This is a genomic window from Actinosynnema sp. NPDC004786 (genome assembly GCF_053601135.1).
Map to the genome: position 1 here is coordinate 57,672 of NZ_JBSGBG010000020.1, position 82,178 is coordinate 139,849.

An 82,178-nucleotide genomic window follows, 5' to 3' on the forward strand; every position below is an offset into this window, starting at 1 on the left:
GTACCTGCACCGGTACGTGCTGCGGTTCGGCAGGCGGGTGGTGCTCACGGCCGCGTCGGTGGCGAGCGCCGGGTTCGCGATCGGCCTGGCGTGGGCCCCGAACCCGTACGTGATCGCGGGGTTGTGGGTGTTGTCCGGGTTGGCGTGGGCGGCGGTGATGCCGGTGCAGCAGGCGGTGATCGCGGAGGCGTCGGACGGGCAGGTCGGCCGCGGGATGGGCGTGTACGAGGCGGCGTGCCTGGTCGGGGCGCTGATCGGCAGCCTGGCGGCGGGTGCGCTGTACGACGGGGCGAACTGGTGGGTGGCGTGCCTGGTGGCGGCGGCGATGATCCTCGCGGGCGCGATCGTCGTGCCGCGCGCGGTGCGCCGGCTCGGGGTTCCCGACATCCCGGTCGCCAAGAGCGCGTGACGACGGATGGCCGCTGCCGCGGCACGCGGTGCGGGGCACGCGGTGCGGGGCACGCGGTGCGGGGCACGGGATGCGGTGCGGGGCACGGGATGCGGTGCGGGCCGTGGCTCGCGGGGCGGCCGTGGCACGCGGGCCGGAGGCGGTAGGTCGCGCACCGTTGGCTGCGGGCGGTTCGCTGCGAACGGGTGCGCGCCGGCTGCGGCGCGCAGACCGTAGACCGGGGGTGTCTGGGGTGTCTGGGGTGTCTGGCGACTGGCGGGTGTGTCGGCGGTCGGTGTGTCAGGCGGCAGGGGCACGCGGTGGGTCGGTCGCGGGCCTCGTTGTTTCTCCCGACGTTTCACGGCAATAATAACAGTGTCTTCTTTGGTCGCACACGGAAGATCACCCGATAGTGGACCAAGGGTCACCGCGATGCCGTGACGACGACGGGCCGCCGAGGATATCCCCGGCGGCCCGTCGCGTCACGCTTCAAGTGCTACTTCGGGGCCGGCAGGAGGTCGGCCGGCACCGGTTCGTCCTTCTCCAGCGCGCCGAACAGGCGCAGCGCGTTCTCCCGGTCCCACTGCACGACCGAGCCCGCGCCCGGCACGGTGGGCGTGCCGCCGACCGGCACGGTCACCGTGTCCACTCCCCCGCCCATGGCGAACGCCATGCCCGCCAGGTGGTGCAGGTGGTCGTCGGACGCGACCGAGATCGAGTCCGTGCCCGCGAACAGCAGCGGAAAGGCGCGGAACGGGTTGGCCAGGGTGCCGAAGCTCGTCGCCTTGTCCGTCAGCGCGGCCAGGAACTTGCGCTGGTTCTCGACCCGCTGGAGGTCGGCCGTGGCGAACGCCCTGGTGCGGACGAAGCCCAGCGCCTGCGCGCCGTCCAGCTCCTGGCAGCCCGGCTGGAGGTCCAGGCCCGCCAACGGGTCCTGCATCGGCTCCTCGATGCACATGTCCACGCCGCCGACCGCGTCCACGATCCCGGCGAACCCGCCGAAGCCGATCTCCATGTAGTGGTCGATGTGGATGCCGGTGGCCCCTTCGACCGTCTGCACGAGCAACGACGGCCCGCCGAACGCGAACGCCGCGTTGATCTTGTTCTTGCCGTTGCCGGGGATGTCCACGTAGGAGTCGCGCGGGACGCTGACCAAAGTGGACTTCCCGGAGCCCTCCGGGATGTGCAGCAGCATGATGGTGTCCGTGCGCCGACCGCCCGCGTCGCCGGTGGACAGGTCCTGCTTCTGCTCCTCGGTCAGGTCGTCGCGCGCGTCGGACCCGACGAGCAGCCAGTTGGTGCCCGGGGTGTCGGCGGGCCGGCCCTCGTAGTCGGCCAGCGCGTCGATCCGGCGCAGCGACCCGTCGACGTAGAACCACAGGCCGACGCCGAGCGCCAGCAGCAGCACCAGGACGACCCCGATGACCCGCCCGACCCGGGGCCTGCGGCGCCTGGCCGTCCGCGGACCGGCCTGCGCGTAGGCGGCGGTCGGTTGGGGGCGTCCGCCCCGCGGGTAGCCGTCCTGCCGGTACGGCTGCGGCGCGCCCTGCCTCGGTTGCCCGGCCCGCGGCCTGCCCTGCTGGTACCCGCCCTGCTGATACCCGCCTCGCTGGTATCCGGCGTTCATCACGCGACCCCGTCCGTGTGTCGGTCACTGCTCGCACACCCAAGGACGCGGGGCGCGGCGAGAGGTTGCCACCTTAGTGGTCGGGCGGCAGCACGAGTGCGGCGAGCAGGCGGTCCAGCTCGGCCCGCGGGTCGTCGGTGAGACCGGTGTGCGCGGGCGAGGTCTGGATGATCGTGCTGCGCGGCGCGGTGAGCCAGCGGAACCGCTGCCCGGCCGACGTGCGGGACACCGGACCGGCCTTGGGCGCGCCGTCGCACGACAGCCCCAGGTGCTCCAGGTGGGCGCGCAGCACCTCGACGTCCAGGAACGGGTCGAGGGCCAGCACGCGGCGCTCGTCCACGTGCACGCGGGCGCCGAGGAAGTCCAGGTCCTTGCAGTAGACGAGCACCCCGACGTTGACGAACTCGCCGCGTTCCTGCCGCGGCACGGCGCGCAGCAGCGCGTACTCAAACACGTGCGGCACGGGCGGCCTCCAGAGCGTCGACCCAGGTCCGCGGCGCGGCCAGGCGGGCGGTGAAGAACGACTCGTACGCCTCGCGCACGGCCTCGGGTGTGGCGAACGCCTCGTCCTGCGCCAGCCACGGGTCCGGCACCAGCGCCAGCACCTCGCGCACCAGTTCGGGCGTGACGCGGGCGGACAGCTCGGCGTCGACCTCGGCGAGGTCGCCCGCGAACGGCAGCATCAGGTGGTCGGCCGCGTCGAACCGGTAGGTCGCCGCCGGGAACCGCTCCGGCCGCCAGGAGTGGTGGAAGTACAGGGAGGCGCCGTGGTCGATCAGCCACAGCTCGCGGTGCCACAGCAGCGTGTTCGGGTTGCGCCAGCTCCGGTCGACGTTCAGCGTGAGCGCGTCCAGCCACAGCAGCCGGGTCGCGGTCTCGGCGGACGGCTCGCGCACGACCGGGTTGTAGTCGAACGAGCCGGGCAGGTAGTCGAGGCCCAGGTTGAGCCCGCCGCTGGCCTTGAGCAGCTCCTGCACCTCCTGGTCGGGCTCGGCCCGGCCCAGCTCCGGGTCCAGCTCGACCAGCACGATCTCGGGCACGCGGAAGCCGAGGCGGCGGGCCAGTTCGCCGACCACGATCTCGGCGATCAGCGCCTTCACGCCCTGGCCCGCGCCGCGGAACTTGAGCACGTACATGCCGAGGTCGTCGGCCTCGACGAGCCCGGGTAGGGAGCCGCCCTCCCGGAAGGGCGTGACGTAGCGGGTGGCCGCGACCTGGCGCAGCCCGGTGGGTGAACTCACCGCGTCATTTTGCCGCTGCTCCGCAGACGGCGGCGAGGTCGCCTGGCCTCGCGGGGCGGGAGCCGTGCGCGAAGCGGTCGGAGTCAGTGAGGTGCCTGGCCAGGGTGGGTCAGGTGGCTTGGGTGTTGGTGGCGCTGTCCAGGGTGCGGAGGTAGCCGGATTCCTGGCCGTCGCGGTTCGGGTGGTAGGAGCGGTCGGTGGCGGACAGGACGACGCCGTTGATCCACGGGCGTTGGGCGCACACGCCGTGGCCTTCGAACACGCCGCGGACGTCGCCGTACTCGAAGCCGGCGGCCTTCGCTCGGTCGGCGATCACCTCGGACATCACGTCGGCGGCCCGGTTGATCGCCTTCCGCTTGGCGCTGGTCATCAGGCACAGCGTCTCGAAGGAGAAGATCCGCGGGTAGCCGAGCACGACGACGTCGGCCGAGGTGCGTTCGCGCACCGCGCCGTACACCGCGTCCAGGCGGCCGGGCAGCTCGCCGCGGATGAAGCCCTCGGCCTGGTCGACCCGGCGCACGCACTCGTCGTCGGTGCTCAGGGTGCACTTGGTCATCACCTCGCCGAACCCGGCGTCGTTGCCGCCCACCGTGATGGTGACCAGGGTGGTGGCGGGCGTGATGCGCTCGGCCTGGCGGACGACGTCGGTGGTGACGGCGCCGGAGCAGGCGGCGAACACCAGCGACGCGTCGTGTCGTTCCGCCCACAGCACGGGGTAGGCGTGCGGGCTGCGCCGGCACTCGTCGGAGGACTCGTCGCCCGCGCCGAGGCCCGCCGCGTAGGAGTCACCCAACGCGACGAGCTCCGGCGCGACCGGGGCCGGGGCCAGGGCCATCAGCAACGCGATCGCGATCATCTTCATGCGGTCGTCGTACCACTGTGGACGGTCCCGGCGGCCGAAAGTCAGCCCGTCGGGTGTTACCTCGTCAGGGCGACGCACACCGGGACGGGCGCGGCGGACGTGCTCGTGCGCCGCAGCTTCCCGGTGGTCCGGTCGACCGCGAACGTGGTGACGGAGTCGGAGTTCTGGTTGGCCGCGAGCAGGAACCGGCCGTCCGGCGCGAGCGCGAGGTGCCGGGGGAACTTCCCGCCCACGGGGGTGGTCTCGACCAGGCGCAACGCCGCGCCGCCGCGCTCGACGGCGAACACGGCCACGCTGTCGTGGCCCCGGTTGGACAGGTAGGCGAACCGGCCGTCGCGGGACAGGAGGATCTCGGCCGGGTGGTTGCGGGGCGTGGTCGGCGCGCCGGGCGGCAGGGTGGACACCTTGGGGCCGGGGGTGAGGACGCCCCGGTCGTAGGTCGCGACCACGATCGTGGAGTCCAGTTCGTTGGCGATGTAGGCGTACTTCCCGGACGGGTGGAACGCGAGGTGACGGGGGCCCGCGCCGGGGTGCAGGCGGGCGACGCCCGCCGGGGTGAGCCGGCCCGCGTCGGTGAGCCGGTAGGTGTGCACGGAGTCCGTGCCGAGGTCGACGGCCAGCACGAACGCGCCGGTCGGGTCGGGCAGCACCTGGTGCGCGTGCGGGCCCTCCTGCCGGTCCGGGTCGGGGCCCGCGCCGCGGTGCGCGACCAGGTCCGTGCGGTCGCCGAGGCCGCCGTCGGGCAGCACGGGGTGCACGGCCACGCTGCCGGAGCCGTAGTTGGCCGACAGCAGGAACCCGCGGTGCAGCGCCAGGTGGCACGGGTCCGCGCCGCCGGTGCTCCGGCTGCCGATGACCTTCGGCACGCCGTCGGGGCCGACGGCCAGCGCGGTCACCTCGCCGTCGGCCTGTTCGTTGACGGTGTAGACCCGCCGCCCGGCGTCGATCACGAACGACGGGTTCGGCACGTCCGGCACGACGCCGGTGACGCGCAGCGCGCCCGTGGCCGGGTCGTAGGCGGCGAGCCCGAGGCCCGTGCCACCGCCCGGCCAGGACGTGTAGGTGCCCAGGTAGGCGCGGACCTCCGCCCGGTCGCGGTCGTCCTCGGCTCCGGGCCCGTCCGCCCGGCCGACACCCTCGGTCATCAGCATCCCCGTTCCCACGCCAACGGCTCCCAGGAACCGCCGCCTGTCCACAACCACACCGAACCTCCGCTCGACCCGCCCGCGGCGGTCCCACAGTGGCCTGGACCACGGCGGTCAAGCAAGAGGCGCAACGTTAATTGCGTCTAGCGCAACGGGTCGGCGTCGCGGAGCCGTGCCAACTCGACCGCCGGATCGTACGAGGGTTGCGGGTAGGCGGGCGCGAGGCCGCGCAGCGCCTCCAGCAGCAGCCTCGCCACCACCCAGTTGCGGTACCACTTGCGGTCCGAGGGCACGGCGAACCAGGGCGCGGCCGGGGTCGAGCACTTCACCAGGGCGTCCCGGTAGGCGACCTGGTAGCGGGAGAACTTGCCCCGCGCGTCCAGGTCGGCGGGGTTGTACTTCCAGCGCTTGAGCGGGTCCTCCAGGCGGGCGATGAGCCGGTCGCGCTGCCGTTCCGGGGAGATGTGCAGGAAGCACTTGACGATCGTCACGCCCTCGTCGGCCAGCTCCCGCTCGAACGCGTTGATCCGCCGGTACCGCCGCTGCCACTCGGTCGCCGGCACGAGGTTGTCCACCCGCGCGACCAGCACGTCCTCGTAGTGCGAGCGGTCGAACACGCCGATGTGGCCGGGCGGGGGCACCTGGCGGCGGATCCGCCACAGGAAGTCGTGCCGCAGCTCGGCCCGGGTGGGCTTCTTGAACGAGGCGATGCGCAGGCCCTGCGGGTTGACCAGGCCCGCGACGTGCCGGATCGTGCCGCCCTTGCCGGAGGTGTCCATGCCCTGGAGCACGAGCAGCACCCGCCGCGTGCCGCCGCCCACGCCCTCCGCGTACAACGCCTCCTGGAGGCGGTCCAGCTCCTCGCCGACCACCGCCAGGTCCCGCGCCGCCGCGGCCTTCGAGCGCGGCCCGACCGGCGTCGCGGCCGGGTCGACCCCGGCGAGGTCGAAGGACTCGGGGTCCACCCGAAAGGCGTCCGACACCGACTGGACCCGCGGGGACTTCTCGGCCATCGTCGGAGGGTAACGCCCCGCCCGGGACCATGGCGCCGCCACAACGGATCGCCGCGAAACCGCCCGATTGCGCAACGAACATGCCGGACACGCAATGCCTGACGGATGAAATCGCCGGCAGGAGCCCCTTAGCCTGGTGACATGACCGCCCTCGCTTCGTTCCCCGCCGGGCACGCCCCGACGTCCGATCAGTTCATCGCGCTCGACGACGAATGGAGCACGCACAACTACCACCCGCTGCCGGTCGTGCTGTCGCACGGCGAGGGCGCGTGGGTGACCGACGTCGAGGGCCGCCGGTACCTCGACTTCCTGTCCGGCTACTCGTCGCTGAACTTCGGGCACCGCCACCCGGACCTGGTGGCCGCCGCGGTCGGGCAGCTCGGCCGGCTCACGCTGACCAGCCGCGCGTTCCACCACGACCAGTTCGGCCCGTTCTGCCGCGAGCTGGCGGAGCTGACCGGCACCGAGATGGTGCTCGCGATGAACTCCGGCGCGGAGGCGGTCGAGTCGGCGATCAAGGTCGCCCGCAAGTGGGCGTACCGGGTGAAGGGCGTGCCGGACGGCGCGGCGGAGATCGTGGTCGCCGGGTCGAACTTCCACGGCCGCACCACCACGATCGTGTCGTTCTCCACCGACGACGCCGCGCGGGCCGACTTCGGGCCGTTCACGCCGGGGTTCACGGTCGTGGAGTACGGGTCGCTGGACGCGGTGCGCGCGGCGATCACCGAGCGGACGGCGGCCGTGCTGCTGGAGCCGATCCAGGGCGAGGCGGGCGTGGTCGTGCCGCCGGCGGGCTACCTGGCCGGGGTGCGGGCGCTGTGCGACGAGCACGGCGTGCTGCTGATCGCGGACGAGATCCAGTCGGGCCTGGGCCGCACCGGCGAGCTGCTGGCGCTGGACCACGAGGGCGTGCGGGCCGACCTCTACACGCTGGGCAAGGCGTTGGGCGGCGGGATCGTGCCGGTGTCGGCGGTGGTGGGCAGCCGCGCGGTGCTGGGCGTGCTGCGGCCCGGCGAGCACGGGTCGACGTTCGGCGGCAACCCGCTGGCGTGCGCGGTCGGCCGGGCCGTGGTGCGACTGCTGGCGACCGGCGAGTTCCAGCAGCGGTCCCGCGAGCTGGGCGCGCACCTGCACGCGCGGCTGGGCGAGCTGGTAGGGCGCGGGGTGGCCGAGGTGCGCGGGCGCGGGCTGTGGGCCGGCGTGGAGATCGCGTCGGGCGGTCCGCGCGGGCGCGCGGCGTCGGAGGCGCTGGCGGCGCTGGGCGTGCTGTGCAAGGAGACGCACGACACGACGCTGCGCGTCGCTCCCCCGCTGGTGATCACGCGGGAGGAGCTGGACCACGGCATCGACGCGCTCGGCGAGGTGCTGACCACGGACCGTTAACGCAGGTCACAGACGTGTGGCGGGACACGTATCCGGCGGGGTCCGGCAGGCATCCTTACCCGCATGGGTGAACGCAAGCGGGCCGAGGCGGCCGTCGCGCTGGGACGGTGGGTCGAGCCCGGGGAGGTCGTGGCGCGCGGTCGGGAGCTGCGGGCCGCGGTCGGCCACGAGGCGCACCGGGAGTTGGCGCTCGCGCCGGACCGGCCGTCCGTGGTCGAGTTCGTGCACGCCTCGAACGAGGGCCGGCTGCCCGGCCTGGTGCCGTTGCGGGTCGGCCGGATGCTCGCCTCGCCGTTCGCGTTCTTCCGCGGCAGCGCCGGGCTGATGGCGGGCGACCTGGCGGTCGGGGCGCGCAGCGGGCTCCAGGCGCAGCTCTGCGGCGACGCGCACGCCGCGAACTTCGGCCTCTACGGCACGCCCGAGGGGCGGATCGTCATGGACGTCAACGACTTCGACGAGACCCTGCCCGGACCGTGGGAGTGGGACCTCAAGCGGCTGGCGACGTCGCTGGTGCTGGCGGGCCGGGAGGGCGGCGTGTCGGACAAGGGCTGCCGCGACGCGGCGTCCGACGCGGTGCGCGCCTACCGCGGCGCGGCCCGGCGGCTGGCGGAGATGCCGTTCCTGGACTCGTGGAGCGCGCTCGGCGACGAGTCGGTGCTGTCCAAGGCCAAGGCGGACGACCTGTCGGACGACTTCGCCAGGGCCGCGGCCAAGGCGCGCCGCAACACCAGCGCCCGGGTCGCGGCGAAGTGGACGCGCCGCGAGGGCGAGCACATCCGGTTCGTGCCGGACCCGCCCGTGCTGTCCCGGATCCCCGCGGAGGAGGCGCGGTCGGTCGTCGCCGCGCTGCCGTCCTATGTGGACACGTTGCGCGAGTCGCGGTACAACCTGATCATGCGCTACAGCGTGTCGGACGTGGCGTTCCGCGTGGTCGGCACGGGCAGCGTGGGCCTGCGCAACTACCTCGTGCTGCTGCACGGCAACGGCGACGAGGCGCTGGTGCTCCAGGTGAAGGAGGCGCGGCCGTCGGCGCTGGCGCCGTTCCTGGGCACGGGCCCGGTCAAGCACGAGGGCAAGCGGATCGTGCACGGCGCGCGGCTGGTGCAGGCGGAGACCGACATCCTGCTCGGTTGGACCACGATCGACCGGCGGCACTACATCGTCCGGCAGTTCCGCAACCGCAAGGGCGAGATCGACGCGACCACGCTGAAGCGGGACGCCCTGGACGACTACGGCCGGCTCGCGGGCGCGCTGCTGGCCCGCGCGCACAGCCGGTCGCTGGACCCGCGGCTGCTGGCCGGGTACTGCGCGGGCGGCGAGGAGCTGGACTCCGCGATCGCCCGCTACGCGCTGGACTACGCCGACCGCACGTGCGCCGACCACGAGGAGCTGGTCGCCGCGGTCGGGTCGGGCCGGCTGCCCGCCGAGCGCGAATGACCCGTCCCGCCACCGGGTCGTGGGCGTCCGCGAGGAGGGTGTACCGCGTCCGGGTGAACACCAGGCGGTGCCGGGGCGGCGGCGGAGGGCTAAGTTGGTTCGGGTGGACTCCGTTGGGCTGGACTGGATCGGGCTGATCAGGCACGGGGAGAGCACCGGGAACGTGGCGCGGGAGGCCGCGGAGTCGGCCGGCCACGACGTCATCGACCTGGCGCGGCGCGACGCGGACGTGCCGCTGTCGGGCGAGGGGCTGCGGCAGGGCCGCGCGCTCGGCCGGTGGTTCGCGGCGCTGCCCCGGGAGCAGTGGCCGGACCTGGTGGTGTGCTCCCCGTACAAGAGGGCGATCGACACCGCGCGGCTGGCGCTGGGCACGCACCCCCGGGCGCGGGTGGACGAGCGGCTGCGGGACCGGGAGCTGGGCGTGCTGGACCTGCTGACCACGCACGGCGTGGCGCGGCGACACCCCGAGGAGCGGGAGCGGGAGCGGCGGCTGGGCAAGTTCTACTACCGGCCGCCGGGCGGCGAGTCGTGGGCGGACGTGGCGTTGCGGCTGCGGTCGCTGCTGCGCGACCTCGACGGCCGCCGGGTGCTGCTGTTCGGGCACGAGCTGCAGGTCCACCTGCTGCGCTACCTGCTGGAGGCCCTGCCGGAGCCGGACCTGGCGGCGTTCGCGCGCAACTCGGCGGTGCCCAACGCCTCGCTCACGTCGTGGCGGCGCGAGGACGGCGCGTGGGTGCTGGAGCGCGAGTGCGAGACGGCCCACCTGCTCGAGCAGGGCGTCGAGCCGACACGGCCCCGCGACGCGGCCACCAGGACACCGGAGCCGAGCGGCCGGTAGCCGGCCCGCACGCGACGGCGACGGCGACGGCCGGCCCCTACCTGGCCCGCTTCACCCGCGTCTCGTCCCACACCGGCTCGTCCACCTCGACCACCTCGCCGTCGGAGCGGAACAGCAGGAACCGGTCGAAGCCGCGGGCGAACCAGCGGTCGTGGGTGACCGCCACGACGGTGCCGGTGAACCCCTCCAGCGCCTCCTGCAACGCCTCGGCCGAGTTCAGGTCGAGGTTGTCGGTCGGCTCGTCCAGCAGCAGCAGCGTCGCGCCGGACAGCTCCAGCAGCAGCACCTGGAACCGCGCCTGCTGCCCGCCGGACAGCGTCTCGAACCGCTGGTCGCCCTGCTTGCCGAGCCCGTACCGGCTGAGCACGGCCATCGCCGCGCCGCGGTCGCGGCCCGCGCGGCCGTCCTCGCCGTGCCACAGGATGTCGACCAGCGTGCGGCCGATCCACTCCGGGTGCTGGTGGGTCTGCGCGAACAGGCCGGGCACGACTCGCGCGCCGAGCCGGCACACGCCGGTGTGCGCGACGTCGCCGCCGCCGAGCAGCCGCAGGAAGTGGCTCTTGCCGGAGCCGTTCGAGCCCAGCACGGCCACCCTGTCCTCGAAGAACACCTCCACGTCGAACGGTTTCATCAGGCCGGTCAGCTCGAGGTTCCGGCACGTGACGGCCCGCACGCCGGTGCGGCCGCCGCGCAGCCGCGGCGCGACCTTCTCGTCGGTCGGCAGCTCGGGCGGCGGCCCGGCCTCCTCGAACCGCTCCAGCTTCGCCCGCATGACCCGGTACTTCGCGGCCATCACCTCGCTGATCCGGGCCTGGACCTGGAGGGTGCGGACCAGCTCCTTGAGGTGGTCGTGCTCCTCGTTCCAGCGCCGGTGCAGCTCGGCGAGGCGGTCGATCCGGGCGGCGCGGGCGGCGTGCCAGGTGCCGAACGAGCCCGCGTGCGTCCACGCCGTGCGCGCCTCCACCGTGACGACGTGCGTGGCGGCGACGTCGAGCAGCTCCCGGTCGTGGCTGACCAGCAGCACGGCCTTGCCGGTCTCGCGCAGCCGGTCCTCCAGCCACCGCTTGCCCGGCACGTCGAGGTAGTTGTCCGGCTCGTCCAGCAGCAGCACCTGCTCCGGCCCGCGCAGCAGCGCTTCCAGGACCAGCCGCTTCTGCTCGCCGCCGGACAGGGTGCGCACCTCGCGGAACCGGGCCCGGTCGAACGGCACGCCCAGCGCGGCGACCGTCACCGTGTCCCACAGCACCTCGGCGTCGTAGCCGCCGACCTCGCCCCACGCGGTGATCGCGTCGGCGTAGCGCATCTGGGTCGGCTCGTCGTCGGTCTCCATGAGCCGCAGCTCGACCTCGTCCAGCGCGCGGGCGGCGTCGCGCAGCGGCGCCGGCGAGGCGGCCAGCAACAGGTCGCGGACGGTGCTGTCGTCCCGGACCGAGCCGACGAACTGCGGCATCACGCCCAGCCCGCCCTGCACGCGGACGCTGCCCGCGGCGGGCGCCAGCTCGTTCGACAGGATGCGCAGCAGCGTGGTCTTGCCGACGCCGTTCGCGCCGACCAGGGCGACCACGGTGTTCGCGCCGACCTTGAACGACACGTCGCGGAACAGCTCACGGCCGTCGGGCAGGCGGAAGGCGAGGCCGTTCGCGTCCAGGAATCCCACCCGCGCATGGTGGGCGATGACCGGCGCCCGTGGCCAGCGGATTACGCCGGACCCCCGATCCGCCCGCGGATGAGCACGCGGCGGTCGACGGGTCCGGCGGGAACGGCTACGCCGTGACGGCGTGCGCGGGCAGCCGCACGGCCCGGGTGGGCCCCGCTCGCCGCGGACCGTGCGGGAGCACGCTCAACGCCACGTGTAGCCCCGCATCAGCAGGACGAGCGCGCCGAACCCCAGGGAGGCCAGGGCGGGGCCGAACGCGCCGAGGAACAACAGGATCACGCCCAACGCCGTGAAGGTGGCCACGATGGCGTAGTTGAGCACCGGGTGCCGGGGCTTCCCGGCGACGAGCGCCGAGGCCAGGCCCGGCTCCTCGTCCGCGAGTCTGCTCTCGATCTCACTGAGGGTGCGGCGTTCCGCTTCGCTCATCACGGCCGAGGGATACCCGACGGCCCCCGGGCAAAACCACCCCCGCACAGGGGTTGACCAGGTAAGATCAACGCGAGAGGGCGACCAGCCGGGATACCGCCCGGAGGTACTTCTTGCGGTACCCGCCGCGCAGCATCTCGGCCGTGAACAGCTCCGAGAGCGGCTCCCCGGACACCGCCACCGGGATGTCCCGGTCGTAGAGCCGGTCGCCGAGCGCGACGAGCCGCAGCGCCACCGCCTGGTCGGGCGCGGGCCGCACGTGGCGCAGGTGCACCGCGGTCACCCCGTCCACGAGCCGGCCGTAGCCGGACGGGTGGATGCGGGCCAGCGCGGCGCACAGGTCGCCGAAGTCGTCCAGCGTGCCGCCCGGCGTGCCCTGCGCCTTGGCCACCAGGTCCTCGTCGGGCAGCGGCGGCGGGGCGTCCGGCAGGCCGCGGTGGCGGTAGTCGGGCCCGTCGACCCGGACCACGGTGAACTTCGCCGACATCGACTGGATCTCGCGCAGGAAGTCCGCGGCGGCGAACCGGCCCTCGCCGAGCTTGTCGGGCAGCGTGTTCGACGTCGCCGCGACCGCCACGCCCGCCGCGGTCAGCTCCTTGATCAGGCGGGTGACCAGCATCGTGTCGCCGGGGTCGTCCAGCTCGAACTCGTCGATCGCGAGCAGCCGGTGCGTCGACAGCCGGCGCACCGTCTCGCCGAAGCCGAGCGCGCCCACCAGGTTGGTCAGCTCGACGAACGTGCCGTAGGACTTCGGGCCGGGCACGGCGTGCCACAGCGAGGCCAGCAGGTGGGTCTTGCCGACGCCGAAGCCGCCGTCGAGGTAGAGGCCGGGCTTGGCGTCGTCCCGGGACGACCGCCTGAACAGCCGGCCGAGCACGCCCCGGCCGCCGCCCTCGGACACCCGTTCGGCGAACTCGCGGCACGCCCGCACCGCGGCCTCCTGGCTCGGCTCGTCCGGGTTGGGCAGGTAGGTGTCGAAGCGGACCCCGTCGAACCGCGGCGGGGGGACCATCGCGTCCACCAGCTCGTCCGCGGCGACGTGCGGGGTTCGGTCGGACAGGCGCGGAGGGGCGGACATGACCGGATCGTAACGGCGTGCTGGGATGTGGCGGTGCGGATGTTGTGGCCACCACGTGACGGCGAGATCACCGACGACGAGCTGGAGCGGCTCTACGACTACCCCCGGGACCTGGACCGGCCCTGGGTGCAGGTCAACTTCGTGTCCAGCGTGGACGGTGCGGTGTCGGTGGCCGGCCGGTCCGAGGGGCTGGGCAACGACGCCGACCGCAAGGTGTTCATGCTCGGCCGCGACCTGTGCGACGTGGTGCTGGTCGGCGCGGGCACGGTCCTGGTCGAGGGCTACCAGGGCGTCAAGGCGGGCGAGGTGCGCGCGTCGCGGCGGGCCAGGCTGGGGCTCGCGCCCGTGCCGCCGATCGCGGTGGTGACCGGCCGCTGCTCCATCGCGCCGACGTCCCCGCTGCTGACCGGCACCTCCGTGCCGCCGATCATCCTCACCACGCGGGCCGCGCCGAAGGAGCGGCGCGACGCGCTGGCGGCGGCCGGCGCGGACGTGGTCGTGGCCGGCGAGGAGACCGTGGCCATGGACCTCGCGCTGGCGGCGCTGGACGAGCGCGGGCTGCGCCGGGTCGACTGCGAGGGCGGGCCGCACGTGTTCGGCGCGCTGATCGACGCCGACCTGGTGGACGTGCTGTGCGTGACGTTCTCGCCGCTGCTCGCGGGCGGTGACGCCGGGCGGATCGCGGTCGGGCCGCTGCCGCCGGCGCCGCGGTCGTTGGCGCTGGACTCCGTGCTGCACCACGAGAGCGCGCTCCTCCTGCGGTACCGGAAGGTGACGCCTGATCCGGTGACACAGAGCACATCGCCGGCCTGATCCCGATACGGTCCGCACCCGAACGGACACGCACCGATTCGGGAGGCTTCGCCGTGGCTGAGAACACCGCCGTCAAGCCGGACACCGGCGCCGCGCGCCCGGCCGGCGACACCGAGCAGGGCCGGACCACGATCGCGTCGTCGGTCGTGCAGAAGGTCGCGGGCATCGCGGCGCGGGAGATCTCCGGCGTGCACGCCGTCGGCGGCGGCGTGTCGCGGGCGTTCGGCGCGCTGCGCGAGCGGATCCCCGGCGCGGGCACGGCGAGCACCGCCGGCGTGGCCGTCGAGGTGGGCGAGAAGCAGGCCGCGGTCGACCTGGACATCATCGTGGAGTACGGCGCGAGCATCGTGGACCTCGCGCGGGCCGTGCGGCGCAACGTGATCGGGCAGGTCGAGCGGATGACCGGGCTGGAGGTCATCGAGGTGAACATCGCGGTCAACGACATCCACCTGCCCGAGGACGACGAGGAGAACCAGCCGACGACCGGGTCGCGGGTCGAGTGACGGACGTGGCGGAGGACGTCGAGGCGGCCGTGCTGGCCCACCCGGACGTGGCGCGGCTGGACGGCGCGATCGCCTCCTACCTGCCGGGGCGGCGCGTGGACGGGGTCCGGGTCGGCGACCGGGTGGAGCTGGCCGTGGTGCTGCGCCCCGACCGGCCGGTCGGCGAGGTGGTGTCGGAGCTGCGGGCGCTGGTGGCGGGGGTGGCGGGCGCCGCGCCGGTGGACGTCGTGGTGGCCGACCTGGAGTGGGAGTGCACATGAGCGCAACGCAGACCGGCCTGCTCGCGGGGCTCGTCCTGGGCGTGGCCGCGACCGGCGGGTTCACCGCGTTCCTGGTGACCCTGGCCGTCGGCGTGATCGGGCTGGTCGTCGGCCGGGTCCTCGACGGGCGGCTCGACCTGGGCGACCTGCTCGGCCGGGGCCGCGACAAGTGACCCGGGCCGAGGACGCGCGGGGCGCGCTGGAGATTCACCCGACCGTGGTGCGGAAGGTGGCCGCGCACGCGATCCGGCTGGTGCCGGGCGCGGAGCCGAGCGCGGCGGTGAAGGTCGGCGAGGACGAGCGCGACCTGGAGCTGGTGGTGCGGCTGGCGCTGCGCTACCCGGCGCCGGTCCGCGCCGCCGCCGCGGACGTCCGGCGGCGCGTCACCGAGGAGGTCGAGCGGATCACCGGCCACCGGGTCCGTTCGGTCGCCGTGACGGTGTCCGCGCTGCGCGCCGACACCCGGCCGCGGGTGGTGTAGGTGCGGGTCCTGCTGCGCGTGGTGTCGCCGTTGCTCGGGCTGGCGCTGGCCGCCGCGGGCGTGGTGGTGGTCGTCGCCGTCGCCCGGCACTGGGCCGGGCCCGCCTGGCCGGACCGGCCGGCCTGGCTGACGCCGCCGTCCTGGCCGGACTGGTCGTGGGCCGACCGGCCGGTGCTGCCGATCGGCGCGGGCCTGGCGCTCGGCGGGCTGGTGCTGCTGCTCCTGGCGGTGCGGGCGGGGGTGTCGCAGGTGCCGTTGGACGACCCGGCCGACGACGTGCGGGTGGTGACGACGCCCGCGTCCCTGGCCCGCGTGGTCGGGCACCGGGTGCGGGCCGAGGAGGGCGTGGCCGACGCGTCGGTGACCGCGTCGCGGCGCCGGGTGCGGGTCCGGGCGACCAGCCGGACGCACGACGAGGCGACGTTGCGGCCCCGGCTGCTGGAGGTGGCCGAGGCCGCCGTCGCGGACCTGCCGCTGCCCACGCGGCCGAAGGTGTCGGTCGTCGTCCTGTCGCCGAAGGACCGCCCGTGAACCGCTCGAACCGCGTCGAACGGGTGTTGGCGGGCGTGCTCGGCGCGCTCGCGCTGCTGGTCGGCGGCGCGGCCGTGGTGCTGCACCGCTTCGCCGTGGACCGGCCGGTGCTCGACCCGGTGGTGCTCGACTGGGCGCGCCGCCACCTGCTGCCCGTCCGGCTCGGGCTGCTCGCGCTCGGCGTGCTGGCCGTGGTCCTCGGGCTGTGGTGGGCGTGGCGCGCGATCCGCCCGGAACGGCACCCGGACGTGCTGCTGGACGACGTCGTCGTCACCGCCAAGGCGCTCGCGGCGGCGGTGCGGGCCGACGCCGAGCAGGTCGCCGGCGTGACCGGGGCGAAGGTGGCGGTGGTGGGCACGCCCGCGTTGCGGCTGCGGCTCACCCTGCGGCACGGCGCGGACCTCGCCCGCGCGTGGCGGGAGCTGGACGACCGGGTGCTGGCCCGCGCGCGGGCCGCGCTCGGCGTCGAGGCGCTGCCGACGGCGGTGCGGCTCGATCTGGCCAAGAGGGAGCGCCATCGCGTGCGGTAGCCCGCGCCACCAGGCAGGATGGCCGGGTGGCGCTCCCGTTGACCCCTCCCGTGCAGCCGATGCTGGCCACCGCGGTGGACACCATCCCGACCGGCGCGGACCTCGTGTTCGAGCCGAAGTGGGACGGCTACCGCTGCCTGGTGTTCCGCGACGGCGACGAGGTGTTCCTCCAGTCCCGCAGCGGCAAGCCGCTCAACCGGTACTTCCCGGAGGCGGAGGCCGCGCTGCGGCGCACGCTGCCGCCCCGGATCGTGGTGGACGGCGAGCTGGTGGTGGCCAAGGACGGCAAGCTGGACTTCGACGCGCTGTCCGAGCGCATCCACCCGGCGGAGAGCCGCGTGCGGCTGCTGGCCGAGCAGACGCCCGCCGGGTTCGTGGCGTTCGACGTGCTGGCCGTGGGCGACGACCTGCTGCTGGAGCGGCCCTGCACCGAGCGCCGGGCGACGCTGGAAACCCTGGTCACGCCCGGCGACGGCCTCTACCTCACGCCCGCGACCACCGACGGCGGCCTGGCCGCGCAGTGGTTCGAGCTGTTCGAGGGCGCGGGCCTGGACGGCGTCATCGGCAAGCCGGCCGGCGGGTGGTACACGCCCGGCAAGCGCACCATGGTCAAGGTCAAGCACGCCCGCACCGCCGACTGCGTGGTGGCGGGCCTGCGCTGGCACAAGGACACCGAGCCCGGCACGGCGGTCGGCTCCCTGCTGCTCGGCCTGCACGACGACGCGGGCGTGCTGCACCACGTCGGCGTGGTGGGCTCGTTCAAGGCGGCCGAGCGGCGGGCGCTGGCCGCGGAGCTGGCGGACCTGATCACCTCCGACGACCACCCGTGGCTGGTGGAGCCGGACGGCCGCCGCCTGCCCGGCGAGATCAACCGGTGGCGCGGCAAGCACGCCGACTGGGTGCCGCTGCGGCCGGAGCGGGTGCTGGAGATCGCCTACTCGCAGACCGAGGGCGGCGCGCCCGCCCGGCTGCGCCACAACGGCCAGTTCCGCCGGTGGCGGCCCGACCGGGACCCGGCGTCGTGCCGCTACGACCAGCTCGACCAGCCCGCGCGCTACGACGTGGAATCGGTGCTGCGCGGCGAAGTCCGCCCCGCGTGACCGCCCGGGTCGGTACCGTCGTCGGCTGTGGCTGAAGTGGCTGAGGTCGACGTCCTGGTCCGGGAACTCGACGACCGCATGCGGCAGGACTGCCGCCGGCTGTCGATGTGGCGCGTGGTGCACCGCTCCACGGGGCTGTTCTACACCGTCGTGCTGATCTTCGTGCCCGCCGTGCTCGCGGTGGGCTTCACGTCGTCGGAGACACCGCTGGGCAAGGTGCTGCTGCTCACCGCGGCCGTCGTCGGCGGGTTGAACGTGACGTTCCGGCCCTACCTGCACAGCCTGAAGCGGCGCAGCGCGGTGAACACCATGCGGCGGCTGCGCGACGAGTTCCGCGCCGACGTGGCCGCCGCCGTCGAGGGCGAGGTGCTGGCCGTCTACCGCAGGTACTCGGCCGCCTACGCGACGCTCTTCGAGCAGCGCGGCGGCGAGCTGGTGGACGGGCGGCTCAGCGCCGACGAACCGCCGGCCGACCGCGCCGCCAAGCCCTAGCGCTCACACCTCCGGTTTCCCGGTCCGGGTGGCCCCGACCGACGCGAGCACCACGCAGAACACCGCCGCCCACTGCGCCGGGTGCAGCGCCTCGCGCAGCAGCACCAGCCCGGCCAGCGCCGCGACCGCGGGCTCCAGGCTCATCAGGATGCCGAACACGCGCGGCGGGATGCTGCGCAGCGCCTCCAGCTCCAGCGAGTACGGGATCACCGACGACAACAGCGCCACCGCGCCGCCCGCGATCAGCACCGCCGGGTCGAGCAGCACCGCGCCCGCCTCGGCCACGCCGAACGGCAGCGCGACCAGCGCGCCCACCACCATCGCGAGCGCCAGGCCCTTGCCGTCGGACGTGCGGCTGCCCAGCGCCGCGGTCAGCAGGATGTAGCCCGCCCAGCACACCGCCGCGCCCAGCGCGAACAGCACGCCCGGCAGCGCCAGGCCGCCGTCCACCCTGGTCAGCAGCAGCACGCCGGCCGCCGCGAGCAGCGCCCACACCCCGTCCAGCCAGCGCCGCGACCCCAGCACGGCCACCGCCAGCGGCCCGAGGAACTCGATCGTGACCGCCGCGCCCAGCGGGATGTGCTTGATCGCCTGGTAGAAGCTCAGGTTCATCGCGCCGAGCACCAGCCCGTAGCCGAGGACCACCGCGTACGTCCGCCGGTCCAGGCGCAGCGACGGGCGCCACACCACCACCAGGACGACGGCGGCCAGCACGAGCCGCAGCGTGACCGTGCCCGCGGCCCCCGCGAGGGTGAACAACTGCTTCGCCACCGCCGCGCCGACCTGCACGCTGATCACGCCCAGCAGCACCAGCGCGGGTGGGGGGATCGCGCCGAACGCCCTGGCGGCGAGCGCGACCGGCGCGGAACGGCGGAGCCTGCGTTCGGGGATGCCCTCGACGTGCACGGTGACCACGCCGACATCCTCCCCCAGCCCGCTCACCGAAGTCTCACCTGGACTGTGTGAGGCTCTGCACCAACCCATCGGGAGACCAACGCCGTGGGAGAGAGCGAGGGGAACGCCGTGCCGCGTCGGCGTCACGCCACTTGGATGCTGGTGGCCCTGAGCGCGCTGGCCGCGTGCAGCGCGGGTCCGTCGACCCGCCCGGTGATCGCCGTGCACGGCGACGGCGGCGAGCCGTCGGTCGCCGCCACCCCCTCCGGTCCCCGCGACGTGCCGCCGTTGGAGAGCTACGAGACGCCCGGCCTGTCGTGGTCGACGTGCACCGATTCCGCGCGGGCGCGGATGCGCGGCGCCGCGCCGGCGGGCGACTGGGAGTACGAGTGCGCGCGGCTGACCGTGCGGCTGGACGTGCCGAGCCGGCCGGGGCGGGGCAGCCTGGGGATGTCGTTGCTGCGCGTGGGCACCGGCGGCAGCCCGTTGGTGGTGGTCGGCGAGGCCGGTGGCGAGCCGGGCACGGTGAAGGCGGCGCGGCTGGCGGCGAGCCTGCCCCCGTCGGTGCTGAGCACGTTCACGCTGATCGGCGTGGACCGGCGGGGCACGGGCGAGTCGGACCCGGTGCAGTGCGTGCCGGACGCGGCGCGGGTCGGGATCGTGGAGGCCGACCCGGGCGCGGAGTCGCACGAGGAGCTGGCCGACGCGTACACGCTGGCCAGCCGCGAGTGCGTGCTCGACCTGGAGAACCGGTTGCCGGCGGTGGACTCGTGGCGGGCGTCGGCGGACCTGGAGCAGTTGCGCGAGGCGTTGGGCGTGCCGCACCTGAACGCGATCGGGATCGGCGAGGGCGCGCGGGTGCTGACCCTGTACGCGAGCCGGTTCCCGGACCGCATCGGGCGGATGGTGTTCGACGGCGCGCCGGACCCGACGTTGGACGTGGCGGCGGTGGCGGAGACGCGGGCGGTGGCGGCCGAGGAGGCGTTCTCGGCGTTCCAGAAGGACTGCGTGATCCGCGCGTGCCCGCTCGGGGCGGGGGCGACGGACCGGTACCGGGCGCTGGTGGAGTCGTTGCGGGACCGGCCGTTGCGCGGGGCGGTGTTCGACGTGACGCCGGGGACGGCGGCGGAGGCGGTGCTGGCGGGGTTGGCCGACCGGAACCGGTGGCCGGCGCTGGCGGAGGCGATCGTGGCCGCGGAGGGCGGCGACGGCGCCAAGCTGGCCGCCTTCGTCGAGCCGCTGCTGGTCGGGCGGGAGGACGACCCGGCGCGCCTGGACGCGGGGCTCATCACCGGCTGCAACGACACGACGACCCGCATCCCACCCGAGCGGGTGACCGGGATGACGGAGGACTGGCGCACCAAGCACCCGCTGTTCGGCGCGTACTTCGCGCGCCAACTGCTGGCGTGCGGCCCCTTCCCCGTGCCGCAGGCGGTGAAGGCCCCGAAGCTGACGAGCGCGCCGCCGATGCTCGTGCTGACGACGGCGTCCGACCCCGTCACGCCTCGGGAGGGCGGTGAGCGGGCGGCGCAGGCGCTGCCGGCGGGGGTCGTGGTGGCGTGGCAGGGTGGGGGGCACGGCGCGCTCGGCCAGTCGGCGTGCGCGACGAAGGCGGCGGAGGAGTTCTTGGTGAGTGCGAAGGTGCCGACCAACGGCACCTCGTGCCCGCCGTGATGTCCAGGTTGCCCGCTTTGCCGGGTGTGTCCACACACGATCGGGTGATCATGGCCCGAAAATGTACGGAAACACTGTTACCACACCTCGGTTGAAAACCAGCGGAGCCCTCGACCACCCCCGACCGCCCGCACCCCGTCCGCCGCCCCGGACAGCCGGCACTCGACAGCCGGCCGGACCGTCCGGCCGACGGCACCCTCGCCCCGACCGCCAGCCCTCGGCCCGCGACCGGCCGCGTCGGGACTGGACGCGTCGGGAGGGGATCCGGTTCGGAGCCGACGCGTCACGCGGCCGCGTCGGAGGCACGGCACCGCGTCGGCGGCGGCGGCGGTAGTGGTGCGGGCAGGGCGAGTCGCTGCGGCCGTGGCCGTGGCGCGTGGCGGGGTCCGGCAAGGCGGGGCTGCGGCGGCTTGGCGCGGGAGGTCGCGGTCGGGATGGGGGCCGGTCGGCGGCGAATGGGCCAGGCGTGGATTGCGACGCGGCGCGCCGTGACGGCAAGGCATCCGGTTGTCGTGACGGCGCGTGGATCAGGTCGGCGCGGACCGGGATGCGTTGCGGTGGCGGGATTGTGTGGCGGGGTGGGGGCAGGGCGGCCGCACGATCAGGACGGCGGGGGTGGTGAAGGGGGTGCGGGGGTGTGATGCCCGGACCCCGGCTCGCTGGGGCGGCCGGGGTCGGGGGTTGCGGGATTGGCGGGATGGGTCAGCAGCTCGAGCAGCAGCCGCAGCCGGGGCCGGTGCAGCCGGTGCAGCAGCCGCAGCTGCCGAGCTGGGCTTGCTCCGCTGTCGTGATCTCAACAACCATCTTTGCCTCCGCGGCGTCGAGCGAGTTCGTGCGACCGAAGGTATTTCGCCCCCACGGTCCGCCCCTACCGCCGGCCAGGGGAAGTACCCTCACCCGATCGCGGAACGGCAATCATCAAGACGTTGCAATACGTGTTCTCGCCTGGTCAGCGACCGGTCCGCGCGCGGTTCGCGCGCGGTTCGCCCACGGCCGGCGTCGACAGCCCGCGCACGGCAGACCAACGGCCGATCAACGGCCGGCCGCAGCCCGCCAAGAGCCGGCCAACAGCCCGCCAAAACCCCACCAGGCCGGCCGGCAGCCCGCGCACGGCCGACCAACAGTCGGCCAGGCCGGCAACCCGCGCAGGGCGATCGACAGCGCACCGATGGCCGGCCGACGGTCGGCGGCAGTCCGCTCGCGGTCGGTCAGCCCGTCAGCTCGTCCAAGGCCCGCTGCGCCGCCTCCAACTCGGCCCGCAGCTGCTCGACCCGCGCCAGGTGCCGTTCCCGCGCCGCGCTGAGCACGCTCTCCACCGCCTCGTCCACCTCCGCCGGCAACAGCTTCGCCGCCTGCGCCACGGCCGACGCCGCCACCGGCGCGGCCTTCAGCGTGCGCTTGGACCCCCACTGCACGTCGACCGTCCACTCGCCGTCCGCGGACGACGCGAGGGTCACCGTCACCTCCGCCGGCTTGGCCTGCTTGCGCGGAGCCGGTTTGCGCTCAGCCGAAGCGGGCGCAGGAGCCGAAGCGGACGCCGGAGCCGGTGCGGGCTTCGGCTTCGGCGGAGCGGGCGCGGGGCCGGGCGTGTAGATGTGCTCGACGGGAGCGGGAGCGGGCGCGGGCGGGGCGGGAGTCGGGGCGGGGGCCGGGGTGCGCTTGCGCGGCGCGGGCTTCTCCACCGTCAGCTCGGCCGGCGAGAACGACAAGTCGTCCTTGTCCCCCGTCGGCCGCACCTGGATGAAGTCGCCCTCGGCGGGCTCGGTGAACGCCACCACCTTCCCCGAACGCCCGGCTTCCACCCCGACCGCGGCGGAGGTGAACCAGACCGCGGCCGGCCGCCCCGCGGCCAGTTCCGCGCGCAGGTGGTCGATGTCCTCCGCGGACAACGAGTTCTGCTTGGCCTTCGCCATCTCCTACCTCCACGACACCGCTCGCACAAGATCCGTCGGGTGCAGCTTGCCCTATCGCACCGACAATTCCGCGAGCTGCCGGTCGTGCGCCCGCCCGAGCGCCCATTGCGCGACGACCGAGCCGACCAGCGCGAGCAGCATGTCCCAGTGCGTGTCCCACACGTCCCCTTGCGTGCCGAGGAAATCGGTCGCCGACTCGCCGCCGACCACCGCGCCCGCCCACTCGACGAACTCGTAGCCGGCGCTGATCGCCAGGCACGTCGCCGACACGAGGAAGAACGTCCACCGGCCCGGCCGCAGCGGCGTGCGGCGCAGCAGGACCTCCCGCACCAGCACCGCGGGCACGAACCCCTGCACGAAGTGCGCGAACCGGTCGTAGTGGTTGCGGTCGGTCCACGGCAGCTCGCCCAGCGGCACCTCGGCGTAGGTGTAGTGGCCGCCGAGCGCGAGCACCAGCGCGTGCCCGAAGATCAGCCAGTAGGCGAGCCGGGTCAGCGGGAAGCGGCGGCGGGTCCAGGCCAGCAGCGGCAGGGCGATCAGGATCGGCGCGACCTCCAGCAGCCACGTGACGTGGCTCTTGGGCCGGATGGCCGACACCGCGACCGCCACCACGACCAGTGCGGCGAGCGCGACCGGCAGGCGGTCCCCGGGTTTCACCCCGCGCATCCTGCCACCGGCGGCACGTCGCGCGCATCCGTCCACTGTGGACGGGCGGCGGGAGCGAGGGCCCCGCCGCCCGCCGGTCTAGATCGGGTTGCCGTTGGTGCCGCAGATGCGTCCCGCGTTGACGCAGTTCCGCACCCGTCGTTCGAGCTCGGTCTGGTCCCACGCGTTGACGAAGTCACCGTGGAAGGTGTACCCCGGCGCGTTGGTGACGTTGACCCCGTTCACCGTCCCGCCCAGCGACAGCCCGCCGCCGTTGACCGGGTAGGTGATCAGGAACTCCAGCCGCGGCAGGACCACGGGGTGCGTGGACGGGCAGGAGCCGGCCCAGAACACGATGTGGTCCTTGTGGTTGGGGCTGTCCAGGTCCCGGCCGTTCCAGCAGGTCGGGAAGTCGAGGTAGGTCTCCAGCTTGGTGCCCGCCGGGCAGTTCATGAAGTCCCGGCTGGAGGGCGACTGCGTGGTGCACGACCACCGCGCGGACGGGTTCTGGTCCGGGCTGGTGGCCCGGGCGTTGCCGACGACGTACCTCATGTTGGGCGGGTGGGCGACGGCGCGTTGCATGTCGTGGATGCCCTGGTAGTACACGGTGACGCTCTCCGGCGCGACCGGCTGCCCGTTCTTGTAGAGCGTGGGCACCCAGTAGGCGGACAGGTCGACCACCGGGTCGCACGTGGTGCCCGCCGCCTTGAGCGACGTGTACGTGGACGACGCGTTGGTCGACCGGTTGCCGAAGAACTCGTGCACGTGCGACGCGCCGGTCTGGTTGGGGTAGATGATCGGGTCGTCGCCGGACCGGTGGCTCGCGCGGCAGTTCGCGCGGAACTCCGACGCGGCCTGGATGCCGGCCTGACCCTCGATGGCCGCGGCCTGGCGCGCGTCCGGTGCGGCCGGGTGGTTGTCGTGGTTCACCAGGGGGCCCGCGCCCGCCGGCTGGTAGGCGATCACCGACCCGAGCAGGGCCAGTGCCAGCGCGACGGACGCGGCGCCGAGGACACCTCTCATTCTCGCGTTCATCCGATCTCCTCCGGTGGAGCGGGATGCGGCGGCAGGTCTAGGAGCCGAACGTGATCCAGTTGACGTTGACGAAGTCGGCCGGCTGGCCGCTGGTGAAGGTCAGGTAGACGTCGTGCCTGCCGGTCAGGCCGGTGACGTTGGCGGGCACGGTGCGCCAGCTCTGCCAGCCGCCGGTGTTGGCGATGGCGAAGCTGCCGACGGGCGCGGCGGTGGGGCTGCCGACCCGGACCTCGACCAGGCCGCTCACGCCGCCCGCCGCGCCGCTGGCGACGCGGGCGACGAACTGGCGGGCGGTGCGGCTGCCGAAGTCGACGCCGCGGTAGAGCGCCCAGTCGCCGTTGGCGAGGCCGGCGATGTTCTGGCCGCCGCCGGTGTCGGTGGTCGTCTCCTTGAACACGCCGTTGTGCTGGTCGTAGGACTCGGCCTGGATGGTGCCGAACGCGTCCCGGCTGACCGGCGGGGCGGTCGTGGTGGTGGTGGTGGTCGTCGTTGTGGTCGTCGTGGTGGTGGACGTGGTCGTGGTGGTGGACGTCGGGTTCACGCCGCCGGAGCCGGAGTCGACGCCGGTGCCGGCCGGGCCGCGCCACGCGGTGGACGACGCCGGCACGGACAGCGTCTGCCCGTCGGAGAACGTGACGGTGGCGGTCGTCGTCCCGGGGTTGTAGGCGACGTAGGTGCGGGCGCCGTTCTTGCTCAGCACGGCGTGCGTCGGCACGTTCGCGGTGACGGAGGTGTCCGGCGTGCCGTAGGTGTTCAGCGACGTGATCCAGTGGTAGGCGTGCGCGCGGGAGTCGCCGGCCTCGGGTTCCAGGCCCGAGCCGTACTGCGACAGCGCCTGCGCCGGGTCGGCGAGCGCCAGGAACTGGGTGATGATGTCCTTCCACTCCACCTCGGCGCCGCCGTTGTTGGCGCGCAGCTCCGCGATGTTCTGCAGGATGTCGGCCTTGTAGTCGGCGTGGTAGAGCGAGCCGCCGGTGATCGGCAGCATGTTGATGCCGTGGATCTCCTCGGGGTTCGCCGTCCACCACGTGCTGTAGCTCGCGCCCGCGCCCCACACCATGCCGACCGTGCCGTGCTGGTAGGAGGCGGGGAAGACGGCGTCGTCCTTGTCGAACCAGTACTGCGCGATCGCGGTCTCCTGCGTGGTGTGCAGGTAGATGCCCGCGTCGCGCAGCGCGGTGTCGCCGGTGGCCTGGCCGAACAGCACGGCGGCGGTGGCGAACATCATCGCCTCGGACGAGGACTCCTCGTTGTTGCCGTGCGCGAACCCGGCGTGCCCGGACGCCCAGCCGTGGCCCGCGTAGGCGTCGAAGTTGCGCAGGAACGGGAAGCGGGTCTCGGCGCGGTCGTAGTTGTTGGCGTCCTTGACCAGCAGCTTGACCATGCCGCCGTAGCGGGAGTCCGACGCCCACGTCGGGTCGTGCTGCGCGAGGACGGCGGCGGCGAGCACGTAGTAGCCGTAGTGGAAGTGGTGGTCGTTCAGCTCGGCGTCGGTGCCGTAGGCGGCGCGGTAGCCGATCAGCGTGCCCCAGGTGGCGTCGTAGGCGAAGTGCCGGTCGGTCTCGCCGGGGGTCGCGGTGAGCCAGTCGGTGAGCCGGTCGCGGACCAGGCCGAGCAGCCGGTCGCGGCCCTCGGTGTAGCCGATCTGGTTGGCCACGCGGGCCAGCGCGGCCAGCCGCCACAGCGCCTTGCCGGTCCAGTAGGTGTCGCCCGCGCCCTTCCACGGGTCGGCCGCGTTCAGCTCCTGGTCGATCTCGGCGCGCAGCCGGTTCCGGTCGGCCGCCGAGGACAGCGGCAGCGCGGGCAGGACGCCGTTGAACGTGCTGCGGGTGGTGAACGACGCGCCCTCGCGCAACCGCATCTCGCCGCGGGGCGAGGGGTAGCGGTAGCCGGTGACGGCGTCGGAGGAGTTGAGCCACTGGTGCCGGTAGAGGGCCTGGAGGGTGCCGGTCTGGGTGCCCTGGCGGGCCGTGGTCGTGGCCGTGTAGGTGGCGGTGAGCTGGGCGTTCGCCGCGTTGTAGGTCCAGCTGACCTTGGTGTCGGTGACGAACGAGAACGCGTAGCGCTGGAACAGGGGCAGCGCGTCGCGGCTCGGCAGCACGGCGACGGAGAAGAAGGCGGCCGCGGAGGTGGCCTCGGCGGTGCCGACGAGGTTCCAGGTGCTCGGCGAGAACAGCGCGTAGTCGCGGCCGTTGACGGTGACGCCGAGCGTGGTGCCGGTGTTGCTCCAGATCGTGGTGGCCCCGTTGAAGCCGACGCGGGCCGCGCCGCCGCCGGCCTCGGCGTAGACGTAGGGCAAGCCGTGGCCGATGGTGGTGCGCAGGGTGCGCGTGCCGTCCGTCCACAGTGGCGTGACGGTCCAGTCGGACCAGCCGTCGACCTGGGTGCGCGGCGCGTTCAGGCCGCTGACGCCGACGAACAGGTCGTCGGTGTGCATGAACTCGTAGAACCGGCCGTCCGGGGTGATGGTGGGGCTGGTCGGGTGGCCGACGCCGAGGCCCTGGGCCGCCGCGTGGAAGGTCAGCGGGTGGGCGTACATGTTCTCGGAGTACGGGTTGCCGGGATAGCGCTGGAAGGCCAGGGACGACCACCAGTCGTTGGTCGGGACCGGCCGGCCGGCCATCCGGGCGGTGACCTTCGGCGACACGGCGGAGCCGTTCGCGTCGGACGGGCCGACCGCGCCCGCCGGGCGGGTGGTGGCGTAGCTGCCGGCGCCGACCGTGACGGCGCCGGCCGTCGCGGGCAGGGCGAGGGGGATGACGGCGGCCGCGGCCACGGCGACCGCCAGGGCCGCCAGGTGGGGGCGGGGTGAACGCACAGGGACCTCCAGCAGGGCTCACAACCTTGTGAGAGCGCTCTCACGCGCTTCAAACGGTAAACCGCTGGTGAGGGGCGTGTCTACGGTCGCGGGCTTCTGACTGTGTCAAGAAGCGGCGTCAGTCCTCGACGCGGAGCCGGTACTCGCAGCCGTACTCGACCGCGTACTGGAGGTCGTAGTGGTGCACGATCTTGGGGCCGCCGTGCAGGTGGACGTGGGTGACGGTCTGCTTCGGGCCCTCGGGCGGCCTGGCGTGCGAGTCGACCCGGCCGTCGAGGGGACCGCCGACGAACCGCACCACGTACGCCTGGGTCATCGGCTGCCTCCCTGTTCTCCGGCGTTGCCCCCATGGTACGAGAGGAGGAGCCGGATCGCGGCCGAAGCGGCGTCGGAAACAACCGGTTGGCGCAGGGCTCCGACCGTTCCAGCCGCAGGTGGGAGCGGTCGTGGGGCACGCGAGGACCTCCGCGCCGGGAGGCCCTCCCGTTCCGCGGGATCGGCTCAACGGCCGCCTTCCGGGGTCTCGTCCGGTTCGTCGTCGGAGCGCAGCGCCGTGTCCGCGTCCAACCCGGCGTCGCTCAACACCGTCCAGACGGCGTGCGCGACGGCCGTGTAGTCGTGCGCGGACACGTCCGCCGGCAGTACCACCTCGATGCGTCGGTCGCTCATGCGGCCCACCCTGCTCCGCCGCCGTGGGCCAGGCGATACGCCCGTCCGTGCGGTCGGGACCGGTGGTCCGGGTCGTGGTGCGCGCAACCTGCGCGTCCACGGCGTCGCGCGCGCACCCGCGGGGCGGGCCCACGGCCGGAGCACCACACGGACGGATGAACCCGGGCGGGTCAGTTCCGTTTCCGCGACGGCTGCACGCGGGGCGGCTCGCCGGGCATCTTGGGGTAGTCCGGCGGGTACGGCATCTCGCCCCGGTCGTCGGCCGCGTACCACTCCAGCAGCTCCTCGATGCCGAACGCCTCGTCGTCCAGGGAGGCGTGCGGGTCGCCGTGCTCGGCCAGGTAGGCCGGGACGGTGAGGACGTCGAAGTCGTCCGGGTCCACTGTGGACAGGCGATCCCACGTGACGGGGGTCGAGACGGTGGCGCGCGGCGTGCCGCGGACCGACCAGGCGGACGCGATCGTGCGGTCGCGGGCGGCCTGGTTGAAGTCGAGGAAGACGCGCTCGCCGCGCTCCTCCTTCCACCAGGACGTGGTGGCCTTGTCCGGCACGCGCCGTTCCACCTCGCGCGCCAACGCGATCACGGCGTGCCGCACGTCCACGAAGTCCCACTCGGGCCGGATGCGCACCGCCACGTGGACGCCCCGGCCGCCGGACGTCTTCGGGTAGCCGGTGAGGCCCAGCTCCCCCAGCACCTCGCGGAGCACCATCGCCACGTCCACCGCGTCCCGGAAGCCGGTGCCGGGCTGCGGGTCGAGGTCGACGCGCAACTCGTCCGGCCGATCGGTGTCCGCCCGCCGGACGGGCCAGGGGTGGAAGTCGAAGGTGCCGAGGTTCGCCGCCCACGCCAGCACGGCGGGCTCGGTGGGGCAGACCTCGTCCGCGGGACGGCCGGAGGGGAACTTGACGCGCGCCGTTTCGACCCACTCGGGAGCGCCCTTGGGCAGGCGCTTCTGGTAGAAGGCTTCGCCGGTCACGCCGTCGACGTACCGCTTCAGGGTCGTCGGGCGGTCGCGGAGGACGCGGAGCAGGGGTTCGGCGACGGCCAGGTAGTACTCCACCACCTGGATCTTCGTGATCCCACGCTCGGGGAAGTAGACCTTGCCCGGGTTCGACACCCGCACCACGCGTTCACCGACGGTCAGTTCCACAGCCTGGGCCATACGGGTGAGCCTAACAACGACCAGGCGTTCGTACCGGGCGCGGACGTCACCAACCGTGGCGATTCAATGCGAGAAATCATCACGTGAATGAAGCACGAAAACTGCGGGTGACAGGTACACCATTTGGATGACGTGGGACCAGTGGTCCACACCTACCATGGTACTGCGCTACAGTCCTTGATCGACATGCGAGGCGCGCCAGGGAGGGGTATGCCCTGTGGTCGAGGACGGTAGCGCACCGATCGACAACATCCACGTCACCGCATCGGAGAGCACAAACGAGGACATCAGGACCGACTGGCTGTCCGACGGCGTCCGCCAAGTCGCCGAAGCCGTTACCGCAGTGGTTACCGCCCGCGCCAAAGGGGTGTCGATAGACACCCGCGATATCAATGCCATGATCTCCACGTTGACAGCCATGCAAGAACAACTCGCCAAAGCCGGCTACAACGCCAGCTTCGTCGCGACCGACACTCCCCTGGGAGGCGGATATGCGGAACACATCGGCAGAAGCAACCGCGAAATGGGCCGGCGAGCACTTGAGGATGTCATCCCACAACTAACCCAGAGGATGGACGAACTGAAGGCGGAACTCGACCGGAGCCGAGCGTCGTACAAGAACGTGGACGCCACGGCCGAGGATACGGCCGCGAATATCGCAAGGGGCATCCCGTCATGAACCGCTCACTCACCCGCCTCACGATCGTCTGCGCAGTCGGAACGGCATTGGTTGCCGCCGCATGCGGCACCGACACCGTGGGTTCACCGCAGCCTGCGGCGACGATGTCCGGGACCTCGACTCCGCTGCCATCCACTTCCGCGAGCACCTCCGAGAACGCGGCACTGGCGGCCCTGGATCCCTGTGACCTGCTCACTCCGGCAGACGTCGGACAACTGGGCCTCAGGTATCCGGGTGAGGCGGAAGAGGTAGGCGGAGCCAACACGTGTCGTTGGCTCAAGGGCGCGGACGGGGGCGCAGCTGCGGGAATCCGGGCCGATCAGGGCATCGATGACCTCAACTATGAAGGCGACAAAGTTACGCCGACACATGTGGGAAAGTACCCCGCCACCCTCGTGGAAGCACCTCTCAATGCGAAGTACATGTGCCATGTCGTCATCTCCGTTTCGACGTCTTCGACGGTGCAGGTCATCGGTACCGTCAAGGCGAACTCAACCGACACGGCAGCGGCGTGCAGTCGAGCGACTCAAGCGGCCGAGTTGATCGCCCCCAAGCTTCCCTGACCACCAAGAGGGGTACCCGTGAACTCGAAGTCGACGCCGCCTGCACCCGATATTCGCTACGAGGCCGCTTCACATGAAGCGTTGGTCGACCTTGCGAAGGCCAATCTGGACACCGTGAAGGCCAATCGCATCGTGAGCAACTGGGCGGACATCGGCAAGACCCTGGGCGAACTCGCGGAAGCATTCTCCGGTATAGTAAGGCGCTCGACGGAGCAGTGGACCGGGGAAGCAGGCGAGAAGGCCAGGGCAGCGTTGCTGAAGGTCGGCCGGTTCTGCGACATGGCGAGCAGCCAGTTCACCCGAACCAGCGAGACAATATCCGCACAGACGGAAATCGCCGGCGAAGCCGCGCTACGGATGCCCCCGGTAGTGAAACCGACGCCGGAAGAAGTCTATTACTCCATGGTCGGCACTGGAGACGTCATCAGTATCGTGGCGGCACCGCGGTTCTACGCGGCCCAGTACGCCAAGTCGCTCGAGGCGAAGGCCCAGGCCGTCGATGTCCTGTACGCGCGGGACAACGCCCTGCACTCCGCGGCGCTCGGCATGCCGCAACTCGATGAGCCGCCCAAGGTCACGCGGGAACAGGATGTGGTCACCGGCGACTCGCAGCCCTCGTCCGTGTCCACCCGGTCGGTGGACTCGAACGTGCGGATCGGGAACGTCGGTGGCACCGGTACCGCTACGGCAGCGACGACGCAGGTCCCCGGGCCCACGGTGGTTGGCGGTAGCGATGGCACGACGCGGGCATCCTGGACCGCCCCGTCCACCACGCCACCGCCGTTGACGCCTCCGTCCCCCGGCTACCACCAGCCGCCGGTCACGCCGCCGGGATTGCCGCCCGCGATGATGCCGCCCGGACGCAGGCCCGCGACCGGCCCGGTCGTCCCGCCGCGCGGTGTCACGCCACCCGGTGGTGGGTCGCCCGTCGGTGGAGGCAGGGGTGGTCGGCCGGGTGTGCCCGGTGGTTTCCCGGCAGCGGGAGGCGGTGGCGCAGGTGCGCCGGGTGGGCCGGGAGTGCCGGGAGGCGCGCAGCGGGCCGGTGGGTTCGGGCCCGCCGGGAGCGGGGCGTTCGGGTCCTCGGGCGGTCAGGGGCGGGTCGCGCCCGGGATGGCGCCCGTCGGGGCGGCGGCGCCCGCCGGCACGGCCGGTGCGGAGGACCAGGAGCACCAGACGAAGTACCTCATCCCCACCGACGAGTACTTCGACGACACGCGCATGGTCGCGCCGGAGACCATCGGCGAATGAGACGGGTCGCCGCACTCCCCCTGCCCGCCTTCGACATCCTCTGGGACGACCTCGACGCGGGCCCCGTCCCCTACCCCTTCGACCTGCCCTCCCCCGGCTCGACCTTCGACGAGCGGCGGAGGGTGCGGCAGGACGTGTACGCCGAGTTGGACCGCCGGGGGCTCGCCCGGCGCGGCCGGCCCGAGGCCGATCTCGAGGACGCCCTGCGCCTGCTGCACCGCCCGGTCACCCGGATCACCGTGCTGGGCATGCCGGACGTCCACGCCGACACCATGCTGCGGGCCGTCGTCGTGGCGCGCGGCGCCTATGCGGTCCGGGCCGTGCAGGAGGACGGGTTCGTGCTGCTGGACGTGGTGCCCGGCCCCGTGGAGGGGGCGGTCGGGGTCGTGCCGCCCCTGCGGGCCGGACCGGGCAGGCCCGTGACGGTGGCGGCGAAGGACCTCGCGCCCGACGACGAGCCGCAGGGCTTCACGCGGGCCGTCCGGCGGACCGGCAACCCGGACGTCCGGGCCGTGCGGGAGATGCTGGCGGGTCCCGTGACGGGCACCGGGCACTTCGCCGTGGACGGCTCCGAGCAGCCGATCACCTGGATCGACACGCCGCGCGGGCGGTACGCGACGACGGGCTCCGACTGGATCACCGTCGCGCCCGCGGACGCCGCCGACCTGGCCTCCCGGCTCAGCCGCGCGCTCGCGCCCCCAGCCCGGTGACGAACGCGTCCAGGGCCAGCTCGAAGCTGTCGTGGTCCAGCTCGCGGGCCACGGACGGCAGCAGGTGGGCCTTGTCCAGGTTCGGGTAGCGGTCCCGGTAGAACGACTGGTCCTCGGTGAACCCGCTGGAGAACGAGCTCAGCGCCGCGCCGAACACCAGGTACATCAGCGACGCGGCGATCATCGTCGCCTCGCGTCGCGTCCAGCCGGACGCGACGAGCCCGCCGTGCACGACGTCGAGCCGGCGCAGCGACGCCTCGCGGTGCGCCGGCCCGTACGCCAGGAACGGCACGATGTTGGGGTGGGCGGCCAGGGCCGCCCGGTAGGAGCGGGCGCAGCTGCGCAGGCCGTGCCGCCAGTCGCCGCCCTCGAACCCGGACACGTCGACGCGTTCCAGGATCTCCGCCGCCACCTCGTGCAGCAGGTCGTCCTTGGTGCTCACGTGCCCGTACAGCGAGGCCGCCTGAACGCCCAGCTCAGCGGCGAGTTTGCGCATCGACAGGCCGTCCAGGCCGTCGCGGTCGATGATGTGCAGTGCGGCGGTCCGGATGCGCGAGGCACTCAGGATCGGGCTCCTCGGCATGTCGGCTCCCCTTGCCTGTGGTCGATTCCGCGCCTAGGTTAGATAACCTAACACCGTTCGGTTAGGAGGGCACCCCGGTGGATCTGCGCATCTCCGACGAACACCGGCAGCTCAAGGAGCTGGCACACCGGTTCACCGAGGAGCGCATCGTCCCGCACGCCGCGCGCTGGGACCGGGACGAGGCGATCGACCGCGACCTGGTGCCCGCCCTGGGCGAGGTGGGCTTCCTCGGCCTGGGCGTCGCCGAGGAGCACGGCGGCTCCGGCGGCGACCACCTGGCCTACTGCCTCGTGCTGGAGGAGATCGCGCGGGGCGACTCGGCCGTGCGCGGCATCGTCTCGGTCTCGCTCGGCCTGGTCGGCAAGACCATCGCCAAGCACGGCACGGAGGAGCAGAAGCGGCGCTGGCTGCCCGGCTTGTGCGCGGGCCGCGAGCTGGGCTGCTTCGGCCTCACCGAACCCGGCACGGGCTCCGACGCCGCGTCGCTCGCGACCCGGGCCGTCCGGGACGGCGGCGACTGGCTGATCACCGGCCGCAAGGTGTTCATCACCAACGGGACGTGGGCCGACGTGGCGTTGGTCTTCGCCCGGACCGGCGGTCCCGGGCCCCAGGGGATCACCGCGTTCCTGGTGCCGACCGACCTGCCCGGCTTCACCGCCACCGAGATCCGCGGCAAGCTCGGCATGCGCGGCCAGGCCACGGCCGAGCTGGCGCTCGACGGCGTGAGGGTGCCCGACGCGTGCCGCCTCGGCGAGGAGGGCGCGGGCTTCAGGCTGGCCATGCAGGCCCTCGACCGCGGCCGGATGTCGGTGGCCGCCGGGTGCGTCGGCGCGGCCCGCGGCGCGCTGGAGGCCGCGGTCGGGTACGCGAAGCAGCGGGAGCAGTTCGGCCGGCCCATCGCCGGGTTCCAGCTCGTGCAGGAGCTGCTGGCGGACATGGCGGTGGAGACCGACGCGGCCCGCCTGCTGACGTGGCGGTGCGCGGACCTCGCCGACCGGGGCGAGCCGTTCGGCACGGAGGCGTCCATGGCGAAGCTGTACGCCAGCGAGGCGGCCGTGCGCGTGGCCAACAACGCCATCCAGGTCTTCGGCGGGTACGGCTACGTCGACGAGTACCCCGTCGGCAAGTACCTGCGCGACACCCGCGTCACGACCCTCTACGAGGGCACCAGCCAGATCCAGAAGTTGCTCATCGGCCGGGCGCTGACCGGCGTCAACGCGTTCGCGTAGAGGGTAGAGGGAGGACGGACGGCATGGACTTCGCGCTGGACGAGGAGCAGAAGGAGATCCGCGACTGGGTGCGGACCTTCGTGCGCAGGGAGGTGGCGCCGCTGGAGCCGGAGGTGCTGCGCCGCGAGCGCCTCGGGCAACCCGGCCTGACCCGGGACGAGCTGAAGGAGTTGCAGGACAAGGCGAAGGCGGCCGGGTTCTTCGGCGTGCTCACGCCGCAGGAGTACGGCGGCATGGGGCTCGGCGCGGTGATGACGGCGCTGCTGGAGGCGGAGCTGGGCCGCACGTTCGTGCCGTTCCGGTTCGGCGGGTACGCCGACAACATCCTGTTCCACGCCAACGAGGAGCAGAAGCAGCGCTACCTGCTGCCCACGATCTCCGGCGAGCGCGTGTCCTGCTTCGCGATCACCGAGCCGGGCGCGGGGTCGGACGCCAAGGCGATCCGGACGTCCGCGGTGAAGGACGGCAAGGACTGGGTGATCAACGGCGAGAAGACGTTCATCACGCAGGGCAACGAGGCGGACTTCGTGATGGTGTTCGCCGTGACGGACAAGGAGAAGGGCGCGGACGGCGGCGTCACGTGCTTCCTGGTCGACCGGGACATGGGCTGGAAGTCCGAGCCGATCCAGACCATGGGCCAGTGGGGTCCGGCGGCGCTGGTGTTCGACAACGTGCGGGTGCCCGAGGAGAACGTGCTCGGCGAGGTCGGCAAGGGCTTCCACCTGGCCATGCAGTGGATCGGCCAGGGCCGCTACCTGCTGCCCGCGCGGGCGATCGGCTCGTGCGAGCGGCTCGTGGAGATGGCGATCGAGCAGGCAAACAACCGGGTCACGTTCGGCCGGCCGATCGCGGAGTACCAGGCCATCCAGTGGATGATCGCGGACTCGGCGGTGGAGATCGAGGCGTTGCGCTGGCTCGTGCTGCACGCCGCGTGGCTGGTCGACCAGGGCGCGGACTCGCGGCAGGCGCAGAGCATGGCGAAGCTGTACGGCGGCATCAAGGCGAACGAGATCGTGGACCGGGTGCTGCAGGTCCACGGCGGCATGGGCTACACGCGCGAGCTGCCCATCGAGCGCTGGTACCGGGAGCTGCGGCTGCTGCGGATCTACGAGGGCACGGACGAGATCCAGCGCCGCACCATCGCCCGCAACCTGCTCAAGGGCCACGCGAAGGTCACCGGGTCGCTGGGCTGACGGCGGGTCGTGTCGCGGGCGGTCGCGGCCGCCCGCGACCTCGGCTCACGACCTTCGCGCGCGCGGTCAGCCGAGGCTGGTGAGCATCTGGGCGCACACGCGGGCCAGGTGCTTGCGCATCACGTCGGCCGCGCGGGTCGGGTCGGCGGCGGCGACGGCCGCGACCAGGGCGTCGTGGTCGTCCAGCGACGCGTGCTGGTGCGGCGGGTCGTCGCGCAGCCCGCTGCGCAGCAGCACCACCCGCTGCTGCGCCAGCCGCACCTGCTCGGCGATCCGGGGACTGCGCGCCGCGTCCAGCAACGCCTGGTGGAACGCCAGGTCGAGCCGGTACGGGAAGCGCTCGCCCGCCGAGTACGCCCGCCGCGACTCCTCGCACACCGCGCGCAGCCGCACCACGTCGGCCTCCGTGCGCCGGGACGCCGCCAGCTCCGCCGCCGCGCACTCCAGCGCGGTCCGCAGCTCGAACAGGGCCCGCACGTCGTCGGCGTCGGCCGTCGGCACGGACGCGCCCCGGTGCGGGGCCAGCACCAGCAGGCCCTCCGAGGCGAGGTGCCGGATGGCCTCGCGCAGCGGACCGCGCGAGATGCCCAGCCGCTGGGCCAGCTCCACCTCGTTGACCCGCGTGCCCGGCGGGATGTCGCCGGTCAGCACCAGCTCGCGGAGCACGTCCACGGCCTGACCGGCCAAGCTCAAGTGCACGGGAGGTGTCACGAACGTCTCCTAGCGCGAGAAGTCCTCGCAATGTTAACTGTCGACAGTTGGCAGAGCACGGTGGAGGGACGCATGGCACACGAACTGGTCGCCGAGGTGTGGCGCGGCGCGTTCCTGGAGTCGGTGCACCACGGCTCGGTGATCGCCCTGGACCGGACGGGGCGCGAGGTGCTCGCCGTGGGCCGCCCGCACGACACCACCTACCCGCGCTCGTCCAACAAGCCGGTGCAGGCGCTGGCCATGCTGCGCCACGGCCTCGACCTGGACGGCGAGCTGCTGGCCCTGGCCTGCGCGAGCCATTCCGGCGAGGACTTCCACGTCGACGGCGTGCACCGCATCCTCCGCGCGCACGGCCTGGACGAGACCGCGTTGCAGTGCACCCCGGACCTGCCGATCGGCGAGGACGCGCTGCGGGCGCACCTGCGGGCGGGCCGGGCCAAGGCCCCGCAGTACATGAACTGCTCCGGCAAGCACGCCGCCATGCTGGCGACCTGCGTCGTCAACGGCTGGTCGACGCACGACTACCTCGACCCGGGCCACCCGCTCCAGCGGGCCGTCCGCGAGACGCTGGAGGAGCTGGCCGGCGAGCGCATCGGCGCGGAGGGCGTGGACGGCTGCGGCGCGCCGCTGTTCGGCATCAGCCTCGCCGGGCTGGCCAGGGCGTTCGGCACGCTGGCGGGCGCGGCGGGCGGCCCGGAGCGGCGGATCGCGGAGGCGATGAACCGCCACCCGGAGTGGGTCGGCGGCACCGACCGGGACGTCACCAAGCTCATGCGCGCGATCCCGGGCGCGGTGGCCAAGGACGGCGCGGAAGGCGTCTACGCGATCGGCCTGCCCACCGGCGAGGCCGTGGCGTGCAAGATCGCGGACGGCTCCAGCCGGGCCAGGGCGGTGGTCGTGGTGGCGGCGCTGCGCAAGCTGGGCGTGGACGCGCCGGACGAGCTGGCCACGGTCCCCGTGCTGGGCCACGGCCGACCGGTGGGCGCGGTCCGGCCGTCACCCGCCCTGGTGAGCTGAGGCCGAGTTGACCCGGCCGGCGGCTTGAATCGCCCGATACGCTGGGGCCCATGGCCAGCGCCAGAGCCGCCGACGCGCCGGATGACCGCCCGCGGAACAGCATCGAGGACGAGCTGATCGGGCTCGACCCCGACGACCCCGAGACCAGGGCGTTCGCCGAGCACCTGGGGCGGATGCAGCAGCAGCCGCCGAGCTTCACCGTCGAGGGCACCGTCGCGGGCGTCGGGCAGTTCGCGGACTCGGCGAACCGGGCGGGCGGGCTGCGCCGGCTGGTCGCGGTCGTCGTGGTGGGGCTGATCCTGCTGGGTGTGCTGATCAGCGTCTGGTACTACCTGGGCACGCTCGTCTGGGTCTTCTTCTCCTGAGGTTCCGCCCGCCTCCGGGCCCGCGCCGGGTCGTCTACCGTGGAGGCATGGAACCTGTCGTCGGCGCCACCCCGAAGGTGGTCCACTCCGAGGCGGAGTGGCGGGAGATGCTGACCCCGAAGGAGTACGCGGTGCTGCGCGACGCGGGCACCGAGCCCGCCTGGACGGGCGAGTACACGGACACCAAGACCGAGGGCCTCTACACGTGCCGCGCGTGCGGCGCGGAGCTGTTCCGCAGCGAGACCAAGTTCGACTCGCACTGCGGCTGGCCGTCGTTCTTCTCGCCCCTGGCCGGTGACGCGGTGATCCTGCGCGAGGACCGCAGCCACGGGATGGTCCGGACGGAGGTGCTGTGCGCGACGTGCCACAGCCATCTGGGGCACGTGTTCGAGGGCGAGGGCTACGACACCCCGACGGATCAGCGCTACTGCATCAACTCGGTGAGCTTGCGTCTGGTCGAAAGCACCCGCGGTCCAGCAGACTGAAGGCGCTACGCCGAACGACGATGCCGTATCGACACTGGGAGGGATCATGCGCATCTTCAAGGGCACCGACGGTGAGGGCTCCGGGGGCGTGGACGGCGCTTCGTCCTCCTGACGTCCGCGGATCCTCCTGACGTCCGACGGTCCTCCCGACCTGCGCCGGGAGGACCCCTGAAACCGGCCGGAACCCTAAGGCTTGCTCAAGCACCCTTGCCGGGGTGTGGCCCGGCGCACACGATTGCCTCCTAGTCGGTGGACGCTGTTTCCACCGGGGGCCACAGGGGGTGGACCGTGGAGCGACCGTGGGGGTTGTCCGGACCGGAGTTCCTGGAGCTGTACTGGATCGCGCTGGCGTTGTCGCTGGCCTTCGCGGTCTTCGTCCGAGTGCGCCTGCGGTGGACGCGGTCCGGCGTCCCCGCAGGCGCACTCGACCTGATCGACCTCGCCTACCTGGCCGGCGGACCGCGACGGGCCGTCGAGGCGTCCGTGGCCAGGCTGATCGACTCGGGCACGCTCGTGCCCGCGCGCAACGGCTCGGTGCGGCTGGCCGGTTCCGCGGTCGCCGACCACCCGGTCGACCAGGCCGTGCTGGCCGACGCGACGCGCTACCGCTACCGGACGTTGACGCTGCTCATCACGTCGGTGTCGGAGCAGGACGCGCCGCGCGCGGTCGGTCGTCGTCTGTCCGAAATGGACTACCTGGTGCCGCCGGAGGCGGCTCGGCGGTGGACGCGGGTGGCGGTCGCGCCGATGGTGCTGCTGTTCGCGGTCGGGGTCGTGCGGTGGGTGAACGGGCTGGTGATCGGCGCGCCCGTGGGGTGGTTGACGTTGCAGCTGGTGCTGACCGGCGTGCTGGTGCTCGCGCTGGTGAAGGTGAAGGTGTTGGCGCGCACCGCGAAGGGGCGTGCGGCGGTGGCGGGGGCGCGGGCGAGGAGCGGTTCCGCGTCGGCCGCCGAACTGGTCGCCCTCAACGGGTTCGGCGGGCACCCGGACGGCGCGTTGCGGGCGGCGGTGCGGCCGCGCACCCGTGCGGCGACCGGCGGGGCTCTCGCGGCGGGGACGTACACGGCGGCGAGTTGCGGCGGTGGGAGCAGTTGCTCCGGCGGTGGTTCGTCGTGCGGCGGGGGCGGCGGTTGCGGCGGGGGCGGGGGCTGACGGGCCGGGTTCTCCCGTCGCTCTCGTCCTCCCGGTTGGCGCTCTTGGGGCTCTTGCCGCTCTGGGCTGGTTGGCGGTTCGGAGGGTCCGCGCTTTGGCGGGTTGGCGGTTCGGCGGGTTGGCGCTTTCGGGGCTTGACCGCGCGGGCGACCTCTTAGGGTGGCGGCCATGACGTTCCTGTGGTGGTACGGCCCGGCGCTCGTCGCCGCGGTGGTCCTGGGCCTGCGGGTGAAGCGGGTCACGGGAACCGTGCCCGACCGGCCGCTGGACTTCGAGGAGATCGGGTACCTCGGCGGCGGCCCGGTGCGGGCGGTCGAGGTGGCGTTGGCCGGGCTGGTGGCCGACAACCGGGCGCGGGTGTCCGGTTCGGTGGCCGCCGCGGTGCCCGGCCCGGACGAGCCGCCGGCGTCGGCGCTGCAGGGGGTCGTGCTCGCCCGGCTGGCGCGGCCGTGCGACCTGGACGAACTGGTGGTCGGCGCGGCCACCAGCGGACCCGCCCGGCAGCTCGGGCGGCGTCTGGTCGAGGGCGGGTTGCTGGTGTCGCCGCGGCGGCGGTTGGCGCGGGCCGTGCTGGCGGTCGTGCCGTTGGCGGTGGTGGCGGTGGTCGGCGTCGTGGCCGGTCCGGGCGGGTGGGCGACGGCCGTCGCGCTGTCGGCCGCCGGTGTGCCGGCGGTCGTGCTGCTGCTGGGCCCGCCGCCGGTCCTGACCAGGCGTGGCGCGCGGGCGTACGAGGAGGCGACGGCGGGTCTGGCCCCGGTCGACCCGGCCGAGCTGACCGCCCGTTACGGCCTGACCCGGACCGCCGCGCCGCCCCCGACGTCCGCGCGGGGACCGGCGCGGGTCGACCCGGCGGTGTTCGACGGCGAGCGGACGGCGGTGTTCGACGGTGAACGGGTGGAACCGATCGCACCTGCGGAAACGTCCCAGGCACCGCTCCCCCGGCGCAGGCGTGCCGTGGTGGTCGAACCGCGACGCTGGCAGCGGCGCAACGGGTGGCTGGTGGCCGGTGGGTGGTTCGCGGGCGGGTGGTTGGCCGGGCAGTGGTTGGAGGGCGATGACGGTGGCGACGTCGTGGACACCGGGTACGACGGGTTCGGCGGGTTCGACGCCTGAGCCCGGTCGGGGTGCGGGTTTCGGCTCGGTCCCGGGCCTCGGCCCGGACCTGAGCCTCGAGGAGCAGGCTTTCCTGGCCGGCGGCCCCGGCCGGGCGGCCGAGGTCGCGGTGGTGTCGCTGGTCGAGGCCCGCGCGGTGCGGATCTCACGATCGGGCCTGGTCAGCGCGGTCGCCCGCCAGGGTTCCCCCCGGAGCCCGCTGCAGGCGCACGTCCTCCGCGCGCTGCCGCGGTCGCTGGGCGACGTGATCACCGCGACCGCCGGCAGCGCCGAGGCCCGGGCGCTGCGGCAACACCTGGTCGCGCGCGGCGCGGTCGTGCCGGCGGGCCGGCGGCGGGCCGCGCGCCTGATGCGACTGCTGACCATCTCGACGGGGCTGGTCGCGGTGATCGCGCTGATCGCCTTCGACCTGCCGTTCGCGGTGGCCGCCGTCGTGATCCTGGGCGCGCTGGTGGCGTCGCTCGCCCTGACCCGGATCGCCCGCCCGCTGACGCGGTCGGGGACGGCCGTGGTGCGACAGCTGGAGCGGACCGCCGTGTCGCCGAACCGGATCGCCCTCGTCGCCTACTACGGCCTGCTCGGCAAGGTCGACCGCCATCACGTGTGGGAGGTGCTGGGCATCGCACCGGCCGCGGCGGCGACGCTGCGACGGCGGTCGCGCGGGAGCGGGTCCAATGGCGGCGCGTCGTGCGGCGGTGGGTGCGGTAGCTGTTCCAGCAGCAGTTGCGGGAGCGGCGGCTCGTCGTGCGGTGGCGGCTCGTCGTGCGGCGGTGGCGGGTGTGGCGGCGGTGGGGGCGACTGACCGGCCGGGCGGCTGCGGTGGTGGGCTACGCGCGCAGCGGCAGGCGTGCACGGGTCAGCGGGCGTGAGGGCTGCGGGTGCACGCGTCAGCGGGCGTGAGGGCTGCGGGCGTGAGGGCTGCGGGCGTGCACGCTTCGGCCGGCGTGAAGGCTCCCGGCGTCCACGTCCGGCGGGGGTGCGGACGCGGGCGGGCGTGCAGGCGCGGCGCGGGGTGTGCGGGAAGCGGGCGTGCGGCGGGAAGCCGGTGTGCGGGCGGCGGTGGGGTGCAGGCGTGGGCGGGCGTGACGGGTTGGGGCGGGCCGTGGGAGGCGGGCCGTGGGAGGCGAGCGGCCCGGCTGAGGGCGAGCGGCGCGGCTGGGGGCTTGGGCGAGGGGGAGCCGGCGGGTGGACGCCGTGGTGGCGGGGAGTTGGGCGGGTGGTGGAGGCTGGGTTGGGCATGGAGGTGGTTGAGGCGGCGGCCTTGTGTTTTCAACCGACGTTCGAGGCCGATGATAACGGCGTTTTGTTGAGGTCAGTCGGCGATGATCACCCGATCGTGTTTCGGCGGCTGCTCGGGTGATCGTCAGATTAGTGGCTGGGAAGGCAGGTGTCCCGTGCGGAAGCTGGGTGTGGGGATAGGTTGGCGGCCCGAGATCGATCTCACCGTGGAACGGTTGCCCGGGGTTGACTTCGTCGAGGTGGTCGCGGAGAACCTGCACGTCGAGCACCTGCCCGAGTCGGTCCTCCTCCTCCGCGAGCGCGGCATCCCCGTCCTCCCCCACGCCGTCTCCCTCTCCCTCGGCGGCGCGGAGCCGGTGGACGCCGCGCGCGTCGCGCACCTCGCCGCCCTGGCCGAGGCCCTCGACGCCCCGCTGGTCAGCGACCACGTCTGCTTCGTCCGCGCGGGCGGTCTGGATTCCGGCCACCTCATGCCCCTCCCCCGCACCCGCGACGCGCTCGACGTGCTCGTCGCGAACGTCAAGGCGGCGCAGCGGGACCTGCCCGTGCCCCTCGCCCTGGAGAACGTCGCCGCCCTCCTCGAGTGGCCGGACGGCGAGCTCACCGAGGGCCGGTTCCTCGCCGAGCTGGTCGACCGCACGGACTGCCACCTGCTGATCGACGTCGCCAACCTCTACGCCAACGCCCGCAACCTCGGCACCGACGTCGCCCGCTTCCTGGACGAGATCCCCCTGGAACGCCTGGCTTACGTGCACGTCGCGGGCGGTGAGGAGCACCAGGGCGTCTACCACGACACGCACGCCCACGCGGTGCTGCCGGAGGTGCTGGACGTGCTCGCCCAGCTCCGCGCCCGCGTCGACCCGCCGGGTGTGCTGCTGGAACGGGACGACGACTACCCGGCCGACGCGGAGCTGGCGGCCGAGTTGGCGGCGATCCGGGCCGTGCTGGGATGACGCAGCCGCAGCGCGACCGGCTGGCCGCGGCGCAGGCCGAGTTGCTCCGGGCCCTGCTGGCGGACGGTGACGCGCCCGCCGGTTTCGACGAGGAGCGCCTGCGCGTCGAGAGGCGTGCGCTGCTCAACAAGCGGCGCGGGATCGTGGAGATGCTGCGGCCGGACGTGGCGGCCGAGTTGGGTGAGCGGTTCCGACCGTTGTTCGACGCCTACGCCCGAGCGCACCCGAAGGAGGTCGGCACGCGGTTCCGCGAGGACGCGGCGCGGTTCGCCGAGTGGGCCGTGCGGCGGGGTGAGCTGAAGCCGCGGAAACGGCGGTGGTGGCGTCGCGCGAACCGTGCGACCTGATCGGCCGCGCAACCCGATCGACCGCGCGACTTGATCGACCGCGCAACCCGATCGGCCGTGCGGTCCGTCCTCCGGGCATGTGGAGACGGACTTGGCCGATGGGCGTGCTGCTGCTGGTCGCGGCGTGCGGGGCGGCGGTGGACGGGGCCGGTGTGGCGTGCACGGAGATCGGCACGCGCGTCGGCGTGGGCGTGGAGGTCGAGCACCCGGACGTGGTGTCCGGGACGATCGAGGTTTGCTGGGACGGTTCCTGTGCAACCCCGTCGTTGGAGCTGTACCCGTCGACCAGGGCCGGCGACACGACGTGCACGGGCACCGGGCCGGACGACTCGTGCGGTGCCCGTGTCGAGCCGACCGGCGGGAAGCACGGGTTCGCCGACCTCCCCCGGATGCCCGCGCGTCCCGTCTCCGTGACCCTGCGGTTGGTGGACCAATCCGGTTCCGCGGTGGTGGACCGGGAGTTGACCGTCCACCCCGAAATGGCGTACCCGAACGGTCCGGACTGCCCAGCGGGTGGACCGCAGGCCGGTATCTCGGTTGCTGCCGACGGCTCAGTCACCGAGCGGTAGGTAACCGCTTACTCCGCTGAACCGGTGAAGATCCGACCGACCAATCAGCGGCTGTCCGGCTCTCCCGGGGCCTCTAGCGTCGGTGGGGTCCCAGGGCAACGTCGCTCCCGGTCCCTCCGCCGCCACCGGCGGGTCGCCGAGCCCTTCCGGCCGTGTTCCGCCAGGCGCGGCGCCTCACCGGGAGGTCGATGAGTTGAAGAGCACACGTTGGCGTGTCGTGCCGTGGGCGGCCGTGCTGGTCGCCGCGGGCCTGGTGGTGGTCGGTCCGGGGGTGTCGGGCGCGCGGGGCGCGCCGGCCCCGAACAGCGGCCACCACGAGGTCACGCTGATCACCGGGGACAAGGTCGTGCTCCTCGGTGACGAGGTCCGCGCGCTGGTCGCCGGGCCGGGGCGGGAGCGCGCGGTGTTCCACAGCTACCGGCGTGACGGGCGCCTGCACGTGGTGCCGCGCGACGCGGCCAGGGCCGTCGCGCAGGGCCGGCTGGACCCGAGGTTGTTCGACGTCACGGGTCTGGTCGAGGCGGGGTACGACGATCGCCGGTGGGACACCGTGCCGTTGATCGTGACCGGTGAGGAGGAGCCGGCGGCGGCCGGGCTGCGGGTGGGGCGCCGGTTGCCCGCGGTGGGTTCGTACGCCGCGCAGGTGGTCAAGTCGGAGGCGTCGGACGCCTGGCGCACGCTCGTGTCGAGGGCGAGCGTGCGCAAGGTGTGGTTGGACGGGGTGCGCCGGCCGGCCCTGGACCGGTCCACCGCGCAGATCGGCGCGCCGGCCGCGTGGCAGGCGGGGCTGACCGGCAAGGGCGTGAAGGTGGCCGTGCTGGACACGGGCGTGGACGGGGACCACCCGGACCTGGCGGGTCGCGAGGTGGCGGAGGCGAACTTCACCGACGACCCGGACAACACCGACACCGTGGGCCACGGCACGCACGTCGCGGCGACGATCGCGAGTGCCGGCGCGGAGTACCGGGGTGTGGCGCCGGACGTGGACCTGCTGGACGGCAAGGTGTGCGTCGCGTCGGGGTGCCGGGAGTCGGCGATCGTGGCGGGCCTGCAGTGGGCGGCCGAGCAGGGCGCGGACGTGGTGAACCTGAGCCTGGGCGGCGCCGACACGGCGGAGCTGGACCCGCTGGAGGAGGCGGTGAACACGCTGTCGGCGCGGACGGGCACGCTGTTCGTGGTGGCGGCGGGCAACAACTCGCGGCCGGGGACGATCAGTTCGCCGGGCAGCGCGGACGCGGCGTTGACGGTGGGCGCGGTGGACCGGCAGGACGGGATCGCGCCGTTCTCCAGCCGGGGTCCGCGGGTCGGTGACGGCGCGGTGAAGCCGGACGTCACCGCGCCGGGCGTGGAGATCGTGGCGGCGCGGTCCCGCGGCGGCACGGTGGGCACGCCGGTGGACGACGGCCACGTGGCGATGTCGGGCACGTCGATGGCGACGCCGCACGTGGCGGGCGCGGCGGCCCTGGTCGCGCAGCGGCACCCGGACTGGTCGGGCGGGCAGGTGAAGGCGGCGCTGGTGGCGTCGGCGCGGAACAACCCGGAGTTGACGGCGTTCGACCAGGGCGCGGGTCGGGTGGACGTGGCGAAGGCGACCACCACGCTGGTCACGGCGGAGCCGGCGAGCCTGGCGATGGGCACGCGGGAGTGGCCGCACCACGACGACGCGCCGGTGTCGAAGGTGGTGCGGTACCGCAACGACGGGACCGCGCCGGTCACGTTGGCGTTGACCGCGGAGGTGACGGGTCCGGACGGGGGCGCGGCGCCGGCCGGTCTGGTCGGGGTGTCGCCGGCGAAGGTGACGGTGCCGGCGGGCGGCGAGGCGACGGCGACGGTGACCGCGGACACGCGGCCGGGGTCGGTGGACGGCCTGTACGTGGGGTCGGTGGTGGCGACGGGCGGTCCGGCGCCGCTGCGCACGGCGGTCAGCGTGAACCGGGAGGTGGAGAGCTACGACGTGGACTTCCGGTTCGTGGACGGGGACGGCGCCCCGGCGGTCGACTACTCGGCGTCGGTCATCGGGTTGAGCAACGACGTGTTCGAGTTCCCCTACGACGCGGACGGCTCGTTCACGCTGCGGTTGCCGCGGGGCGAGTACTTCACCGGTTCGGACGTGCAGACGGGGGACTCCCGGTTGGCGTTGCTGCCCCGGCCGCGGTTGAGCGTCACGGCGGACACCGAGGTGGTGCTGGACGCCCGTGCCGCGAAGTCGGTGCGGATCACCGCGCCGGATCCGGGGGCGGCGGAGGCGTTGGGCGACGTGACGGTGGTGCGGGCGCACGGCGACCGGCAGGCGAGCGTGAGCACGGCGTTCCTGGGCGGGTTCGGCCCGGGCGTGTCCATCGCGCACGTCGGCCCGGAACCGGCGGACGACGAGCTGACGGTGTTGCTCGGCGCGCAGTTCCGGGGCACGCCGGACGGCGACGTGCCGGTGACCTACCGGTTCGCGTGGTCGCAGCAGGGGCGGTTGCCGGACGGGTTCGTGCGGGAGCCGGCCGCGTCGGACCTGGCGGAGGTGCGCACCCGGTTCGGGCCGGGACCGTCGGGGCGCGCGTTCGGGCACGGCGGCAACCCGATCACCCCCGGCGGTGTGGCCGGGTGGGCGTGGTTGCCGGACGTGGCGTCGCCGGGTGAGGCGGTCGACCGGGTCACCCCGGACCTGGCGTGGTCGTGGGGTTTCCTGCAGTACGGCGCGGAGGGCGCGGTGGAGGCGACGCTGACCTCGCCGGAGCGGCGGTACGAGCGGGGCGGCGGGCACGAGGAGCGGTTCAACGACCCGGTGTTCTCGCCCGCGTTGCCGGAGTCGCGGTCGCCGTACCTGGCGCGCGGCGGCGACGAGATCAGCTTCGCGGTGCCGCTGTTCACCGACGGGGCGGGCAACGGCGGCAACGCGGCGGTGTCGTCGGCGCGGACCAGGTTGCTGCGCGACGGGGTGGAGGTCGGCGAGACGCCGTACGCGGCGAACGGGCTGTTCGAGGTGCCGCCGGGGGCGGCGGCGTACCGGGTGGAGACGGAGGCGGTGCGGGCGGCGGGCACGTCGGAGTTCGCCACCCGGGTGAGCGCCGCGTGGACGTTCCGCTCCGACACGACGACCGGGGACGGGGTCGTGCCGCTGCCGTTGTCGGTGGTGCGGTTCACGCCCGGGTTGGACGGGAGCGGCACGGCCCCGAAGGGCGCGTCGTTGCGGGTGCCGTTGACCGTGCAGCAGCAGGAGGGCGCGGCGAACGGCCGGATCGACCGGATCGACGTCGAGGTGTCGTTCGACGACGGCGCGACGTGGGCCGCGGCGCCGGTGTCGGCGGGTGCGGCGACGGTCGCCAACCCCGATCGCGCCGGGTACGGCTCGGTGCGGGTGCGGGCGACCGACAGCGCCGGGAACGCCTTGGAGCACACCGTGATCCGCGCTTACAAGATCGGCTGAGCGCCCGGGAGGGGCGGCCGCGGCCGGTGGTCGCCCCTCCCGGCGAGCAACGCCGGTTGGGCTGCCCGGCCGCGTCCGGTCCCCGCGTTGGGACGCTGAAACGGCTCCCCCGAGTGGATAGCGTCCAAGTTGTCGGGGGGCGCATCACTTTCGGTACACCGTTTTTTCGCACCTCCCGGCAGCGCGTCCACAGCGCGCTCAACCAGATTCGGGAGGTATCTGCGTTGAATCCGAGAGCACGACGACGGGGGATCGCCTGGGGGGCGGCGTTGTTGGCGGTCGGGCTGGCCGCCGGCACCGCGGCGGCGACCACCTCGACCGCACCCCCACCGCCGCCGGCGAGCCAACCGGGCGGCGAGCGGCACACCGTCACCCTGGTCACGGGCGACAAGGTGGTCGTCGCGGGCCAGGCGCTCCTGTCCGTCACGCCGGGGCCGGGCCGCGACCGCGTCACGTTCCACCGGTTCCTGCGCGACGGCCGGCTGCACGTCGTGCCGCGCGACGTCGGCAAGGCGTTGGCGGCGGGGCGGCTGGACCTGCGCCTGTTCGACGTCACGGGCCTGGTCGAGGCCGGCTACGACGACGCGAGGCGCGACACCGTGCCGCTGATCGTCACCGGGGACCGGCAGCCGGCCGGCGTCCAGGTCACCCGCGCGCTGCCGACCATCGACTCGGTGGCGGCACGGGCCGCCAAGGCGGACGTCGCCGCCACGTTCCGGGCGTTGCTGGACGACCCGGGCGTCGAGAAGGTCTGGCTGGACGGCGTGCGCCGGCTCAGCCTGGACCGCTCCGTGGCGCAGATCGGCGCGCCGACCGCGTGGCAGGCCGGGTTCACCGGCAAGGGCGTCAAGGTCGCCGTGCTGGACAGCGGCGTCGACCAGACCCACCCCGACCTCGCCGGCCGGGAGGTCCTGGAGCGGAACTTCACCGAGGACCCCGACAACAGCGACCTGGTGGGCCACGGCACGCACGTCGCGGCCACCGTCGCCAGCGCGGGCGCGAAGTACCGGGGCGTCGCGCCGGACGCGCAGATCCTCGACGGCAAGGTCTGCTCCCTCGACTGCGCCGAGTCCTGGATCGTCGACGGCATGCAGTGGGCCGCCGACCAGGGCGCGGACGTGATCAACATGAGCCTGGGCGGCACCGACACCCCGGACGTGGACCCGCTGGAGCAGGCCATCGAGACGCTGTCGGCGCGCACCGGCACGCTGTTCGTGGTCGCCGCCGGCAACTCCGGCGGTCCCGGCACGATCAGCTCGCCGGCCAGCGCGGACGCCGCGCTCGCCGTCGGCGCGGTCGAGCGCGACGACGACATCGCGCCGTTCTCCAGCCGCGGCCCGCGGGTCGGCGACGGCGCGCCCCGGCCGGACGTCACCGCGCCGGGCGTGGACATCGTCGCCGCCAAGTCGAGCACCGGCCAGATCGGCACCCCGGTGGGCGACGCGCACGTGGCCGTCTCCGGCACGTCCATGGCCACCCCGCACGTCGCCGGCGCGGCGGCCCTGCTCGCCCAGCAGCACCCCGACTGGACCGGCGCGCAGATCAAGGCCGCCCTCATGGCCTCGGCCAAGAACAACCCGGCGCTCACCGCCTTCGACCAGGGCACCGGCCGCGTCGACCTCGCCAGGGCCATCGGCACGACGGTCACCGCCGACCCGCCCAGCCTGGCGCTGGGCCTGCACCCGTGGCCGCACGACGACGACACCCCGACGAGCAAGGAGTTCGCCGTCCGCAACAGCGGCACGCAACCCGTCACGCTCAGCCTGGCCGTCGACGCCAAGGGCCCGGACGGCAGGCCCGCGCCGGCCGGCGTGTTCACCGTGAGCCCCGGCGCCGTCACCGTGCCCGCGGGCGGCGAGGCGACCGTCTCCGTCACCGCCGACCCGAGGGCGGCCGCCGTGGACGGCGCGTACAGCGGCACGGTCGTCGCCTCCGGCGGCGGCGTGGAGCTGCGCGTGCCGGTGGGCGTCGACCGGGAGGTCGAGAGCTACGACGTCACGTTCGAGTTCATCGACGCGCAGGGCCGGCCCGCGACCGACTTCTTCTCGTTCGTCATCGGCGTGGACAACCCGACGGTCGTGTTCCAGGACGGCGAGAACGGCAAGGCCACCACGCGGCTGCCGGTGGGCGAGTACCTGGTCGTGAACGAGGTGCTGACCGGCGGGCCGGAGCAGACCGCCGTGCTGCCGCAGCCGAGCCTGCGCGTCGGCCCGGACACCGGCACGATCACCGTGGACGCCCGCAAGGCCAAGCCGATCGCGATCACCTACCCCGACCCGGCCGCGCGGCCCGTGGTCGGCGACATGCTGCTCCTGCGCGGCGTCGCCGGCGAGGTGGTGACCGGCATCGGCTCGGCGCGGCCGGGCGGCTTCGGCGACGGCACCTCGATCGGGCAGGTCGGCCCGGACGTGCCGCCCGCCGACCTGACGGTCCTGCTCGGCGAGCAGGCCGCCGGCACACCGCAGGGCGCGACCCCGGTGACCTACCGGTTCTCCTGGGCCGAGAAGGGCCGGGTGCCCACCGGGTTCGTCCGCGCGCCGGCCCGGCGCGACCTGGCCGAGGTGCGGTCGGAGTTCGGCGTCGGCACGCCGGACCGGACCTACGGGTTCGCCGGCTTCCCCGTCCTGCCCGACGGCATCGGCGGCCTCGGCGCGGACACCGCGGTGACCGTGCCCGGGAAGTCGATCGACTACGCCACCACCGCTCCCGACGTGCGGTGGTCGTGGTCGCTGGCCCAGTTCCGGGACCGCTCGATCGAGGCGGAGTCCGCGACGCCGCCGACGCGGCACCGGCCGGGGCAGGTGGTGCGGCAGCGGCTGCACGACCCGGTGTTCGGCCCGGCGCTGCCCGGCGGGTCGTTGCCGCACCTGGGCAGGCAGGGCGACGTGATCACGGTGTCCGTGCCGCTGTTCGGCGACCGGCACAACAACTTCGGCGCGTCCGCGGTGTCGTCGGCGCGGACCACGCTGCGGCGCGACGGGACCGCGGTCGGCGAGTTCCCGCTGGCCGGGCGCGGCGAGTGGACCGTGCCGCCGGGGGCGGCCGGCTACCGGGTCGAGACGGAGGCCGTGCGCGCGCCGGGCGTGTCGGAGTTCTCCACCTCGGTCAGCGGCGCGTGGACGTTCCGGTCCGGCGGCACGCCGGCCGACCGCGTCACGCCGCTGCCGCTGACCGTGGTCCGGTTCACCCCGGCGCTCGACGCGCACGGCGTCGCGCCCGCGGGCCGGCTGCTGCGGGTGCCGTTCGAGGTGCGGCAGCAGGAGGGCGCGGCGAACGGCCGGGTCGACCGGGTCCGCGTCGAGGTGTCGTTCGACGACGGCAAGTCCTGGTCGGCGGCCCCGGTGGTGGGGCGCACCGTGCTCGTCCGCAACCCCGGCGCCGCCGGGTACGCGTCGCTGCGCGTCCAGGGCTCCGACAGCAGGGGCAACACGTTCGAGCACACCGTGATCCGCGCGTACAAGGTCGGCTGACACCGGGCGGGGGCGTTCGCGCACGCGGACGCCCCCGCCCGCCGGCCGACACCATCGGGGGGGCATCGGTCATCGGCACATCGCCGCCGCCGCGCGCGGGCGGTGCCTTCCCCGTGCGGTTTTCACCGCACACCACCACGTTCGGGAGGTATCCGCGTTGACCGCGAGAGCACGACGGACCGCCGTGGCCGCCCTGGCCGCGCTCGGCCTGGCCACCGGCGCCGCCACGGTCGCCGGCGCGACGCCGCGACCCGCGCACCACGACACCACCGGGACCACGACCGTCACCCTGATCACGGGTGACCGGGTCCTGCTCCACGACACCGGGATCAACTCGGTCCAGGCCGGTCCCGGCCGGGAACGGGTCGGCTTCCTCACCGTTCACCGCGACGGCCGGCTGCACGTCATCCCCCGCGACGCCGCCCGGGCCGTCGCAAGCGGCCGGCTGGACCCGCGCCTGTTCGACGTCACGGGCCTGGTCGAGGCCGGCTACGACGACGCGAGGCGCGACACCGTGCCGCTGATCGTCACCGGCGACCGGCAGCCGACCGGCGTCCACGTCACCCACGCCTTGCCCGCCGTGAACGCGGTCGCCGCACAGACCCAGAAAACCAGTGCCACCACCACCTTTCAGACCCTCCTCACCGACCCGGACGTCAAGAAAGTCTGGCTCGACGGCCTGCGCCGGCCCACCCTCGACCGCTCCACCGCCCAGATCGGCGCGCCGACCGCGTGGCAGGCCGGGTTCACCGGCAAGGGCGTCAAGGTCGCCGTGCTGGACAGCGGCGTCGACCAGACCCACCCCGACCTCGCCGGCCGGGAGATCGCCGAGCGGAACTTCACCGAAGACCCCGACGCCACCGACCGGGTCGGCCACGGCACGCACGTCGCCGCCACGATCGCGAGCAACGGCCCGAAGTACCGGGGCGTCGCGCCGGACGCGCAGATCCTCGACGCGAAGGTGTGCGTCGACCACGGCTGCCCCGAGTCCTCGATCCTCGACGGCCTCCAGTGGGCCGTGGACCAGGGCGCGGACGTCGTCAACCTCAGCCTCGGCGGCGACGACACACCCGGCCTCGACCCGCTGGAAGAAGCGGTGAACACCCTGTCCGCGCGGACCGGCGCGCTGTTCGTCGTCGCGGCGGGCAACCGCGGTGGTCCCGGCACGGTCGGCTCGCCCGGCAGCGCGGAGGCGGCGCTCACCGTCGGCGCGGTCGACCGGAACGACGCCGTCGCGCCGTTCTCCAGCCGCGGCCCGCGCCTCGGCGACGGCGGCGTGAAGCCCGACATCACCGCCCCCGGCGTGGACATCGTCGCGGCGAAGGCCGCCGCCGGGCGGATCGGCATGCCCGTGGACGAGCACCACGTGGCCGTCTCCGGCACGTCCATGGCCACCCCGCACGTCGCCGGCGCGGCGGCCCTGCTCGCCCAGCAACACCCCGACTGGACCGGCGCGCGGATCAAGGCCACCCTCATGGCCTCGGCCAGGAACAACCCGGCGGCGACCGCGTTCGCCCAGGGCGCGGGCCGCGTCGACCTCCCCGGGGCGCTGCGCGCCGCGGTGACGTCCGACCCGACCAGCCTCGCCCTGGGCTCCCACCCGTGGCCGCACGACGACGACACCCCGGTGACCGGGGAGCTGACCTACCGCAACAGCGGCACGGACGCCGTCACCTTCCCGGTGTCGGTCGAGGCCAGGGGCCCGCACGGCGAGCCCGCGCCCGCGGGCCTGTTCACCGTCACGCCCACCACCGTCACGGTCCCGGCGGGCGGCGCGGCGACGGTGACCGTCACCGCGGACACCAGGGTCGGCGGCGTCGACGGCGCGATCTCGGGCGCGGTCGTCGCGGGCGACCTCCTGCGCACCCCGGTCGGCGTCGACCGCGAACCCGAGAGCTACGACGTCACCGCCACGTTCGTCGACGCGAACGGCGAGGCGCCCAGCCGGCACAGCGGGCTCGTGATCGGCATGGACAACGACGTGTTCGCGTTCTTCGACGGCGAGGACGACACCGCCCGGCTGCGCCTGCCCAAGGGCGAGTACTTCGCCTTCGGCGACGTCACCACCGGCGACCCGGAGGACGGCCGGACGGCGTTGCTGCCGAGGCCGGTCCTCGTCGTGGCCGGGCCGACCGCGCTCACCTTCGACGCCCGCGCCGCCGAGCCGGTCCGGGTCACCACCCCGGACCCCGGCGCGAAGCCCGTGCTCGCCGAGGTCCGGGTCACCCGCGCGCACGAAGGGTCGCGCGTGTCGATCGGCTCGCTGTTCATCGACGGGTTCACCGACGGCCTCACCCTGGCGGGCTCCGACCCCGACCTGCCGGACGACCAGCTCGAACTCGTCGTCGCCACCCAGGGCACCGGCACGCCGGTCGGCGCGACACCGGTCCACCACCGGCTCGCCTGGGTCGAGCGCGGCCGGGTGCCCACCGGGTTCGTCCGCGCGCCGGCCCGGCGCGACCTGGCCGAGGTGCGCTCCCACCTCGGCCCCGCCCCGGCCGGCCACGGCTACGACCTCGGCGCGGCCCCGTTCGGCGCGGACGGCTCCGGCCCCATGGGCGTGCTGTTCCCCGTGCCCACGGGCGGCGAGGCGATCGACTACGTCCTCGGCGACGGCTTCCGGTGGCGGTGGCTGCTGAGCGAGCACGGCCCGGACGGCGACTCCGTCGCCGACTACTCGGCCACCGACCGCACCTACCGCGCCGGCCGCACCCACGAGCAGCGGTTCCGGTTCCCGGTGTTCGGGCCGGGCCTGCCGCCGTCCTCCTACGACTACCTGAGCCGGCACGGCGACGTGATCACGGCCCAGGTGCCGCTGGTCAACGACGGCGGGGACAACCTCGGCTGGTCCGTCACCGAGTCGGCCCGCGCCACCCTGCACCGCGACGGCCAACCGGTCGCCGAGGTCCCGTCCGCGTCGGCGCGGTTCACCGTCCCGCCCGGCGCGGCCCGCTACCGGCTCGACCTGGACCTCGTCCGCGCGCCGGAGGTCTTCGCCCTCACCACGCGGGTCACCGGCTCGTGGACGTTCCGCTCCGACACCGTGCCGGGCGAGCGGAGCCGGAAGCTCCCCCTGTCGGTCGTGCGCTTCGCACCCCGACTCGACGCCGACGGCGGCACACCCGCCGGACGCCTCCTGCGCATCCCGCTGACCGTCGAACAACAACAAGGCGCGGACAACGGACGCGTCCACAAGGTCGAGGTGGAGGTGTCCTTCGACGACGGCAAGTCCTGGGCAAGGGTTCCCGTAGTCGGCGGCGCGGCACTCGTCCGCAACGCCGACCGGGCGGGCTACGCGTCGTTGCGCGCCAAGGGAACCGACAGCAAGGGCAACACCTTCGAGCACGCCGTGATCCGCGCGTACAAGATCGGCTGAGGGCCCTGTCGCGGCGAGGGGACGTCCGGTCGCGCGGATGTCCCCTCGCCCGACCTGCGCGGTGTAGTGGCCCGCTCGGCTGTTCGAGTGGCGTTTTCCCCTCAAAGGGACGCTGCCGTCCCCCTGACGGGTGGATAGCGTCGAGGTCGTTGGGGGCTTCGACTGTTCCGGCATCCCGCCGCCGCCGCGATCGGCGGCGCCTTCCGACCGCGCGTTTCCCCTGCGCGACCACCACGTCCGGGAGGTGTCCGAGGTGATGTCGAGATCACGGAGGCGGGTCGGGTGGGCAGCCGCCGCCCTCGCGGCCGGGTTCGCGGCCGGCACGGCGACCGGGGTCGCCGCCGGCGAGCCGGACCGGCGGGACCCCGCGGACCGGCGGGCCGGCGCGCCCACGTCGGTCACCCTCGTCACGGGCGACCGGGTGGTGCTCGACGGCACCGCGTCGCGCTCGATCAAGGCCGGTCCCGGCCGCGAAGGGGTCCGCTTCCACACGTTCCGGCGGGACGGCCGGCTGCACGTCGTCCCGGACGACGCCGTCAAGGCGTTGGCCCGGGGCAGGCTGGACCCGCGCCTGTTCGACGTCACCGGCCTGGTCGAAGCCGGCTACGACGACGCGAAGCGCGACACCGTGCCGCTGATCATCACCGGCGACCGGCAGCCGACCGGCGTCCACGTCACCCACGCGTTATCCGCCGTGGACGCGGTCGCCGCACAAACCCCGAAAACCAGTGCCGCCACCACCTTCCAGGCACTCCTGGACGACCCGGACGTCAAAAAAGTCTGGCTCGACGGCCTCCGCCGGCCCACCCTCGACCGCTCCACCGCCCAGATCGGCGCACCGACCGCGTGGGACGCCGGGTTCACCGGCAAGGGCGTCAAGGTCGCCGTCCTGGACGGCGGGGTGGACGGCACGCACCCCGACCTCGCCGGCCGGGAAGTCGCCGAGCGGAACTTCACCGAGGACCCGGACGCCACCGACGTCAACGGGCACGGCACGCACGTCGCGGCCACCATCGCGAGCAACGGCCCGAAGTACCGGGGCGTGGCGCCGGACGCGCAGATCCTCGACGGCAAGGTGTGCGCCCTCTACGGCTGCGCGGAGTCCTGGATCCTCGACGGCCTCCAGTGGGCCGTGGACCAGGGCGCGGACGTCGTCAACCTCAGCCTCGGCGGCGACGACACGCCCGGCCTCGACCCACTGGAAGAAGCGGTGAACACCCTGTCCGCGCGGACCGGCGTCCTGTTCGTCGTCGCGGCGGGCAACTCCGGCGGCACCGCCACCGTCGGCTCGCCCGGCAGCGCGGACGCCGCGCTCACCGTCGGCGCGGTCGAGCGCGACGACGCCATCGCGCCGTTCTCCAGCCGCGGCCCCCGCGTCGGCGACGGCGCGGTCAAGCCCGACCTCACCGCCCCCGGCGTGGACATCGTCGCGGCCAGGGCCGCCACGGGCTCGATCGGCACCCCGGTGGGCGACGCCCACGTCGCCGTCTCCGGCACCTCCATGGCCACCCCGCACGTCGCCGGCGCGGCCGCCCTCATCGCCCAGCAACACCCCGACTGGACCGGCGCGCAGATCAAGGCCACCCTCATGGCCTCGGCCAAGAACAACCCGGCACTGTCGGCCTTCGACCAGGGCACCGGCCGCGTCGACCTCGCCAAGGCCATCACCACCACGGTCACCGCCGAGCCCGCCGGCCTGGTCATGGGCACGCACCCGTGGCCGCACGGCGACGACACGCCGGTCGCCAAGGACCTGACCTACCGCAACAGCGGCACGGACGCCGTCACGTTCGCCGTGTCGGTCGAGGCCAGGGGGCCGGACGGCGCCCCCGCGCCCGCCGGTCTGCTCACCGTCGCGCCCACCACCGTCACCGTTCCCGCGGGCGGCGAGGCGACGGTGACCGTCACCGCGGACACCAGGGTCGGCGGCGCCGACGGCGCGTTCTCCGGCACGGTCGTCGCCGGGGACCTCCTGCGCACCCCGGTCAGCGTCGCGCGCGAGGCCGAGAGCTACGACGTCACCACGACGTTCCTCGACGCCGAAGGCCGGGAGCCCGCGCTGTACAGCTCCGTGCTGATGGGCGTGGACAACGACGAGTTCGCGTTCCTGGAGGACGACGACAACACCGTCACCACCCGCCTGCCCAAGGGCGAGTACATGGTCTACGCCAACGTCGTGACCGGTGACGGGGCGGGCCAACGGGTCGCCGTGCTGGCGCAGCCGTCGCTGTCGGTCACCGGGGACACCACGACCGTCTTCGACGCCCGCACCGCCAAGCCGATCTCGGTCACCCCGCCCGACCCGGGCGCGGTCCCGGCGATCGGCGACATCGGCCTCGACCGCCGGTCCGGCGACCGGCGGATCGGGCTCGGCGTGGCGTTCCTCAACGGGTTCACCGACGACCTCGCGCTGGGTCACGTCGGCCCGACGCTGCCCGACGACCAGCTCGAAGTCGTGATCGGCGCGCAGTACGCGGGCACCCCGGTCGGCGACACGCCGGTGCGCCACCGGTTCGGGTGGGTCCGGCACGGCCGGGTGCCGACCGGGTTCGTCCGCGCGCCGGCCAGGCGCGAGCTGGCCGAGGTGCGGACCGCGTTCGGACCCGGCCCCGACACCGACGAGTTCACCCACGGCGGCAGCCTCGTCACGGAGGCCGGCTCCGGCGGCTGGGCGGTGCTGTTCCCCGCGCCGCCGGGCGGCGACACCATCGACTACGTCAACACCCGCGACATCCGGTGGCGGTGGCAGCTCCTCCAGGTCGCGAAGGCCGCGTTCGACGTCCGCGCGAACTACTCGACGGCGGACCGCACGTACCGGCCCGGCGACCGCGATCGCGAGCGGTTCAACTTCCCGGTGTTCGGCCCGGGCCTGCCGCCGTCCCGCTACGAGTACCTGGGCCGGCTCGGCGACCGGCTCATGGTGCAGGTGCCGCTGGTCAACGACGGCGCGGACAACCTGGGCGGCTCGGCGTACGCGTCCGCGCGCACCACCCTGCACCGCGACGGGCAGAAGATCGCCGAGACCCCCGCGCCGGGCGGCGAGTTCGCCGTGCCGCCGGGCACGGCCCGCTACCGGGTCGAGACGGACTTCGTCCGGTCGCCGGGCGTGTCCGAGCTGAGCACCCGGGTCACCGGCGCGTGGACGTTCCGCTCCGACACCGTGCCGGGCGAGCGGAGCCGGAAGCTGCCCCTGTCGGTCGTGCGCTTCACACCCCGACTGGACGCCGACGGCGGCACGCCCGCCGGACGGCTCCTGCGCGTCCCGCTGACCGTCGAGCAGCAGCAAGGCGCGGACAACGGGCGCGTCCACAAGGTCGAGGTGGAGGTGTCGTTCGACGACGGCAAGACCTGGGCAAAGGTTCCCGTCGTCGGCGGCGCGGCACTCGTCCGCAACGCCCGGCACGAGGGCTTCGCGTCGTTGCGCGCCAAGGGCACCGACAGCAAGGGCAACACCTTCGAACACGCCGTGATCCGGGCCTACCGGCTCACGGCGTGACGGGCGGCGGGGAGGGGCGTCCGGTCGCGGGCGTCCCTCCCCGCCTCACGGCAGGTTGGTGACCAGCTCGGCGGCGGGCACGCGGGTGCCGGTGTAGAAGGGGATCTCCTCGCGGACGTGGCGGCGCGCCTCGGTGCCGCGCAGGTGCCGCATCAGGTCCACGATCCGGTGCAGCTCGTCGGCCTCGAACGCGAGGATCCACTCGTAGTCGCCCAGCGCGAACGACGCCACCGTGTTCGCCCGCACGTCCGGGTAGTCCCGCGCCTCCTTGCCGTGGTCGGCGAGCATGCGGCGGCGGTCCTCGTCCGGCAGCAGGTACCACTCGTAGGACCGCACGAACGGGTAGACGCACACGTACTTGCGGGCTTCCTCGCCCGCCAGGAACGCCGGGATGTGGCTGCGGTTGAACTCGGCCGGCCGGTGCAGCGCGACCTGGCTCCACACCGGGGTGGACGCCCGGCCCACGGCGGTGCGGCGGAACCCGGTGTAGGCCTGCTGGAGCTGCTCGATCTCCTCGGCGTGCCACCAGACCAGGTAGTCGGCGTCCGCGCGCAGGCCCGCCACGTCGTACACGCCGCGCACCACGACACCCTTGGCCTCCAGGCCGTCCAGGTACTCCTGCGCCTCGGACGCGGCCGGGCCGCGGTCGTCGGGCAGGCGACCGGGCTCCACCCGGAAGACCGACCACATGGTGTAGCGGATGGTGTCGTTGAGTTCGTTGTAGTTCAGGCGGGCCATGGGTCCAATCCTCTCACCCGGCGGACCGGGCCGAGCACGTGAGCGGCGACACGGGCGGCCGCCGCGTGGCCCGTCGCGACGCACGCGGGCAGGCCGACGCCGTGCAGCGTGGCGCCCGCCACGGCCAGGCCGGGCACCTCGGCGACCGCGTCCTCGATGCCCCGCACCAGGTCGAGGTGGCCCACCCCGTACTGCGGCAGGCCGCCGCCCCAGCGGGTGACGGCGGTGTCGATCGGCTCGGCCGTGACGCCGGTCAGCCGGCGCAGGTCGTCCCGGACGGCGGCGACCAGCTCGTCGTCGTCGCGCTGGAGCAGGTGGGTCTCGCCGTGCCGGCCGACGCTGCCGCGCACCAGCACCGGGCCGCCGGCCAGGTGCGCCCACTTGCGGCTGGAGAAGGTGAACGCCTTCGCGGTGAACGGCACGCCGTCGGCGTCCCGCTCGCCCTCGGCCAGCAGCACGCCGGACCGCTCGGGCAGCGCCGTGCCGGGCGGCAGGGCCAGCGCCACCACCGCCATCGACGCCAGCTCGACCTCGGCGTAGCGGCGGGACGCGGCGGGCACGACGTCGGCGAGCAGCCTGCGGGCCGCGGGCGCGGGCACGGCCAGCACGACGCCGTCCACGTCCAGGCGTTCCGGCGCGGCGGCGGAACCGATCTCCAGCCGCCACCCCCGGTCGAGCCGGGTCAGGGCGCGCACCGGCAGGCCGAGCCTGATCGCGGCCCCGGACGCCTGCGCCAGGCGTGCCACCAGCGTGGACAGGCCGTCGCTCAGGGTGCCGAAGACCGGCGGTCGGGTGACACCCGGTGGTGGCGGCGGGGGCACGGCGGACGCGGCGGCGGCCAGCAACGAGCCCGCGCCCGCGTCCAGTGCGGCGGCCAGTTGCGGCATGGTCGCGCGCAGCCCGAGCACGTCGGTGCGGCCCGCGTAGACGCCGCCGAGCAGCGGCCCGACCAGCCGGGCGTCCACCTCGGGGCCGAACCGCTCGCGCAGCAGCGCGCCCACCGGCACGTCCGCGCCGGCCAGCCGGATCGGGGGGAGGTCGGGTTCGGCGGCGAGCCGGCGCAGGCCCTCCGGCGACAGCACCCCGCGCACAGTGTCGACCGATCCGGGGACGCCCATCAGCGTGCGTGGCGGGATGGGCCTGGTGTCGCCGGCGGCGTGGACGCTCGCCGCGGCCTTCGTCGGGTGGACGACCCGGTCGGCCAGGCCCAGCTCGGCGACCAGGTCGGCGGCCTCGGGGCGGCGGTGCAGGAACGCCTCCGCGCCCACGTCGTAGGCCACGCCGGCGACCTCGACGGTGCGCAGCTTGCCGCCCAGCCGGTCGGCCTGCTCGACGACGGTGATGCCCGCGTCCGGCCCGAGCAGCCGCCGCAGCCGGTGCGCGGCGGCGAGGCCGGAGAGCCCGCCCCCGACCACCGCCACCCGCGTCGCGCTCATCCGGCCCGGTGCACCAGCTCGACGGCCCGCGTGATGACGTCGGGGTCGGTGTCGGGCAGCACGCCGTGGCCGAGGTTGAAGATGTGCCCGGCGGCGGCGCGGCCCTCCCGCTTGATCCGCTCGACCTCGCGTTCCAGCGCGGGCAGGCCCGCGAACAGCAGCGCCGGGTCGAGGTTGCCCTGCACGACCGGTTTCGGCAGGTGGGGCGCGGCCTGTTCGAGCCGCCGCACGGCCACGTCCAGCGGCGTGCGCCAGTCGACGCCGACCACGTCCGCGCCCGCCTCGCGCATCGCGGGCAGCAGCTCGCCCGTGCCGACGCCGAAGTGGATGCGCGGCACCCCTTCGACGCTCCGCAGCACCCGGGTGGAGTGCGGCAGGACGAACTCGCGGTAGTCGCGCTCGGACAGCGCGCCCGCCCACGAGTCGAACAGCTGCACCGCCTTCACGCCCGCGCGGACCTGCACGCGCAGGAACTCGGCGGTGATGCCCGCCAGCCGGTCCAGCAGCGCGTGCCACAGGTCCGGGTCGCCGTGCATGAGCGCCTTGGTGCGCTCGTGGTGCTTGCTCGGGCCGCCCTCGACCAGGTAGGAGGCCAGCGTGAACGGCGCGCCGGCGAAGCCGATCAGCGGCACGTCGCCGAGCCGGTCGTTGAGCAGCCCGATGGCGTCGGCCACCGGCCGCACCTGCTCCTCGTGCAGCTCGGGCAGGGCGTGCACGTCGGCGGCGGTCTGGACCGGCTTGGCCACCACCGGCCCGGTGCCCGGCACGATGTCCAGGTCCACGCCCGCGGCCTTGAGCGGCACGACGATGTCGGAGAACAGGATCGCGCCGTCCACGTCGTGGCGGCGCACCGGCTGCAGGGTGATCTCGCAGACCATCTCCGGGTCGAGGCAGGCGTCCAGCATCGCGGTGCCTTCGCGCAGCCGGCGGTACTCCGGCAGGGAGCGGCCCGCCTGGCGCATGAACCAGACCGGGGTGCGTGACGGCTTCCCGCCGCGCGCGGCGACGAGCAACGGGGCTTCGGTGATGTCGTTCATCTCGCCCGCCATCGTCCCACGGGGTGGGCGGTCGGCATCTTCGGGCGTGCGGTCCCGGGACGCGGCGTGCCGCGCTCACGTTCCGAGGTTTAGGGGCCTACAGTCCGTGGTGTGACGGAGCCCGAACTGTTCCAGCGGGCGGTGGCGACGCTCCGGTCGGTGCGCACCAGGCCCGAACTGGAGTTGACCGAGGTGCGCCCGCCGCAGCGGCTCGCGCCTTGGGCCTTCGCGCTGACCGCGGAGGTGACCGGGCCCGCCGACGAGCTGTCCACGGGACGGCTCGTGCTGCTGCACGACCCCGACGGGGTGGAGGCGTGGTCGGGGGTGTTCCGGCTGGTCGCGTACGTGCGGGTGGAGCTGGACGCGGAACTCGCCGCCGACCCGCTGCTGCCCGAGGTCGGCTGGTCGTGGCTGGTGGAGGCGCTGGAGGTGTCCGGGGCGGCGTTCCTGGCGCTGGGCGGCACCGTCACCCAGACGTCGTCGGCGCGGTTCGGCGACATCGCCGGCCCGGCCCGCACGGACGACCTGGAACTGCGCGCCTCGTGGACCGCTCGGACCGCCGAGCTGGCCGCGCACGGCAGCGCGTTCTTCGACGTCATGGCCACCGCCGTGGGCCTGCCGCCGGTGGGTGTGAGCACGCTGCGCTGACGGCCCGCGTCGAGTTGTCCACAGGGGCGGCCCGACGAGCCCTTCCCGTCGCCCCGAGCCGGCAGAATCAAGACAGGGGTCCCCTGGCGGGTACCTCTGCGGCAGCGAGCGACAGCGCCGATCGCTCGACCACCGCGAGCGTCCCGCCGGTCCCAAGCCCCAGGCCCCCTGAGCCCTGAGCCCTGAGCCCCGCAAGGTTCCGCCGCACACCCGTCCCGCTCAATCCCGCGGATCCTGCGGAGCACCTGTCTCGCCCCGCGGCCCGCAGGTCCTGCGGAAGACCCGTCTCGCCCGCGGCCCGCAGATCCCGCCGCACGCCCCGTCCCGCCCGTTCCCGCAGGTCCGGCCGGTTCACCGGGCCGCCGACCCTCGCCGATCCCGCAGGTCGAGCCCCGGCGTCCAAGACCGGGAGCGTCACCGGACCCCGCCCGCCACGAACCTCCGGGCCGGCGAGATCCGGGTCAGGCCGGGGTCAGTCGTTGGCGCGGAGCACCCGCAGCACGTTGCCGCCGGCGAGCTTGGCGCAGTCGTCCTCGCTCCACCCCCGGTCCAGCAGCGCGCCGATCAGCTCCGGGTAGCACGAGACGTCCTCCATGCCCTCCGGCAGGCTCCGCGTCCCGTCGTAGTCGCCGCCGAGCCCGATGTGGTCGATGCCCGCCACCTCCCGCGCGTGGTCGAGGTGCGCCAGCACGTCGTCCATGGTCACGCGCGGCGTGGGGCCGGCGTCGGGCCAGGTGTCCGCGAACCGGTGCCGGGCGTCGAGGTCGTTGTGGTTCTCCCCCGCCGCCTCCATCGCGGCCCGCAGCCGGGCGTCCCAGTCGACGTACGCCTGCGACAGGAACTGCGGCACGAACGTCACCATGCACACGCCGTCGTTGTCCCGGAGCCGCGCCAGCACGTCGTCCGGCACGTTGCGCGGGTGGTCGGCGACCGCCCGGCAGGACGAGTGGCTGAACACGACCGGGCGTGTCGAGACCTCCAAGGCGTCACGCATCGTGGTCGGGGCGACGTGCGACAGGTCGACCAGCATGCCGAGCCGGTTCATCTCCCGCACGACCTCGCGCCCGAAGTCGGTCAGCCCGCCGTGGACCGGCTCGTCGGTCGCCGAGTCGGCCCACCCGGTGTTCTCGTTGTGGGTGAGCGTCATGTACCGGACACCGAGCCGCCGCAGCGCCCGCAACACGCCCAACGAGCCGTTGATGCTGTGTCCGCCCTCCGCGCCGATCAGGGAGGCTATCCGCCCGTCCCGGAAGGCCCGTTCGGCCTCGTCGGCGGTGGTCGCGATGCGCAGGTGCGCCGGGTAGCGGTCGGCGAGGGCGTGCACCAGCTCCACCTGCTCCAGCACGGCGGTCACGGCTGCGTCGCCCGCCAGCCGGCACGGGACCCAGACGGACCAGAACTGGATCCCCAACCGGCCCTCGCGGGCCCGCACCAGGTCCGTCTGCAGCGCGGGCTGCCGGACGGTCAGGTCCACGGCCGAGACGCACGAGACCGGATCGACCGCCGTTGACTTTTCACCGAACTCGTCCGAGAAGGTGAGGTCCCGCAGAGCCCACGGCAGGTCGTTGTGCCCGTCGGCGAGGGGCGCTCGGGCCAGCAGTTCCTCGGCCCGGCCCCGACCCGTGGTGCTCGCCACCCGCAACTCCTTGATGTCGTCGTGAGAACCGTTCGCGTTACGCCCTCGATCGAGTTGTCAGCCGATCGTGTGACAACGGAGGCCAACAGTGACAACTCATTCGGGATAGATACCCGATTGATCGTCCCGTAGACCCGCTTGGGCGGCTACGCTGCCCCAGACGACACCACTTTCGGTCGATCAGTGGCGCGGCTGATTGGACGAAAGTCCCGGTGCCGGTCGGGGGGCACGACCGACTCCAGGGAGGTAGTGACGTGGCTGCCGTCGGCTTAGGTCAGGCCGTTCGTACCACGCCAGCCGGCACGTTGCCGGCGAACATGGTCCCGCACCCGCGGGAGGAGCTTTTTTCAGTGCTGGTGGTCGACGACCACCCACTGCTGAGGGAGGCGATATCGGCTCGGCTCACCCAGATGGGAGCCGGGACAGTGCATGAGGCGGCTTCGGTTGCGGAGGCTCGGGCGCGGGCACTCGCCACCGGACCGTGCGACCTCGCGATCCTCGATCTGGGTCTGCCGGATGGCACCGGCATCGACCTGGTCACGGAACTCCGTGCCCAGGGCTGGCCCCGCATCGTGGTCCTCGCGTCCTCCGACGACCCCTACGCGGTCAGGTCGGCCTTCCAGGCGGGCGCCCAGGCGTACCTGCTGAAGTCCGCCTCGCCGATGGTGGTCACCGACGGGGTGCGCAGGGTCCTCGACGGGGGCGTCTACGCGGACCCGAGCGTCGCGCCCGTGCTTGCCGCGGGCACGAGGGTGCCGGGCACCGACAACACGCCGCGGGAACTCTCCGCGCGTGAGGTCGAGGTCCTCCAGCTGGTCGCCGATGGCCAGAGCAACAAGGAGATCGGCGAAGCGCTCAGCCTTTCCGCGCTGACGGTGAAGAGCCACCTGTCGCGGATCGGGCGCAAGCTGGGCACCGGCGATCGGGCTCAGATGGTCGCGCTGGCCATGCGTGCCGGCGTGATCCGCTGAGCAGGTCGGCACACTGAACCGGCCGAACACACCCGCGAGTGGTGCGTTCGTCGTAGGGTCTTCCGCCGTGGACGTACCCTCCGACGAGCCAACCGAACCAACCGGTGCTGATCCGGTGCCGCTGGTGGAACCCGCTGACGGGGTTCCGCCTGTCGTCGCCGACGCACCGTCGCTCCGGCGTGCCGCTGACGCGCTCGCCGGAGCGACGGGTCCGGTTGCGGTGGACACCGAGCGAGCCTCGGGATACCGCTACTCGCAACGCGCTTACCTGGTGCAACTGCGCCGGGAAGGCGCCGGGACCGTGCTGGTCGACCCGATCGCCCTCGGCGGTCGGCTCGATCCGCTGGTCGAGGCGCTGGACGGGACCGAGTGGGTGTTGCACGCGGCGTCGCAGGACCTGCCGTGCCTCGCCGAACTCGGGCTGCGTCCGAGCGCGTTGTTCGACACCGAGCTGGCGGGCAGGCTGGCCGGGTTCGAGCGGGTGGCGCTGGGCACGCTCGTCGAGCGGCTGTTGGGCTACCGGTTGGAGAAGGGGCACGGCGCGGCCGACTGGTCGCGTCGCCCCCTTCCCGCCGACTGGCTGAACTACGCCGCGCTCGACGTCGAACTGCTGGTCGAGCTGCGTGACGTGCTCGAACAGGAGCTCAAGCGGCAGGGGAAGCTGGAGTGGGCGCTCGAGGAGTTCGAGGCGGCCCGCACGGCTCCCCTGCCGCGCCCGCGCGCGGAGCCGTGGCGCCGCACGTCGGGCATCCACCGGATCCGCAGCCCGCGGCAGTTGGCCGCGGTGCGGGCGCTGTGGGAGGCGCGGGACGCGGTGGCCCGTGAGCGCGACATCGCGCCGGGCCGGGTGCTGCCGGACTCGGCGCTGGTCGAAGCCGCCGTGCGCAACCCCGCGGACGAGGCCGCCCTGTCGGCGCTGCCCGTGTTCCGGGGGCGGGCGCAGCGGCGCATGGTCGGGGTGTGGCTGGGCGCGTTGCAGCGTGCCGCCGCACTGCCCCGCAACCAGCTGCCGGAGGCGGCGCAGCAGCACGACGGTCCGCCGCCCGCCAACCGCTGGGCGGACAAGGACCCGGCCGCCGCGGCCCGCCTGGCGGCCGCCAGGACGGCGTTGACGGCGGTCGCCGAGGCCAACACCCTGCCGGTGGAGAACCTGCTGCTGCCCGACCTGGTGCGGCGCACGTGCTGGCAGCCGCCGGCCGACGCCTCGCCCGAGGGCGTGGCCGCCACCCTGCGCGAGGGCGGCGCCCGCAACTGGCAGGTCGCCCTGACCGCGACCGTCCTCTCCGAGGCCCTGACCCAACCCACCTGACCGCGCGAGTCCTACGTTCGGAACGCGTGTGTCCTACGTTCACGCACCCCGAGTTGAACGCTCGGAACGCGACCGATCGCGCTGAGTGGTGAACTCGGGTGTTCCGAACGTAGGACTCTCGCGTTCTCAACGTAGGACACGCGCGTTCCGGACGTAGGACACGCGCGTTCTGGGGGTAGGACACGCGCGTTGGGTGCGGCGGGCGGGTCGCGGTCGGCCGGTCGTTCCGTTCCCGTTCGGGTTGTTCCCGGCGGTCCGGGCGGCTGTGACCGAGCGAACAGGGCAACCTCTGTGGTTACCGGTCGGTAACAGGGACTAGAGTTGTGTTACCGATCGGTAGGACTCGCGCCCGACCGCTCGGGCGAATCGTCACCACAAGCGGAGGAGACGCCGTGGCCGCACCAGAAGCGCCGGCACGCGTTCGGAACGTGGTCTTCGTGGACGGCGTGCGCACGCCGTTCGGCAAGGCCGGCCCCAAGGGGATCTTCGCGGAGACCCGTGCCGACGACCTGGTCGTCAAGGTGATCCGCGAGCTGCTGCGCCGCCACCCCGAGCTGCCGCCGGAACGGGTCGACGAGGTCGCCATCGCGGCCACCACGCAGATCGGCGACCAGGGCCTGACCATCGGCCGGACCGCCGCGCTGCTCGCCGGCCTGCCCAAGTCGGTGCCGGGCTACGCGGTGGACCGCATGTGCGCGGGCGCGATGACGGCCGTGACGACGTCCGCCAGCGGCATCGCGTTCGGCGCGTACGACGTGGTGATCGCCGGCGGTGTCGAGCACATGGGCCGGCACCCGATGGGCGAGGGCGTGGACCCGAACCCGCGGTTCCTGTCCGACAAGATCGTGGACCCGTCCGCGCTCGTCATGGGCTCCACGGCGGAGAACCTGCACGACCGCTTCCCGCACCTCACCAAGGAGCGCGCGGACGCGTACGCGGCGGCCTCGCAGGCCAAGTACGCCGACGCGGTGAAGAACGGCAAGATCGGCCCGGAGCTGGTGCCGGTCGCGACCCGGTCCGCCGAGCACGGCTGGGGCCTGGCCACCGCCGACGAGCCGCCCCGCCCCGGCACCACGGTCGAGGACCTGGCCAAGCTCAAGACGCCGTTCCGCCCGCACGGCCGGGTCACCGCGGGCAACGCGGCCGGCCTGAACGACGGCGCGACGGGCTGCATCCTGGCCGACGAGGAGACCGCCCGCGAACTGGGCCTGCCGATCGGCATGCGCCTGGTGGGCTACTCGTTCCTGGGCGTCGAGCCCGAGGTCATGGGCATCGGACCGGTGCCGGCCACGGAGAAGGCGCTCAAGCGCGCCGGCCTCACCATCGACGACATCGGCCTGTTCGAGATCAACGAGGCGTTCGCCGTGCAGGTGCTCGCCTTCCTCGACCACTTCGGCATCGCCGACGACGACCCGCGGGTCAACCAGTGGGGTGGCGCGATCGCCACCGGCCACCCGCTGGCGTCCTCCGGCGTGCGCCTGATGACCCAGCTCTCGCGGCAGTTCGCCGAGCGCCCGGACGTGCGCTACGGCATCACCACCATGTGCATCGGCATCGGCATGGGCGGCACCGTGATCTGGGAGAACCCCCACTGGAACGGAGAGTCGAAGTGACCGCGTTGACCGCCGACGAGGCCAAGGCCCTGTTCCCCGACGAGGTCGTGACCCACGCCCGCACCCGGTTCGTGTCCGTGCCGGGTGTCGAGGGCAAGGTCGCGCTGATCACCATCGACAACGGCCACGACCACACCCGGCCGTCCACGTTCGGCCCGCAGTCGCTGGTGAGCCTGGGCACCGCGTTCGACGAGGCCGCGGCGGCGAACCCGGCGGCGATCGCGGTCACCGGCAAGCCGTTCGTGTTCGCCGTGGGCGCGGACCTGTCCGCCGTGGAAGGCGCGTCGGAGCGCGAGCAGGCCCTGGCGATCGGCCGGCTCGGGCACGACGTGTTCCGCAAGTTCACCGACTCCACCGTGCCGACCTTCGCGTTCGTCAACGGCGCGGTCATGGGCGGCGGCCTGGAGCTGGCGCTGTCGTGCCACTACCGGACGCTGGCGTCCAACGCGGCGGCCATCGCGCTGCCCGAGGTGTTCCTCGGCCTGTTCCCGGGCTGGGGCGGCACGCAGCTGCTGCCGAACCTGATCGGCCCGGACGCCGCGGTCACCGTGATCTTCGAGAACGCGTTGAACCAGAACAAGATGCTCAACCCGAAGCAGGCGTTGGACCTGGGCATCGCGGACGTGCTGTTCGACTCCGCGGACTACCTGGAGCAGTCGCTGCTGTGGCTGGCCTCCGTGGTGCGCGGCGACGTCGTGCCGGCCCGCCGCGAGATCGACCGGGGCGAGGGCTGGGACGCCGCCGTGGCGCGGGCCCGCGCGATCGTCGAGGGCCGGACGAAGGGCGCCGCCCCGGGCGCGCTGAAGGCGTTGGAGCTGCTGGAGCTGGCGCGCGCCAACGACCTCGACGCCGGGTACGCGGCGGAGACCGAGGCGCTGGCGGACGTCGTGATGAGCGACGAGCTGCGGGCCGGGCTGTACTCGTTCAACCTGGTGCAGAAGCGGGCCAAGCGGCCGGCGGGCGCACCGGACAAGTCGCTGGCGCGCAAGGTCACCAAGGTCGGCATCGTCGGCGCGGGCCTGATGGCGTCGCAGATGGCGCTGCTGTTCGCGCGGCGGCTGGAGGTGCCGGTGGTGCTCACCGACATCGACCAGGCGCGGGTGGACAAGGGCGTCGGGTACGTGCACGCCGAGGTCGACAAGCTGCTCGGCAAGGGCCGCGTGTCGCCGGACAAGGCGAACCGGCTCAAGGCGCTGGTGAGCGGGTCGCTGGACAAGTCGGCGTTCGCGGACGCGGACTTCGTCATCGAGGCCGTGTTCGAGGACCTGAAGGTCAAGCAGCAGGTGTTCGCCGAGGTCGAGGAGTTCGTCTCGCCCGAGGCGGTGCTGGCCACCAACACGTCGTCGCTGTCGATCACCGAGATGGCGTCGGGCCTCAAGCACCCCGAGCGGGTCGTCGGCTTCCACTTCTTCAACCCGGTCGCCGTGATGCCGCTGCTGGAGATCGTGCGCGCGGCGAAGACCGACGACGCGACGCTGGCGACCGCGTTCGCGGTGGGCAAGCAGCTCAAGAAGTCGTCCGTGCTGGTGAAGGACGCGCCCGCGTTCGTGGTGAACCGGCTGCTGACCCGGTTCATGGGCGAGGTCGTCAAGTCGATCGACGAGGGCACCCCGTTCGAGGTGGCGGACAAGGCCACCGAGCCGCTGGGCCTGCCCATGTCGCCGCTCGTGCTGCTGCAGCTCGTCGGGCCCGCCGTCGCGCTGCACGTGGCCGAGACCATGCACGCCGCCTTCCCGGACCGCTTCGGCGTGTCGGAGAACATGAAGCGGTTCGTGGAGGCCGGCAAGACGGCGGTGTACCAGTGGGACTCGACGGGCAAGCAGTCCGTGGACCCCGAGGTGCAGGCGCTGTGGTCGTTCGGCGACCAGCCGTTGAGCGGTGACGAGGTCTTCGCGCGGGCGCTGGAGGCGCTGGCCGAGGAGATCCGGATCATGCTCGACGAGGGCGTGGTGGCGGAGGCGCAGGACATCGACCTGTGCATGATCCTGGGCGCCGGCTGGCCGTTCTGGCTGGGCGGCATCACCCCCTACCTGGACCGTTCGGGCATCTCGGAGAAGGTGACGGGCAAGCGCTTCCTGGCGCCCGGCGTCGCCTCCGTGCCTGCCTGACCCGCCGGACCTCTGCGCCCCGGCCGTCGTGCGACGGCCGGGGCGCAGTGCTTTCCCGGAAGCCCGTGCCCGACCCCGCCCGCGACCGCCCCACCCGCCTCGCCGAGGTCCTCCTCCGCGACGGCGACGACTGCACGCGGCAACCCGCGAGCGGGGCCACGTCTCCCCCGTCGACTGGCCGGCCGAGTGCGAGCGCCGCGGCCGCCCAGCTCCGCCGGCTGAAAGGCATGAGCGCCGGACGTTCGCGCGAGTCCGACGTCTCGCGGGCCGCGGGCGGATCTCCCCAACTGCCTGCGGCCACCGAACCCGCCCGCTACGGTCAGAGAGCAAGTCGTCACTGAAGGCAAGGAGAGATGTGAGCGGCGTATACCGGTTCGGCTTCGAGGACGCCGATGAGGAAGATCAGCGCGCTGGACCCGCCCCAGAGGAGCCAGAAAGCTCCCAAGAACTCCTGGTCGGACGTGATGCCGACAACGTCGTCACCGTGGTGGTCGACGACATGGCCGAGGTCGAGTCGGTCACCATCGCCGCGCAGTGGCGGCAGTCGGTCGACCCCCGCGTCCTGGGCTCGGCGATCACCCAGGCCGCGAACGCGGCCACCATGGCGGCGTTGGCCAAGCAGGTCGAGCGACCGGCAGAACCCTCGCCACAGCGAGAGGCGCCGGCACCCCGGTCCGACGAACGCATCACGCCCGACCAGGCGTTGCGGTTGATGGACGCCGTCAGCGCGGACCTGGGCAGGTTCACGCAGCGGATGGCCGAGGTCGTGGATCGTCCGCTGACCGTGGAGAGCAGGGGCGGACACGTCCGCGGCACGATCCACCGGGGCCAGGTCCTCGGCATGGAGATCGATCCCTCCTGGGCGCATTCGGCTCGTGTGACGGAGATGCAGCAGGAGTCCCTGGAAGTCCTCCGGAACCTGCGTGCCCGCAGCGTTCCCGCCGACCTCGCGCAGGGCCCGCAGAGCCCTGCCATCTCCGAACTCACCGCGCTGGTGAGCGATCCGAACACACTGCTGCGCCGAGTGGGGTTGTTGCCGTGACCGATGTCTCTGTAGCTCTCGAAGCGATGCGGTCCGACGCCACGGCGTGGGCGACTGCGGCCGACAACCTCGACAGCCCGCGCTCGACGATCAGTGACCTGGTCCTGACCGGCGCCGACGTGTCGATGTGGGCGGTCGACCGCGGCTTGGACCGCACCTACAACGACGCCCGGTTGGCCTTGGAGGACATGCTCACCCAGGCGACCGAGGCGTTCCGACGCCTTGGCGAAGCCCTCGATGCGGCGGCGAACACCTACGAAGCCGAAGAGGAAGCGAACATGCACGCCATGAACAGCATCCACACCGAGGGCGGCGGCCGATGAACCCCCTCGTGCTGGAGGCGAACCGGCGGTCGCAGGAGATCGACGAGAACGCCAAGAAGTTCTTCGACCAGGTCAACAGCGTGATGAGCTGGGTCCCCCCGCCGCTCGAGTACCTCGTCGACCCCATCATCCGCGGCATGCAGCTGCTCAACGAGAAGCTGCAGGAGCTCTGGGACCGGATCAGGCAGCTGTGGGAGCAGCCGGGTGACTCCGACCGCCTCAAGCAGGTCGGCGAGCAGTGGGTGTCGCAGGTCGGCAACGCGCTCGGCGACATCGCGGAGACGATCGGGCCGGACAAGCTCCGCACCACGATCGAGTGGGAAGGCCGCGCCGCCCGCGCCTACCAGGCGACGGTGCCACCGCAGGCGGCCGGGCTGAACTCGGTGAAGGACATCGCCGGACAACTGCGGTCGTCCCTGAACAACCTGGCGAACTCGATCGACATGTTCTGGATGGCGATGGGGTTCGCGCTCGCCGGCTTGGTCGTCGGCATCGTCTCCGCGGTGGTCGCCGCGCGCACGCTCGTGGGCATCCCCGCGGCGATCGCGTTCATCGTCGGAACGGTGGCCGCGACGATCGGCGTCATCGCCGCGACGGTCATGGCGTTGGAGTCGCACGTCAACACGATCGAGACCGAGCAGTCCGCACTCCGGCAGAAGATCCACGACCTCGGCACGACGTGGGCCATGCCGAACACCGCGGACATGGCGGACGCGAGCGTCACCGACGGGGACGGCTCCGACTGGCGACCGGGCTCGTGACGCACCCCGGACCGCCGCCGCGGCACGTCTGGGTACCTGCCGCCCGTGTTCGAGAGATCCGCGGCAGGTGCGCCGTCCTCGCGGCGGCGGGTCTGGTGGCCTGTGTGGTGCTCGTGGCGGCGATCGCGGGGTTCGGACGAGCCCTGCCCACGGCCTACCACCCGATCAACGCCTTGGTCTGGATCACGGGAAGCGCCTCCGTGATGGGGCCGTTCCTGTCCTCGATCAGCATCGGGATGGCCCGGTCCTCCGCGTGGGGCGAGCAGTTCGACGTCTTCCGGGTGTGGCAGGCCAGGCGTGCGTTGACGGGTGGTTGGGTGGGTTCGGCGCTGTTCGTCCCCGTGTCCTGGTTCCTGCTGGTGATGACGGCGCGGAACGGGGCGAGGCCGGTCGGGCTCACCGGCGAGGTGTGGGCCTACCTGCTGCTGTTGGCCGCTCCGGCGGCGGTGGCCGGCATCCTCTTCGTCGCCGGACGTGCCGTGTTGCCGGCACCTCGATGATCGTGGATGGCGTGATCAACCGGATAACGGTGCACTACCGTCCGGCGATGACGTCCTCATCGTCGGAGACGCACGTCGGGAGCCGCCTGGATGCCTGTTGACAAGACCGAGCGCGAGGTCAGGACCCTCGTCAGCCAGATCGAACAAGGTGAGATCAGGCTGCCGGAGATCCAACGCGGCTACGTGTGGAAGCCGACCCAGGTGGCCAAGCTGGTCGAGTCGCTCTACCGCGGTTACCCGTCCGGGTCCCTGCTCTTCTGGCAGACCGACGAGGCGCCGCAGACCAGGGAAGCCGCGATCAGCGGTCCGGCGGGCAAGGCCGCTGTCGTGCCGCTCTACCTCCTGGACGGCCAACAGCGCGTCACGTCGTTGCACCGGGTCTTCACCGATCACCCGCAGGCGGCCATCGTCTTCAACGTCGAGACCGAGAAGTTCCAGAACCAGAGCGCGGCCACGGCCAAGGACCCCCGGTGGATCAAGGTCTACGACGTCCTCAAGCCCGAGGCCGACCAGTGGCAGCTCGTCGGTGAACTGCACGAGCGCAATCCGGGGATTGCCCCGAACGAGATCAGCAAGCGACTGCAGAAACTCGCCGCCATCCCCGGTCACAAGTTCCACATGGAGGTGCTGCGGGACTTTCCCTACGACGAGGTCACGCAGATCTTCGTGCGCGTGAACAGCGGGGGCCGCTCGCTGAAGACCTCGGACCTGGCACTCGCCACCCTGTCGGCGCGGTGGCCGGGTGTGCTCCAGAAGTTGGAGGCGGAGGCCAGGCACTGGGCCGACCGCGGCTACGGCGACATCGACGTCACGTTCCTCACCAGGGCCCTCACCGGCGCGGTGCTGGGACGCGGTCTGTCCGCCTGGTCGCACGCACGCCTGGTGGCGGCGACCGACGACGAACTCGACCGCGGCTGGGCCACGGTGCGGCGCGGGCTCCGGCACCTCGTGCCCTTGCTGCAGAACAACCTCGGCGCCTCGCACAGCAAGCTGCTGCCGTCGATGGTCGTCCTGCTGCCGCTGATCGTCCTGCTCGGTGAACGGGAGGACGAACAACTGGACGGCGGCACGGCCGACGCCATCCTCTTCTGGTTCCTGGCGGCCACTATCCGCAACCGGTACAGCGGGTCGACCGACACCCGACTCGGGCAGGACATCCCGGCGGCCCGCACGGAGGACCCGGTGCGCCGACTGCTGGACAACCTGGGCGTCACCGGCGGCGTGTCGATCGGACCGGACGACCTCGCGGGCCGGACCGTCGGCAGCCCGTACTTCTTCCTGAGCTTCCTGGTCGCCAAGGAAGCGGGGGCCAAGGACTGGTGGGGCAGCATCGGCATCTCGGCGGCGGCCGAGGGCAGCCAGGCGCTGGAGTACCACCACATCCACCCGCAGGCCACGCTGAAGAACCACCCCGAGAAGTACAGCAAGGGCGAGATCAACGACCTGGCCAACCTCGCCTTCATCTCCGGCAAGGCCAACCGGAAGATCAGCCACAGGTCGCCGCGGGACTACTTCCCGACGCTGGGCGACCAGGAGCTGACCGCCCACCTCATCCCCGTGGACGAAGACCTGCGGGACGCGGACCGCTACCGCTCGTTCCTGAGCGCGCGCCGGCGCCTGCTGGCCGACGCGATGACGGACCTGCTGGAGAGGTTCCGGCCGGCGTGGCTCTCCCCGACGTCCGAGTCCACCGACCCGCTGTCCGGCGCTGTCCTCGAGTTCGAGTGGTACGACAACACGGCAGGTGACGACGTCCTGCTCGCACGGGCACGCACGAACAGCGGCACGTGGTCGGGGACGATGTCCGCCGCCGACCTGGAGGACGTGGTCGCCGCCGCCGAGGCAGGGGTGGACGGCGACCTGGTCATCGCCGGTGAGAGCACCCCCGTCCGGGTGCAGGACGAGCTGCTCGAAGTGCCGATCGGGCCGTTCGTGGTCACCGGCACCCTGCCGGAGTGGCGCAAGGTGCTCGACCGCGAGCGCGGCGACAGCCATCCGATCGCGGCTCTCAGGCAGCCGGAGGTCGAGCGGTGGGAAGGTGAGCAACTGATCTTCCCCGTGATCAGCGTCGACTGACACGGCCGGGTGTTCGACCGGCGCTCAACCGGTGCCGAGACGACGGTTCCTCCCGGTGACGGCGGTCAGCCCTTCGGGCACTCCGATGGTGGGCGGCATGGCCGGCGCGCCGCAAGGCGGTCGGGGCGAGGACGACGTCGAGCACAAGGCCGCGCCCTACCTGGAAGAGCCGGATGACGTGTGGGGCGAGGACTCCATGCCACGGGTCGCGCCACCGGTGATGGGGGACGACGGCCCGTGAGGTTCACCCTGTCCCGGCCGGAGTTCGAGCTGTGCTGGGATCACCTGAGGCTGGGCCGGTACCCACGGGCTCGCCGCCCCCACGCCGGACACGACCGGTTGGCGTGGGGCGACGGTGGTGGTGGGTCGGTCGTGTCTTTCGGTGGCCGAGGTACTGGTACGCGCGAGTGCTGTCGGTGCGCAGCCGGGTGAGGGTGGGTCGCGGAGGTTTGCGACACCCGATCTTGAGTGTCATGACGGCACAACGACGAAGAGCGCGCGCTCGCCGGCCGCGGCCCGATCCGGTTCGCGTGGACGAGTTGGTCGCCTACCTGCGGACCGACCGGGCGTGGCGGGACGAGGTGGCGAAGCGGCTCGTGGCGCGGCTGGACCAGCGGCTCGTGCGGTCGGCGAAGGCGTGCGGGTGCCGGCCCATCGCGCACGTGGCGGAGGAGTTGGACAGCCAGGCGTGCGTCGACCTCGGCCCCGGGGTGCCGTACCAGCTCGCGAAGGCCGTGTACGGGCAGGTGCGGTTGCGCGGCGCGGCTCGGTTGCGGCAGACGGCCCGCAGCCTGCGGGTGCTCGGCGTGTACCTGTGCGGCAACGACCTGGCCGGCTGCCCGTGCACCGAGGCGTTGGCCCGCGACCCGCAGCAGGCCAGGGTGGACCGCGTGGTGAGCGGCGCGTTGGACGGCGCGGGCTTCTGACGGCCCCGTTCGGCGGACGGCGGGAACGGGCCGCAGCCGAACGCCGGACGGCGTTGCGCCGAGTGGACGGTGATCGTTGCGACGATCCGGTGATCACGTTTGGGCCGTCACCCGTACGGGCAACATCGTCACCGTGGGTGAAATCCGAATCGGCACCTCCGGCTGGCGCTATCCCGAGTGGCGTGGCGGGTTCTACCCGCGCGGGTTGCAGCAGCGCCTGGAACTGCAGTTCCTGTCCCGGCGGCTCGACACGGTCGAGATCAACGGGTCGTTCTACGGGCTGCGCAAGCCGACGGACTACAAGTCGTGGTTCGAGCGCACCCCCGAGGGCTTCGTGTTCGCGGTGAAGGGCCACCGCGAGATCACCCACCTCAAGCGATTACGGGACGTCGGGAAGGACGTCGAGGAGTTCTTCGACTCCGGCGTCCTCGACCTGGGGCCGAAGCTCGGGCCGGTCCTGTGGCAACTGCCCCCGACCCTGCCGTCACGCCTTGACCGGCTGGCCGGGTTCCTCGACCTGCTGCCCGGCCCGCCGGTCCGGCACGCGCTCGAGATCCGGCACCCGAGCTGGGACACGCCCGAGCTGGCGGACCTGCTCTCCCGGCACAACGTCGCGCTCGTCGCCGCCGAGTCGGCCGGCCGCTTCCCCGAGCCGCGCGAGCCGACCGCGGACTTCGTCTACGCCCGGCTGCACGGCGACCGGGAGCTGTACGTCAGCGCGTACTCCGACCCGGCCCTGGACCGCTGGGCCGCCCGGTTCCGCGAGTGGTCGGCCGAACGGGACGTGTACGTGTACTTCGACAACACGATGCGCGGCGCGGCGCCGTTCGACGCCCTCGCCCTCGCCGATCGGCTCGGCTGAGCCGCGCGCCCAGCCGGGCCGATCGGCTCAGCCGGGTCACGCGCTCGGCCGGACCACGGGGCTCAACCGGGTCACGGGGCCGGGTCACGGCGCTCAGCCGAGGCGCGGCACGCGGTCCAGCACGATGCCGAAGTGCTTGGCGTAGGCGTCGAGCAGCGCGTCGTCGTCCAACTCCTCGACCACCTTCCCGTCCCCGGTCGTGGTGATCAGCTTGTTCCCGGCGATGGTGATCCGCCCGGCCTCGGTGGGCAGCGAGCACGTCGCGCCGCGCCGGAAGGGCGACCCCGGCCACGTCTGCTGGTACCAGCACGTGGCGCGGAACTCGTCCAGCGTGCGCGACCGGAGTTCGAGCCGGTACTGCACGACGCCGTCGAACAGCACGTCCACGTCGCCCTCGGGGGTGTCGACCAGCCGGAACACGCCCGCCGGGTCGTGCTGGTCCTCCCGGCTGACCAGGTCCAGCGGCCGCAGGCTGAACCGGCCGAAGCCGACGTCGACCAGCAGATCGCCCACGCGCAACGCCAGGTGGTCGAACGGCGGCCCGAACGCCCCGTCGTTGAACACCTTCGCGGACAGCAGCCGCACGTCGTGCCCCAACGCCCGCAGCAGCGCCGCGAACGCCCCGTTCAACTCGTAGCAGAACCCGCCGCGCCCGCGGTTCACCACCTTGTCCACGAGCAGGTCCTCGTCGAGCACGATGTCCTCGCCGAGGTGGATCGAGAGGTTCTCGAACGGCACTGAGGCGACGTGCCGTTCGTGCAGTTCCACGAGGGTGGCGGCGCGGGTGGCGCCGATCCGGTCCAGGTACGCGTCGAGAAGCCGGTCGTCCATGGCCCCACCGTGCACCCTCCAGCGCGCTGGAGGTCAAGGTCGTGAGGTAGGCCGGAGATCATCCGGGGTAACCCGGGGAGGTGACGGGCGAGGTACGGATCGGCACGTCGGGTTGGGTGTACCCGACGTGGCGCGGCGCGTTCTACCCGAAGGGCCTGGTGCAGCGGCGGGAGCTGGAGCACATCTCCGGGCTGCTGTCGTCGGTCGAGCTGAACGGCTCCTTCTACTCGCTGCAACGCCCCGCCAGCTACCGGGCGTGGGCGGCCCAGACGCCGCCGGACTTCCTCTTCGCGGTCAAGGGCGGCCGGTTCATCACCCACCTCAAGCAGTTGCGCGACGTGGAGACCCCGCTGGCCAACTTCTTCGCCTCCGGCGTGCTCGCGCTGGGGCCGAAGCTCGGCCCGGTGCTGTGGCAGCTGCCGCCGAGGACCGCCTTCGACCCGGACCGCCTGGGCGCGTTCTTCGACCTGCTCCCCCGCACCACGACCGCCGCGGCCGCGCTCGCCGAGCGGCACGACGACCGGCTGTCCGCCGACCGGGCCTGGACCACGACCGACGCCGACCGCCCGCTGCGGCACGCGCTGGAGGTCCGGCACCCGACGTTCCTGGCGCCCGAGTTCCACGACCTGCTCCGCGCGCACGGGATCGCGCTCGTCGTCTCCCACTCGGCCGGCCGGTTCCCGTACCTGGAGGATGTCACGGCCGACTTCGCCTACGTGCGGCTGCACGGCAACCAGGCCCTGTACGTCGGCAGCTACACCGACGACGAGCTGGACGCGTGGGCCGCCAAGGTCCGCGGGTGGGCGACCGACCACGACGTCTACGTGTACTTCGACAACGACACCGACGCGGTCGCCCCGCACGACGCGCTGCGCCTCGCCCGACGCCTCGCGCTGCCGAAACCCGCCGAGGCCCACACAATCAGGTGAAACGGCGGCCTCCCCACCCCGCCCCGCCGCCGGGCGCAGCACCCTGGAGCGGTGGAGGTGACCCGGATGACCACCCTCAGCCTCGCGACCGCGCTGGCCCTCACCGCCGGCGCGCTGGCGTCGAGCGGCACCGCCGCGGCCCGGCAACCCGACCCGGCCTGCGACCGCGGCGAGTTCTGCGTCTGGTCGGGCGCCCACTACACCGGCGACTCGCACCGCCTGGACCTGGAGTCCGCGAACCCGCGCGAGTGCATCCCGCTGCCGGACGGCTTCGTGGCCCGGTCGTTCGTGAACAACCTGACCCGGGACACGTCGGTCTACCAGCGCGAGACGTGCTCGACCGAGTCCGAGTTCACCACCTACCCGGGCAAGGGCACCTACGTCCCCGACGCGCCGTTCGTCGTGCGGGCTATCCAGGTGTGGGAGCCCTAGGCACGCCGATCGCGAGCACCGCCGTGTCGTCCTCGACGCCCCGGCCCAGCCGGTCCAGCAGGCCGACCAGCGCGTCCACGGCGCCCTCGGCCGAGGTCGGGGCGACCGAGGCCGCGAAGTCCAGCAGCTCCTCCTCGCCGAAGCGGCTGCCCGGGCCGGTCCTCGCCTCGGTCAGGCCGTCCGTGTACAGCACGAACGTGTCACCCGGCGCGAGGGCGACGGTGGTCGTGGCGACGCGGGCGTCCGGCAGGATGCCGATCAGCTGACCGCCGGCCACCTCCACGAACCGGGCCGTCCCGTCGGCGCGCAGCAGCAGGCCCGGCGGGTGGCCGCCCGCCGCCAGGGCGAGGGCGCACCCGTCCGCCCCGGCGGTCAGCACGCCGAACGTCACCGTGCAGAACCGCCGGAACGCGCCGTCCTGCTCCTGGTTGAGCACGGTGTTGAGGTTGGTCAGCACGGCGGCCGGGTCGGGGTCGTACACGGCCGCCGAGCGCAGCGTGTACCGGGCCAGGGACGTCACCGCCGCCGCGTCCGGGCCCTTGCCGCACACGTCCCCGAGGAACAACCCCCACCGCCCGTCCGCCAGCGGGAACAGGTCGTAGAAGTCGCCGCCGACCTGGAACGGCGACGCGTGGTGGTAGTGCGTGGCCGTCTCGACGTGCGGCACGGCGGGCAGGGCCGGCGGCAGCAGGGTGCGCTGGAGGGTGGTGGCGAGGCGCCGGACCTCGTCGCGCTCCCGCTCCGCCTCCTGCCTGGCCCGCAGCAGCTCGCGCTCGTAGGCACGGCGGTCGCGCGCGTCGAACACGGTGATCCGGACCAGCAGCGGCTGCCCGTCGCCGCCGGTCTTCACCGCGGCGTTGACCAGCACCGGCAGGCGCGTGCCGTCGGCCGCGACCATCTCCAGCGCCACCCCGCGGACCTCGCCCTGCATGCGCAGCAACGGGGACAGGTGGGTCTCGTGGTACAGCCGGCCGCCGACGTTGAGCAGGTCCGCGAACCGCCGCCGGCCGACCAGCTCCTCCCGCCGGTACCCCAGCCACTTCAGGAGCGTCCCGTTCACCCTCGCGACGAGCCCGTCCAGCATCGTGGACAGGTAGCCGCACGGCGCGTTCTCGTACAGGTCCTCCGCGCTGTCCTCCAACAGCGCCGGGAACGCCTCGCGGTCGTGGTCCGGGTCGCTCCCGGCGACGCACATCATCGGCTGTCCACCACGAAGTCCACTATGGCGGCGGCGGTGGCCTCCGGCGCGCTGAGCTGCGGGCAGTGGCCCGTGGCGTCGAGCGTGACGAGCCGGCTGCCGCGCACCCGCGAGTGCACGTACGCGCCCACCTCCCGCGGCGCGATCACGTCCTGCGCGCACTCCAGCACCAGCGTCGGCACGGTCACCCGCTCCAGGTCCGCCCGGTTGTCCGACAGGAACGTCGCGCGCGCGAACACCCGCGCGACCTCGGGGTCCGTGCGGCAGAAGCTGTTGGTCAGCTCCTCGCCCAGCTCCGGCCGGTCCGGGTTGCCCATGATGACCGGGGCCATCGTCGCCGACCAGCCGAGGTAGTTGCTCTCCAGCGAGTCGAGCAGCTCGTCGATGTCGGCGGCGCTGAACCCGCCCCGGTAGTCGCCGTCGTCCACGTACCGCGGCGACGGCGTCACCAGCACCAGCTTGGCGAACCGGTCCGGCTCCGCCGCCGCGGCCAGCACCCCGATCATCGCCGACACCGAGTGCCCCACGAACGCGACGTCCCGCAGGTCCAGCTCACGGCAGAGGTCCAGCACGTCGGCGGCGTACCCGTCGAGGGACGCGTACCGCCGGGCGTCCCACGCGGTCCGGTCCGACCCGCCCATGCCCACGTGGTCGAACAGCACGACGCGGCACTTCCCGGCGAGCGTCGGCACGACCAGCCGCCACATGTTCTGGTCGCACCCGAACCCGTGCGCGAGCACGACGACCGGACCACCCGCCACGCCGGTCACCACCGCGTTGTTCCTGATCCGGGCACTCATCACACCATCGTGTCACCTCGGCGGAGGTCCCGAAGGTCGGGGAACTGTCGGTGGTCGGCGTTACCGTGCCGGGCATGAGGATGTCGAACGCCACCGAGCTGACCGCCGAGCACCACGCCCAGCTCGCCGAGCTGGGGCTGCGCGTCGACCACCTGGACGAGGCGATCTGGGCGGGCGTGGACGCGCGGATGTCCGCGCCGCCCCTCGGACCGACCAACGGCGCGGGCCTGCTCGACTGGATCCACCGGGTCGGCAGGCTCCGCGAGGTCCTCGTCGCCGAGGGCTGGACGAGGGTGGACAAGTGGAACGCCGGCCTCGTCCGACACCCCGCCAAACCGGTCGTGCTGGGCACCCTCCAGGGCAACCGCCACACCGGCACGCCCGGCGCGCCCCTGCGCAGCGACTACGCCAAGGGCCCCGCCATCGCCGCCATGATGCGCGGCAACGACCACGACCAGTACACCCTCTTCGACTCGCTGCACGCGCACGACTGGAAGCTCTGGTTCCTGGTGACCTACCCGCACCAGGAGGGCGAGCGGCTGGTCGTGCTGCGGGAGGTGGCGCAGCCGGAACCCACCCCGCAGGGCCAGGTCGTGGACCGGTGGGCGCACCGGATCACGCTGCCGCCGCTGGTGTTCGGCCCGGTGCCCGCGCCGCGCGACCCCGGCGGCCCCGACGACGTGGACGTCGCCGTCACGCCGCGCGGGTAGGCGGGTGCGAGAATGGCGCGATCATGCTCACGCCCTCCCGCCTCGCCCTGGCCCGCAGCCGTCGCGGTCTCACCGCGACGGAGCTGGCGCGCAAGGCGGGCACCAGCGCGGCGAGCATCGGCGACTACGAGCACGGCCGCCGCCGGCCCGGTCCGGCCACCACCGCCCGGCTCACCGAGGCCCTGGGCTTCCCGCCGGGCTTCCTCGAAGCCGACGACGTGCCGGAGCTGGAGGTCGAGTTCACCCGACCGGCGTCCCGGCGGCACCGGCACGCCGCGCTCGGGGCCGCCCGGCTGGCGCTGGGCTTCGACGGCTGGCTGACCCGCGCGTTCGCGTTCCCCGAACCGGACGTGCCGACGTGGGACCACCACGACCCGGAGACCGCGGCCGAGGTGCTGCGCGCCCGCTGGGGCCTGCACCACCGGCCCGCGCCGAACCTGGTGCACCTGCTGGAGGCGCACGGCGTCCGGGTGTTCTCCCTGCCGCCGGACTGCGCCGCAGCGGGCCCGTTCTCGTGCCGCCACGAGGGCACCCCGTACGTGTTCCTCGACCCGACCGCGACGCCCGACGACGCCCGCCTCGACGCCGCCCGCGAACTCGGCCGCCTCACCGGCGTCGCCGACGCGCACGCGTTCGCCACCGCGTTCCTGCTGCCCCGGGCCGCCGTGCTGGCCGCCGTGCCGCGCGGCCCGCTCACCGGGCAGGTCGTCGCGCACAGCGCCACCTGGCACGTCGCGCCAACCGCCCTCGCGCACCGGCTGCGCGACCTCGGCCTGCTCACCCGCACCCAGCACGCGACCGTGTGTGCCCAGCTGGCCCGCCGCACCACCGGCATGGCGCGGCGGGAGACGTCGCAACTGCTGACCAAGGTCTTCCGGGAGCTGCGCGCCCGCGGCACCACACCGCACGGCATCGCCCGCGAGCTGCTGCTGGACGTGGAGGAGCTGAACGGCCTCGTGTTCGGCCTCGTGCTCACCGCCCTGCCCGGCCAGGGCGACCCCGGCCGGCCCGCCCGACCCCGCCTCACCGTCGTCCGGAGGTAACCCGTGGACCAGCCCCTCACCGCCGCCCAGCTGTTCGACGCCGTCGGCCAGGGCTACGAGGAGGCGTTCGGCCGTCCCCCGGCCGTGGACGAGGGCGTGCGGCTGCTGCTCGACCGCCTCCCGCCGCGCGCCCGGGTCCTCGACATCGGCAGCGGCACCGGGCGGCCGGTCGCGGAGGACCTCGCCGCGGCCGGGCACGACGTGGTCGGCGTCGACGTGTCGGCCACCATGGTCGACCTCGCCCGCCGCCAGGTGCCGGACGCCCGGTTCGTGCACGCCGACATCCGCGAGTGGGAGACGGAGGACACGAGCTGGGACGCGGTGTGCGCGTTCTTCCCGTTCCTGCAGATGACCCGGGACGAGGTCGTCGCCCTGCTGGGCCGGATCGCCGGCTGGCTCAAGCCCGGCGGGCTGCTGGTGCTGGTCACCGTGCCGATGGACGTCGAAGGGCTCGACGTGCCGTTCCTCGGTCACACCGTGCGGCTGACGAGCTTCGCCACGCCGGACCTGATCGGTCGGATCGGCCAGGCGGGCCTGACCGTGCTGGACAGCCGCAGCACCGTCTTCTCGCCCGACCGGGAGGGCCAGCCCGACGAGGAGCACCTGCTCGTCCTCGCGCAGCGCCCGGGCTTAGCCACCGGTTCGGGTGCGGGTGCGCCCCGTGTGGTAGCTCTGCGGGCATGAACTCTGCGGGCAGGGACCTGGAAGACCTGCGGGACGCGTTGCGCCGGTTCGCCGCCGCTCGGGACTGGGACGAGTACCACACGCCGAAGAACCTCGTGATGGCGTTGTCGGGGGAGGTCGGGGAGCTGACCGACCTGTTCCAGTGGCTCACGCCCGAGCAGGCGGCGCGGGCGATGGAGGACCCGGAGCTGGCCTGGCACGTCCGGGACGAACTCGCGGACGTCGTGCACTACCTGGTGCGGTTGGCCGACAAGCTGGACGTGGATCTCGTGGAGGCCGCGTTCGCGAAGATCGAGCGCAACGAGCGGCGCTTCCCGGTGGCCGGCGAGAAGCCGGTGGCGCTGACGCCGGTGGACCCCGAGCCTGCCGGATGAGCAGGCGGGGCAAGGGCTAGACGTAGGTCAACAAGAGCAGGACCAGGGAAACCAGGACGATCACGCCGAGGAGGGCCGCGGCCCACATCGGGGTGTCGGTCGACGGGGGGCGGGTGCGGGCGTGCCTGCCCCTCCTCGTGCTCCTTCTTCGACTGCCTCGCGTGCGCCAGGTCACCGGCGTCTCCCCCGTCCACTCTCCGCAGCTCATGGCGGCAACGGTATGGACGGGCAAGGGTCGGGGATCCCGCATCACCCGGTCGCTCGACGCACGTCGCCCGAACAGCGGTGGACGCCGTCGGAAAGTGACGGTTCGCGGTCGGGTGGAAATTCGGCGCAGAACGCAAAAAAGCCTTCAGGGGCACCCGGTCGATCGGGTGCCCCTGAAGGCAAAGAATGCTCGGCGGCGTCCTACTCTCCCACACCCTCACGAGTGCAGTACCATCGGCGCTGGAAGGCTTAACTACCGGGTTCGGAATGGGACCGGGTGTTCCCCAACCGCTATGACCACCGAAACACTATGAAATTACCAACCCGTAGGCACCCCTACCCAGACAAACCCTCGTCTGGACCAGGTGGTCCGGTTCGGTTCTTTCAGAACCGCACAGTGGATGCGTAGCACCTTCATAACAAGTCCTCGGCCTATTAGTACCGGTCAACTC

Annotated in this window: 79 protein-coding genes and 1 rRNA gene (1 of these 80 only partly in view); 52 read left to right on the plus strand and 28 right to left on the minus strand. The window is 73.4% G+C overall.

The window, feature by feature from the left end:
• A protein-coding gene (locus ACWEFJ_RS19690) for an MFS transporter (RefSeq protein WP_449714600.1) crosses the window boundary here: on the plus strand, positions 1-409 show its 3' portion. The gene continues 149 nt to the left of window position 1, outside the view; only the last 409 of its 558 coding nucleotides appear in the window; its start codon lies beyond the left edge, outside the window; the stop codon is at positions 407-409.
• 475 nt (positions 410-884) lie between these two features.
• On the opposite strand, the gene ACWEFJ_RS19695 is transcribed toward ACWEFJ_RS19690, so the two are convergent.
• The 6 genes from ACWEFJ_RS19695 to ACWEFJ_RS19720 form a co-directional block, all read right to left on the minus strand.
• Positions 885-2,015, minus strand: a complete 1,131-nt coding sequence (locus ACWEFJ_RS19695; RefSeq protein WP_378085389.1) for an LCP family protein — start codon at positions 2,013-2,015, stop codon at positions 885-887.
• 73 nt (positions 2,016-2,088) lie between these two features.
• Positions 2,089-2,478, minus strand: a complete 390-nt coding sequence (locus ACWEFJ_RS19700; RefSeq protein ID WP_378085387.1) for a DUF3037 domain-containing protein — start codon at positions 2,476-2,478, stop codon at positions 2,089-2,091.
• Positions 2,462-3,256 carry a HipA family kinase gene (locus tag ACWEFJ_RS19705; protein ID WP_449714601.1) on the minus strand — a complete coding sequence of 265 codons (795 nt, stop codon included), beginning with the start codon at positions 3,254-3,256 and terminating at the stop codon, positions 2,462-2,464. The genes ACWEFJ_RS19700 and ACWEFJ_RS19705 overlap by 17 nt, the downstream gene beginning before the upstream one ends.
• Positions 3,257-3,365: 109 nt before the next feature.
• A complete protein-coding gene (locus ACWEFJ_RS19710) occupies positions 3,366-4,118 on the minus strand; it encodes an SGNH/GDSL hydrolase family protein (protein ID WP_378085383.1) in 753 nt (250 codons plus the stop codon).
• A gap of 56 nt (positions 4,119-4,174) precedes the next feature.
• On the minus strand, positions 4,175-5,263 hold the full coding sequence (locus ACWEFJ_RS19715; RefSeq protein WP_449714602.1) for a lactonase family protein: 1,089 nt from the start codon (positions 5,261-5,263) through the stop codon (positions 4,175-4,177).
• Between the two features lie 143 nt (positions 5,264-5,406).
• Positions 5,407-6,276 (minus strand): PPK2 family polyphosphate kinase, encoded by an 870-nt coding sequence (locus ACWEFJ_RS19720; RefSeq protein WP_449714603.1) that lies wholly within the window; start codon positions 6,274-6,276, stop codon positions 5,407-5,409.
• Positions 6,277-6,417: 141 nt separating this feature from the next.
• Here ACWEFJ_RS19720 and rocD point away from each other — a divergent pair, with 141 nt between their 5' ends.
• The 3 genes from rocD (at position 6,418) to ACWEFJ_RS19735 (ending at position 9,934) form a co-directional block, all read left to right on the plus strand.
• Positions 6,418-7,659 carry an ornithine--oxo-acid transaminase gene (gene rocD / locus ACWEFJ_RS19725; protein WP_449714604.1) on the plus strand — a complete coding sequence of 414 codons (1,242 nt, stop codon included), beginning with the start codon at positions 6,418-6,420 and terminating at the stop codon, positions 7,657-7,659.
• 63 nt (positions 7,660-7,722) lie between these two features.
• Positions 7,723-9,096, plus strand: coding sequence for a DUF2252 domain-containing protein (locus tag ACWEFJ_RS19730; RefSeq protein ID WP_449714605.1), 1,374 nt, complete (start codon positions 7,723-7,725; stop codon positions 9,094-9,096).
• 103 nt (positions 9,097-9,199) lie between these two features.
• Positions 9,200-9,934, plus strand: a complete 735-nt coding sequence (locus tag ACWEFJ_RS19735) for a histidine phosphatase family protein (protein WP_378085372.1) — start codon at positions 9,200-9,202, stop codon at positions 9,932-9,934.
• 37 nt (positions 9,935-9,971) lie between these two features.
• On the opposite strand, the gene ACWEFJ_RS19740 is transcribed toward ACWEFJ_RS19735, so the two are convergent.
• From ACWEFJ_RS19740 to zapE, 3 genes are all read right to left on the minus strand, one after another.
• Entirely contained in the window at positions 9,972-11,591 is a 1,620-nt protein-coding gene (locus ACWEFJ_RS19740) for an ABC-F family ATP-binding cassette domain-containing protein (RefSeq protein ID WP_449714606.1), read from the minus strand.
• A 183-nt stretch (positions 11,592-11,774) separates the two neighbouring features.
• Positions 11,775-12,017, minus strand: a complete 243-nt coding sequence (locus tag ACWEFJ_RS19745; RefSeq protein WP_449714607.1) for a DUF3040 domain-containing protein — start codon at positions 12,015-12,017, stop codon at positions 11,775-11,777.
• Between the two features lie 67 nt (positions 12,018-12,084).
• Positions 12,085-13,095, minus strand: coding sequence for a cell division protein ZapE (gene zapE / locus ACWEFJ_RS19750; protein WP_378085366.1), 1,011 nt, complete (start codon positions 13,093-13,095; stop codon positions 12,085-12,087).
• 39 nt (positions 13,096-13,134) lie between these two features.
• Between zapE and ACWEFJ_RS19755 the strand changes: the two genes are divergently transcribed.
• The 9 genes from ACWEFJ_RS19755 to ACWEFJ_RS19795 are packed head-to-tail and all read left to right on the plus strand — an operon-like array spanning position 13,135 to position 17,805.
• On the plus strand, positions 13,135-13,908 hold the full coding sequence (locus ACWEFJ_RS19755; protein ID WP_378085410.1) for a pyrimidine reductase family protein: 774 nt from the start codon (positions 13,135-13,137) through the stop codon (positions 13,906-13,908).
• Positions 13,909-13,961: 53 nt separating this feature from the next.
• The gene (locus tag ACWEFJ_RS19760; protein ID WP_378085364.1) at positions 13,962-14,411 is read left to right on the plus strand and encodes an Asp23/Gls24 family envelope stress response protein; all 450 of its coding nucleotides are present in this window, start codon (positions 13,962-13,964) and stop codon (positions 14,409-14,411) included.
• 5 nt (positions 14,412-14,416) lie between these two features.
• On the plus strand, positions 14,417-14,671 hold the full coding sequence (locus tag ACWEFJ_RS19765; RefSeq protein WP_378085362.1) for a hypothetical protein: 255 nt from the start codon (positions 14,417-14,419) through the stop codon (positions 14,669-14,671).
• Positions 14,668-14,844 carry a hypothetical protein gene (locus ACWEFJ_RS19770; protein WP_378085360.1) on the plus strand — a complete coding sequence of 59 codons (177 nt, stop codon included), beginning with the start codon at positions 14,668-14,670 and terminating at the stop codon, positions 14,842-14,844. The genes ACWEFJ_RS19765 and ACWEFJ_RS19770 overlap by 4 nt, the downstream gene beginning before the upstream one ends.
• Positions 14,841-15,152 (plus strand): Asp23/Gls24 family envelope stress response protein, encoded by a 312-nt coding sequence (locus ACWEFJ_RS19775; protein WP_378085358.1) that lies wholly within the window; start codon positions 14,841-14,843, stop codon positions 15,150-15,152. The genes ACWEFJ_RS19770 and ACWEFJ_RS19775 overlap by 4 nt, the downstream gene beginning before the upstream one ends.
• Entirely contained in the window at positions 15,153-15,683 is a 531-nt protein-coding gene (locus tag ACWEFJ_RS19780) for a DUF6286 domain-containing protein (RefSeq protein ID WP_378085356.1), read from the plus strand. It begins immediately after the preceding gene.
• Entirely contained in the window at positions 15,680-16,213 is a 534-nt protein-coding gene (locus ACWEFJ_RS19785) for an alkaline shock response membrane anchor protein AmaP (protein ID WP_449714608.1), read from the plus strand. Before ACWEFJ_RS19780 ends, ACWEFJ_RS19785 begins: the two co-directional genes overlap by 4 nt.
• 26 nt (positions 16,214-16,239) lie before the next feature.
• Positions 16,240-17,313: an ATP-dependent DNA ligase gene (locus ACWEFJ_RS19790; RefSeq protein WP_378085352.1), complete on the plus strand. Its 1,074-nt coding sequence runs from the start codon at positions 16,240-16,242 to the stop codon at positions 17,311-17,313.
• 27 nt (positions 17,314-17,340) lie between these two features.
• Positions 17,341-17,805, plus strand: a complete 465-nt coding sequence (locus tag ACWEFJ_RS19795) for a hypothetical protein (protein ID WP_378085351.1) — start codon at positions 17,341-17,343, stop codon at positions 17,803-17,805.
• A 3-nt stretch (positions 17,806-17,808) separates the two neighbouring features.
• On the opposite strand, the gene ACWEFJ_RS19800 is transcribed toward ACWEFJ_RS19795, so the two are convergent.
• Positions 17,809-18,696, minus strand: a complete 888-nt coding sequence (locus ACWEFJ_RS19800; RefSeq protein ID WP_378085408.1) for an EamA family transporter — start codon at positions 18,694-18,696, stop codon at positions 17,809-17,811.
• A 159-nt stretch (positions 18,697-18,855) separates the two neighbouring features.
• Between ACWEFJ_RS19800 and ACWEFJ_RS19805 the strand changes: the two genes are divergently transcribed.
• Positions 18,856-20,373 (plus strand): alpha/beta hydrolase, encoded by a 1,518-nt coding sequence (locus ACWEFJ_RS19805; RefSeq protein ID WP_449714609.1) that lies wholly within the window; start codon positions 18,856-18,858, stop codon positions 20,371-20,373.
• A gap of 1,208 nt (positions 20,374-21,581) precedes the next feature.
• On the opposite strand, the gene ACWEFJ_RS19810 is transcribed toward ACWEFJ_RS19805, so the two are convergent.
• The 7 genes from ACWEFJ_RS19810 to ligD form a co-directional block, all read right to left on the minus strand.
• On the minus strand, positions 21,582-22,286 hold the full coding sequence (locus ACWEFJ_RS19810; RefSeq protein ID WP_449714610.1) for a DUF6319 family protein: 705 nt from the start codon (positions 22,284-22,286) through the stop codon (positions 21,582-21,584).
• A 51-nt stretch (positions 22,287-22,337) separates the two neighbouring features.
• Positions 22,338-22,943 carry a DUF2238 domain-containing protein gene (locus ACWEFJ_RS19815; RefSeq protein WP_449714611.1) on the minus strand — a complete coding sequence of 202 codons (606 nt, stop codon included), beginning with the start codon at positions 22,941-22,943 and terminating at the stop codon, positions 22,338-22,340.
• A gap of 87 nt (positions 22,944-23,030) precedes the next feature.
• On the minus strand, positions 23,031-23,966 hold the full coding sequence (locus tag ACWEFJ_RS19820) for a DUF1996 domain-containing protein (RefSeq protein WP_378085343.1): 936 nt from the start codon (positions 23,964-23,966) through the stop codon (positions 23,031-23,033).
• 37 nt (positions 23,967-24,003) lie between these two features.
• Positions 24,004-26,784, minus strand: coding sequence for a glycosyl hydrolase (locus ACWEFJ_RS19825; protein WP_449714612.1), 2,781 nt, complete (start codon positions 26,782-26,784; stop codon positions 24,004-24,006).
• 118 nt (positions 26,785-26,902) lie between these two features.
• Entirely contained in the window at positions 26,903-27,100 is a 198-nt protein-coding gene (locus ACWEFJ_RS19830; RefSeq protein WP_378085339.1) for a hypothetical protein, read from the minus strand.
• A 185-nt stretch (positions 27,101-27,285) separates the two neighbouring features.
• Complete coding sequence (locus tag ACWEFJ_RS19835) at positions 27,286-27,453, minus strand: hypothetical protein (RefSeq protein ID WP_449714613.1); 168 nt, start codon at positions 27,451-27,453, stop codon at positions 27,286-27,288.
• A gap of 170 nt (positions 27,454-27,623) precedes the next feature.
• Complete coding sequence (ligD, locus tag ACWEFJ_RS19840; protein WP_378085335.1) at positions 27,624-28,616, minus strand: non-homologous end-joining DNA ligase; 993 nt, start codon at positions 28,614-28,616, stop codon at positions 27,624-27,626.
• Between the two features lie 217 nt (positions 28,617-28,833).
• Between ligD and ACWEFJ_RS19845 the strand changes: the two genes are divergently transcribed.
• The 4 genes from ACWEFJ_RS19845 to ACWEFJ_RS19860 are packed head-to-tail and all read left to right on the plus strand — an operon-like array spanning position 28,834 to position 31,816.
• Positions 28,834-29,295, plus strand: coding sequence for a hypothetical protein (locus ACWEFJ_RS19845; RefSeq protein ID WP_449714614.1), 462 nt, complete (start codon positions 28,834-28,836; stop codon positions 29,293-29,295).
• Positions 29,292-29,858 carry a DUF3558 domain-containing protein gene (locus ACWEFJ_RS19850; RefSeq protein WP_449714615.1) on the plus strand — a complete coding sequence of 189 codons (567 nt, stop codon included), beginning with the start codon at positions 29,292-29,294 and terminating at the stop codon, positions 29,856-29,858. The genes ACWEFJ_RS19845 and ACWEFJ_RS19850 overlap by 4 nt, the downstream gene beginning before the upstream one ends.
• An 18-nt stretch (positions 29,859-29,876) precedes the next feature.
• A complete protein-coding gene (locus ACWEFJ_RS19855) occupies positions 29,877-31,106 on the plus strand; it encodes a hypothetical protein (RefSeq protein ID WP_449714616.1) in 1,230 nt (409 codons plus the stop codon).
• The gene (locus ACWEFJ_RS19860; RefSeq protein ID WP_449714617.1) at positions 31,103-31,816 is read left to right on the plus strand and encodes an ESX secretion-associated protein EspG; all 714 of its coding nucleotides are present in this window, start codon (positions 31,103-31,105) and stop codon (positions 31,814-31,816) included. The genes ACWEFJ_RS19855 and ACWEFJ_RS19860 overlap by 4 nt, the downstream gene beginning before the upstream one ends.
• Here ACWEFJ_RS19860 and ACWEFJ_RS19865 read toward each other — a convergent pair.
• Positions 31,785-32,399 carry a TetR family transcriptional regulator gene (locus ACWEFJ_RS19865; protein ID WP_378085325.1) on the minus strand — a complete coding sequence of 205 codons (615 nt, stop codon included), beginning with the start codon at positions 32,397-32,399 and terminating at the stop codon, positions 31,785-31,787. The genes ACWEFJ_RS19860 and ACWEFJ_RS19865 overlap by 32 nt on opposite strands.
• A gap of 77 nt (positions 32,400-32,476) precedes the next feature.
• Here ACWEFJ_RS19865 and ACWEFJ_RS19870 point away from each other — a divergent pair, with 77 nt between their 5' ends.
• Both ACWEFJ_RS19870 and ACWEFJ_RS19875 read left to right on the plus strand, forming a co-directional pair.
• Entirely contained in the window at positions 32,477-33,628 is a 1,152-nt protein-coding gene (locus ACWEFJ_RS19870) for an acyl-CoA dehydrogenase family protein (protein WP_449714618.1), read from the plus strand.
• Positions 33,629-33,651: 23 nt separating this feature from the next.
• Positions 33,652-34,821 carry an acyl-CoA dehydrogenase family protein gene (locus ACWEFJ_RS19875; RefSeq protein ID WP_449714619.1) on the plus strand — a complete coding sequence of 390 codons (1,170 nt, stop codon included), beginning with the start codon at positions 33,652-33,654 and terminating at the stop codon, positions 34,819-34,821.
• A gap of 66 nt (positions 34,822-34,887) precedes the next feature.
• Here ACWEFJ_RS19875 and ACWEFJ_RS19880 read toward each other — a convergent pair whose 3' ends face one another.
• On the minus strand, positions 34,888-35,532 hold the full coding sequence (locus tag ACWEFJ_RS19880) for a GntR family transcriptional regulator (protein ID WP_378085319.1): 645 nt from the start codon (positions 35,530-35,532) through the stop codon (positions 34,888-34,890).
• 72 nt (positions 35,533-35,604) lie between these two features.
• Here ACWEFJ_RS19880 and ACWEFJ_RS19885 point away from each other — a divergent pair, with 72 nt between their 5' ends.
• The 13 genes from ACWEFJ_RS19885 to ACWEFJ_RS19945 all read left to right on the plus strand — a co-directional run bounded on the left by ACWEFJ_RS19885 (position 35,605) and on the right by ACWEFJ_RS19945 (position 56,532).
• The gene (locus tag ACWEFJ_RS19885) at positions 35,605-36,549 is read left to right on the plus strand and encodes an asparaginase (RefSeq protein ID WP_449714620.1); all 945 of its coding nucleotides are present in this window, start codon (positions 35,605-35,607) and stop codon (positions 36,547-36,549) included.
• 50 nt (positions 36,550-36,599) lie between these two features.
• On the plus strand, positions 36,600-36,914 hold the full coding sequence (locus ACWEFJ_RS19890) for a hypothetical protein (RefSeq protein ID WP_449714621.1): 315 nt from the start codon (positions 36,600-36,602) through the stop codon (positions 36,912-36,914).
• 47 nt (positions 36,915-36,961) lie between these two features.
• Positions 36,962-37,399 (plus strand): peptide-methionine (R)-S-oxide reductase MsrB, encoded by a 438-nt coding sequence (gene msrB / locus ACWEFJ_RS19895; RefSeq protein WP_378085313.1) that lies wholly within the window; start codon positions 36,962-36,964, stop codon positions 37,397-37,399.
• Between the two features lie 288 nt (positions 37,400-37,687).
• A complete protein-coding gene (locus ACWEFJ_RS19900; RefSeq protein ID WP_449714622.1) occupies positions 37,688-38,551 on the plus strand; it encodes a TIGR04222 domain-containing membrane protein in 864 nt (287 codons plus the stop codon).
• Positions 38,552-38,719: 168 nt separating this feature from the next.
• Positions 38,720-39,664: a TIGR04222 domain-containing membrane protein gene (locus tag ACWEFJ_RS19905; protein ID WP_449714623.1), complete on the plus strand. Its 945-nt coding sequence runs from the start codon at positions 38,720-38,722 to the stop codon at positions 39,662-39,664.
• Positions 39,606-40,466, plus strand: a complete 861-nt coding sequence (locus tag ACWEFJ_RS19910; RefSeq protein ID WP_449714624.1) for a TIGR04222 domain-containing membrane protein — start codon at positions 39,606-39,608, stop codon at positions 40,464-40,466. The genes ACWEFJ_RS19905 and ACWEFJ_RS19910 overlap by 59 nt, the downstream gene beginning before the upstream one ends.
• 592 nt (positions 40,467-41,058) lie before the next feature.
• On the plus strand, positions 41,059-41,856 hold the full coding sequence (locus ACWEFJ_RS19915; RefSeq protein WP_449714625.1) for a DUF692 domain-containing protein: 798 nt from the start codon (positions 41,059-41,061) through the stop codon (positions 41,854-41,856).
• A complete protein-coding gene (locus ACWEFJ_RS19920) occupies positions 41,853-42,203 on the plus strand; it encodes a hypothetical protein (RefSeq protein WP_378085303.1) in 351 nt (116 codons plus the stop codon). Before ACWEFJ_RS19915 ends, ACWEFJ_RS19920 begins: the two co-directional genes overlap by 4 nt.
• Positions 42,204-42,280: 77 nt before the next feature.
• Positions 42,281-42,772: a hypothetical protein gene (locus tag ACWEFJ_RS19925; RefSeq protein WP_449714626.1), complete on the plus strand. Its 492-nt coding sequence runs from the start codon at positions 42,281-42,283 to the stop codon at positions 42,770-42,772.
• 193 nt (positions 42,773-42,965) lie between these two features.
• Positions 42,966-46,190 (plus strand): S8 family serine peptidase, encoded by a 3,225-nt coding sequence (locus tag ACWEFJ_RS19930; protein ID WP_449714627.1) that lies wholly within the window; start codon positions 42,966-42,968, stop codon positions 46,188-46,190.
• A gap of 224 nt (positions 46,191-46,414) precedes the next feature.
• The gene (locus ACWEFJ_RS19935; RefSeq protein ID WP_449714628.1) at positions 46,415-49,660 is read left to right on the plus strand and encodes a S8 family serine peptidase; all 3,246 of its coding nucleotides are present in this window, start codon (positions 46,415-46,417) and stop codon (positions 49,658-49,660) included.
• 157 nt (positions 49,661-49,817) lie between these two features.
• Positions 49,818-53,036, plus strand: a complete 3,219-nt coding sequence (locus ACWEFJ_RS19940; RefSeq protein ID WP_449714629.1) for a S8 family serine peptidase — start codon at positions 49,818-49,820, stop codon at positions 53,034-53,036.
• Positions 53,037-53,292: 256 nt separating this feature from the next.
• Positions 53,293-56,532, plus strand: a complete 3,240-nt coding sequence (locus tag ACWEFJ_RS19945; RefSeq protein WP_449714630.1) for a S8 family peptidase — start codon at positions 53,293-53,295, stop codon at positions 56,530-56,532.
• 45 nt (positions 56,533-56,577) lie between these two features.
• On the opposite strand, the gene hemQ is transcribed toward ACWEFJ_RS19945, so the two are convergent.
• From hemQ to hemE, 3 genes are read right to left on the minus strand one after another with little or no spacing between them, the layout of a single operon-like run.
• Complete coding sequence (gene hemQ, locus ACWEFJ_RS19950; protein WP_449714631.1) at positions 56,578-57,270, minus strand: hydrogen peroxide-dependent heme synthase; 693 nt, start codon at positions 57,268-57,270, stop codon at positions 56,578-56,580.
• Positions 57,258-58,706: a protoporphyrinogen oxidase gene (gene hemG / locus ACWEFJ_RS19955; protein WP_449714632.1), complete on the minus strand. Its 1,449-nt coding sequence runs from the start codon at positions 58,704-58,706 to the stop codon at positions 57,258-57,260. Before hemG ends, hemQ begins: the two co-directional genes overlap by 13 nt.
• The gene (gene hemE, locus ACWEFJ_RS19960; RefSeq protein WP_449714633.1) at positions 58,703-59,755 is read right to left on the minus strand and encodes a uroporphyrinogen decarboxylase; all 1,053 of its coding nucleotides are present in this window, start codon (positions 59,753-59,755) and stop codon (positions 58,703-58,705) included. The genes hemG and hemE overlap by 4 nt, the downstream gene beginning before the upstream one ends.
• A 99-nt stretch (positions 59,756-59,854) precedes the next feature.
• On the opposite strand from hemE, the gene ACWEFJ_RS19965 reads away from it, so the two are divergent.
• A complete protein-coding gene (locus tag ACWEFJ_RS19965) occupies positions 59,855-60,391 on the plus strand; it encodes a DUF3000 domain-containing protein (RefSeq protein WP_378085285.1) in 537 nt (178 codons plus the stop codon).
• Positions 60,392-60,863: 472 nt separating this feature from the next.
• Here ACWEFJ_RS19965 and ACWEFJ_RS19970 read toward each other — a convergent pair whose 3' ends face one another.
• Positions 60,864-62,027 (minus strand): dipeptidase, encoded by a 1,164-nt coding sequence (locus tag ACWEFJ_RS19970; protein ID WP_378085283.1) that lies wholly within the window; start codon positions 62,025-62,027, stop codon positions 60,864-60,866.
• Positions 62,028-62,281: 254 nt separating this feature from the next.
• Here ACWEFJ_RS19970 and ACWEFJ_RS19975 point away from each other — a divergent pair, with 254 nt between their 5' ends.
• The 12 genes from ACWEFJ_RS19975 to ACWEFJ_RS20030 all read left to right on the plus strand — a co-directional run bounded on the left by ACWEFJ_RS19975 (position 62,282) and on the right by ACWEFJ_RS20030 (position 74,518).
• The gene (locus ACWEFJ_RS19975; protein ID WP_053718177.1) at positions 62,282-62,998 is read left to right on the plus strand and encodes a response regulator; all 717 of its coding nucleotides are present in this window, start codon (positions 62,282-62,284) and stop codon (positions 62,996-62,998) included.
• A 67-nt stretch (positions 62,999-63,065) separates the two neighbouring features.
• Complete coding sequence (locus ACWEFJ_RS19980; RefSeq protein ID WP_449714634.1) at positions 63,066-64,307, plus strand: HRDC domain-containing protein; 1,242 nt, start codon at positions 63,066-63,068, stop codon at positions 64,305-64,307.
• Between the two features lie 392 nt (positions 64,308-64,699).
• Complete coding sequence (locus ACWEFJ_RS19985) at positions 64,700-65,920, plus strand: thiolase family protein (RefSeq protein WP_449714635.1); 1,221 nt, start codon at positions 64,700-64,702, stop codon at positions 65,918-65,920.
• The gene (locus tag ACWEFJ_RS19990) at positions 65,917-68,028 is read left to right on the plus strand and encodes a 3-hydroxyacyl-CoA dehydrogenase NAD-binding domain-containing protein (RefSeq protein ID WP_449714636.1); all 2,112 of its coding nucleotides are present in this window, start codon (positions 65,917-65,919) and stop codon (positions 68,026-68,028) included. Before ACWEFJ_RS19985 ends, ACWEFJ_RS19990 begins: the two co-directional genes overlap by 4 nt.
• A 355-nt stretch (positions 68,029-68,383) precedes the next feature.
• Positions 68,384-69,070: a hypothetical protein gene (locus ACWEFJ_RS19995; protein ID WP_449714637.1), complete on the plus strand. Its 687-nt coding sequence runs from the start codon at positions 68,384-68,386 to the stop codon at positions 69,068-69,070.
• Positions 69,067-69,393, plus strand: a complete 327-nt coding sequence (locus ACWEFJ_RS20000) for a hypothetical protein (protein WP_449714638.1) — start codon at positions 69,067-69,069, stop codon at positions 69,391-69,393. Before ACWEFJ_RS19995 ends, ACWEFJ_RS20000 begins: the two co-directional genes overlap by 4 nt.
• Complete coding sequence (locus ACWEFJ_RS20005) at positions 69,390-70,154, plus strand: hypothetical protein (protein WP_449714639.1); 765 nt, start codon at positions 69,390-69,392, stop codon at positions 70,152-70,154. The genes ACWEFJ_RS20000 and ACWEFJ_RS20005 overlap by 4 nt, the downstream gene beginning before the upstream one ends.
• Positions 70,155-70,258: 104 nt before the next feature.
• Positions 70,259-70,654, plus strand: coding sequence for a hypothetical protein (locus ACWEFJ_RS20010; protein ID WP_449714640.1), 396 nt, complete (start codon positions 70,259-70,261; stop codon positions 70,652-70,654).
• 90 nt (positions 70,655-70,744) lie between these two features.
• Positions 70,745-72,730 carry a GmrSD restriction endonuclease domain-containing protein gene (locus tag ACWEFJ_RS20015; protein WP_449714641.1) on the plus strand — a complete coding sequence of 662 codons (1,986 nt, stop codon included), beginning with the start codon at positions 70,745-70,747 and terminating at the stop codon, positions 72,728-72,730.
• A 31-nt stretch (positions 72,731-72,761) separates the two neighbouring features.
• The gene (locus ACWEFJ_RS20020; RefSeq protein ID WP_449714642.1) at positions 72,762-72,971 is read left to right on the plus strand and encodes a hypothetical protein; all 210 of its coding nucleotides are present in this window, start codon (positions 72,762-72,764) and stop codon (positions 72,969-72,971) included.
• A 289-nt stretch (positions 72,972-73,260) separates the two neighbouring features.
• Complete coding sequence (locus ACWEFJ_RS20025) at positions 73,261-73,656, plus strand: hypothetical protein (RefSeq protein WP_378085269.1); 396 nt, start codon at positions 73,261-73,263, stop codon at positions 73,654-73,656.
• Positions 73,657-73,780: 124 nt separating this feature from the next.
• A complete protein-coding gene (locus ACWEFJ_RS20030; protein WP_449714648.1) occupies positions 73,781-74,518 on the plus strand; it encodes a DUF72 domain-containing protein in 738 nt (245 codons plus the stop codon).
• Between the two features lie 93 nt (positions 74,519-74,611).
• On the opposite strand, the gene ACWEFJ_RS20035 is transcribed toward ACWEFJ_RS20030, so the two are convergent.
• On the minus strand, positions 74,612-75,349 hold the full coding sequence (locus ACWEFJ_RS20035; RefSeq protein ID WP_449714643.1) for an arylamine N-acetyltransferase family protein: 738 nt from the start codon (positions 75,347-75,349) through the stop codon (positions 74,612-74,614).
• Between the two features lie 80 nt (positions 75,350-75,429).
• On the opposite strand from ACWEFJ_RS20035, the gene ACWEFJ_RS20040 reads away from it, so the two are divergent.
• Positions 75,430-76,278, plus strand: coding sequence for a DUF72 domain-containing protein (locus ACWEFJ_RS20040; protein ID WP_449714644.1), 849 nt, complete (start codon positions 75,430-75,432; stop codon positions 76,276-76,278).
• 66 nt (positions 76,279-76,344) lie between these two features.
• Positions 76,345-76,710 (plus strand): peptidase inhibitor family I36 protein, encoded by a 366-nt coding sequence (locus tag ACWEFJ_RS20045; RefSeq protein WP_378085262.1) that lies wholly within the window; start codon positions 76,345-76,347, stop codon positions 76,708-76,710.
• On the opposite strand, the gene ACWEFJ_RS20050 is transcribed toward ACWEFJ_RS20045, so the two are convergent.
• Both ACWEFJ_RS20050 and ACWEFJ_RS20055 read right to left on the minus strand, forming a co-directional pair.
• Positions 76,688-77,908, minus strand: a complete 1,221-nt coding sequence (locus ACWEFJ_RS20050) for a PP2C family protein-serine/threonine phosphatase (protein ID WP_378085260.1) — start codon at positions 77,906-77,908, stop codon at positions 76,688-76,690. The two genes, ACWEFJ_RS20045 and ACWEFJ_RS20050, sit on opposite strands and share 23 nt — an antisense overlap.
• Positions 77,905-78,708 (minus strand): alpha/beta fold hydrolase, encoded by an 804-nt coding sequence (locus tag ACWEFJ_RS20055; protein WP_449714645.1) that lies wholly within the window; start codon positions 78,706-78,708, stop codon positions 77,905-77,907. Before ACWEFJ_RS20055 ends, ACWEFJ_RS20050 begins: the two co-directional genes overlap by 4 nt.
• 74 nt (positions 78,709-78,782) lie before the next feature.
• Here ACWEFJ_RS20055 and ACWEFJ_RS20060 point away from each other — a divergent pair, with 74 nt between their 5' ends.
• Genes ACWEFJ_RS20060 through ACWEFJ_RS20075 form a run of 4 tightly spaced genes read left to right on the plus strand, consistent with a single transcriptional unit; the run spans position 78,783 to position 81,519 of the window.
• Entirely contained in the window at positions 78,783-79,418 is a 636-nt protein-coding gene (locus tag ACWEFJ_RS20060; RefSeq protein WP_378085256.1) for a hypothetical protein, read from the plus strand.
• Between the two features lie 23 nt (positions 79,419-79,441).
• On the plus strand, positions 79,442-80,461 hold the full coding sequence (locus ACWEFJ_RS20065; RefSeq protein ID WP_449714646.1) for an ImmA/IrrE family metallo-endopeptidase: 1,020 nt from the start codon (positions 79,442-79,444) through the stop codon (positions 80,459-80,461).
• A gap of 3 nt (positions 80,462-80,464) precedes the next feature.
• Complete coding sequence (locus tag ACWEFJ_RS20070; RefSeq protein ID WP_449714647.1) at positions 80,465-81,145, plus strand: class I SAM-dependent methyltransferase; 681 nt, start codon at positions 80,465-80,467, stop codon at positions 81,143-81,145.
• A complete protein-coding gene (locus ACWEFJ_RS20075) occupies positions 81,142-81,519 on the plus strand; it encodes a nucleotide pyrophosphohydrolase (protein WP_378085250.1) in 378 nt (125 codons plus the stop codon). The genes ACWEFJ_RS20070 and ACWEFJ_RS20075 overlap by 4 nt, the downstream gene beginning before the upstream one ends.
• 16 nt (positions 81,520-81,535) lie before the next feature.
• Here the strand turns inward: ACWEFJ_RS20075 and ACWEFJ_RS20080 are convergent, their stop codons facing one another.
• Positions 81,536-81,727, minus strand: a complete 192-nt coding sequence (locus tag ACWEFJ_RS20080; RefSeq protein ID WP_378085248.1) for a hypothetical protein — start codon at positions 81,725-81,727, stop codon at positions 81,536-81,538.
• A 187-nt stretch (positions 81,728-81,914) separates the two neighbouring features.
• A 5S ribosomal RNA gene (gene rrf / locus ACWEFJ_RS20085) occupies positions 81,915-82,031 on the minus strand.
• Between the last annotated feature and the right edge of the window lie 147 nt (positions 82,032-82,178).

Coding starts and splice junctions, on each gene's coding strand:
- ACWEFJ_RS19695 (WP_378085389.1), bottom strand. CDS start 2,015: ATGAACGCCGGATACCAGCGAGGCGGGTATCAGCAGGGCGGGTACCAG.
- ACWEFJ_RS19710 (WP_378085383.1), bottom strand. CDS start 4,118: ATGAAGATGATCGCGATCGCGTTGCTGATGGCCCTGGCCCCGGCCCCG.
- ACWEFJ_RS19715 (WP_449714602.1), bottom strand. CDS start 5,263: ATGACCGAGGGTGTCGGCCGGGCGGACGGGCCCGGAGCCGAGGACGAC.
- ACWEFJ_RS19720 (WP_449714603.1), bottom strand. CDS start 6,276: ATGGCCGAGAAGTCCCCGCGGGTCCAGTCGGTGTCGGACGCCTTTCGG.
- rocD (WP_449714604.1), top strand. CDS start 6,418: ATGACCGCCCTCGCTTCGTTCCCCGCCGGGCACGCCCCGACGTCCGAT.
- ACWEFJ_RS19730 (WP_449714605.1), top strand. CDS start 7,723: ATGGGTGAACGCAAGCGGGCCGAGGCGGCCGTCGCGCTGGGACGGTGG.
- ACWEFJ_RS19745 (WP_449714607.1), bottom strand. CDS start 12,017: ATGAGCGAAGCGGAACGCCGCACCCTCAGTGAGATCGAGAGCAGACTC.
- zapE (WP_378085366.1), bottom strand. CDS start 13,095: ATGTCCGCCCCTCCGCGCCTGTCCGACCGAACCCCGCACGTCGCCGCG.
- ACWEFJ_RS19755 (WP_378085410.1), top strand. CDS start 13,135: ATGTTGTGGCCACCACGTGACGGCGAGATCACCGACGACGAGCTGGAG.
- ACWEFJ_RS19770 (WP_378085360.1), top strand. CDS start 14,668: ATGAGCGCAACGCAGACCGGCCTGCTCGCGGGGCTCGTCCTGGGCGTG.
- ACWEFJ_RS19805 (WP_449714609.1), top strand. CDS start 18,856: ATGCTGGTGGCCCTGAGCGCGCTGGCCGCGTGCAGCGCGGGTCCGTCG.
- ACWEFJ_RS19810 (WP_449714610.1), bottom strand. CDS start 22,286: ATGGCGAAGGCCAAGCAGAACTCGTTGTCCGCGGAGGACATCGACCAC.
- ACWEFJ_RS19820 (WP_378085343.1), bottom strand. CDS start 23,966: ATGAACGCGAGAATGAGAGGTGTCCTCGGCGCCGCGTCCGTCGCGCTG.
- ACWEFJ_RS19830 (WP_378085339.1), bottom strand. CDS start 27,100: ATGACCCAGGCGTACGTGGTGCGGTTCGTCGGCGGTCCCCTCGACGGC.
- ACWEFJ_RS19835 (WP_449714613.1), bottom strand. CDS start 27,453: ATGAGCGACCGACGCATCGAGGTGGTACTGCCGGCGGACGTGTCCGCG.
- ligD (WP_378085335.1), bottom strand. CDS start 28,616: ATGGCCCAGGCTGTGGAACTGACCGTCGGTGAACGCGTGGTGCGGGTG.
- ACWEFJ_RS19850 (WP_449714615.1), top strand. CDS start 29,292: ATGAACCGCTCACTCACCCGCCTCACGATCGTCTGCGCAGTCGGAACG.
- ACWEFJ_RS19860 (WP_449714617.1), top strand. CDS start 31,103: ATGAGACGGGTCGCCGCACTCCCCCTGCCCGCCTTCGACATCCTCTGG.
- ACWEFJ_RS19865 (WP_378085325.1), bottom strand. CDS start 32,399: ATGCCGAGGAGCCCGATCCTGAGTGCCTCGCGCATCCGGACCGCCGCA.
- ACWEFJ_RS19875 (WP_449714619.1), top strand. CDS start 33,652: ATGGACTTCGCGCTGGACGAGGAGCAGAAGGAGATCCGCGACTGGGTG.
- ACWEFJ_RS19885 (WP_449714620.1), top strand. CDS start 35,605: ATGGCACACGAACTGGTCGCCGAGGTGTGGCGCGGCGCGTTCCTGGAG.
- ACWEFJ_RS19890 (WP_449714621.1), top strand. CDS start 36,600: ATGGCCAGCGCCAGAGCCGCCGACGCGCCGGATGACCGCCCGCGGAAC.
- msrB (WP_378085313.1), top strand. CDS start 36,962: ATGGAACCTGTCGTCGGCGCCACCCCGAAGGTGGTCCACTCCGAGGCG.
- ACWEFJ_RS19905 (WP_449714623.1), top strand. CDS start 38,720: ATGACGTTCCTGTGGTGGTACGGCCCGGCGCTCGTCGCCGCGGTGGTC.
- ACWEFJ_RS19910 (WP_449714624.1), top strand. CDS start 39,606: ATGACGGTGGCGACGTCGTGGACACCGGGTACGACGGGTTCGGCGGGT.
- ACWEFJ_RS19920 (WP_378085303.1), top strand. CDS start 41,853: ATGACGCAGCCGCAGCGCGACCGGCTGGCCGCGGCGCAGGCCGAGTTG.
- ACWEFJ_RS19925 (WP_449714626.1), top strand. CDS start 42,281: ATGTGGAGACGGACTTGGCCGATGGGCGTGCTGCTGCTGGTCGCGGCG.
- ACWEFJ_RS19945 (WP_449714630.1), top strand. CDS start 53,293: ATGTCGAGATCACGGAGGCGGGTCGGGTGGGCAGCCGCCGCCCTCGCG.
- hemQ (WP_449714631.1), bottom strand. CDS start 57,270: ATGGCCCGCCTGAACTACAACGAACTCAACGACACCATCCGCTACACC.
- hemG (WP_449714632.1), bottom strand. CDS start 58,706: ATGAGCGCGACGCGGGTGGCGGTGGTCGGGGGCGGGCTCTCCGGCCTC.
- hemE (WP_449714633.1), bottom strand. CDS start 59,755: ATGGCGGGCGAGATGAACGACATCACCGAAGCCCCGTTGCTCGTCGCC.
- ACWEFJ_RS20005 (WP_449714639.1), top strand. CDS start 69,390: ATGAACCCCCTCGTGCTGGAGGCGAACCGGCGGTCGCAGGAGATCGAC.
- ACWEFJ_RS20015 (WP_449714641.1), top strand. CDS start 70,745: ATGCCTGTTGACAAGACCGAGCGCGAGGTCAGGACCCTCGTCAGCCAG.
- ACWEFJ_RS20035 (WP_449714643.1), bottom strand. CDS start 75,349: ATGGACGACCGGCTTCTCGACGCGTACCTGGACCGGATCGGCGCCACC.
- ACWEFJ_RS20045 (WP_378085262.1), top strand. CDS start 76,345: ATGACCACCCTCAGCCTCGCGACCGCGCTGGCCCTCACCGCCGGCGCG.
- ACWEFJ_RS20050 (WP_378085260.1), bottom strand. CDS start 77,908: ATGATGTGCGTCGCCGGGAGCGACCCGGACCACGACCGCGAGGCGTTC.
- ACWEFJ_RS20055 (WP_449714645.1), bottom strand. CDS start 78,708: ATGAGTGCCCGGATCAGGAACAACGCGGTGGTGACCGGCGTGGCGGGT.
- ACWEFJ_RS20060 (WP_378085256.1), top strand. CDS start 78,783: ATGAGGATGTCGAACGCCACCGAGCTGACCGCCGAGCACCACGCCCAG.
- ACWEFJ_RS20065 (WP_449714646.1), top strand. CDS start 79,442: ATGCTCACGCCCTCCCGCCTCGCCCTGGCCCGCAGCCGTCGCGGTCTC.
- ACWEFJ_RS20075 (WP_378085250.1), top strand. CDS start 81,142: ATGAACTCTGCGGGCAGGGACCTGGAAGACCTGCGGGACGCGTTGCGC.
- ACWEFJ_RS20080 (WP_378085248.1), bottom strand. CDS start 81,727: ATGAGCTGCGGAGAGTGGACGGGGGAGACGCCGGTGACCTGGCGCACG.